Source organism: uncultured Stenotrophomonas sp. (genome assembly GCF_945952405.1).
In the GTDB taxonomy this organism is placed as follows: domain Bacteria; phylum Pseudomonadota; class Gammaproteobacteria; order Xanthomonadales; family Xanthomonadaceae; genus Stenotrophomonas.
This window is the reverse complement of record NZ_CAMFIA010000005.1, coordinates 113,787-223,580: the sequence shown is the minus strand read 5'-3', so window position 1 is coordinate 223,580 and position 109,794 is coordinate 113,787. Positions and strand designations below refer to the sequence as shown.

The window sequence follows — 109,794 nt, the reverse complement described above, 5'->3', positions numbered from 1 at the left end:
GCAGCAGCCGCGCCGACGCCAGTTCACCGGCCAGATCGCTGGCACGGATGCCGGTGACCGCACTGCGTACCTGTGCCAGCGCTTCGCGGGCGATATCCTCGGCTTCGCCGATCTCCTGCCGCGCACGCGCGTCGCCGCGGTCGTGCAGCTTGCGGGCCAGTTCCAGCTTCAGCGTGATCAGCGACAGGGTGTGGCCCAGCAGGTCGTGCAGGTCGCGGCCGATGCGCTCGCGTTCGGCGGTGGTCGCCAGCCGCCGCACTTCCTCCTGCGACAGCTGCAGGGCGGCGTCCTTGTCCTTGTTCACCGCTTCCACGTTCACCACCATGCCGATGATGAACGACACTGCCGGAATCCAGACCAGGCTCTGCCAGGGGTAATGCGAGAGCGTGGCCACCGCGCAGAACACCGCGTTCAGCACCGCCAGCTGCAGCATGTACACCCACCAGCCGCCGCGCCCGCAGACACGCAACATCACGCAACCGAAGATGAAATAACTGATGCCCGAGGGATACCAGGGCACCAGCAGCGTGGCCAGCGCCACCATCGCCAATGCGTAGCGCGGCGCATGGTGGCGCGGTGCCAGCAGCAGGCGGGCGTACAGCAACAGGAAAAGCGGGTAGCTGCCCAGGGTCAGCAGCACCCAGCGCAGGGTGAAGCCACCACTGAACACCGGCGTCATGAACACCCACACCGTCCACAGCAGGTGGATGGCATCGGCCCAGGCCGGCTTGCCGCGGCGCAGGTTGTCGGCCACCGCGGAATCCGGTGCGGGGCGCAGCAGGGACGCGGACCAGCTCAACGGCACGGGGGAATCCAGACGGGGACGATCGCTGCCGATCATGCCAGTTCAGCCGACCCGGCGCAGGCGGCGGCGCGCCAGCAGCAGCGCCACCACCGTCACCGCCAGCAGCACCAGCAGATGGCCGGCCACGCCGCCCACCGACGGCAACCCGACCATCGGCAGCGCCAGCTGTGCCAGGTGCCAGGTCGGCCACAGCGGGGCCAGCGTCGAAAACACTTTCGGCAGCGCCGACAGCGGCAGCCACAGGCCCGACAGCAGGGCCAGCGGCAGGTAGACCAGGTTGACCATCGCCGGTGCCGCGCTGGCACTGACGTGGCTGCCGATCAACAGCCCGATCGCGCCCAGCGGCAGCGCCGCCAGTCCCGCCACCGCCATCAGCTGCACCACCTGTACCGCCTGCAGGTGCACACCGCCCAACAGCCGCGCCACGCCGATCAACAGCGAGGCCACCAGCAGCGCGAACATCACCGCCATCGCCAAACGTGCCAGCAGCGGTGCCGCCGCCGGCATCGGCAGCGCGCGCTTGAGGGTCAGCAACCCGCCTTCGCGATCCAGCGCCAGCTGCACGCCGAAGCCGAACAGCGCCGGGGCCATTGCACCGAACACGCAGTAGGTGGCCAGCAGGTACAGCGGCGCCGGGCCACGGCCGAGCAGCACGCCGAACAACAGGTAGAACAGGACCGGGAACAGCAGCGACGGCACCGCAAAGGCCGGCGTGCGCCAGGCGCGGCGCAGTTCGGCCCGCAGTTCAGCGCGATACGGACGCAGTGCCTGCCGCCATGCGGGCAGCGGCAGCCTGGCAGCAGGGGTCAGGGTATTCATGCGGCCTCCCGGGTCATGTCGAGGAAGGCGTCGGCCAGCGCCGCGCCTTGTACTTCCAGTTCGCACAGCTGCGCATCGGCGGCCAGCAGACGTGCCACCACCGGCTCCGCCGGGCTCGCCAGCAGCAGCAGATGCTCGCCGTCGCGCTGTACCTGCTGCACGCCCGGCCAGTGCTGTACTTCGTCGGCAGGCAGCACGCTGCGGCAGCGGATGCGTCGCGGCCGGTCGGCCAGGCGCAGCTCGCCGAGTGCGGCATCGGCCAGCACCCGGCCCTGCTCCAGCACCACCACCTGCTGTGCCAACGCTTCGGCTTCCTCCAGATAATGGGTGGTCAGCAGCACCCCGCATCCTTCGGCCACCAGCTGCCGGATCGCCTGCCACATCGCCTGCCGCGCCTGGATGTCCAGGCCAGTGGTGGGTTCATCCAGGAACAGCACGCGCGGGCGGCCGCACAGCGCGATGGCGAACTGCACAGCGCGCTGCTGGCCACCGGACAACTGGCCGTAGCGGCGGCGCGCCAGCGCCTGCAGGCCGGCACGCTGCAACACCTCCTGCAATGGCATCGGGTCGGGATAGCAGGCACTGGCCTGCGCCACCAGTTCATCCACCTGCAGCATCGGCGGCAGGCTGGTGCTCTGCAGCATCACGCCCAGGCCAAGGCGGCTGGCCCTCTGCTGCGGGTCGCCGCCGAGCAGTTCGACCTGGCCTGCATCGGCCCGACGCAGGCCCAACAGCACGCTGATCGCGGTACTCTTGCCGGCACCGTTGCGGCCCAGCAAAGCCAGCACCTGGCCAGCGCGGACCTGCAGGTCGATGCCCTGCAGGGCGGTATGGTCGCGATAGCGCACCTGCACCTGCTGCAGGCGGGCCAGCGACGGGGCGATCGGATCCATGAGCGGTACCGGTAGCGGGGACGTTGCCATCCTGTGCCGCCGTGGTCACATTTCGCAGTTGCCGCCGTCAGTGTCATCGGGTGACAGCTGTCACTGCCGTCATCGCTGTGCCCGCCTTCATGCTGTGCCGCACGCTCCACTGCCGGAACCGCCGCCGTCCGCTGTCCCGGCCACACCCGCCCGAACGCCTGTGATGGAACGAATGAACGCTTCTGCCGAGCTGTTGAAGGAACTCCGTATCGACCGCAAGTCGCCGCCGCCCGCCTCCGGTGGCAGCGGCCACGGCGGTGGCCGCCGCTGGCTGTGGATCGCGATCATCGTGGTCGTGCTGCTGGTGGCCGCTGCCGTTGCCTTCCTGTTCGGCCGTGCGCCGGCGGTGGAGGTGGAGACCGCGCCTGCGGTGGCGATCCAGCAGGGCAGCGCCAGCAGCTCGGTGCTCGATGCCAGCGGCTACGTGGTGGCCCGGCGCATGGCCACGGTATCGGCCAAGATCACCGGCAAAGTGCGCGAGGTGATGATCGAGGAAGGCATGCGGGTCGAGGCCGGCCAGATCATGGCGACGCTGGATCCGATCGATGCCGATGCGCAGCGCAGCCTGTACGCCTCGCAGCTGCAGGCCGCGCGCAGCCAGGTGGCCGGGCTGGAGGCGCAGCAGAAGCAGGCCAGCGCCGAAGCCGGCCGCCTGCAGGCGCTGGTTGGCCAGCAGCTGGTCTCCCGCTCGCAGTACGACCAGGCCGTGGCCCAGCGTGACAGCCTGCGCGCACAGCTGGACACCGCACGGCGCAACGTCAAGGTGGCCCAGGACCAGCTGTCCATTGCCGACCTTGGCGTGGACAACAACATCGTGCGCGCGCCATTCTCCGGCGTAGTCACCGCCAAGGCCGCGCAGCCCGGCGAGATCGTGTCGCCGCTGTCGGCCGGTGGTGGCTTCACCCGCACCGGCATCGGCACCATCGTCGACATGGATTCGCTGGAGATCGAGGTCGAGGTCGGCGAGGCCTTCATCGGCCGGGTGCAGCCGAAGATGCCGGTGGAGGCCACGCTCAATGCCTACCCCGAGTGGAAGATCCCGGGCGAGGTGATTGCGATCATCCCCACCGCCGACCGTGGCAAAGCCACGGTGAAGGTGCGCGTGGCGCTGAAGGTGAAGGACCCGCGCATCGTGCCGGAGATGGGCGTGCGGGTCAGCTTCCTGGAGCAGGCCCAGCCGCAGACGGCCGCCAAGCCGCAGGGCGTGCGCGTGCCGGGCGGTGCCGTGGTCCAGCGCGATGGTGCATCGGTGGCCTTCGTGCTGGGTGACCAGAACCGCGTCCAACAGCGCACGGTGCAGGCCGGCCAGGCGATGGGCAAGGACCGCCAGATCCTCAAGGGCGTCAGCGCAGGCGAGTCGGTGGTGGTGAACCCACCCGACACGCTGCGCGATGGCGCCAAGGTGCAGCAGAAACAAGCGCAGTAACGGCCTGGCGCCCACCGGGCGCCGCCGGCAACACCGTTCGACGCACGCCCCGGCCAGCGCCGGTGCGCTTTCCTGTTTCCCGCCTTCCGTGGAGAACCCCCCATGTCGACCCTGGTTTCACTGCGCAACATCACCAAGACCTACCAGCGTGGCCCCGAGAAAGTGCAGGTACTGCATGGCATCGACCTGGACATCGCCAGCGGCGACTTCGTCGCGCTGATGGGCCCATCCGGTTCGGGCAAGACCACCCTGCTCAACCTGATCGGCGGCCTGGACAACCCCAGCGGCGGCGAGATCAGCATCGAAGGCGAGCGCATCGACCAGATGAGCGGTGGCCAGCTGTCGACCTGGCGCAGCCATCACGTCGGCTTCGTCTTCCAGTTCTACAACCTGATGCCGATGCTGACCGCGCAGAAGAACGTGGAACTGCCGCTGCTGCTGACCCACCTCAATGCCGCGCAGCGCCGCCGCAATGCGGAGATCGCGCTGACCCTGGTCGGCCTAGCCGACCGCCGCAGCCACCGCCCCAACGAGCTGTCCGGCGGCCAGCAGCAGCGCGTGGCGATCGCCCGTGCGATCGTCTCCGACCCGACCTTCCTGATCTGCGATGAACCGACCGGCGACCTCGACCGCCAGTCGGCCGAGGAGATCCTCGGCCTGCTGCAGCAGCTCAACCGCGAGCACGGCAAGACCATCATCATGGTCACCCATGACCCGAAGGCCGCCGAGTACGCCACGCACACGGTGCACCTGGACAAGGGCGAGCTGGCCGACGCGCCGCTGGCCCACTGACGGAGGCCACGGCGATGAAATACTTCTCGTTGGTCTGGGCGCAGTTGTTCCGCAGCCGCACCCGTACCCTGCTGACGCTGCTTTCGGTGGTCGCTGCATTCCTGCTGTTCGGCATGCTCGATTCGGTACGGGTCGCGTTCTCCTCCGGGGGCAGCGTTGAAGGCGCCAACCGCCTGATCGTGGCCTCGCGGCTGTCGATCACGCAGTCGCTGCCGATCCGCCTGGAGGCGCAGGTGCGGCAGGTGGCCGGGGTGCGCGACGTGGCCTATGGCATGTGGTTCGGAGGCATCTACCAGGACCCGAAGAACTTCTTCCCGAACTTCTCGGTGTCGCCCAACTACTTCGATGTCTACCGTGAGTTGCAGATCGACCCGGCGCAGCTGGAGGACTGGAAGCAGACGCGCACCGGCGCCATCGTCGGCGAGACCCTGGCCAAGCAGTTCGGCTGGAAGATCGGCGACACCATTCCGCTGCAGGCGACGATCTTCCCGCGTGGCGGCAGCAACGACTGGCCGCTGCAGCTGAAGGGCATCTACCGTTCCAAGGACCGTGCGCTGGCCGCCAATGAAGAACGCCAGTTGATGATGAACTGGAAGTACTTCGACGAATCCAACGACTACATCAAGAACCAGGTGAGCTGGTACACGGTGACGCTGGACAATCCGGACCACTCCTCGCGGGTGGCGCAGGCCATCGATGCGATTTCGGCCAACTCCGACCACGAGACCAAGACCCAGACCGAATCGGCGTTCCAGCAGGCCTTCGTCAAGCAGTTCGCGGACATCGGCATGATCGTCACCTCGATCATGGGCGCGGTGTTCTTCACCCTGCTGCTGCTGACCGGCAACACCATGGCGCAGGCGGTGCGCGAGCGCGTGCCGGAGCTGGCCACGCTGAAGACGCTGGGCTTCAAGGACAGCACCGTGCTGATGCTGGTGATGGTCGAGTCGGTGCTGCTGATCGGCCTGGGTGGCCTGATCGGCATGGGCCTGGCCGCGCTGATCCTGCCGGCGATCGGCCCGAAAAGCATGGGCATGCTGCCGCCACACGTGCCGACCCCGACCTGGCTGATGGGGCTGGGCCTGATCGTGGTGATCGGCATCATCGTCGGCCTGCTGCCGGCGCTGCGTGCCAAACGCCTGAAGATCGTCGACGCACTGGCCGGCCGCTGAGGAGGACACCGACATGTTCAAGAGCAGACTCAAGAAGTGGCTGGGCAATGCAGTGACGGTGCTGCTGCTGGTGATCGGCCTGGTGCTGTGGATCGGCCTGCCGTGGATCGGCGTACTGGCGGTGGCGGTAGTGGTGGCCCTGTGGCTGCTGCTGACCCGTGGCGGCCGGCTGGCGCTGGCCGCCACACGCATCGGCGTGGCCAGCCTGCCGCAGCGCTGGGGTGCATCCTCGGTGATCGTGGTCGGCATCGCCGGCGTGGTCGGCGTGCTGGTGGCGATGCTGGCAATGGGCGAGGGCTTCCAGGCCACGCTCAACAACACCGGTGACGACACCACGGCGATCGTGCTGCGCGGGGGCTCCCAGGCCGAAACCAACTCGGTGATCACCCGCGAGCAGGTACCGATGCTGTCCACCCTGCCCGGCATCAGCCGCGATGCGCAGGGCCGTCCACTGCTGTCACCGGAACTGTCGCAGGTGGTCAACCTGGTGTCGAAGTCCGACGGTACCGATGTCAACGCGCAGTTCCGCGGTGTCGGCCCGCAGGCCTGGGCGGTGCACGACAAGGTCAAGATCATCGAAGGCCGCAAGTTCGCCACCGGCCTGCGCGAGATCGTGGTCGGCCAGGGCGCGCGTGGCCAGTTCCGCGACATGGAGGTCGGCAGGACGCTGACCCTGGGCAACCAGACCTGGACCGTGGTCGGCCTGTTCGCCACCGGCGATGCCCATGATTCGGAACTGTGGACCGATGCCGACACGTTGGCCACCACCTACCAGCGCAGTGCCTGGCAGTCGATCAGCGTGCGCACCGAGGGCAAGGCCGGCTTCGAGCAGTTCAAGGCAGCCGTTGCCGCCGATCCGCGCCTGAAGCTGGATGTGGAAACCACCCGCGTCTACTACAGCAAGCAGGGCGGCGGCCTGACCAAGCTGATCGACATCCTCGGCAAGGTGATCGGCACGATCATGGCGGTGGGTGCGGTGTTCGGCGCGCTCAACACCATGTATGCGGCGGTGGCCACGCGCGCGCGCGAGATCGCCACGATGCGCGCGATCGGCTTCCGTGGTCTGCCAGTGGTGACCGCAGTGATGCTGGAGACGATGCTGCTGGCCCTGCTCGGCGGCCTGCTCGGGTGCGCGGTGGCATGGCTGCTGTTCAACGGCTACAGCGTGTCCACCATCGGCAGCAACTTCAGCGCGGTGGTGTTCAAGTTCCATGTGTCGCCGGAACTGCTGTGGACCGGCCTGAAATGGGCGCTGGGCATCGGCCTGGTCGGCGGCCTGTTCCCGGCGCTGCGCGCGGCCCGATTGCCGATCACCACGGCACTGCGCGAAACCTGAGCATCGCGCAGCGATACAACGCGCATCGCGCAGGGGGACGGAGCGAAGGCTCCGTCCCTTTTCTTTTGCGCGTCATCCACGCATGGCGTGGATCTACCGGGCGATGCATCCACGCAGGGCGTGGATCTACCGGGCGATGCATCCACGCAGGGCGTGGATCTACCGGGCGATGCATCCACGCATGGCGTGGATCTACCGGGGCGATGCATCCACGCATGGCGTGGATCTACCGGGGCGATGCATCCACGCAGGGTGATGAGCGAGGACGTGCAGTAGATCCACGCCATGCGTGGAGGGATGCCTGCGCACCCGCACTGCTACAGATTGCGGAAATACCGCCGCTATCGATGCCTCTGCCCACCACGCACGCAGCGCGCGTGACGCTGCGCACAGTGCATCTGTGGATTGTTGGTTGCGATTCATTTTCGCGCACCTGCGCGCCACGCAGGTAAACAGTTGCGAATGAAAACACTCTAGAATCGCGCCCCCCACGTTGGTTTGCAGCACCCCACGCGCCCATAGAACGGGCGCTTGTTTTTCCTGAAACACGAGATTTCACGGATGTCCCTGAAAACCACACCGCTGCGCAACGCGATCGTCATCGCGCTGGCCGCCAGCTGCACCACCCCCGCCTTCGCACAGAGCGCCGGCGATACCCCGACCAACCTCGATCGCATCGAAATCACCGGCTCGCGCATCCGCCAGGCCAGTGTCGAAACCGCACAGCCGGTGGTCGCGCTCAACCGCGCCGAGATCGAGAAGAAGGGCTACGTCAACGTCGCCGACATCCTGCAGGACGTCACCGCCGCCGGCGCACCGAGCCTGAGCCGTTCCTCGTCGCTGAGCTCTGCGCGCGACTTCGGCGGCATGTACGTGAGCCTGCGCAACCTCGGCCCGGAACGCAGCCTGGTGCTGATCGACGGCCGCCGCATGGGCGTCAGCGCGGGCGGTTACTCCGACCTGGCCTCGATTCCGTCGGCCATCGTCGAGCGCGTGGAAGTACTGACCGATGGTGCCTCGGCGCTGTACGGCTCGGATGCCATCGCCGGCGTGGTCAACATCATCACCCGCAAGAACTTCGACGGCGGCGAAGCCAGCGTCTATGTCGGCCAGTACGGTGAAGGCGACGGTCAGAAGCGCTCCTACAGCGCCACCTTCGGCAAGACCTTCGAACGCGGCTGGTTCAGCGTCGGTGCCGAGCGCACCAAGGAAGACGAGATCCTCGGCAGTGAGCGCGAGTTCAGCCGTTACCCGGGCGGCCCGCGCCATTCCGACGACGTCAATGCACTGAGCCAGACCACGCAGTGGGGCACCGTCACCGTGGCGGGCAAGCCGCTGACCGTGGGCCCGGGCGGCGACCCGAGCGACAAGCGCAACTTCCACACGCCCAATCCGGCCGATGGTTCCAACACCAAGACCAACATGAGCCTGCTGAGCGGCCTGGAGCGCACTTCGGTGTTCGCCAACGGCGGCTTCTCGATCACCGATGACCTGCGCATCGTGGCCGACGCGATGTACAGCAAGCGCGAGTCGACCAAGCACCTGGCCGGTTACCCGTACTCGGTGTCCAGCGCACAGGCGAGCAAGGGTACCCGTGCCGCGCTGTCCAAGGACAGCGCGTTCAACCACTGGGGCCAGGACGTGCTGTTCTCGCACCGCACCGAAGAGATGCCGCGTGCGACCGAGAACAACCTGGAAACCAAGCGCGCCAGCATCGGCCTGGAAGGCAGCTTCGAAACCGGTTCGCGTTACTGGGACTGGAACGTCAGCTACATGTACAACCGCAATGAAGGCGAGCGCATCGGTACCGGCAGCATGTACCAGCCGCACGTCAACCAGGCCGTCGGCCCGTCCTTCATGGATGGCACCGTGGCCCGCTGCGGCTCGCCGGGCGCGGTGATCGCCGGCTGCGTGCCGTGGAACCCGGCCGCTCCGATGGGCTACACCGGCCCCGGCTCGCTGAGCAACCAGGATGTGCAGGACTACCTGTTCACCCGCTTCGTCGACAAGATCGAGAGCACCACCAAGGTCGCCAGCGCCAACATCTCCGGTTCGGTGTTCACCCTGCCGGCCGGCGATGTCATGGCCGCGATGGGCTTCGAGCACCGCAGCGAAGAAGCCAGCTACACCCCGGACATGATGGTGCAGAAGGGCGAGATCGCCGGCACCACCGGCCAGCCGACCCGTGGCGACTACTCGCTCAACGAGGTCTACCTGGAACTGCAGGTGCCGCTGCTGGCCGACATGCCGTTCGCCCGTGAGCTGTCGCTGGACCTGGCCGGTCGCTACACTGACTACAACACCTTCGGTTCGACCACCAACAGCAAGTTCGGCCTGAAGTGGAAGCCGATCGACAGCCTGCTGGTGCGCGCCACCTACGGCACCGGCTTCCGTGCGCCGACCGTGGACGACCTCTACGGTGGTGCGGTGAAGAGCCGCGATTCGTTCACCGATCCGTGTGACACCGCGTTCGGCATCGCCGCCAGCAGCCCGACCGTGGCGGCACGCTGCCAGGCGCTGAAGGTGCCGGCGAACTTCCGCCAGCAGACCGCGTCGGAAGGCAACGTCGCCAACCGTCCGGGCCAGCAGGGCATCGCCGACTTCGACTCCGGTTCCAACGCGAACCTGAAGCCGGAAACGGCCAAGACCTGGACCGTGGGCCTGGTCTACAGCCCCGAGTTCGTGCCGGGCCTGGACGTCAGCCTGGACTGGTGGAAGATCCGCATCAACAACGCGATCGTGGGTGAGTCCGCCACCGACATCCTCAACCAGTGCTACGTGCAGGGCGTGGATTCGGCCTGTGGCCGCTTCACCCGCTCGACCAGCGCCATTACGCGTGGCCAGGTGACTGCGCTGGACCGCTCGCTGGTCAACGCCGGCTACCGCGAAACCGCCGGCTATGACTTCAGCCTGCGTTACCGCCTGCCGGAAACCACGTTCGGCCGCTTTGCCGCCACCTGGAACACCACCTACACCGAGTACCTGGAGCAGCGCAACGACAACGCCGCCACCACTCCGGTGGAGCAGAAAACCGGCTGGCAGGGCAACTTCCGCGTACGCTCGACCTTCAACCTGGATTGGCAGTACGGCGATCTGGGCATCGGTTGGACCGCCCGCTACTACTCGGGCATGAAGGAAGCCTGCTCGTACGACCTGGCCGGCGGCCCGGACTGCAACATGGCCGGCTTCGTTTCGCCGTACACCGATGCACAGCCGAGCCGCAAGGTTGGTTCCAACACCTTCCACGACCTGCAGGTGCGTTACAGCCTGCCGTGGGACGGCACCGTGTCGCTGGGCGTGAACAACGTCTTCGACCACCAGGGCCCGATCATGTACAGCCAGCCGAACAGCAGCTTCACCTACTTCGGTGGCTTCGACATCGGTCGTTTCATGTACATGAAGTACCAGCAGCGCTTCTAAGCCTGCAACCGCGTTCCCGCCCCAGCCATCTCTCTCCTGGCTGGGGATGGAAGCAGAGCGGCGCCCCTCGGGGCGCCGCTCTTTTTTTGGGGGTCAGATCCCTTCGTGGAGCGAAGGGATCTGACCCCAGCCGGGAAGCGTCAGCGCTTGCTGGCGCACTATTTTGCGCTGATAGCACACTCCGGCGTGCCGGTGGGTTGGGTACAGGTGAACGTAATGTTCTTGTAGCTCGACGGTGGCGGCATCGTCCCGATCAACGGCACACCCGCCCAGCCCGCACGTTCAGCGAAGGCATCGGCGAACCAGCGATCAAAAGACGAGTATTCGTAGCGGGAACCAAACTCATAGCGGACGAAGTCCGCTGCCGAGTGCTGAATTCGACTGGAGTCGATGTCGTACGCCTCCACGAACGACCAGCGGCGGCTCGCGTAGTCGAAGTGGTAAATCGCGTGAATGGCCCAATTATGCTCGAATGCGAGCAGCGCCGCGACCGGATACCCCCGCTCACGGATCACCTGCAGCTGCAGCAGGCGCCCGTCGGAGTCACTGGTATCGAGAAACCCGAAACCACCGTGCCGCTGCAGAAAGCGCAGCACGGTTTCATTCGCCTCGCTCTGACGTGGATGCAGCGCGGAAAGATGGTGGCCCTTGATGAACTGGCCTTCGCCGGCGCGCAGCCCATGGTCCGAGCCCGGCGCATAGAGCTTTACGTCCAACAGGGTCTGCTCGACGCCCTCGCCTGGCCGATAGTGCTCGACCAGCGACAGGAACTGCCGCTCGACCCAGTCTTCGGCATCGAACCGCGTCGCCACCGGCGTGCCCGAGGAGGTTTCAACGGTATAGCCGGTGATGTAGGGAAGATCGATGTCGTACACATAGTGGACACCGTTGCCGAGACCGAGCGCGGTCTGGCGCATCTCATCGGCCGTGCAGAAGTAGCAGCTGTGGGCAATCGGATCGTCCGCATCCAGCGCTCGCGGCGTGGCCTGTACGGCAAACGGAAGGCCCAGCAGAACCAGCAACCACGGTACAGCCACCTTGGGAACTTCCTTCATTGCGATCTCTCCGTTTCAGATCGCAAAGGGGAACAGACCCATGTTCCGCTGGAAATCAAATTTGTCCGAAATCACAACCGGGGTCAGATCCCTTCGTGCAGCGAAGGGATCCGATCCCGGCCGGAAGGCCTCAGCGCTTGCTGGCGCGCATCGTGCGGATGTTGTCGCCGACAAACAGGATCAGGCCGGCCCAGATCGCGGCAAAGCCGATCGCCTTGGCGGTGTCGAACGCTTCGTGGAAGAAGAACACGCCCAGCAGCAGCTGCAGGCTCGGCGCGATGTACTGCAGGATGCCGACCAGCGACAACGGGATACGCTTCACGCCGTAGGCGAAGCCGATCAGCGGTACGGCCGTGATCGCACCACCGAAGATCAGCAGCAGGTCGTTGCGCCAGCCCCAGCCGTGGAAGAACGCGCCGCCATGGCCATTCTCGGCCCAGACCGCAAAGGCCAGCGCCGGCAGGAACAGGTACATGCTCTCCACGCCCAGGCCGGCCACCGGATCCACCGACACCAGCTTGCGCAGCAGCCCATACAGGCCGAACGAGCAGGCCAGGCCCAGCGCGATCCACGGCGGCGTTCCGGCATCGAGGGTGAGCCAGGCCACGCCGATCGCCGCCATCGCCACCGCCACCCACTGCAGCCGGCGCAGGCGCTCTTTCAGCACCAGAACGCCCAGCAGCACGTTCACCAGCGGGTTGATGAAGTAGCCCAGGCTGGTTTCGATGACGTGCCCGGCATTGATCGCCCAGATGTACAGGCCCCAGTTGAAGGCGATGGTCAGGCTCGACACCAGCAGGATCGGCAGCGCGCGCGGCTGTGCCGCGATCTTCTGCCACCAGCCCAGGCGCGAACTGATCAGCAGCCAGCCCAGCACCAGCACGGTGCTCCAGATGATGCGGTGGGCAATGATCTGGAACGAGGGCACCTCGTTCAGCAGGTGCCAGTACACCGGCACCAGCCCCCAGATCACGAAGGTGGAGGCGGTGACCAGCAGGCCCCGGCGTTGTTCTTTCTCGTCCATGCTCATTTCTTTCGCGTCCTTGCCATCGTCAACACCACCACACCCAACAGGATCACCACCATCGCCAGCAGGTCGCGCCAGCCGAAACGTTCACCGTTGAGCAGTGCGCCCAGCAGCACCGCGATCACCGGATTCACGTACGCATAGCTGCCCGCCAGCGCCGGGCGCACGTTCTGCAGCAGCCACACGTAGGCGGTGAAGGCGACGATGGACCCGAACACGCACAGGTAGGCCATCGCCAGCAGGCCGCCGGTATCGGGCAAGGTGGTCGGGCGCTCGCCCACCGCCAGGCCGATCAGTACCAGCAGCACGCCGCCGCAGATCATCTGCCCGGCCGCGGTCATGAACGGGCCCGGCAGGTCCAGCCCGCGGGCCCACACCGAACCGAAGGCCCAGCCGACCGGTGCGATCAGCAGCAGCACCAGCCCCGTTGGCGAGGCCGTCAGGCTGCTGCCGGCGTTGAGCCAGACCACGCCAAGGAAACCGATGGCGATGCCCAGCCACTCGCCACGGCTGGCGTGCTGGCCGCGCAGCGCCGAAAACAGCGCCATCCACAGCGGCACCGACGCCACGGCGGTGGCGGCCAGGCCCGAGGACACCTCACGCTCGGCCAGCACCACCATGCCGTTGCCCAGCACCAGCATGGTCACGCCCATCAGCCCCAGGTTGCGCCACTGCCGCAGGGTCGGCATCGGCATCTTCCAGAACAGGCGCAGCGCCGCGAACATCACGCCGCCGGCAATGATGAACCGGCTGCCGGACACCATCGTCAGCGGCAGCGCACCGCCGTGCAGGGCCTTGGCAATGCCCAGGTAGGTCGAGCCCCAGACCACGTAGACCAGCAGCAATGCCAGCGCGACGAGGCCACCCCGGGGGGCAGCCGCAGACGAAGGGGGGGAAGCCGACATGACACACCAGGGAGCCGGGGGAACGCGGATTCTAGGACGTTTTGAGTATGGTCCGTGACCCCGTACGGTGGCACGCTGTCATCCATCCATGCACCCTGCTCTGGTCTGCTACCCCGTGTTGACGGCCGATGCAGTACCAAGAGGGCTGCCCGGTCGCGCCGCCCCGATGGCCGGGCGCCGTTTTCCCTGCGCACGGACGCGCCGCATCGAGGATTCCCACCCAGATGAGCACCACGTCCCAACCTGCTGTTCCCGCCAACGACCGCGCGGCCCTGCGCCGGTCGATCTCCAATACCCTCAAAGGCTCCGCCGGCAACCTGGTGGAGTGGTATGACGTCTACGTGTACTCGGTGTTCGCCGTGTACTTCGAATCGCAGTTCTTCTCGCCCGATGACAAGAACTCGACGATGTACGTCTGGGCGATCTTCGCCGCGACCTTCCTGATGCGCCCGATCGGTGCCTGGTTCTTCGGCCGCTTCGCTGACCGCCACGGTCGCCGCCTGGCGCTGACCGTCTCGGTCACGCTGATGGCGCTGTGTTCATTCCTGATCGCGATCACCCCCACCGCCGCCAGCATCGGCATCTGGGCAGCGGTGATCCTGCTGTTCGCACGCCTGCTGCAGGGCTTCGCCACCGGCGGCGAGTACGGTGCCAGCGCCACCTACATGTCCGAGGCCGCCATTCCCGGCCGCCGCGGCTTCCTATCCTCGTTCCACTACGTCACCCTGGTCGGCGGCCATGTGCTGGCCCAGCTGACCCTGTTGCTGATGCTGACCTTCTGGGGCAAGCCGGAGATCTCCGAGTGGGGCTGGCGCATTGCCTTCGGGATCGGTGGCATCGCGGCGGTCGTGGTGTTCTGGCTGCGCCGTGGCATGGACGAGTCGCTGTCGGAGTCGTCGATCGAAGCCGCGCGCGAAGGCAAGGCACAGAAGTCCGGCTCGATGTACGAGCTGTTCGTGCACCAGTGGCGGCCGCTGCTGCTGTGCTTCCTGATCACCGCCGGTGGCACCGTGGCCTTCTACACCTATTCGGTGAACGGCCCGAAGATGATCCAGAGCGCCTTCGCTGGCAACGACCCGATGACCGGCACCCTGATCAACCTGGGCGTGCTGGCCTTCCTGATGGTGCTGCAGCCGGTCGGTGGCTGGCTGTCGGACATCATCGGCCGCAAGACCCTGCTGGTGTTCTTCGGCGTGGGCGGCGTGCTGTACAGCTGGTACCTGATCACCCAGCTGCCGCACCAGCATGACGCGACCCTGGCCTTCCTGACCCTGGCACTGGCCTTCGTCATCCTCACCGGCTACACCTCGATCAATGCGGTGGTGAAGGCCGAACTGTTCCCGACCCACGTGCGTGCACTGGGCGTGGGCCTGGGCTACGCGCTGGCCAATTCGCTGTTCGGCGGCACCGCACCGCTGCTGTACCAGGGCGCCCTGAAGACCGGTCACGTCGACTGGTTCGCCATCTACGTGACCGCGACGATCGCGGTATCGTTGGTGGTCTATGTGTTCTTCCTCACCAACAAGGGCCCGAACTGGCTCGACGGCACCCGCAAGTAAGCGTGCCGTACTGATCGCGGCCACCGGTGCACTGCCGGTGGCCGCTGCGCCTGCCGCCCCGCCACTGATGTGGATCGCGGCGACGCTGGCGGCAGCCACCGCACTGGCCTGGCTGCTGCGCCGCCCCAACGCGCAGGCATCGTGGCCGCGCATCGGTTTCGGGGTCGCCCTGCTGGTGTTCTGCGCTGCATTGGCCCTGCAGCTGGCGGTCGACCTGGGCAGCGGCCACAGTTCGCTGCAGCTGCGCCTGCATCGTGGCATCAATGCAGGCTCACCGGTTGACCTGCGCACGATGGTCGCGTGCTATCTGGCCGCGCTGGTGGCTGCCGGCTGGGGCGCATGGATCCTGCTGCGCCGGCGCAGGTAGTGCCGGCCGCTGGCCGGCAACCTCATCAACCTTCGGAAAGCGTGCGGCGTTGCCGGCCAGCGGCCGGCCCCCCCTCAACGGCGCGCGGCTTCGCTCTTGTCGCGCGCGCCGCGGAATTCGGATGCCTTTTCCCACGTCGGCCAGCGGCGGCTGTTGGCCAGCTCTGCGCCCAGGTCGTAGACCAGCAGGGTGTCGGCGGCGTGGCCGCTGGGGTCCCAGCCCGGGGTCCAGGCATCGCAGGCCTGGTGGTAGCAGTCGGCGAAGTACTTCTCACGCAGCGCGCGGCCGGCTTCCACGCCACCGTCCAGCTTGTCCAGGCCCGGGCCGATGGTGATCGCCGGCACGCCAAGGCGGGCGAAGGCGAAGTGGTCGGCACGGTAGAAGAAGCCGGCCTCCAGGTTCGGGTCGGGGCTGTAGCTGCGGCCGCGGGCCTTGGCCACGCGCTCCAGGTCGCCTTCCAGCGACACCCGGCCCTTGCCCCAGGAAGCGATGTCACGGGTCGGGCCATCCGGGCTGAACATCTCGATGTTCAGCACCGCGGCGGTCTTGTCCAGCGGCGCCAGCGGATGCGCGGCGTAGTAGCTGGCTCCCAGCAGGCCCTTCTCTTCCGCGGTCAGCGCCACGAAGTACAGCGTGCGCTGCGGCTGCGGGCCAGCGGCGAACACCCGGCCGAGTTCCAGCACGGTGGCCACGCCGGTGGCGTTGTCGATCGCGCCGCGGCGGATGCGGTCACCCTTGGCGTCGGGCTGGCCGATACCGAACGCATCCCAGTGCGCGGAGAAGATCACCGCCTCGTCGCCATGCTCGCCACCGGGCAGCTTGGCCACCACATTGCGGGTCACCACCTGCTCACGCTTGAGTGCGAAATCCACGCTCAGCGTTGCGTTGTCCAGCGCCACCGGGCGGAAATCGGCACGCATCGCCTTGCGCTTTTCAGCCTCGAAGTCGAGGCCAGCATCGGCGAAGATCGCCTCGGCCAGCTCGCGCTGCATCCAGCCACGCAGCGGCGTGTGCTGGGCCATGGCTTCGGCCTGGCTGCGTTCGATATCGAACAGCGGCGAGGTGCCCGAGCTCTTCACCGTGGCCCAGCCGTAGGCTGCCGGTGCGGTCTCGTGCACGATCAGCACGCCTTCGGCGCCGCGCCGTGCGGCTTCCTCGAACTTGTAGGTCCAGCGGCCGTAGTAGGTCACTGCCTTGCCGTCGAACGCACCCGGGGCATCGGCTTCGAAGTCGGCATCGTTGATCAGCACTACGGCGATCTTGCCGTGCAGATCCACATCCTTGTAGTCGTTCCATTGGCGTTCCGGCGCGTCGATGCCGTAGCCGACGAACACCAGCGGCGCGTTGCGGATCTGCACGCGCTTGCGCGGCTGCAGGCTCTGCAGGGTCACGTCGACACCGTTGGCCAGCGCGCGGCTGCCCTTCTTCAACGACAGGCTGGCCTTGGCCGGGCCGTCCAGCTGCGCGCGCACCAGCGGCACCGGCTGCACCCAGCTGCCGTCCACGCCGCCCGGCTGCAGGCCGTAGCTGCGGAACTGCTCGATCAGGTACTGCACCGTGCGTTCCTCACCCTCGGTGGCCGGCGCGCGACCCTCGAATTCATCCGATGCCAGCACGCGCACATGGCGCGACAGTGCCTGCGGATCGATGCCGCCGCCGGGCAGGTCGTTGGCCGCCTGGGCCAGGCCACCGACGAACAGGCAGGACGACAGCAGCAACACGCGCATCGGATTCACGGCAATACCACGGCTAGCTTGGAAGTCACCAGAGTGTAACGTGCCGGTGGCATCGCGGCGCAGCCTGGGCCATGTCATCCACGCAGGGCGTGGATCTACCCATGGCACAACGGATTCCTGCCGCCAGGGCGCGTGCAGGTCAGCGCGATGCGCGGTCGAGCCAGCAGGCCAGTCCCTGCGCGTTGAGCTCGATGTCCATCGCCAGCACCGCAGTCACCGCCGCCTGGTCCAGCAGGCAGCCATGCTGCTGCGCGCGTTCCAGGTACAGTGCCTGCAGCGCGGCCAGCAGGCAGCGGTGGCGGTCCGGCCGGCCATCGCACTGGCGGCCGATGGTTGCCATCGCATCGATCTGCTCGAACAGGTCGTCGGCCAGCTTCTGCACCTGTTCCACCCGGCCGTAGTGGGTCAGGTACATCGCCTGCGGTGCATGGCCCAGCAGGCGCCGGATCGACGCCTTCATCGCCTCCGGATCGAACTGCACCGGCGACGACGTGGGGAAGATGAAGGGCCCCTGTGCGCTGTCCAGCTCGCGATAGGAGATGCCGAAGGTATCTCCGGTGAACCAGCTGCGGCTGCGGGCATCCCATACGCAGTAGTGGTGCAGAGCGTGACCGGGCGTGTGCAGCAGCAACAGTTCGCGGCCGGCCAGATCAATGCGATGGCCATCTTCAGCCACCACCACGCGGTGTTCCGGGATCGCCTCGATGCGGCCGTAGCTGCGCGCGATCTCGTCGGCGCCGTACACAGCGGTGGCACCGGCAATCAATCGGGTCGGGTCGATCATGTGCGGCGCACCGCGCGGATGCAGCACGGCCCTGGCGTTCGGCAGCTGCTGCATCAGCAGGCCTGCACCGCCGGCATGGTCCAGGTGCACATGGGTCAGCAGCAGCCAGTCCACCGCCTCCACGCCCAGGCCGGCATCGGCCAGCGCCTGCAGCATCGCCGGCACCGACAGTCCGGTGCCGCAGTCGACGAACGCGGCGCGGCCGTTCTCAACGATCAGGTAAGCCGCATCGAACGCGGGCCGCTGGAAGCCGGTATCGATGGTGTGGATGCTGGGGTCGGCGGTCATCGGCACGCACCTGGCGGGATCGGGAACAGACGACCATGGTAGGCGCGCAGGCAGGCCCGGTTCGATGCGGCTTTGGTCGGGTACGGCATTCTGTAGTGCCGGCCGCTGGCCGGCATTACCGATCAGCCGCGGCGCAATGCGAACCGCGGCCGCAGCAGCAGGGCCAGCACCAGCACCGCCAGGAATGCGCCATAGGCATACAGCACCGCCAGCACCTGCGGCCAGATCGGGCCGGCGCCGGGCTGCACCACGCCGATGCGATAGCCCCACAACATCGACAGGATGCTCAGGGCGAAGGCCAGCACCAGGGTGATGCCATCGAACAGGTGCCGCCGCGCGTTGCGCGGCTGGCGTGGGAACAGCCAGTACAGGCTGCCCAGCAGCAGGAACCAGGGCAGGAACAGCAGCAGCGACAACCAGGCCATCGCAGACTCCATGTCATCACGCCGGCGGCGCGCGGACATCATGCCATGGGTGACGCGCGCGGGTAGTTCCGGCCGCTGGCCGGCATTCCCAAGGACAGGGGTAGCGTGCAGTTGCCGGCCAGCGGCCGGCACTACCCTCATGCTTCGCGCAGTACCGCCAGCGCCGCCAGCACCGCGTCCACCCCGGCTTCCAGCTTGAACAACTCGCTCTGCAGCGCGTCGCCCTGCTCGGCCTGCTTGATCACCGCGATCAGCTGGCCGGCATCGCGCGGCGAATCGAAGCCTGCGCTCTGGATCAGCAGGGTGCCGTCGCCGGCGGTCAGCTTGAAGTAGAAGCGGCCATCCTTCTCGCGGTACTGCTTGAACTGCGGCGGCGCCACGCGTGCCAGACCGGCATCTTCGCTGGCGATGTCGCCGGCGCTGGACAGGTCGCGCAGGCCCACCGCATGGCGCAGCTCTTCCAGCAGCGGCGCCGCCAGCTGCTCGCGCAGCTGCTGGCCGCGGCGCTTGAGCAGCGCTTCGATCTTCTCCGGCTCGGCCATCAGCGCGTTGTAGCGCTCGCGCAGCGGTGCCAGTTCGCTGTCGATGCGTTCGAACAACTGCTGCTTGGCATCGCCCCAGCTGATGCCGGCGGCGAACGCCTTGGCGAATTCAGCGGTCTGTTCCGGGCTGGCGAACGCCTGGTACATCTGGAACAGCGCCGAACCCTCGGTGTCCTTCGGTTCGCCCGGTGCGCGCGAATCGGTCAGGATCGAGAACACCAGCTTCTTCAGCTCATCGCGCGGCACGAACAGCGGAATGGTGTTGTGGTAGCTCTTGCTCATCTTGCGGCCATCGAGGCCGGCCAGCGTCGCCACCTGCTCGTCGATCACCACGTCCGGCAGCGGGAAGTACTCCTTGCCATAGACGTGGTTGAAGCGCTGGGCGAAGTCGCGCGCCATCTCGATGTGCTGGATCTGGTCGCGGCCCACCGGCACCTGGTTGGCCTTGAAGATCAGGATGTCGGCCGCCATCAGCACCGGGTACATGAACAGGCCGGCGCTGACGCCCGCATCCTCGTCCACGCCTTCCTCGCGGTTCTTGTCCACCGCCGCCTTGTAGGCGTGGGCGCGGTTGAGGATGCCCTTGCTGGCAATGGCGGTCAGGAACCACATCAGCTCGGTGGTCTCGCGGATGTCGCTCTGCCGGTAGAACCACACATGTTCCGGGTCCAGGCCGCAGGCCAGCCAGCTGGCCGCGATCTCCAGGGTCGCGCGCTGGGTGCGCTGCGGGTCCTGGGACTTGATCAGGCTGTGCAGGTCGGCCAGGAAGAAGAAGCTCTCGATCCCCGGTGCGCGGCTGGCCGCGATCGCCGGACGGATGGCGCCAACGTAGTTGCCCAGATGGGGCGTGCCGGAAGGGGTGATGCCGGTAAGGACTCGGGTCGTCATGACTGCGTGGGGAAACCTTCGATGAACGGGGCCAGTTTACCGTGCCAGCGGCCAACCCCGTCAGGGCCCACGACGCGTTCATTCACGCAACCCCGCTGGAGACGCCCGATGAAACGCCTGCTGCCCCTGCTGCTGATCCTGCCCCTGGCCGGCTTCCGCCCGGCCCCGCCGCCGCCAGCCTATGAGGCGGGCCCCGTGCGGATGACCCTGGTCGACCGCGACCGCGGCACCGAACTGCGCAGCTACCCCGCCGAGGGCCAGCGCTGGGTGGCCGGCGAACGCGGCCATCGCTACGCCGTGCGCCTGTACAACGACAGCCCGCGCCGGGTGCTGGTGGTGCTGTCGGTGGATGGCATCAACGCCATTTCCGGCGAAGATGCCGATCCCGCGCAGACCGGCTACGTGCTCAACCCCGGCCAGCGCGCCGACATCACCGGCTGGCGCAAGAGCCAGGACGAAGTGGCGCAATTCGTGTTCAGCAGCCCCGGCAGCAGCTATGCCAGTCGCACCGGCCGTGCGGACAACATCGGCGTGGTCGGCGTTGCGGTGTTCGAGGAAGCGCGTCGCTGGTACCCGCAGCCGATCCTGCGCCGCGGCCTGCCGGCACCGGCACCGGCGGCTGAAGCCGCCGCCGATGCAAGCGCCAGCCGCATCGAGGGCTACGCCGGCAAGGCACAGGCGCCCGCGCTGGGCACCGGCCACGGCGCTCGCGAACAGTCTTCGGTCCGCGATACCGACTTCGAACGGGCCAGCCGCAGCCCCACCCAGGTGCTGCAGCTGCGCTACGACAGCGCCCGCAACCTGCGCGCGCGCGGCATCCTGCTGGATTCGCCCTCGCGCCTGCCACGCGAACCGCAGGCGTTCCCCAACCGCTACGTGCCGGATCCGCCGGCGCGCTGACCCTCCGCACAGCACGACGCCCGCAACCTCACGGTGCGGGCGTCGTGCTGCAGGGGCAAACCCAGTGGCTTACTTGTAGTCCGGGTAGTCCTTGCGCACGCTGTCCTCGAAATCGCGGACTTCCTTCTCGGCGCGGTCCTTGGCCCAGCCATAACGTTCCTGCAGGCGGCCCGCCAGGTACTGGGCATTGCCTTCGGCCACATCGAAATCGTCGTTGGTCAGATCGCCCCACTTGGCCTGGGCCTTGCCCTTCAGCTGCGACCACTTGCCGGAAATGATGTCTTTGTTCATTGCTGGGAGTCCTTGGTTGCAACGGCGTTCTTACCGTGGCTCCAGCTTCGCGCAGCCGCTGTTGAATGCCGGTCAACCGGCCATGAAAACGCTGCTCACCTGCTTGAATGGTTCACTCCGCTTCGACAGCCGCACGGCGCACAGCGCCGACGAAAAAGGCCGGGGATATCCCCGGCCTTTCCGCTTTCCGTACCGTGCAGGGCTCAACGACCCTTGGCGGTATCCTCGACCTTCTCGCCCGCCTTCTGCACGTCCTTGCCGGCACCGGCAATGGTGTTGCAACCGGCCAGCAGGGCCACCGAGAACATCGACAACAGCATCAGGGCAACTACGCGCTTCATGGGCTTCTCCTTGGGTTTGCCGCTACACCGCTTCATTCGCGGATGGGATTGTTTCGCTCGGCGGGAGAAGGCCAACGCCCACTGCCGCCGCGTGAAGTGCAATCTGGCGGCAAACGCGTGGAGCGGGTGTGAACGGATCAGCGATCCGTTCAGGACAGGACGTCAGTCGCGCATCAGCGTGGACTTGCCGAACAGGCTTTCGACCAGGTCCACGGCCAGCTCGGCGGTAGCATTCTGCTTGTCCAGCAAGGGGTTGAGCTCGACGATGTCCAGCGAGCCCATGCGTCCGGTGTCGGCGATCATCTCCATCACCAGCTGCGCCTCGCGGTAGTTCACCCCGCCCGGCACGGTGGTGCCCACGCCCGGGGCGATGCTCGGGTCGAGGAAGTCCACATCGAAGCTGACATGCAGGTGGGTGTTGTCGTCGATGCCAGCCAGTGCCGCTTCCACCGCGCGCTTCATGCCGTTCTCGTCGATGTAGCGCATGTCGTAGACATCGACCTTGTGGGTCTTGATCAGGCGCTTCTCTTCCGGGTCCACCGAGCGGATGCCGATCTGGTGCATCTGCGCCGGGGTAATCGCCGGTGCACTGCCACCGAGCCGGGTCAACGCATCCGGGCCAAGCCCGCACAGGCAGGCCACCGGCATGCCGTGGATGTTGCCCGAGGGGGTGACATCGCTGGTATTGAAGTCCGAGTGCGCATCCAGCCACAGCACGCGCAGGGTCTTGCCCTGCTCGCGGCACCAGCGCGCAACGGCGGTGATCGAGCCGATGCCCAGGCAGTGGTCGCCGCCCAGCATGATCGGCATGCGCCCCGCCTGCAGTTCGGCATAGCTGGCTTCCATCAGCGCGTGGTTCCACGCCACCACTTCATCCAGGTGCCGGTAGCCGTGCACGGGTGCGGTCCACGGGTTGCGCGGGCCATCCAGGTTGCCCAGGTCGCGCACGTCCACGCCGCGCGCTTCCAGTGCCTCCGGCAGGCCCGCCACGCGCAGTGCTTCCGGCCCCAGCCGTGCACCGCGATGGCCCGCACCGACATCGGTGGGAACGCCGATCAGGGATACGGAGATGGGATGGGCCATGGGTGCCTCCTGCGCTGGGGAAAAAGAAGCACAGTCTAGCCAGAGGTGTGTGACACCACTCGCGGCGGTGCAGCAGGGCGGCCACATGGCATGATGCCGCACCGACCCTGGCGTCCTGCATGGAAGATTGCGATGTCACCCTTCATCAACACGGCCTGGCCGCGTTTTTTCACCCTGGCCCTGCCGATTGCCGCTTTCGCGCTCTGGTTGAACGCCTCAGCCGATCCATCGCCACACGAATGGCTGATCCGGCTGGCCCGCCTGTTGGCACCGTTCTCGCTCCTGGTGTTCCTTGGACTGGGTTGGCAACGCGTGCGAAAGGCGCATGCCCAGTACCCGATCCTGAAAAGCGAGCCGCAGCGTGTGCTGGTGGCCTTGATCGGCAACGTGAAGCTGGCCGCGCTGTGGTTCGGCCTGACCCTGTTTGCGGTGTTCGCGCTGCTGTTGGCCTGGGTTCTGCTGCAACGCGCTGCCGGCTGAGCGTGCGGGTTGCGGTCAGAGAATCGGAGCAGTCGTTCCGGGCGGATAGAGCCCGTTCTGGGCTGTAGTTGATAACCGTTCGCGCTCGAATGGCTGCGCGCTTTCTCGCTGAGTATCCGATGACTGCTTCCAGTACCCCCGACATCACAGATCTGAACCACGAGGTACAACGGCAGCTCGGTCGATGCCTCATACGCCTGCAGCAGTATGAAAGAGTGCTGAAAGCCACAATTGCCATGCAAGAGCTTTCTGGCACCTTAGAATCGCTGCCGCATGCACTGGACGCCCGTCATACCGAGGTTGACGGCAAGACACTGGGCACGCTGGTCGGTCGTCTGATGACCGCCTACATCGTGAAGGATGGAAGCAAACCTTTGGATGACCTGCCGAATCATCAGGTTGGCTCGACGTGGATGAGTGTCCGGATTCAGCAAAGCTTGCCCGAAACGGCCTACCAGATCCTCGCCGATGATCTCAGTACGCTGGTGAAACTGCGAAACGCACTCGTGCATCATTTCATCGATCTTCACGATCTGCGAAGCGTCGAGGGATGCCTACGCGCGCAAAAAGAACTCAGCCGCTCATATGCGGAGATCGACCGTCACTTCGAACACCTCTGCAACTTCGCCGGAGAGATGGACAACGTAAGAAGGCGCATTTCGGAGGTCATTCAATCGCCTCGGTTCCAGGAACTGGTGAGTGATGGCGTCACACCCAACGGCAAGATTCACTGGCCCAGTGCTGAAATTGTCGGAGCGCTTCGGGAAGCTCTCCAGGCACTTTCGATCGATGGCTGGGTGAAGCTTGGAGCTGCCGAGCGCTGGCTGTCAGAGCATCGACCGGACCAGACCCCCAAGAGTTATGGCTGTTCCCGCTGGCGGCATGTCGTCCACGCATCAGGGCAGTTCGAGCTGCGCCGCTTCACGCGCGATGGTCGAGCCGAAGTCTGGTTCCGGGAACGACCCAACTCAGGCAGCTGAAGGGGGAGTGGGTCTTCTGGTAAAGGATGGTGCCGCTTATCCGAATCGAACGGATGACCTACTGTTTACAAGATAGTTGGAGTAATCAGTAGATTCATGCACTTATGCGCTGTTTTTTTCCCGGTGCGGGTTCGTGGAACGCTTGCGGTTCCTGGGTGCATGGTTGAATTTTCCCGGTGCCATAAGGCGCTGCGCCCCCACCTGCAGGCCGGCTTACACGCTCTACCCACGGCGGCAACGGCTAGGCTGTGCGCCATGTGCGGCCGCTTCGTCCAACGCCCTATCCTCGACTTCGGCCTGCCGTCGCTGGTCGACCTCGCGCCGGCGTTGGCCGAGATCCCTCCCAGCTACAACCTGGCGCCCACACAACGGGCGTCGGTCATCCTCGATCGGGGAACAGGCCGGCAGGTGTCCCGGCTCGCATGGGGCCTGCTGCCGTCCTGGGCGAAGGCCAAGAGCCTGCAGGGATCTACCTTCAATGCGCGGATCGAGACGGTGACCACCAAGAACGCCTTTCGAGCCGCCTTCAAGAGGCGTAGGTGCCTAGTCCCGATGGCCGGCTACTACGAGTGGTCGATCAGCGACGTGGACGGAAAGAAGGACCCATGGTTCATCCACGCCGACGGTCCTCTATGGGCTGCAGGACTGTGGGAGGACACAAGCCCTTTGCTGGCCGACGACAACCTGGGCACCTTCACCATCATCACCGGCGACAGTAGCGGCGTGTCGGCCGATATCCACGACCGAATGCCTGTCTGGATCCACCCTGGCCAGCTCGATGCGTGGCTCACGGCCGAGGCGGACGACGCGATGGCCATGCTCCTTGCGTCCAAGGTGCCCGCCATGGAGGCGTATCGCGTCAGCCGAGCCGTCAACACCCCGCGCAACAACAGCGAGCAGCTCCTGCAGCCGGTCGCTTAAACCGACGCCGGCGTCCCACTACTCCCAGCCAAATGGGGGCGGGATGTGTGCTCTGGCCAACCTGTTCGCCCTCACCGCCTCCCGGTATGCGGTGATCTTGGCCACGTCCTCTCGCAGGCGGGCCTCATGCCTGGCCACCCACATCTCGGCGCCGGCGCGACCCTGCTCATAGCTGGTGCACCAGCGGAACGGCCCGCCGGGGCCATGCCGGTGCCGGTCGAGACTGGCGATCCAGATCCCGTCGTTCACCCGTTGCATCAGTACGGCCACCCACACGCCGCTGCAGGCGATGACCGTGGGGGCATCGTCGGGGAGGCTGGCAGAGCGCGTCGTCCAGTAGAAGTCGGGGGGCAGCGGCATGGCGGGGAGGATACGGCTGACCGTCGCAAAGGCTGCGACAAGGGAGCGGGCTGCAGGCGTGCGCATGTGCGGCGGTGGGGATGCTGATGGCCCCCTTACGCGCGATAAGGTGGAATTTTTCAGGTGACCACGGGAAAGAGGTAATAAAGGTAACCACCCTGCAAAGAGCGCCCCATTCACCTTTAAAAACAATGATTTATATTGAATTTATCAAGGTAACAATAGGGTAACCTCTGAGTAATCCCATTACCTTCTTCAGAGGTAACATTGGCGGGGAAAAATTTCCTTATGAATCAATGACATTACTTTGTAGGGATCGAAAAATTACCTCAGATCACCTCGAAAGGTAACCATGATTTTTCCTTTTATATCAGTCACTTATAGCCCGTTTGGCTGCGCGTGTTACCTGGTTACCTCGTTCCCGTGGTCACCTGAAAAATTGGCCCCGCCCGAAGGTGGCCATAGGAGGCCACAGGGCGCCACGCAGACACCCCCTGCCGCGCAGGGAACCGCAGGGCGGACCGGTGCCAGCGAAGCCCGGAGAACGCCATACAGGGCCGGGGCTGGGCCGCGCTGCAGGCAGTGCAGAAAAAGCACCCTATGAAGTGCGCAGGCGTGGCGGGGAGACGAGTGCGCGCGCAGGGTCTCACGCGGCGGCACCGTACGGATATTGGGATAGGCGTACGCATAGGGGCACTCGGCTAGACCGCGCCACACGTGTCTCTCGTCTTTGGGCATAGCTGCGTTCCCTGGTGCGAACAGGTGCCAGCTCTCGCCGGGCAACAACGGTGCAATGGTTGCACTAGTGCAATGGTTGCACTACACTATGCCCATGCCGACGATCAAACGCTTCCCGGACTGCGCCATCACGATGTACGCGGCAGATCATCAACCGCCGCACTTCCACGTGCGGATGCGTGACGGCCGCGAAGCGCTGATCATCATCGGGACCCTTGAGGTACTGTCCGGTTCGGTCAAGGAACGCGAACTAACCGAAGCCCTCGCATGGGCCGTCGTGAACCTCCAAACCCTCACCGCCAAGTGGCAAGAGTTGAACCCATGAACCAGCCCCAATTTGTGATCCAAGACGTTGCCGCCGTGGCGCCGGCTCGCCTCGGCCTGCAGTTCGGTGATGGCTTTGCTGCCGTTGTCGACCTCACCGAGGCCATCATCAAGCACCCCTCGCTTGCGCGGCTTGCCGACCCGAGTGTCTTCCGAGCGGTTGCACCTGATGAATGGAATCGCGGTGTCATCTTTGCCGATGACGACGATCTGACCCTGGCCAGCGACAACCTACGGGCCATGGCAGTCGAGCAGGCGGGTGAACACTCGCACCAGCAGGTAGTCGCCTGGATGCATCACCACGGCCTGTCGCTGGACGCAGCTGCAGAGGCGCTCGGGATCAGCCGCCGCATGCTGGCCTACTACCGCAGCGGCGAGCGCCCCATTCCCAAGACAGTCGGACTGGCGATGCTGGGCTGGGAGGCTTTGGAGAGCGGGCAAACGCTGGACGCCTACGACAAGGTCGCTTAACTGAGAAGGCACTCTCACGCGGGAACAACGAAGGCCGCATTCCGGTGGACCTCCATAGTCCATCCGGGCTGCGGCCTTCATGCTATTCGCGGCTGGGCGCCACCGACTGCAACTGGCTCACCTTGAATAAGGTAGCCATGCTCTGTATCGAAGGAGATTTCAAATGGACCTGCTGCGGCAAGCCATTCGGCGAGAGATAGCACGCGAACAAGAAAACGCGGCCGAAGCGCTGCCGCAACACGCCGACTCGCCTTCGCCAAGAGGGCACGGCAAGCAATCGGTGATGCTGATCGCATCCGATGCACTAGCGTTTGTCGAGGCCGCCCGCGAAGGACTCCCCCATGGCGACTACGCTAGGACTGAGCGCGTCGCAGTCTCAGGGGCATTGCTCGCCTATGGTCTGGATATTGCCTGGTCAATATGCCATCTGCTGCGAACGGAGCCGGAGCGCACGCATATCGTCGCGCTCACGCTCTGGCGTCCACTGGTAGAGACCTGGTTGCGTGCTGTTTTCTTTGCCATCGAAGCAACCGACGAAGAACTGACGGCATTCAGGACGCGGGATGAACTGCCGAAAAGGGCATGGCCCAGTAAGCCCCAGCAGCTTCACGACATTAAAACAGGCCTTATCGCCAAGCTGGTCTCATCCGCCATTTGCCCCGAGGCTCCCGAACTAATTCAGGGCCTCGCCGATGAGCTGACTGACTGGCATGGGTTCGTGCACGGCGGCGAGATTGTCGTGACGCTCTTCGACAACGATGGTTCCTTCCGTTCACAGGTCGGCCCGGACCACATGGGCTTAAAAGTTCAGCGCGTGGCCGTCATGGCGTTTCTGATCGGTATAACGGGCCTCATACTTTCGGCCCAGCATCGCCCGAGGGAAGAACTGGAACCAACCGCAGCCAAGCTCCACGGAATGATCACCGCTTTTCAGAGCCGCTGGCAGGCATTCACCAACTCACACTGACGATCATCGGCTCACCAACGGGAGCCGTGGCGGCATAGTATTCAAGCGGCCGTCCCCAGCTCGAAGGGGTTGAAGCGGATTACCTCATCGCCCAGCCATTCATTGATCGCGGTCAGCCGCGTCTGCAGTGGTGACAGTTCCATCGCAGTCCACACGGTCGCTGCCTCGCGGATCGAGCCAAAGCCACCACTGTTCTGCGGCACGATGCCCAGCAGCTGCGGCGGCGTGCGCAGGGAGGCCAGCATGTCGTCACGGGTCACGCTCTTGATGCCGGTAAATTCATCCTTCGCCGCAACCTCGCTGACGGGAATCAGCTTTAGGCCATCCTTGCTACCGCCCGGCGAGTGCAGGAACAGGTTGCGAAAATTGCCCGGCCCGCGCGACTCGCGCAGCGCGTTTCGAATGCCGTCCACATCGTCCTTCTCGGTCAGGGAGTCGGTCAGGTAAAGAATGAACCCGGCATGCGAGCCGTTGTTGTAATACTTCCGGCGAAACAGCGTCGCCGATTCGTTCAGCAGGGCCGATTGAACAGCCGGCATCCATTCCGGCAGCCCATAAATTTCCTGGTCAACATCTGCCTCCCGGAGCTGGAACACATCGCCGCGAGCAAACTCATGTTCGATCTTTCCGGCGCGGATCTGGAAGAACTCGCCCGGTTCCACGCCTCGGCGCACATACTTGGCCAGCGGCACCGCCAGGGAGTGATTGACGCCGGACATAGCGCGGCGGCGCTCGACATAGGCCATGCCGAAGGTGATGTAGTCCAACGCCAGCTGTGCGAACGCCTCACGGCTCAGCAGCTTGTGGGGCTTGAACGTGCTCACCAGCATGTTGCGCTTGAACGTCAGTCCGCTGTGCAGATAGGGGTTAGCGCGGGTGGTGCGGGACAGCCCATGCAGATCCACCGGCGGTTCGAAATAGCGCCCGTTGCGCCAGCATTCGAGGTAGTCGAGGATGCCGCGAGAGTCCAGCACGGGCGTGGGGTCGCCGAAGGTGAACGCCTCAACGCCGGCAGGGGCGGTCACGGTAGTGCCCTGATCGGGGTCAGTCATCAGCAAATCTCCATGGTGCTGCGCGCAGCGGTGCCGCCTTCCAGCGGTTCATTTTGCAGCGCGTGCATGAGTGCCCACGCCAGATCGGCGTGGCCTGTGGTGCGCGAACGCCCGGCCATGTAGGTGACCTGGCGCCCGCTCGGGGTGATGGTTTTCTGGATCGCCAGCAGCGACTGTGTGAGGTCAGTCCAGCCTGCGTCGTATTCCAGACGCTCGTTCTTGATGACATCGAACGCCTTCAACACCAGCCGGGTCTTCACCTCGGGGGAGTAGTTGAAGATCGTCACGCCAGGGAAGAACTGGCGCACCAGCTGGGCCACGCCGGTGCCCATGCCAGTTGCGTCGATGCCGATATAGGTCACCCAATACCGCAGGGTGATCTGCTGAATGAAAGCGGCCTGTGCCGCGAAGTCCATGCCCTTGAACTGGTGGCGTTCCAGCACGCGGAACTTGCCACCGGGCACCAGCGGCGGAGCCACCACCACAATGCCGGCGCTATCGCCTGTCTCGGCCGGGTCATACCCGATCCACACCGCGCGGTCGCCGTAGGGGCGAATGGCAAGCGGTTTGAAGTCGTCGGCCCAATCCACCCAGCTATCGACCTGGCACGGCTGTAGCATCGTGAGCGGGAAGATGCTGGCGCTGTCGTCCACGAACTCGCACATCAGCAGATTGGCGAATTCCTCGGCGCTGTAGTCGCGGCGCAGCTCCTCGATATCGAACAGGTCGCAGCCCCGGCCAGCCGCATCGAGCACAGTCACGATCTGGCGCCACATGGCGTCTTCACAGCGACGCCCGCCCATCAGCCGCGCGTGGCTCACATCCATCTGGATCTGCTGGGACACCGAACGTCCCTTGTTGAAACGCTCGCCCGTCCAGAAGTCGAACGCTTCATGCGCCATGGTGGATGGCGTGCTGAAGTACGTCTTGCGCCACTTCTTGTGCATCGCCATGCCACTGGCGACCTTGTTCAGCTGGTTAAAACCATGGGTCCAGAAGAATTCGTCGAAGTAGAAGTTGCCGTGGTAGCCCTGAGCGGTGCGGGCATTGGTCCCGAGGAAGAACAGCTCGGCACCGTTGGCCAGGGTGATCGGATCGCCAGTCAAATCACGGTCCAGCACCTCACGCACAAAGCCGCGCATGTAGCCCAAGAAGATATGGGCCTGACTCTTTGAAGCGCTGAGAAAAATCTGATTGCGGCCGGTGGTCAGCGCATCGATCAGCGCCTCGCGCGCGAAGTAGTAGGTGGCGCCGATCTGGCGGGATTTCAGGATCACCCGCGTGCGTTCGTTGCCCGCCCGGTACCAATCACGCTGGTAGTCGAAACACCCATCCACAAACGCCGTTTGCAGGCGTTCGATCTCTTCCTCGCTGAATTCGTTCTTGCGCGCCTTCTTCTTCGGAGCCGCGTTGCGGTTGGCCACCGCCGGATTCAGGTCGGCCTCATTCCCGCCCCCCTGGTAGCGCTGGATGCGGGCCTGGCGCTCAAGCTGGCGGTGCAGCAGGTCGATCTCTTTGAAGTCGCCGCCGGTCTTCCCTTCCTTGTGAATCAGGATCGCCAAGCGGGCTTCCAGTGCGCCGCCAATGCGCTCCACGGCGTCGGCGCGGTCCCATTCGTCGCGCGCCTTCCAGCTATGGATCGTCTTCTCTTTCTCGCCGATCAGGCTGGCGATATCGCACACGCGCCAGCCCATCCAGTACAGGAACTTGGCTTGGCGTCGTGGATCGACGTGGAGTTTTTCGGCTACGCTGGTCACGTGAACAGGTTGCCCGTCGCCACGCGCGCGCGACACGGAAAACCCCCGTAATACAGTCGCTTACACGCTCCACGCGTTGCTGCAACTTCGCCCTCATTCGACTATGGGTCATCGCATCGAGAACCGATGCGCACTGACACCAGCAGAGGGTGAAATGGCCGGTAAGACCGACAAAAAGAAGCTGCGCTCCAAGTTCTTCCGCGTCGCCGTCGAGGGCGCAACCACCGACGGCCGTGTGATCGAGCGTCAGCACATCACCGATATGGCGGCCTCCTACGATCCGCAGCTGTACGGCGCCCGCATCTGGGTGGAACACATGCGCAGCCTGATGCCGGACGGCCCGTTCAAGGCGTTTGGCGACGTATTGGCCGTGAAGGCCGAAGAGGTCGAAGTGGGCGGCGTGAAGAAGCTGGCCCTGTTTGCTCAGATCGAACCGACCGACGCGCTGGTGGCGATGGTCAACAACGACAAGCAGAAGCTCTACACCAGCATCGAGATTGCGCCGAAGTTCGCCGACACCGGCAAGGCGTACCTGCAGGGCCTGGCGGTGACCGACACCCCGGCGAGCCTGGGCACGGAAATGCTGGCCTTCGCAGCACAGCATCCGGACAAGAGCCCGCTCACCCATCGCAAGCAGGCGCCGGAGAACCTGTTCACCGAACTGGAAGAGACGGTAATCACCTTCGATGAGGTCGAGCAGCCGGCGCCGCGCGTCAGCAAGATGCAACTGCTGCTTTCGGGCATCGGCCTGCTGCCGAAGCCGGCACCGGAACCCGCACCGAAGGATGATCCTGCGGCCGATGCGTCCAAGTTCGCCGAACAACTTCTGGCCACCTTCACCGCACAGGAAGACCGAATCGAGCAGCTGGCCGAGGAGAACCGCAGCCTGGCCACCAAGGTCCAGAACCTCACCGCGCAGATGGCCAGTGTGCGCAAGACGCTCGATGACACCCCGCAGACGTTCAGCCAGCGCCCGCCGATCTCCGGCAGCGCCGGCAACGTCGGCGACGCCACCGACTGCTGATCCCCACCGGCCCCCTACTCACGGAGCAACGCAATGCGTACCGAAACCCGTACACAGTTCAACCAGTTCACCCGCCGCGTGGCGGAACTGAACAACATCGAATCTGCCGCCCTGTCGTTCTCGGTCGAGCCGAGCGTGCAGCAGACCATCGAGCAGCGCATTCAGGAGAGCAGCGCATTCCTGTCCGCCATCAACATGCCCGGCGTGGTCGACCTCAAGGGCGAGAAAATCGGCGTCGGTGTGAGCGGCACCATTGCCGGCCGCACCGACACGAGTGGCGACGGCAAGCGCGAGCCTGCAGATGTGACGGCACTCGACAAGACCGGCTACGAGTGCGTCCAGACCAACTACGACACCGCCATCCCTTACGCTCGCCTCGACGCATGGGCGCGTCAGAAGAACTTCCAGACGCTGCTGCGCGACGCGATCATCCAGCGCCAGGCACTGGACCGCATCATGGTGGGATTCAACGGTACCAGCGCTGCCGCTACCACCAAACGCGCCACCAATCCGCTGTTGCAGGATGTGAACAAGGGCTGGCTGCAGCAGTACCGTGAGCACGCCGCCAAGCGCGTGATGAACAAGGGTAAGGCTGGCGGCAATGTGCTGATCGGCGGCGACAAGGCAACGCGTGATTACGCCAACCTCGACGCGCTGGTCATGGATCTGGTGTCCAACCTGATCGACCCGTGGCATCAGCAAGATCCGGCGTTGGTCGTCGTGCTCGGCCGCAACCTGGTGCATGACAAGTATTTCCCGATCATCAATCAGGACAACAAGCCCACCGAGCAGCTGGCCGCGGATCTGGTGCTGGGCACCAAACGCATCGGTGGCCTGCAGCCGGTCGTTGTTCCCTTCATGCCGGCCGATGCGTTGCTGGTCACCTCCCTGGACAACCTCTCCCTCTATTGGCAGATCGACGGCCGTCGCCGCTACATCAAGGAAGAGCCGGAGAAGAACCGCATTGCGAACTTCGAGTCGTCCAACGACTGCTACGTGGTCGAAGACTATGGCCGTGGCGCCGTGGTCGAGAACATCAAGGTCGTTGAGCAGGATGAAGCTCCGGCGGTAGGGGGCTGAGGCCATGGCCGACAGTCCCGCAAAGCGTCACCTGCAGCGCGTTGAAGCCGAGGAGGCGGCCAAGCGCGCAGCGGGCGGCAACCTGATGGAGGGCACGCCGATCTATCAGCAAACCCTGCTGCAGCTGGCCACCGACCGCGCTCGACTGAAACAGATCCAGTCGAGCAAGGCCAAGGGTCAACTCAAGGCCGCGCTGCTGCCGACCTACGACGCGTACATCGAGGGTGTCCTCGCCGCCGATGCGGGTGGCCAGGATGACGTGGTGTCCACGCTGATGCTGTGGAACATCGACGCAGGCATGTACGACGCGGCACTGGACATTGCCGCCTATGTGCTGGCGCATGGCCTGACGATGCCCGACCGATTCGAGCGCACCGCCGGCTGTGTCGTTGCCGAAGAAATCGGCATCGTCGCGCTCAACGCATTGAAGACGGGTGCGGCGTTCGACCTGGGCGTGCTGAATCGGGCTGTCGAAGTGACCAAAGGCCACGACATGCCCGATCAGGTCCGCGCCCGGCTGCTGCTGGCCCGCGCTCGCTCCCTGCTGCCCCCTGGCAGCGAAGAGACACCGCCGAACGCAGAGGACGTTGGACGGGCGGTCGAGGATCTGCGCGAAGCCATCCGACTGCATGACAGCTGCGGCGGCAAGGAAGACCTCAAGCGCGCCGAGCGTTTGCAGAAGAAGTTCGAGACCAGTCAGTCCAACGACTGACCTCACACCGAGCGTACCCCGCAACCCCGCCGGCTCGGGGCCGATCACCAAGACCTCTCTCCCTTGGTGTGACGCCCCGACCACCGGCGACCTACGAGGCCACCATGAGCAGCTTTGTTGCCAACGCATCACCCGCCGCCAAGCAACCCAACGTCACCGCCGGCACGTTCTGGCCGGAGATCGACGTGGTTGCGCTGCGTGAGGCGATCCGTGTCCCCGGCGACATACCGGCACCGCGTATGCGCAGCACCGTGGTGTCGGCCGTCATGGACGTAACGCGGGAGCTGGGAGCGTGGCAGGCAGGCAAGGAAGCCGCCGGCTACGCCACCTTGGCCGACGTGCCAGCGCAGATAATCGACGGCAGCACCCGGCTGGTGCATCTGTTCCTGCGCGCGGTCGGTTGCGCCACCGCCGTCGAACTGCACGAACGCTACCGCTCCTATGACGCCACCGCACAGGGCAACCAGCGTGCGGAGGAACTGACTCCCACCATTGATGAGATCCGCCGCGATCTGCGCAACGCCATCTGCGATCTGCAGGGCCTGCCGCGCGTCACCGTGGAACTGATCTGATGCGCGTCGTCTCGATGCAGGGCGACACGCTCGACGCGCTCTGCCACCGGCACCTGGGCGCCACCGCCGGCATGGTCGAGAAAGCGCACGCACTGAACTACGGCATCAGCCTGCATGGGCCGGTCCTGCCCATTGGCACTGTCGTTGAGTTACCCGACGTACCCGCACCGTCCACCGGCGCCGCGATGCGCCCCCTTGTTCAGCTATGGGATTGATGATGACCGAACCAACCTCTACCGGCAGCATGGCAGCACTGGCAACGGGGGTCGGCCTTGCGTCGATCCTGCCGGGGATCCAAACCGATGCGTTCCTGGGCGCGTTCGCCGGCGCCACCCTGTTCGTCGTGTCGGCCAAGAACCTGCCGATCTGGAAGCGCCTGGTGTATCTGGCCATCAGCGTCGTGGCCGGCTACCTGGGCGGTACCGAGGTGATGCAGCGCTTTGGCGTGGTGTCCACGGGCCTTGCCGCGTTCATCTGTGCGGCGGTCATCGTCACCCTGACCCTGAGCCTGATCGAGCGCAGCCGCTCGGCTGACGTGACCCGCCTGCCGCGTGGAGGCTCCGATGGCTGAGTTCCTGACCACCGCCACGCTGCTGTGCAGCCTGGCCATCTGCATCCGCCTGCTGACCTACCGGCCGGCTCCCGGCGCCAACCACCGCCCCGCCATCGCGTGGTGCGCATGGCTGCTGATCGCCGCCACCGGCGGCCTCGCCCTGCAGATCATGCTGCAGGGCGCCCGCGCCCACGTCACTGTCTGGCAGCTGCTGCTACTGATGGTCCTGCTGGTGGCCACCTATCGTTCGCGCGGCAACGTCGCGCACCTGTTCGGGAGCAACTGACGTGCTGACCGCCCCACTACTGGCGCAGATCATGCAATGCCCGCTCCCCCGCGCTCAGCGCTGGGTGGCGCCGTTCAATGCAGCGATGAAGCGCTTCGGGATCAACACCCCGGTGCGCGCCGCGCACTTCCTCGCACAGGTCGGCCACGAAAGCCTGAGCCTGTCGCGGGTGGAGGAATCGCTCAGCTACAGCCGCGAGCGCCTGCTCGAAGTGTTCGGCAAGTACGTCGAAGGCCCGGAGGCGGCTGCGTTCGTCCACCAGCCGGCGAAGCTGGGCAACCGCGTCTATGCCAGCCGCAACGGCAACGGCAATGAGGCCAGTGGCGACGGCTACGCCTATCGCGGGCGTGGGCCCATGATGCACACCGGCCGTGGCAACTATCGCCACATCGGCCAGCTGATCGGCCAGCCGCTGGAAGAGATGCCCGGCCTGCTGATCGAGCCGGAAACCGGCGCCATGGCAGCGGCGGCGTTCTGGCACGACAACCGGCTCAACGCCTACGCCGACCAGCGCGACGTGCTGAGCGTCAGCCGCGTGGTCAACCTGGGCAACGCCCGCAGCCGCGCCACACCGAACGGGATGGCCGACCGAACCGCACGCACCAACCGCGCCCTGGCCGCGCTGGGCGCACGCTGATGCTCTACCGCGCCCTCGCCCTTGCCGCCCTGATTGCGGCCACCGCCGGCCTTTTCAGCTGCCAGCAGGTGCGGGTGAACCGCGCCACTGCCGCGCTGGACCGCGCCAACGCCGCCCTGGTCAGCGCCAACGCCGAGAAGAAGGATCTGGCCGGCAAGCTGGAACTGGCACAGGGCACCACCCGCGTCGTGACCGAGTACGTGGACCGCGTACAGGTGGTGCGCGAACGCGGCGACACCATCACCAAAGAGGTTCCCGTCTATGTCACTCCGACCGCTGATGCCGCTTGCGCTGTGCCTGCTGGCTTCGTGCACATCCACGACGCCGCTGCGGCAGGCATCGCCCCCACCGGAATTGCCGGCGATCCTGATGCGCCCGCTGCCGGCGTTACGCTCTCTGCCGTCGCCGAAACCACCGCAGCCAACTACGGCCAGTACCACGCCGCCGCCGAGCAGGTGACGGCGCTGCAGCAGCTGGCCACCGAGCTGCACACCGCCCTGGCCGAGTGCGCGCGGCGATGAAGAAGCCCCAACTGCTCCGCCAGCACCTGGTCGCGGCAATGCCGTCGCTCGCCGCCGACCCGGAGCGCCTGCTGGTGTTCGTGGACGACGGCGGGCTGGTGGCCAGCTTCACGGCGGGCCTGTCCTTCCAGTACCGCTACACCCTCGAACTGATCCTGCGTGACTTCGCCGGGGCGCCCGAGGCTGTCATGGTGCCGCTGCTGCAGTGGCTGACGCGGCACCAGCCCGAGCTGCTGGCCAACCCGGACAACCGCGAAAAGCTGGCCTTCGAGGTGGACGTGCTGAGCGATACCGTGGTCGATCTGGCCATCCGGCTACCGCTGACCGAGCGCGTGCGCGTCGTGCAGGACGACGCTGGCGTGTTCCAGCTGCAGTACCTGCCCGAGCCGCGCGCCGAGTGGGAACACCGCCATACGCTCGCTGGTGGTCCGCTGACGGCCGACGGTGAAGTGCTGGGCACCCTGCCGGCGATCACCGAGTGAGCGAGGATCTGCAGCGTCTGGAGGCTTGGGTGGCGCCGCTGCTACAGCGGCTCAAGCCTGCGGAGCGCAGCCGCCTGGCCCGCAAGGTCGGCACCGCCGTGCGGCGCTCTCAGCAAAAGCGCATCGCTGGCCAGAAGAATCCCGACGGTTCCCCGTTTGCAGCACGACGCAACGCACCGCCTCGCCGCGCCAAGGCTGGCCGCATCAAGCGCGGTGCCATGTTCGGCAAGATCCGGCAGGCCAAGCATCTACGCGTGCGGGGCAGTGCCAGTGAGGCGGCGGTGGGCTTCGCCGGCCGCGTCTCCCGCATTGCCCGAATCCACCAAGAGGGCCGCACCGATTCCGTCAGCAAGGGCGGCCCCCGCGTCACCTACGCGCGGCGCATGCTGCTTGGCTTCACCACCGCCGACGAACAACTGATACGCGAGCTGATCCTCGATCACCTGCACACGCTGTAGCGTAAGCGGCTGCGCTACACGCCGCATTCCACGGCCTCGCGCGCGCGCGATGGGAATCTGGACCGGACCCATCCGCCGGTGCATCTGTGTCCTCTTTTACCGCCATCGAAGTCGATAAGCTGCCGGCGCCCGATATCTTCGAGCAGCGCACGTTCGAGGCCATCTTGGCCGAACGCCTGGCCGAGTTTCGGCGCCTGTGCCCCGACTACACCGCGCTGGTCGAATCTGATCCGGTGATGAAGCTGCTGCAGGCCAGCGCGTACCGCGAGCTGGTGCTGCGTGAGCAGTTCAACCAACGCGCACGCGGCCTGCTGCTGCCCTACTCCAACGGCGCCGATCTGGACAACCTCGCTGTGCCGTTCGGCGTGCAGCGCAAGCTGCTGAAGCCGGCAGATCCGAAGACCAACGCCCCGGCCGAGTACGAGAACGACGCAGCGTTCCGGCGCCGCATCCAGCTGGCGCCCGAAAGCCTGTCGGTCGCTGGCCCCGAAGGCGCCTACATCTTCCACACGCTATCCGCACATTCGGACGTGCTCGACGCCAGCGTCGCCAGCCCATCGCCGGGCAAGGTGGTGGTCACGGTCCTGTCGCGACAGGGCAACGGCACGCCGTCGGCGGCGTTGTTGAAGACCGTGGAGTCCGCGCTGCTCAACGACAACGTGCGGCCCCTGACCGACTACGTGACCGTAGCCCCGGCCACCGTGAAGCCCTTCGAGATCCGGGCGCGGCTGGTGACGTTCAACGGTCCCGATAGCGCGCTGGTGCTGGCCGAAGCGCGGCGCCGGGTGTCGCTGTTCCTGCAGCAGACCCAGCGCCTAGGCCGCGACGTGCCGCTGTCGGCGCTCTACTCCGCCCTGCACGTGGACGGCGTCCACCGTGTCCAGCTGCAGATGCCCACGGCGGATATGCCGGTGGACGCGCAGTCGGCGCCGTACTGCACCAGCGTAGTGATCGAGCACGGCGGCACCGATGCCTGACGCCACCTCCCTGCTGCCCCCCAACTCGACGCGGCTGGAACGCGCGGTAGAGCGCGCTGACGCGCAGCTGTCGGGCGTCCCCATGGTTCACGACACGCTCTGGAACCCGTGGAACTGCCCGGCGGAATTTCTACCGTTCCTCGCGTGGAGCGTGTCGGTTGACACCTGGGACAGTAACTGGCCGGAGCGCATCAAGCGCGCCCGCATCGCCAGTTCGTTCCAGATCCAGCGCCACAAGGGGACCGCCAAGAGCATCGCGGACCTGATCGCCAGCTTTGGCGGTCAGATGAAGATCCGCGAGTGGTGGCAGATGACCCCGCAGGGCGAACCGCACACGTTCAGCCTGTTTTTGACCATCAGCGGCGACGGCGGGCAGGAGTCGTCGGCCGAGTTCGTCCACCAGATCGTGGACGCGGTGAACCGCACAAAGCCCGTGCGCTCGCACTTCACTTTCACCCAAGGCATTCAGGCCGACAGCCAAGTCGGAACCGTCGCAGGTGCCCAAGCGGCGGTCTACCGCCGCCTGACGATGACCGGAGATTGACCCCATGCGCATGAAGATCACCAACGCCGGCCGCGCCAAGCTGGTCAACGGCACCAACACCGGCACCAACACGGTGCTGATTTCTCAGATCGGACTGACCTCTACCGGCTTCACCCCCACTGCGGCAATGACGCAGCTGCCCGGAGAGTTCAAGCGGATGACCAGCTTCGGCGGCGAGTCCGTTGCGGCTGACACGATCCACGTCACGCTGCAGGACAGCGGCACCGACAAGTACCCGCTGCGTGGCTTCGGCCTCTACCTGGCCGACGGCACACTGTTTGCCGTCTACGGCCAGGCCGAAGCGATCATGGAGAAGGCGAGCATCTCCACGCTGCTGCTCTCGGCCGACGTGGTGTTCGCCGATATCGACACGGCGCAGATCAAGTTCGGCAGCACGCAGTTCCTGAACCCGCCGGCCACTGAATCGGTCGCCGGCGTAGTCGAGCTGGCAGATGGTCCCGAAACCATCGCGGGCGCGGACGGGGTGCGCGCCGTCACCGCTCGCGGGCTGAGAGCCGCCCTGGACGACCGTTTCGGCGCCAATGCACCGACACCGTTCGTCAAGACGCTGCTGGCGCTGGCCACGGCCGCGGCTATCCGCACCAGCCTCGAATTGAAGGGCGCCGCGCTCAAGGACATGGGCCACGGCAAGGGGCTGGACGCCGACACGCTCGACGGCATGCACGCCGCCGACTTCCCGCAGATCGGAAAGGTTCAGCCGATTGACGCGATTCCCGGCAACTCGAACCAAGTTCGTTGGATCAAGCTGGGCACGCTGCCGTGGCGCGGCGCTGCCGCAAGCATTCTGCTGCTGGAAATGACCAATGGCGCCATCGGCAGCCCTCGCTACGCGTGGGAGCAGATCGCCGCATCAACGCGCACGTTCGACGCGACCACAGTGCTCACGCAGGCGGTTGTTGATGGCATGGTGCAGCACACTCGGATCGGCGCCGACTCTTCGCTTGATCGCCCCAGCCGCTTTGGTGTTGTACTGACCACCGATGCTGCGGGCAAGTCCACAGGTGTCGAGTTGTGGCTGCAGCAGCGCGAGTACAACCAAGGCCATGCCGTGCGCGTGGTCAACGCCACCGGCGCGACGTATCACGGCCCCGGCACATTCGTCACCGCCGAGCCGCAGGGCATCATTTACGCCACCGCCCAGCCGCTCGCGTACATGGGCGATCTGCGGCGCCTGGTCGATGGCACCGAGAACCGCTGGGGCCGTCGTCAGACGTTCGCCCTGGGCGCGTCGTTGTCTGACGATCAAACCCTCGACCTCGGTACCGCTGGCGCCGCGCTACGGGGTAGTGCTGTGGGCAGCGTGGTGCTGTCTGCCGCCGCGAGTAGCGACGGTGGGTTCGTCTACCTGCGCCCCAATGGCAACACCAGCACAGCTGGCCAGCTGGTCGTCTACAAGAACGGCGTTACCGAGATGGCTGGTGCGAGGATCGGGACCGGGGCCGGCGACGGGAAGGTGCTGTGCGAGATGTATTCCGAGCGCCCGTGGCAGTTCAAACAAGGCGGTACCGAGGGACAGACCGGATTGGAGCTGCACGACATTACCGGCGGCAAGGAATTCCGCCTTACGAATGTGGCCAACCCCAACAAGATCGTGATGAACCCTACCGGCAGCTGGGTCTATGCGGCCGAGTTCCGGGGAAAGCTGACTGGCAACGCCGACACTGCCAGCAAGCTTGCAGCACCGCGCACGATCAACGGAACCGCATTCGACGGCTCCGCCAACATTGTGACCACGGCATGGGGCGCTTCCCGCAAGGTGACCATCGGGAACACCGCCAAGGATGTGAACGGCGGCGTGAACTTTGGATGGACCCTGAGCGAGATCGGCGCAGCTTCCGTTGAGGACGTGGCTGCGCGCGTGGCCTATCTCACCCCGACCAGCAATGACGACAGCTGGGTGGACACGTGGAACGCGCTGCGCATCAACCGACAGGGCAACCCCTCGCCTACCACGATGCCGGCGCAGTACACCATTGCCTGGTCCCTGCCCAGCTATGACAACTCCCGTGGCCTTGCCCTGGCCGCCGACTACGGTGGTGGAAACCGGTTCTGGATGCGATCCCGCCGCGACACCGCGCCCGCTGACCAGCGGTGGAAGGCATGGGCGGAGCTGTGGACCGATGCGAACTTCAATCCTGGCGACAAGCTGGACCGGGCTGGCGGCACCATCACGGGCGCTCTGGTCGTCAGCCAGGGCGTGACGTTGCGATCCACGATTGGCCTTGACTACATCGGGGCGAAGTCTCGGCTGATGATCCGCGATTTTGCGGATAGCAGCGGCGTCACCATTGACGCGGTGACCCTGAGCAACAGCGCCTACGCTCCACTGCTTTTGGGTGGCAGTGAACTGCGGTTCAATGGCAAGCCTGTTTGGCATGGTGGCACCTTCGATCCTGTCACCAAGGCAAACCGCATCCCCGGCCAGGTCATCATGTTCGCCGGCAAGAGCGCCCCGGCTGGCACACTCCTGTGCAACGGCGCTGCCGTCTCCCGCACCACCTACGCGGACCTGTTCGCTGCCATTGGCACCCTCTACGGCGCCGGCGACGGCAAGACCACTTTCAACCTGCCGGCTATGGGCGATGGCACCGTTGTAACCCATACCAACAGCGCCGACGCCGTTGGCGGCTTCACCGCCGGTGAGGTGATCCGCCACGCCCACACCGCTAGTTCGGCCAGTGCCGGCAACCACAGCCACACGATCAGTGTTGGTGCCGGCGGCGCACACTCACACGGCGCAAGTGCAAGCGGTGTGGGCGATCACGCTCACGGCGCATGGACTGACTCGCAGGGCCACCACGCGCATACCGGCGGTACGTCTGCGGTAGGCGATCACCAGCACTTGACCGCCTTCGCCGAAGCTGGCTTCGCTTACCCGTGGGGTGCTGACTACGGCCAGCACGCCGGCTCGCGCGGCAATGTTGACTACGACAACCCCTGGCCGAACACCAGCCCCGCTGGTGCTCACTCCCATAGCTTCACGACGGATGGCGCAGGTGGCCACGCCCACAACATCGGCATGAATGGCGCCGGCGCTCACTCGCACGATATTTCTATCGCGCAGGTTGGCGACCACGGCCACAGCGCTACAGCGGCTGACGGCGGCGCGCACACCCATGCGATCACGGTGGCCAACACCGGCGGCGACCGCAACCTGCCGGCGGGTCTGCGAATGATCTACTGCATCACCTACTGAGGACCGGAGCATGTCCAACGAACCCCGCTTTGCCCACGCCTTCGACCCGATCACCCACGCACACATAGGCCCGGTGCGGCTGCAGCCCTCCCCGGACGGCGCCTGGTATCTCCCGGATCACACCGTTGACGTGGCGCCCAAGCGAACTGCTGGCGAGTTCCAGGCACTGCGCCTTTCTGGCGACGGAAAGCGCTGGGATGTAGTGGCCGACTACCGCAATCGGATGCTGTGGGATACGCGCACTGCAATGCCAGTCCCCAACCGCCTCGCGCTCGGCGACACGCTGCCCAACGGCGTGACGCTGGCTGAGCCGTTCCGACTGGATGGCACCACCCCGCAGTGCAACGCGTGGGACGATGGACAGGGCCTTTGGGTGCTTCAGCCGGACTACAGCGGCCGACCGCTCTGGAACAAGGCGGACGGCACGTTCGCCGCGCCGGTGCCGCGTGGCCAGTCGCTGCCGCCATCGGTCACCGACTACGCGCCCCCGTCCAGCCGCAGCGTGCCAGTCACCTACGACGATACGTCGGGAACGTGGGTAGACGTAGTGCCCACTGCACCGGAGGATGTACCGCCGGCTGATCTGAGCTGACGCGGTGATGATCGTAGCGGCGCGGCGCGCGCGCCCGCCGCTGTAGCGGCTCAATCTACCTACCGCGCTACGTGCGCGCGCGAAGGGACGCCGGGAACATGGGGGCATGGATAGTGCGCTGCCCCAACAGATCAACAACCTGCTCCGCGACGGCGTGGTGACCGAGGTCGATCACGCCCGGCACATGTGCCGCGTGCAGACGGGCGAAGCGCACACCGACTTCCTCCCTTGGTTCAGCGCCGCAGCCGGTGAACTGCGCACCTGGGCACCGCCGAGCAGCGGCGAGCAGGTTGCACTGCTGTGTTGCGACGGCGACCTGGCCAACGCCATCGTGCTGCGCGGCCTGTACTGCGAGCAGTATCCGGCACCGTCGGCCAGCCCCAGCCTGACGCTGATCCAGTTCAAGGACGGCGCCGTGGTCAGCTACGACCATGATGCGCACGCATTGGCGGCTGTCCTGCCCGCAGGCGGAACCGTGGCCATCACCGCTGACGGCGGAACCACGATCACCGGCCCAGTGACCATCAAGGGCGCCACCAGCATCGAAGGCAAGATGACGATCACCGGCAAGGCGGAGGTATCCGACGACGTGATCGCCGCCGGCATCAGCCTCACCAAGCACAAGCACGCCGGCGTGCAACCGGGCAGCGGCACCACCGGGTCACCAGCGTGATCGGCATGGATGGCCGCACAGGCGCATTCAGCGATGACTTGGCGCACCTGCGCCAGTCCATCGCCGACATTCTGACCACGCCCATCGGCTCGCGCGTGCAGCGCCGTGAGTACGGCTCGCTGCTGCCCGAGCTGATCGACCAGCCGTTCAACGACGAAACCCGCCTGCGGCTGTTCGGCGCTACCGCCACCGCGCTGATGCGTTGGGAGCCGCGCATCAGCCTGACCCGTATCGACCTGGCTCACGGCGACGTGGCTGGCTCGTTCATCCTCGACCTGCAGGGCCAGCTGGCCACACCGAGCGGCGCATCGCGCAACACCCGCCTTTCCGTACCACTCCGCTTCCACACCCCCTAACCGAAGGAGAAGCCCATGGCCGCCAGCGGCTACCACCACGGCGTTCGCGTCATCGAAATCAACGGCGGCGTCAGGCCGATCCGTACCGTATCCACCGCTGTGATCGGCGTCGTCTGCACGGGCGAGGATGCCGACAAGACCGCCTTCCCTCTGAACCGCCCTGTGCTGATTACCGACGTGCTGAGCGCAGTCGGCAAGGCAGGCAGCACCGGAACACTGCGCGCCACGCTGCAGGGCATCGCCGACCAAGGCAACCCGATTGTGGTGGTGGTACGTGTGGCCAGCGCCAGCAACGACACCGACACCACTGCCAACGTCATCGGCGGCGCCAATGGCGGCAGCTACACCGGCCTGCACGCGCTGCTGGTTGCGCAGGCACAGCTGGGCGTGCGTCCGCGCATCCTGGGCGCACCGGGGCTGGACACCCAGCCGGTGACCGCTGCCATGATCCCCATCGCCAAGAAGCTGCGCGCCATGATCTACGCCAGCTGCGCCGCCAGCGCGACGGTGTCGGAGGCCATCGCCTACCGCGAGCAGTTCGCCGCCCGTGAACTGATGCTGATCTACCCCGACTTCATGGCCTTCAACACCGCCACCGCCTCCACCGGCATGGCCTTCGCCGTCGCACGTGCCCTGGGCGTGCGCGCCATGACCGACCAGCAGCAGGGTTGGCACAAGTCCATCTCGAACGTGCCGGTGGCTGGTGTGACCGGCATCAGCCGCGACGTGCATTGGGATCTGCAGGACCCCAACACCGACGCGGGCCTGCTCAATGCCGGCGACGTGACCACCCTCATCAACTCGAATGGCTACAAGTTCTGGGGTTCGCGCACCTGCAGCGCCGACCCGTTGTTCCAGTTCGAGACGGCCACCCGCACCGCGCAGATCCTCGCCGACACCATCGCCGAGGCGCAGGAAATCTACATCGACAAGCCGCTGCATCCGACGCTGGTCCGCGACCTGCTGGAGAGCATCAACGCGAAGTTCCGCGAGCTGGTCTATGCCGGTTACCTGATCGGCGCCAGTGCCTGGTACGACGCCGGCGCCAACGCTTCGGAGTCGCTGGCCAGCGGCCAGCTGGTGATCGACTTCGATTACACCCCGGTGCCGCCGCTGGAAAGCCTGCAGCTGAACCAGCGCATCACCGACCGCTACTTCGCCGACTTCCCGGCCCGCATCAGCGGCTGAGGCCGCATAAGGAACCCCTGCCATGGCACTGCCCAGCAAGCTGAAAAACCTCAACCTGTTCAACGATGGCATGAGCTACATCGGCCAGGTCACCGAGTTCAAGCTGCCCACCCTGACCCGCAAGATGGAGGAGTACCGCGCAGGCGGCATGCTCGGCCCCATCGACGTAGACCTGGGCCAGGAAAAGATCGAGGCCGAGTGGAAGTGCGGCGGCCTGATGCTCGACGTGCTGCGCCAGTACGGCGCCGTTTCGCACAACGCTGTGCAGCTGCGCTTTGCCGGCGGCTACCAGCGGGAGGACAGCGGCGAGGTGGATGCGGTCGAGATCGTCATCCGCGGCCGCCACACCGAGATCGACGCCGGCACCGGCAAGGTCGGCGACGACACCGAGTTCAGCGTCAAGACCTCGGCCAGCTACTACAAGCTGACCGTCAACGGCCGCACCGAGATCGAAATCGACCTGGTCGGCATGGTCTTCATGGTCAACGGCGTTGACCGCCAGTCTGCCCTGCGTCGCGCCATCGGCGCCTGATCCCGCCCCCCCTGCCCGGCCGCTACAGCGGCTGGGCCATTCCTGAGAGATATAGCGATGACCCGCAACACCACCCATGAAGCCGACACCGTCACCGACGCCGAAGCCACCGGCACCAACGTGATCGTGCTGGAAACTCCCATCGAACGCGGCGAGCAGGTGATCCGCTCCGTTCGCCTGCGCAAGCCGACCGCCGGCGATCTGCGCGGCATCAAGCTGTTCGACCTGGCACAGATGGATGTGACCGCGCTGACCACGGTTCTGCCGCGCATCAGCCAGCCGATCCTGACCACCGCCGACGCCGGCAAGCTGGAACCGGCCGACCTGATCGAGATCGCCCGTGTCATCGGTGATTTTTTCGTGCCGAAGTCGGAGAGGGAGTTCCCGTCTGCGTAGAGGATCTGATGGCCGATATCGCGGTGATTTTCTCCTTCACCCTCACCGAGCTATCGGCCCTCTCCCTGTCTGAACTGATCCAGTGGCGCCAGCGCGCCCATGAACGAAGTGGAGCACAGCAGTGATACAGTCCGCCTATGGACACCCTCATCTTCCTCGCCCTTGCGGCGTTCCTGCTGTGTGCAGTTGGCGCGCTGCTGGTGTGGGCGGTCAGCGCTGGATGCCGCTTCCTGGCCGCGCTGGTAGCCGATCCTACGGACACCACGACGCCGTAGCACGCGCACCGGTTGTCGTCGCATGAGCGGCGGCAACCTTCGCCTGCAGGTGGTGCTGGAAGCGCTCGACCGCGCCAGCGCCCCGTTCAAGAAGGTCATGGCCGGCAGCAAAGGCCTGACCACCGCTCTGCAGGAACAACAGGCCAACCTGCGCCGCCTCAATGCCGCCCAGCGTGACGTTGCCGCCTACCGCCAGCAGCAGCAGGCCGTGCGCGCAACCGAGCAAAGCCACCTGGCTGCAACGCAGCGCGTCGCCGCTCTGGCCCGGCAGATCAAGGAGGCGGGCACGCCTACCCGCAGGCTGAGCCGCGAGTTCAATCAGGCCCGCACCGTTGCAGGCCAGTTAAAGATCCAGCACCAGCAGCAGTCGGTCGAACTGCAGCGCCTGCGCGGTGGCTTGGATCGTGCCGGCATCAGCACGCGGCAGCTGGGCACGCATGAGCGCAAGCTGCGCGGCGAGATTGCCGCCGCCTCGGCGCAGATGGATGCACAACGCACGCGCCTGGCCGCGCTCGATGCTGCGCAGGCCCGTAGCCGCAAGTTCCACAGCGCCGGCATGAACGCTGCTGCACACGGCACCGGCGTGGCGCTGGCGGCGTTCGGTGCGCTGCGTGCGCAGACGCTGCCCATCGCGCAGGCCATGAGCTTCGAGTCGGCCATGGCCGACGTAAAGAAGGTGGTGGACTTCGACACGCCGGACGGCTTCGAGAAGATGGGCCGCGACATTGAGGAACTGTCGCGCCGCCTGCCCATGGTGCCCACCGATATCGCCAAGATCGTCGCCGCCGCCGGCCAGGCCGGCATCGCCAGCAACGAGCTGACCCGCTTCGCCGAGGACGCGGCGAAGATGGGCGTAGCCTTCGACACCACCGCCGAAGACGCCGGCCAGACGATGGCCACCTGGCGTACCGCATTCCGCATGGGTCAGGACGACGTTGTCGTGCTGGCCGACAAGATCAACTACCTGGGCAACACCGGCCCGGCCAGCGTCCAGAAGATCAGCGAGGTGGTGAACCGCATCGGTGCGCTGGGCGAGGTGGCCGGCCTCGGCAGCGGCCCGCTGGCGGCGCTGGGCGCCACGGTCGCCGGCATGGGCATCGAGTCGGAGGTGTCGGCCACCGGCATCAAGAACATGCTGCTCACGCTGTCATCTGGCGATGCGGCGACGAAGCGACAGGTGGAGTCGTTCGAGAAGCTGGGGCTGAAGGCTGGTGACCTGGCTCAGGCCATGCAGAAGGACGCCGGTGGCGCCATCCTCGACGTACTGGAAAAGCTGAAGAAGCTGCCCAAGGCCGAGCAGGCGGCGACGATGACGCAGCTGTTTGGCCGCGAGTCGATCGGTGCGATCGCACCGCTGCTGACCAACCTCGATCTGCTGAAAGAGAACTTCGGCAAGGTCACCGATGCGCAGAAATACGGCGGTTCGATGAATGCCGAATACGCCGCACGCGTGGGGACGGCCGAGAATGGCTTGATCCTGCTCAAGAACAGCGCCACCGTGCTTTCCCAGCGCCTGGGCAAGACCCTGCTGCCGACGGTCAAGGAACTGGCCGCGCGCGTGGCCAAGGTTGCCGACCGGATGGCCGAATGGGTCACGAAGAACCCGCAGCTGGTGGCTACCATCGCCAAGCTGGCCATCGGCGGTACCGCCCTGGCCACCGCGCTCGGCGGCCTGCTGGTGGCCGGCGGCGTCGGTGCCATGGCGCTGACGCAGATCCACAAGGGCGTGATGCTGCTCAGCGGCGGCGGTGGCATCGGCCGGCTGATCGGCCAGGTGCTGTCGCTGGGTGGCCGGGCGTTCCCGATGTTGCTCAATGTTGGCCGCATGCTGCTGCCGCTGTTGGGCGGTATCAGCCTGCCGGTGCTGGCCATCGGCGCCGCCGTGGCCGTTGTTGCCGCGCTTGTCTGGAAATACTGGGAGCCGATCAAGGCTTTCATGATCGGCGTGTGGCAGGGCGTGCTGGATGTGGTCAACCCGATCATGGCCGAGCTGATGACCGCGCTGGAACCGCTGGGGCCGGTGTGGGCGCAGGTGTCCGATGCCATGGGCAAAGCCTGGGCATGGGTGCAGAAGCTGTTCACCCCCTTCAAGGCCACCAGCGAGGAGCTGCAGGGCGCCACGACCGCCGGCCGTGGATTCGGCCAGGTGCTGGGTCAGGTGTTGACCGTCAACCTGCGCATGGCGGTCGCCGCCATCGGTTGGCTGGTGAAGGCGTTCACCTTCATGCTGCCGATTATCAAGAACGCCGTGGGCGGCGCGTGGACCTACCTGCAGGGTGCGTGGCAGCTGATCGTCGGCCTGTTCACCCTCAACGGTGACAAGATCCGGTCGGGCCTGTCCGCCATGTGGGAGGGTGCCAATCAGATCCTGCTCGGCTGGCCCGCGAAGATGATGCAGGCCGGTATCGACATGGTGCAGGGGCTGGTCAACGGCATCGTGTCCAAGGGCAGCGCCGCGATGGATGCCGTGGCCGGTATCGCCTCGGGCGTGATGGACCGCTTCAAGGGGCTGCTGGGCATCCACAGCCCGTCGCGTGTCTTCGCGCAGTTCGGTGACTTCACCATGCAGGGGCTGGCCGGCGGCATCGACCGCAGCCAGGGCGAGCCGCTGCAGCAGGTGACCAGCGTAGGCGACCGCATCACGCAGGCCGGCGCCGGTATGGGCGAGCGCATGCAGCAGGTAGGCGTCGGGGGCGCGAGTGCGCCGGCCAGCCGCCTTGATGAACTGCGCGAGCGGCGCATTGCCCGCGCTGGCGCCAGCGCCGATACCGACCGCGCAACCGCAAGCCGTGACCGCCTACGTGCGGCAGCGGTCGGGGGCGAGCGCGTGGTGCAGATCGGCGCCGGCATGACCCAACGCATGCAGCCCACCGGTGGAAACGGCGTTACCGCGCCCTCCCGCCTGGACGAACTGCGCGAACGGCGCATCGCCCGGATGGCCGACAGCGCCGACACCGCACGCGCGACGGCCAGCCGCGACAAGCTGCGCCAAGCATCGGCCGGATTCGCGCTGGGCGCGGCTGCGCTGCCCGTCATGGCCGCTGCCGCCCCAGTGATGGCCCCGGCTGCTGCGCAAGCCGCTGCGGCCAGCACAGGCGCTTCCAGCTACACCATCCACATCAACGCGCCGGCTGGATCTGATGAGCAGAAGATCGCGGACCTGGTGCGGCAGACCGTTCAACAGATTGAGCGCGACAAGGCCACCCGACGCGGTGCCCGGCTCAGCGACTGAGGACCACCACCATGATGATGACCTGGGGCACGTTCGTGTTCTCCCTCTCCACAGCCGCCTACGGCGAACTGCAGCGCCAGATGACCTGGCGCCATGCCAGCAGCGAGCGCGTCGGCGCCCGCGCAGCCCGCCAGTACGTCGGGCCGGGCGATGACACCATCAGCCTGCAGGGCACCATCGCCGGCGAGCTGGTGAGCGACCTGCAGGTGCTGGACAAGCTGCGCGAGCTGGGCGACCAGGGCAAACCGCAGGCGCTGGTGGAGGGTACGGGGCGCGTCTACGGCCCCTACCTGCTGACCAGCCTCAGCGAGACACGGCGCGAGCTGTTCAACGACGGCACGCCGCGCCTGATCGACTTCCAGATGCAGCTGGAACGTGACGACGACGGCGCCAGCGAGGCCATCGCATGAGGGCGACCCCTTACCCGATCCCCGCGTGGCGGGTGGTGCTGGACGGCAAGGATCTGACCGACCGGCTGGCGCCGCGCCTGCTGGATCTGTCCCTGACCGAGAGCCGTGGCGATGAGGCCGACCAAGTAGACCTGCGGGTGCATGACCATGACGGCATGCTGGCACTGCCGCGCCGTGGGGTCACCCTGCAGGTGGCCATCGGCTATGAAGGTAGCGGGCTGTTCGACAAGGGCACCTTCAAGGTGGACGACGTTGAACACAGCGGCTCACCCGACATCATCACGATTCGGGCGCGTTCGGCCGACCTGACAGGAGCGGTTCGTCGCCGGCGCGAGCGTAGCTGGCACGACACCACCCTTGGCGACATTCTCGGCGCCATCGCCGGCGAGCATTCGCTGCGTGCGTCGGTAGCCGCGGATCTGGCCAGCGTGCCCATTCCACACCTCGACCAAGCCAACGAGAGTGATATCAACCTGCTCACGCGCCTGGGCAAACGCTTCGACGCCGTGGCCACGGTGAAAGCCGGCACGTTGATCTTCGCGCCCATCGGCGCAGGCACTACGGCCGGTGGCCAGCCGCTGCCTGGCGTGCAGATCACGCGAGCATCGGGTGACCAGCACCGCTACAGCGTCGCCGACCGCGAGAAGTTCACCGGCGTTCGTGCCTACTGGGGTGACCGCAAGGCAGCGCGCCGCACCGGCGTACTGGTGGGCACGTCCGACAACGAGAAGAAGCTGCAGGCGACGTATGCCACCGCAGACGAAGCCCGGCAGCACGCCGAGGCCGAATTCAAGCGACTGGATCGTGGCACCGCACAGCTGAGCTACCGGCTCGCCGTTGGACGCGCCGATATCTATCCAGAGCAGACGGTCAACGTCAGAGGCTTCAAGCCAGAGATTGATGGCACCGATTGGTTGGTGGCCAAGGCCACTCACACCATCGACGGCAGCGGGGGCTTCGTTACCGCACTGGAGCTGGAGCGCGGCGGATAGCCCGCGCCGCTCAACCTCAAGAGAGTGCCAGCATTGTGAACACTCTCCACGCAACAAGAAGCAGGGCGCCGAGGAAAAGAGCACGGAATTGCCACATTTTGCACGAACCAGCCTTGGCGTTCTCGGTGTCGATTTTGGCGTCGAGCTTGCTCACCAACGCGTCGTATGCCTTCTTCTGCTTTGCGTCCTGTGGCTTAAATTCCTTCTGCAGCTGCAGCCATTTCACGTTAGCGTGGCGCGCCCGGTTTGCGTGGTCGAGGAACCTTATTCCAAGTAGAAGCGACAGCAGCAGGGAGCCAGCTGCGATCAACAACACGCTGCCGGGTAGATCGAACCGTTGCCCATCAAGTTTCTGGACTACGAACCCCACAGCGGCACCAGTGGCGCCAAGCAGGAAATATGCGTGCTTCTGCTCGGCCTCTACATACTGAGCAATCAGTGTCTTTTCCGCATCCGCGAACGCCATTCTCTTGCCCCAGCTCCTTGAGTTCTGCGGATACTATCAGTGCCGCGCCTGCCTGCGGCGACCCCACCAGCTGCGTGCCCACTTCAATAGCAGTGGCTTGAGGTAGCGAGTGGCAGCACCTGCGACCAGGAATAGAGCCGCGTGAGGAAGTGTCGAGCCGCACGCGGCTTCAATGCTCGGTGTTGGGTAGGTTGCCTGCCAGATTGCCAGCGCGATCAGCGCAGTAGACAAAGGGCGCCCAGTTTCCGTGGGCGCCCTCTCTGTTTCGGTCTGCGCGAAGCGGGGATGCTCCGCGTGGGGGCACTGCATCTGCACGTCACCCGTAAACACCTGGCCGATCACGGCCCCATCAAACACGGTATGACCGCTGCACACGCACGTTGCCACACCACACTTCACATTCTCACCGCAACTCATAGTCCGTTACACCGTATTGCGCGCCCCCAGCGGGCGCATCTTGCGGTGTGGTTAACGGCCTGAATAGAGCATGGCGTGAGCGTTATCGGCTGGGTTTCTTTGATGCTTTAGGCGCCTTGACGACAACCTTCTGCCCACGCAGATCCACATCCCCGCTGATCTGCTGGCCGATGCTCGTGTTCTCGAACGTGGTACGCGGTGCAGCTGCTGCCGCCGGTACTGCACCGCCAAGCGCGATTAGCGCGGCCGCGCGTGCAGAAACCGACGCATTGCGCCAGGCATCGAGCAGATCCGCATCGGATTCGGACAGCCGATCACGACGGCCGACCAACACATAGGCCACATCCATACCGAGTTCGTCGGCAGCGACGAAGTACGCGCCACCGGGCAGGTGTGCATCTTGCTCGAACAGGATCTGCGTGCGCTTGGCAACACCGCAGGCCAGTCCCATGGCCTCCTGGGTCATGCCCAGACGCTTCCGTTCTTCTTTCAGGCGATTACCTACAGACACGCGATTTCCCCCTTGACAGGTGCAGTTAACTTCACCACCATTCCACCTAGAAATACACAGGGGAAACGGAATGAAAGCCCAACGACGTACCACTGCGCTGCGCACTGCCGAACAAGCCCGGCAGTGGCTCATCGACAACGGCCTGTCCGTTCCCGCGTTTGCGGAGTTGCATGGACTGGACCGGCACGCCGTCAACAATGCTCTGCGCAGCACCAGCAAGTGCCGGATCGGAAAGACCCACGATGCTGCCGTCGCGCTCGGCATGAAGGCCGCCAGTGATTCTCACACAGATTCACCCGTTTCCACCCGTATTCGCACGGTCAAGAAGACTGCCGGCAAAGCCCCGGTTAAGTCGAAGGTTGCGAAGAAGGCGCGGGGTAAGGCATGAGCGCCACAGTCGGACAGCGCGCTGTGTTCTGCTGCCCTGCCTGCAATGCCCGGCTGGTAAAGCGCACCAGTGCGTTGCAACACCCGTTCCTGCGCACTGACGCCTATGTCTGCCCGAACCCCATGTGTGGGGCTACGTACACCGGCAGTTCCGAACTGACCAACGTGGCCAGCCCCAGCGGCCTCCCCAGCGCTCCGGCCTGCGAACTGCCGCCTACACCCGGATACCAGCGGACGATGCTGCAGACGCGTTGGAAGCAAGACCAGGGCGAACTACAAACCGACTGGATCGACGCAATCGAGTCCTGTCCCCCTGACGGCGAACAGCCCTCGGTCTGATCCACCTTTCCCCTTCCACCACCAACTGACCTGGCGCCATCTGGCGCCAGCTAGGGAGTGCTGCGCCTGTGATGCGCCACAAGACACAATTTGACGGCTGGTCCTCGGCAATGGAGCCGAGTTTCGTCACTGCTCCGGTGCGTATCGAGTACGTGCCCTATGCGCAGAAGCAGCGCGACGCTGCCGAGCTTGGCGCACTGGTCAAGGCCCACATTGCACGTGGCGGCGCCTATGAGGTGCTGCCTTCGCACACCGCTGCACAGGTGTCTGCATGAACCTGTCCGCAGCTGCAACCGATCTGCACACTTATACACAGTTTTACTTGACTTCCCCAAGGACGGGGAGCAGGATTTGCCGCAAGGAGCGTAGAAACTCCGAGTCAACAGCGGTATCCGCGCCCGTCAGCATCGCGGTTTTTTTGCGCCTGCTTTTCGAGCGCACCGACGCTTTCCTGCGTCGGGAGGGCGGCAGCCATACAACACCCGCAAGGGGAAAACTGCCCGCCGGACTGTTGACCGGTTTCTACCCTCCCGACACCCTCGGTGCGTCGCGTAGAAACGTCTCGCCGAGGTTTCCAATCTCGTCAACAGGAGACGTCTCCGTGCCTCACGGTGCCCCTTCCACGCCCGGTAACCCTGCCGCGCGTCAGCTTTCGCTCGCCTTCGGCCTGATCGCCGACACCCTCGAATGGCCCCACGATGCGTATCAGGCATTCATTGCCCGCCTGCTCGCCGTGGGCGTGTGTCCGCTCGCAATCACCCTGGGTGACGTGCTTGCCGCCTACTACGCCACGGGTGATGCCAACGGCAGCGCACCCAGCACCGACGACAAGGCGGTGCACTGATGGCGCCCCCTTCCAACGTGGCCCTTCCTGAACCGGCTCTGCGACCTGTCATCGTGCTGGAAACGCAGATCCCCGGCTTCGGCCTGCGCGCTTCTTTCGACCAGCACAAGATTCTGTTTCTGGCCTTGGTACATATCGAGTCGGACACCGCAGCGACCTTCACCGCGCATCACTCACGCAATGTGATGCGAACCGCAAGCGGGGGAATCCAGATTGGAACCGTCGTCTACCTGCTCGCCAAGGGTGAGGCCGAGCGCTTCTTCCAGTGGCTGCGCACAGGCGAGAGCTACCCCGGCGGGGTGAACTGATGGCCCGCAACAACGGGCATACGCCTGTGCTGCCCGGTCCGGTGGATCGCGGCGACCAGGTCATCAGCCTTGCCGACTACCTGCGGCTGTGCCGTATCGCCGCAGCGGCCGAACTGCTGGCCAAGCTGCCCAGCGAGGCCGCGAAAATGCTGGAAATCGAGGCTGATCACACCTCAGCCGTCGCGCAATACATGGCCGAAGACCTCGCCGCGATCCTCGGCCGGTCACGCCCCGCTGTCGAGTAACACCACCCCCGATCCCGGCAGCGCGCCAACGCCGCCGGGGTTGGTCAGGAGAGAACCATGCAACACCACCGCACCGCCGCTCTCGCGGCGAACGAAGGCTGAGCCGCCATGCAAGAAGAAATCCGCCAACAGGTACTGTCGCGCGTACAGCGCGACTATGGCCTCAAGCACCGCAGCGGCACCCCGTACATGCGCGGGGGCAAGTGCCCCCACTGCGGCAAGAAGGAGCTATACACCAGCTACGAAAAGCCTTGGGTTCTGCGCTGCGGCCGACAGGCCAAGTGCGGCCAAGAGGTGCGCGTGCGCGACCTCTACGACGACCTGTTCGATGACTACTCCAAGGCCAACCCGCAGACGCCGCAGGCGCCGCATGCGGCTGCCGATGCGTACCTGGCCACCGCCCGCGGATTCAGCGTCAAGCCGTTGAAGGGTCTCTACACCCAAGAGGACTACTACGACCGCGCAAAGCGCCAGGGCACGGCCACGGTCCGCTTCCCCTTGGTGAAGGGAGGCTGGTGGGAACGTCTGATCGACCGCCCCCACCGGTTCGGCAAGATGAAGGCCCGTTTTGCGCCGGGGGAGAGCTACGCCGGGGTGTGGTGGGGCGCGGCCGCTCAGGACCAACTGCGCACCGCCCGCGAAGTCTGGATCGTGGAGGGCATCTTCGACGCCATTGCCCTCCTGCAGCGCGGCATCTGCGCGGTTGCCGCCATGTCGAGCAACGCCTACCCCGAACTGTCGCTCAAGGAACTGAAAGCGGCGCGTCCCAACGATCTGCCGGTGCTGGTGTGGGGGCTGGACAACGAGCCGGGCGCCCGCGCCTACACGGTCAAGCACGCGCGCCGGGCCGAGAAGCTGGGCTATCGGTGCATGGCTGCGCAGATCGAGCAGGTGGGCGACAAGAAAACCGACTGGAACGATCTGCACCTGCGCGCACAGGCGGCAGAGGATGGCGACGCACAGTGGCAGGCTGACCTCGATCTGGCACGCCACAACGGCGCCGTCCTGATGGCGCGCACCGCCGTGGACAAGGGGCTGGTCATCTACCAGCGCGAGCAGAAGACCGAGTTCCACATCGAGTTCGCCTCGCGCCTGTTCTGGTTCGAGTTCGACGCGGTGCGCTTCGACAAGATGATGCGGGAGAAGAACCCCGATGACGAAGAGGGAGCGGTCAGCGAAGAGACTGAAGCCAAGATCCGGCGCGCCTGTGCGTCGGTGCAGCAGATCGCCAACTGCTACCCCGAAGCCCTCTACTTCCAACGCCACGAAGCTACCGACGAAAGCTGGTACTACTTCCGTGTTGACTTCCCCCACGACGCACCGTCGGTCAAAGGCACCTTCACCGGCGCGCAGGTGGCCAGCGCTACCGAGTTCAAGAAGCGAATCATCAGCCTTGCGCAGGGCGCCGTGTTCAGCGGCAGCGGTCAGCAGCTGGACCGGATGATGGAAGACCAGCTGTTCAACATCAAAAAGGTCGATACGGTCGATTTCGTCGGCTACAGCCCTGACCACAAGGCGTACATCTTCCCCGACCTGGCCGTGCGTGCCGGCGAGGTGACCCTCGCTAATGCCGAGGACTATTTCGAGTTCAACAAGCTGCGCATCAAAACTACACAGAGGTCAATCCGCATGGACATTCAACGCGATCACGAAAACTACTCCACCGACTGGCTCGGCTGGCTCTGGACGTGCTTCGGCACGCACGGCATTGTGGCGCTCACGTTCTGGTTTGGCTCGCTGTACGCCAATCAGATCCGCAGCAGTCACAAGTCCTTCCCGTTCTTGGAAGCCACGGGCGAGGCCGGCGCAGGCAAGACCACGCTGCTCAACTTCCTGTGGAAGCTGCTGGCCCGTGCGGACCATGAAGGCTTCGACCCTGCGAAGTCCACGAAGGCCGGACGCGCCCGTGCCATGGGGCAGATTTCCGGCATGCCCATCGTGCTGCTGGAAGCCGACCGCAGCGACAGCGGCGATAAGGCACACGCCAAGTCGTTCGAGTGGGACGAACTGAAGGACTACTACGGCGGCGGTACCCTGGCCACGCGCGGTGTGCGCAACGGCGGCAACGAAACCTACGAACCGCCGTTCCAAGGAACCATCGTCATCAGCCAGAATGCGCCCGTTGACGGCAGCGAGGCGATCCTGACGCGCATCGTGAAGCTGCATTTCAAGAAACCGACCGCGACGACCGAGAGCCGGCAGGCCGCCGACAACCTCAATGCACTGCCGGTCGAGAAGCTGAGCTACTTCCTGCTGGCCGCGCTCAAAGCGGAAGCCGCAGTGATGGAGAAGTTCGCCGAGCGCGTGCGCTTCTACGAAGCCAGGTTGCGCGAGGAAAAGGAGCTGCGTGTCGAACGCATCATCAAGAACCATGCGCAGATGCTCGCACTGCTCGACGCACTGCGGCTGGTGGTGAACCTGCCCGAGAACATGGTGCGTGATACGCGGGACGCCCTGGTCAAGATGGCCACCGAACGTCAGGACGCCATCGGCGCCGATCACCGCATCGTCTCCGAATTCTGGGATGCGTTCGAGTACATCGAGATGCAGGCCAGTGGCGACAAGCGCAGCGTGCTGAACCATTCGCGCGAAGAAAGCCGTATCGCCATCAACCTCAACGAGTTCATTCAGAAGGCCGGCTACTTCGGTCAGCAGGTGCCCGACATTGGCGACCTGCGACGGCTGCTGGTCGAGTCGAAGCGCCACAAGTTCATCAGCGCCAATACCGCCGTGAACAGCGCGATCCGATCAACCCAACTGCTCAGCAGCACCGTGAAGTGCTGGGTGTTCCAGAAGTAAGACCCGTAGCAACAGCAAAGGCCCGGCGGGGAGTGCGCCAACACCGCCCCCAAGGCCATCCACCAACGAAGTTCAGGAGAGAACCATGCAACAGATGACAGGCAAAGCCATGACCACCCTCGCAAAGTCGCTGGATTCCAGCACCGGACCCGGAGCGGAGGCTATCACGGGTGCGCATAACCGTGTGAATGCTGGTAGCGGCGGCGAATCCGAAGCCAGCGCAACCATCACCCTGCATGTCACCCACAACCGCGTGATCGCCACGGCGATGCTGAACATGGGACCGGCCAAGATCGCGCAGTGCGTGTTCGAGCGTCGGAAAGGGAGCAGGAAGGGCTGGGAGCTGGTGAAGGGGACCGACTTCAACGACGAAACCAGCTGGATTTCGCCCGAGCTGGCCGACCTGGCCAGCCGCGTGCCCTTCCCCTACGAGGTGGCCAACATGCTGCCCGGCAAGCGGGCAACGGCCGCTGCCGTAGCGCAGGCGGCGCAGGAGGTGGCCAATGGCTGATTTCGTCGCCCTGTTGGCCATGTGCGTGCTGCTGCCGGTCGCCGGCGCCACCATGCTCAAGATGTGGCAGACGCGCCCGCCTCGGCGCCGTCATAGCGGCCTGGCCGTGGGCCAGATCCCGCAGCCGCTGCGGCGCCGTGCCCCCATGGCCGTGCGCCGGGGGGTGGCCCATGTTTGAACGGATGATCCGTGACCCCGGCAGGCACTGCCCGGACTGCGGCCAGACGGGCGTCCTTGACTTCACGAACGTTCCCGCCTCGGTGAGGACGTACGCCCGTGAAGACGGCAACTATGCGGACCACAACGGCCCGTCCCGCGACTACGAGTGCCGCAACTGCGGCGCCTCGTTCACGCTCACCGGTTGGGAAAATTCCCAGGTTGATATCGACACCGCCCGCAGGTTCCTCGCCGCTGAGTTCGAGAGCGCCGGCCTGCCTCACGTCGCCGGCGGCATCCTGACCGGCACCAGCCCCTTTGGCCAGGGCGCGTACATCACCGCTGTTGCAGCCGCGCTGACGGCGCCCTGTGCGGCCTGTGGCTGCGCGAAGGAGGCCGCCCATGGGTAAGCGCCAGATGATTGCGGTGTGGTTCTCCTGCGGCGCCGCGAGCGCCGTAGCGGCGAAGCTGACGCTGGACCGCTACGCCTCGACCCATGAGGTCCGCATAGTGAACAACCCCGTGGCCAACGAAGATCCCGACAACCTGCGCTTTGCCCGCGATGTGGCCGCATGGCTGGGGGTGGAGGTCGAGACGGCCATCAATTCCAAGTTTCCCACCTGCGACGCCGTGGACGTGTGGGAGAAGGAGCGTTACATGGCCGGCGTCGCTGGTGCCCCCTGCACCCGCGCACTCAAGAAGCGGGCACGCCAGGAATGGGAGCTGATCCACAAGCCTGACTTCCACGTCCTCGGCTTCACTGTGGAAGAGCGCGCACGCCATGACCGGTTCGTTCGCGGCGAGCGCGAGAACGTGCTGCCGGTGCTGATCGAAGCGGGCTTGAGCAAGCCCGACTGCGCCGCTCTGCTGCTTTCTGCCGGCATTGCGTTGCCGGCCATCTATCTGCGCGGCTACCCCAATGCAAACTGCATCGGCTGTGTGAAATCGCAGTCTCCGACCTACTGGAACCACGTGCGCAAGCATGACCCGAAGGTGTTTGCCGAGCGCGCCGAGCAGTCGCGCCGGCTGGGCGCTCGGTTGGTCAAGGTGAAGGGCCAACGGATCTTTCTCGACCAGCTGCAGACCACAGACAAGGGCGGCTCCATGAAGTCGCTGAACTTCGATTGCGGAATTTTCTGCGAAGAACCGCCGCATCACATTGTTCCCAGCCGCACGGAGGCTCAGGCATGAAAGCTATCGACTTGTTCGCCGGCGGCGGCGGATTCACGGAAGGCGCACAGCAGGCGGGCTGCGAAGTGGTATGGGCCGCGAACCATTGGCCGGCGGCTGTCGCCACGCATGCGTTGAACCATCCGCATACGGAACACGCGTGCCAGGATCTGCAGCAGGCCGATTGGTCGAGACTGCCTGCGTTCGATCTGCTGCTGGCGTCGCCCGCCTGCCAGGGGCACACGCACGCGCGTGGCAAGGAACGTCCGCACCATGACGCAACTCGCTCTACCGCGTGGGCTGTGGTTTCGGCGCTCGAATCCTGCTCGCCGGAATTCGCCCTCATCGAGAACGTACCCGAGTACATGCAGTGGCGGCTGTTCCCCGCATGGTGTGCCGCTGTGACTTCGCTCGGCTATGCAATCAGCCCGCACCTGGTCGATGCGGCCGACTTCGGTGTGCCGCAGCACCGTGTGCGGGTTTTCATCGCGCTGACCAAGAGCAAGCACCCGATCCAGCTGCAGCTGCCACCGCAAGATCATGTGCCGGCCAGCAGTTTCATCGACTTCACGGCTGGCAGTTGGACGCCCATCGAGCGACCGGGCCGGGCGGTGGCAACGCTGGCCAGGATCGAGGCCGGCCGGGCTGCATTCGGCGACCGGTTCATAGCACCGTACTTCGGTAGTGGTTCGGGCCTCACCGGCCGTTCGCTGGCGCGCCCGATTGGCTCGATTACAACCCGCGACAGGTGGGCAGTGGTCGATGGTGACCGCATGCGCATGCTCACCGTCGATGAAGGACGCGCCGCCATGGGCTTCCCATCGACCTACCAGCTGCCATCCAACAAGCGGGACGCGATGCAGATGCTCGGCAATGCCGTCTGCCCGCCAAAGGCTCGCGCCATCATCACCGCGCTGCGGGAGGCCGCATGACACAGCGACAGAAGACACCGCCGCGCCCCCTCCCTGCCTGCCCGGATAGCCACCCGGCGCGGTACATCCACGATCTACGCCGCGAGGGCGCGGGCGGTGGCCATCTCATCGAATGCCGTTGCAGCACCACGGCGAAGCACCCGACGTTCGATCTGGCGTGGGCGCACTGGCACAAGCAACACGGCCTGCAGCCGACCGCCGCGGCGGTGGAGGAACCCTTGCCGAGCAACGTGTTACAGATGAAATTGTTCGCAGCAGGGAGGGCTTGAGCATGGCGCAGATCCTGCACTTCACCGATCTACAAAGGATCTGCGCCCCTGATGGTCCGCCCCCCACACCGACAACGGTGGAGCGGTGGGCGGACGCTCAAGGGATTCTGTATAAGTACGACCGGCGCGGGCGCATCTGGACCACCGTCGAGGCCATCAACGCGGCCTTGGGTCTGCCCGGAGCAACGGCGTTGGCGCACGAAAGTACACTGCTGGAACTGGTCTGATGACACGTGGTCGAAAAAGGAAGTTCAACCCGGAGATCCCTGGTCACATTGACCAGGGATCGCTGCCGCGCGGCTTGTACTGGGAGGACGGCCGCTGGTACGTGCTTTCCCCTCACCCCGAAGGTGTTGGCAGGATCAAAACGACCGTGGCGAACGGCAATGCCCGATTGTCAGATCTGCACGCCATCATGGAAGCGCGGGGCGGCGGCAGCCTGCGCGGTTCGCTCGATCACCTGACCGAGATTTTCAAGAAATCCAGCGAGTACCTGGACCTCACCGCCAAATCGAGGGCGGGATACGACTACTGCGCCGCAAAGGCTTGCGGATACATGCTGCGCGATGGCCGCATGCTTGGCCAACAGCGCATCGAGCAGCTGTCGGTGCCGGTACTGCAGCGCGTAGTGGAAACGCTGGCCACAGGCAGGCCAGCCATTGGAAGCGTGCCGGGGATCCCAGCGACGCCGGCAGCGGCCAACCGCGTCGCCAGTTACCTACGGCGCCTGTTTGCTTGGGGCATCCGCCATGGGCACTGTGCTACCAATCCCGCTGACGGCATCCGCAAGGTGCGTGAGAAGCGCGACGCACGCATGCCCGACCACGACTCGTTCGACGCGGTGCTGCAGTTCGCTCGGACTTGCGCCGGCCGACAAGCGCATACCGCAGGCAGCTGCCCGCCGTATATCCCAGCGGTCATGGTACTTGCCTACGCTGTCCGCCTGCGCGGCATTGAGGTGGACACGCTCACTGATGCCCACCTGCAGCACGAGGGCATCCGGAGCAACCGCCGAAAGGGGTCACGCGACAACGTGACGCTGTGGACCAAGGAACTACGCGCGGCTGTGAAATGGCTGCAGGGTTACCGGGACGAACGAATGCAGGCGCACGGCCGGCCCGTACCGATCAAACCGGAACAGCGGCGCCTTCTGGTTTCGGAGTCCGGCACCCCGCTGACGAAATCGGCCCTCGACAGCGCCTGGCAACGCATGATCCGCCGCGCGATTGCTGAGGGAGTGATCGAGAAGGACCAACGCTTCGCGCTCCACGGCCTGAAGCACCGGGGAATCACCGACAGCGAAGACAAGGGTGCTGGTGGCCACGTGACCGAGGCAATGCGTCAGCTGTACGACCATTCCGTGCCGGTGGTCAAAGCAGCCGTGAAACCAAAAAAGAGTCGTTAATTTTCCCGGTAATTTTCCCGGTAAACGTAAAAAGGCCAGCGCCCCGCGCTGGCCTTTTCTATTGAAACCCCTATTTTCAAGGCGTTTCGGCGCTTCCCATGTGGTGCCGCTTATCCGAATCGAACGGATGACCTACTGTTTACAAGACAGTTGCTCTACCAACTGAGCTAAAGCGGCATGGGAGGTACACCGGCGGCAGTGCCGCGGTCAGGGGATTCTAGCGCAGTCGCGCGCATTCCAGCGACCGGCTCTGTGCCGCGCCGCTGCGCTGCTGGGCCTGGGCCGGCTGCGTAGCCGCCGCCAGCTGGGCTTCCAGCCACCACTGGCCGGCGTCGCCGCTGGCGACCAGGCGCGGCTGGAAGCCGGCGGCCTGCACGGCGGCCATGCGCCGCTCGGCGCCTTCACGGTTGCGGTACTGGCCCAGCGCCACGGCGTTGATGTCCTCGCCCTGGCTGATGATGTAGTAGTCGCTCAGGCCCGCAGCCACGATGCGCTTGACCGTGGCCTGTGCCTCGTCGCGGCTGGCGGCCGCCGGCAGCATCACCCGGTAACGGGCACTGCCACTGGCAGCAGGCTGTTCGCGCAGGCGCACCTGGCTGAGTGCCGTACCCGCCTTGCCCTGTGCGGCAGCGGCAGCGGCACGGTCCGCAAACGGGCCCAGCGCGATGCAGCGCGGCGGTTCGGTGGCAGCAGGCGGAGCCGCCGGCTTTTCCACCACCGAAGCAGGCGCGGGCCTGCTGACGGTGGCAATGGCAGGTGCAGGTGCGACCTCGGCCAGCTTGGCAGTGGCCACCTCGGGCTTGGCGGGCACGGCGGGCGCAGGCGTTGCCGCCACCGAGGTTTTCGCCGCCGGTTCGCGCTCCATCAACGGCGCGGTCGGCAGCGCAGCGCTGGCGTCGGCCGCGGCAGTCGCATCCACGCCACCGGGCACCCAGCGCAGCTCGGCCACGCCGGCCGGCGGCGGCAGCGGCGCGGGCCGTTGCGGCGCATCGCGCAACAGCCACCAGCAGGCAACGCCAAGATTGAGGATGGCCAGTACGACGATCAGGGCACGGGTCAGCATGCGCGGATACTAGCCTGCGGGCTGGTGCACCGCCCAGCGGGCGAGGCCATCCAGCACCAGCGACGGGTGGTAATCGGCAGCGGGCAGCAGCGGCATCAGGGCCGGAGCGCCGCCACCATGCACCAGCAGCGACGGCGCCACGCCGAGCAGCGCGTGCGCCTGCTGCGCACTGCGCTCGATCAGCGCCACGGCCGCACCGTCACAGCCGGAGGCCAGCGCATCGGCGGTGTCGTTGGCGAATTCGCTGTAGTCACCACCGCTGGCGGGCAGCTGCACCGCCCGCGCGTGCAATGCTTCGCGCATGGTGGTGGGCGATGCGGAAATACGGCCGCCGTGGTGCTGGCCATCGGCGTCGAGCAGGTCAATCGTCAAGGCCGTGCCCACGCCAACCACCAGCACCGGGCGCTGCGCCTTGGCAGCGGCCAGCAGGGCCAGGAAGCGGTCCACGCCGAATTTTTCCGGTTTGGCATAGGCGATGCGCACGCCCGCGCATTCGGCGCTGGTGCGCACCACGTGCACGTGCTCGAAGCGGCGCTGCAGCTGGTCCAGCATGGCGCTGGTCAGCGACGGCGCGGCCACGCTGGCAACGAAGGCGGTGCTGCCGCTGGGCAGGCTGTGCGGCGGCTGCCCGGCCATGCCCTCGGCGCCATGTGCCCAGGCCTGTACGTCACCGGCACGGTCACCCTGCAACGGCGCGAACTTGAAGCGCGAGTTGCCGAGGTCGAACAACCAATCGCTCATGCCGCCCTCACGCTGACTTCGCCGGCATGCAGCAGGCGCTCCTGGCCGTCGATGCTCACGCGCAGGGCGCCGTCATCGGCCAGGCCAAGTGCGGTGCCCTGCTGCCACTGCCCTTCCAGCTCCACGCGTACTTCGCGACCGGCCAGCATGTCGAAGGCGGCATAGCGCGGCAGGAACGGCGCCAGCCCTTCTCGGTCGAATTCCTCCAGCGCCGGCAGCAATCGCGCCAGCACGGCGGCGACCACCGTATTGCGGTCCACCGGCGTGCCGGCCAGCGTGTCCAGGTCCACCCACGGCTGGGTGATCTGCTCGGCGAACGCGGGCGGCATGTGCGTGTTGATGCCAATGCCGATCACCGCGCGCGCCGGGCCCGCGTACTCGCCACCGCCTTCGGCCAGCAGGCCGACCAGCTTGCGGCGGCCATCCACGATCAGGTCATTGGGCCACTTCAGCTGGGCCTGGGTGAAGCCAAGGTCATGCAGCGCTTCGGCCACGGCGATGCCCGCCACCAGGCTCAGCCCGGCCAGGCGACCGAGGCCACCGGAGAACAGCCGCAGCACCGACAGGTAGATATGCGCGGCCAGCGGCGAGGCCCAGGTCCGGCCACGACGGCCACGACCACCGGTCTGGCGCTCGGCCAGCAGAACGCTCACCCCGCGCTGGGGCGCGCTGCAACGCAGCAATTCGGCGTTGGTCGAGTCCACGGTCCAGGCCACCTGCAGGTCATGCAGCAAGGGCAGAACGGCAGCCGGCAGGCCGGCGCGGATCGCGTCCGGGTCCAGCAGGTCAACCGGTCGGGTCAGGCCATAGCCCGCGCCGGCACGGCCCTCGATGTCCACACCGGCGGCCCTAAGTCCTTGAATGCGCTTCCAAATGGCCGCCCGGGTCTGGCCCAGCTCTCGGGCCAGGGCATCGCCGGAAAGGCGACCGGCAGCGAGTTTGGCCAGCAATTGGCGATCGTCCACGGCAGCTTCCACGAAGTCAGGAAGGAATTATGCGGGAAAGCCGCCAGCGACGCCTGCCACGCTGGGTTCCGCGGGGGCTTCCAACTGGGCGCCGGGTTCGGGCTAGAATCGGGAACTAACCTTCCCTTAACGTGGACGTCGTCAATGCGCCGTTATGCCCATTGCCTGATCCTGCTGACGATGCCCTTCGCGGCGTCTGCAACGGCAGCGCTGGACGACAGCCGCGGCGCCTGCGTGTCGTCCAACGGGGATGCCGCTTCGCAGCGCGCGCCGACCGCGACGGCTTCGGCAGCCAGCACCAAGCCGGCCCCGGTCCGCCCGGCCGCCAGCAGCGCCACCAGCACCGGTGGCGGCGGCAGCGATGACGACGTGCTGCAGCGCATCCGTGCGCCGAAGTGGCACAGCTATCTTCCGGGAATGTTCCGCTGATCAAGTCGGTGCTGCGCTGGCTGCGGCCCGCGCCGCGGCCGATCGAGGATGCGCTTTGGGATGATGCCTGCCGCCGCGCGGCCTGGCTGCACGGCCTGGACGACGGACGGCGCGGCCGCCTGCGCGTGCTCGCCACCCGCTTCCTGCACGAGAAGACCATCACGCCGATCGGCGAGCTGCAGCTGCAGGCCGGCGACGGCGTGCTGCTGGCCGCGCTGTGCTGCCTGCCGCTGCTGGAGTTCGGCGAGGTCGGCCTGCAGGGCTGGTCGCAGCTGATCGTCTATCCCGATGCCTTCCGCGTGCACCGCAGCCACATGGATGCGGCCGGCGTCCTGCACGAATGGGATGACGAGCTGATCGGCGAATCGTGGGACAGCGGTCCGCTGATCCTGTCCTGGGCCGACGTGCAGGCCGATCTGGCCGCACCCCATGAAGGCTACTGCGTGGCGGTGCACGAGATGGTGCACAAGCTGGATGCGCTGGATGGCGCGATGGACGGCACGCCGCCGTTGCCGCGCGAATGGCAGCGCCAATGGGCGGGCATCTTCCAGCGTGCCTACGATGCGTTCTGCATGCGGGTGGATGCCGGCGAGGAAACGCTGATCGATCCGTATGCCAGCGAAGCACCGGAAGAGTTCTTCGCGGTCGCCAGCGAGTACCACTTCTCGGCGCCGGATCTGCTGGAGAAGGAACTGCCGGAAGTCGCCGCACAGCTGCGGCGGTTCTACGGTGAGCCGCCGAAGATCGAATTGCGGTAGTGCCGGCCGCGCGTTGGTGCGCGCGATTACGGTCCCGGCGGCAGGCGCACTTCGAAGCGGGCGCCGCCCAGTTCGCTGGAACGGCCCACGGCCAGCTCGCCGCGATAATCCTTGATCAGGTCCTGCACGATCGACAGGCCGATGCCGTGGCCCTGCACCCGCTCGTCGCCACGCACGCCACGCTGCAGTACCTTGCCGATGTCGTCCGGTGCGATGCCCGGGCCATCGTCGTCCACCGCCAGCAGCAGGCCGGCGCGGCGCGCATTCGGTGCCGGCAGCGGCTGCGCGGTCAGCAGCACGCGGCGGTTGGCCCACTTGAAGGCATTTTCCAGCAGGTTGCCGAGCAGCTCCTGCAGATCGCCGGGTTCGCCATGGAAGCGCGCCGCCGGATCGATATCGAATTCGCACAGCACGCCCTTCGAGGCGTAGACCTTCTCCAGCCCACGCACGATTTCCTCGGCGTTGGACTCGATCGGCAACGGCGCGGAGAACAGCTTGTGGCCCGACGATGCAGCACGTGCCAGCTGGTACGAGACCAGGTTGTTCATGCGCTGCAGCTGCACGTCCAGCTCTTCGCGCAGCGCGCCATCGCCGGCACCGCTGTCCATCTGCGTGCGCAGCACCGCGATCGGCGTCTTCAGGCTGTGCGCCAGATCGGCCAGGGTATTGCGCTGGCGCTCGAGATTCTCGCGCTCGCTTTCAATGAAGGCGTTGATGCTGTCGGTCAGCGGTTCCAGCTCGCGCGGATGGCGCTCGCTCATGCGCTCGGTCTCGCCGCGCTGCACCTTGGTCAGCTCGGTGATCACGCGGCGCAGCGGGCGCAGGCTCCACTGCAGGATGACGGTCTGCAGCAGCAACAGGATCAGGCCGATGCCGCCCAGGTAGAACCAGACGCGGCCACGGAACACGCGCAGCTGCGCGCCCAGCGCGCGCGAGTCTTCCATCACGTAGATGGTGTACGGGAATTCGGTGGCCGGGTCGGCGTCGGCGTCCCACACCAGGCCCAGGCCGTAGCGGTACACCGAGCCCTGGCTGCCGTCGATCTGGATCATCGGCAGCGGGCCTTCGAACACTTCCTGGCGCGGCGCCAGCAGGCCACCGCCGACGGTGGGCAGCATCGGGCCTTCGGCCGACATCGAATTGCCCTTGCCGTGCGGCATCACCACCTGCAGGTAGAGGCCACTGCCCGGCACGTCGAAACGCGAATCCGGCGGCTGCTCGCGGATGTACAGCGAGCGGTCGCGGGTGAAGTCGATGCCGGCCGCATAGGCGGTCGCGTAGTTCTTCAGGCGCTCACGCAGGTTCGCCTTCGCGGTATCGGCGAAGGCGGCATCCAGCGCGTAACCGGCCAGGGCCAGGAACGCGACCAGGCCCACGGACGCGGCAAGCATCTGGCGCGCCTGCAGGGAGCGCGGCCGCCAGCGTCGGAAGAACCACAGACGGCCGGACATCATGGTATCGCCAGGCTGAGCCGGCTCAGCCCTCGTTGCGCGGAATCGCGAAACGGTAGCCGCGACCGCGCACGGTCTCGATCGGCTTCAGCTCGCCATCCGGATCCAGCTTCTTGCGCAGGCGGCCGATGAAGACCTCCAGCACGTTCGAGTCGCGGTCGAAGTCCTGCTGGTAGATGTGCTCGGTGAGATCGGCCTTGGAGACCAGTTCACCGGCATGCATCATCAGGTACTCCAGCACCTTGTACTCGTAGCTGGTCAGGTCGACATTGCTGCCGGCGACACTGACGGTCTGCGCGGCGAGATCCAGCGCGACCGGGCCGCATTCCAGCGTCGGCTTGCTCCAGCCGGCGGCACGGCGCAGCAGCGCGTTGACGCGGGCCAGCAGCTCTTCCACATGGAACGGCTTGACCAGGTAATCGTCGGCGCCCTGCTTCAGGCCCTCGACCTTGTCCTGCCAGCTCGAACGCGCGGTCAGGATCAGCACCGGGAACTTCTTGCCTTCGTCACGCAGGGCCTTGATCAGCTCCATGCCCGACATCTTGGGCAGGCCGAGGTCGATGATGCCGACGTCGAACGGGACTTCGCGCCCCATATAGAGGCCTTCCTCGCCGTCCTGTGCAGCATCGACGGCAAAGCCTTCGCGCTTGAGCCGGGCTGCCAGGGTCTCACGCAGCGGGGCTTCGTCTTCGACCAGAAGGATACGCATGAACTCTCCCTAGTGTCCTGGGTGTGGCCCGGAGGCCTGTGGGGTACGGGTTGATAGCGCCGACTATCCCTGTTCAGGGGTTATCGCCGCGTAGTGATGACATATCCGACCGCGGCGTGCGCGGCTGTGAACGCGACGGGGCGGGGTCGTCCATGTAGCGGACCCGGCCCCGGTCGTCCATGTACTTCACCCGGTTGATGTCACGACCATCGAACGGCACGCGCTCGGCGCCGAGGATGTGGCCGCCGGTGGTGCGCTGCACGCGGCGCACGGCATCGGACAGCGAACGCTCGTCGCCACGGTTGCCGCGCTCGCCCCGCTCCATCATCTCCGCCCGCCCCTGCTCGCCGCGCGGCGGCTGTTGCGCCAGCGCCGAAGACAGCGGCGCAGCCGCCAGCACCACGCAGGTGGCCAGGGCAATGCGGCAATGGAAGGGAGCGGAAGACATCGATGCGATCCTAGCCGAGCACGGCGATTCGTTCAAAAGTCGTAAATCCGGGTGCCGGGTTCGGGACCCGGCGCTTTACAAATCCTTTGCAAATTCTTGGTTTGGAGCAGTGAATCCGGTCTGAACTTTTCCGGCCCGACCCCTGCGTTATTCAGCTAGGTGAACATTCGGGACGAATCGGCGTCCCTTGTCAAGTCAGGAATGTGACTACGGTCACGCTGCGGCGCGATCGGCGTCGCGCTCGGTCACCGCCAGCGCCTGTTCGACCAGGCGCCAGTCGGCGCCCGGGCGGTGTGCCCCCTCGCTGAGCACCTGGCGGAACGCACGCCCCCCGGGCTGGCCGTGGAACAGGCCGAGCAGGTGGCGGGTGATGTGCTTCAGTGCCAGGCCTTCGCCCAGCCGCGCTTCCACGTAGGGACGCAACGCGCGCAGCAGGTCACCGCGGGGCTGCAGTGCCATGCCGGTGTGCAGGGCCTCCAGCTGATGCAGCAGGTAGGGGTCGTGGTAGGCCGCGCGGCCCAGCATCACGCCATCGACGTGGGCGGCCTGCGCCTGCACCGCTTCGAGGCTGGCCAGGCCGCCGTTGAGCACCACCGGCAAGGCCGGGCGCTCCTGCTTCAGGCGGTAGGCCCAGTCGTACTTCAACGGCGGGACCTCGCGGTTCTCCTTCGGCGACAGGCCCTTCAGCCACGCGTTGCGGGCGTGCACCACCACCATCGCCGCACCGGCAGCGACCTGGCGGTCGACGAAGCCGGCAAACACCTCGTAATCGTTGTCCTCGTCCACGCCCAGGCGGCACTTCACCGTCACCGGGATCTCCACCGCATCGACCATCGCCGCCACGCACTCGGCCACCAGCACCGGCTCGCGCATCAGGCAGGCGCCGAAACGCCCGGCCTGCACACGGTCGGACGGGCAGCCGCAGTTGAGGTTGACCTCGTCGTAGCCCCATTCGGCGGCGATGCGCGCGGCCTGCGCCAGCAGTGCCGGATCGCTGCCGCCGAGCTGCAGCGCCAGCGGCTGTTCGCTGCGGTCGAAGCCGAGCAGGCGCTCGCGGTCGCCGTGGATGACCGCGTTGGCGTGCACCATCTCCGTGTACAGGCGCGCACTCGGTGCCAGCACGCGATGGAACACGCGGCAATGGCGGTCGGTCCAGTCCATCATCGGGGCGACGGACAGGCGCAGGGAATCGGCGTAACGGGCGGTGGCGGACGTCATCGGAGCGTTGATCTGGGAGACTGGCATTGCCAGTGAGATCAATAGTTTACACCGGGCGGCTGAACGGCGGTGGGCGGCGCCGGAAGCCACTGCGGCGCTCTGGGCCGGCGCCTGGCCACAGCCCGGGCCACGCCCACCGGCCATGACGGGCAACCGGTCACAGTTGTCGCGATTCGTTGACGACGTCGAAATATTGACGCCGCTATAGTCCAGCGCTCGCAATGGATTGGACGTGTGGAGCAGATGATGCAGCACAAGCGTATGAGCAGGACCCTCGCCGCCGCGCTGGCGGTCGCCGCCCTGGCCATCGGCACGGCAGCCGCAGCACCGGCCGCAACCGGGCTGAGCCCGACCTTCAGCAGCTGCCGGGACAAGGCACAGGGTGCGGTCGAACAGGCCGCCTGCCTGTCCTCGGAAAGCGCCCGCCAGGACCAGCGCCTGAACCAGGCCTACAAGCAGCTGCAGGCAAAGCTGAGCGGTGCCAAGAAGACCAAGCTGGTGAATGCCCAGCGTGCGTGGCTGCAATCGCGCAGCCGCGATGGCGAACTGGATACCGCGCTGTACGACGACACCCAGCCGGGCAACCTGCAGGGCGAGTTGAACGATGTGATGCGCCTGAGCGCGCGTGCCGACCAGCTGCAGAAATACCTGCAGCTGCTGGACTGACCCAAGGGAGGGCATGGCCCTCCCACTGCACAAGGAAGTAAGACATGCCAACCAACATCGATACCCATGATCTGGATGCCACTTCCGGCGCGGTGTATTTCGCCGTCGGCCGTGGCACCGAGGGCGGCCCGGCCTCCTACCACCTGGCCATCGCCGGCATCACCCAGGGCGTGACCGAACCGCACTGGGGGACGGTCAGCCGGGTCGCGCAGAACAGCGGCTACAGCCTGGGCGCGATCCAGGTCGACTTCGGCCAGCGTGGCGAATGGGCGCTGGGTGCCATCGACGGCCATGCGCTGAAGGCCGGTGAGACGACCTATGTCGACGCCGTGATCGAGCAGGCCAGCGCCTATGCCAAGGCGCACAACCTGCCCTTCAGCCAGGACCACGCCGACCTGCGCCGCGACCTGCTCAGCCATGGCAATGGCCTCAGCGGGCGCAGCTCGATCCAGTTCATTGACACCGCCACCCGCGACAGCATCAACGCCTGGGCCGGGTCGGCCGAAGGCAAGCAGTGGATCCATGCCAACATCGACTACCCGCAGGTGCGCAATGCCACCCGCATCGGCATGACGATGGTGGATACCCACGGCGGCAACATCGCCGAGGAAAACCGCTTCGAAGCGATCAGCCTGATCGCCAAGACCGCCAACCAGTTGCCCAGCCAGCTGCCCAAGCTGCAGAAGGTGCTGGAAGAAGGCGGTGACTACGAGGCGCTGCGCGCGAAGGCCGGCCAGATCCGCGAAACCTACCAGTACTTCGATGCGCCCAAGGCCGGCGACATCGCGGTGCGCTACGAGGATGCCTACGCCAACAACAAGGAGGCGATGGACCGTGCCCACGCCAAGGTCAGCAGCCGCGACTACTCGCCGGCCGGCGAGCACAACGATGCCGACATCAAGGTGGCGCTGGACCAGATCGGCGCACCGCGCCAGCAGGCCGGTTCGCATACGTTGAAGGAAGGTTCCAGTGGCCGCGACGTGTTGAAGCTGGAAAGCAACCTGGTGGCCCTGGGGTATGCCAGTGCCGATGGCCAGCAGACGCTGAACCCCGACCGCCGTTTCGATGCCAGCACCCGCAAGGCGGTGGAGGATTTCCAGCGCGCGCACAACCTGGAACCGGTGGACGGCAAGGCCGGCCCGGCCACGCTGGCTGCCATCGACCGCGACGCGCGCGAACTGCAGGGCAACCTCACCGCGCTGGGGCTGACCGATGCCAAGGGCCACGCGATCGGCAGCGATGGCTACCTGGGCGCCGGCAGCCGCCATGCGATCAACACCTTCCAGCAGCAGCAGGGCCTGCCCGCCACCGGTATCGCCGATGCGGAAACCCGCCAGGCACTGGCCAGCGAAGTGCAGCAGCGCGCGCAGGCACAGGGCCAGGCAGCGCCGCCACAGGCCGCCACCGATCCCGCGCGCGAGACGGTGTACCCGCTGTCCGACCCGCGCAGCCCGCAGAACTGGCTGTATACCGAGACCCTGGTACAGGTAAAGTTCGCCGAGGAAGCCCGTGGCCTGCCCTCCGGCGAGCACAGCGAAAAGCTGGCCGCTGCGCTCACCGTGGAGGCCGCGCGGGCCGGCCTGTGGCGGGTCGACCGGGTCGAGCTCAACCAGGACGGTTCAATGGCACGCGCGGTGCAGGCCAATGCACTGCATGACGAAAGCGCGTTGAACCGCAACACGGCGCCGGTGTCCACTGCGGATGCGATGCGACAGAGCGTGCAGGAGAACAGCGAGCGCGCCCTGCAGGCCGGCGATCAGCAGCGCGAGCAGCAGAAGATCGACCAGCAGACCCAGCAGCACGGCCCCCGGGCCATGATGGCGTGAACCCCACCGGCCCCGGGCATGCCCGGGGCCGGTACCGGCGTCGCCCCGGGCGCGCGCCGGATCAATGGGCGCCGCCGCGCCCGCCCACCTGTTCGATCAGGGTCTGGCTGGCCGCATTGAGGCCCACTACCGTCACCTCGGCACCCTGCGCGACCAGCTTTTCCCGTGCACGCTCCAGTGCCGCCACTGCAGTCAGGTCCCACAGGTGGGCATCGCTCAGGTCGATCCTCACCTTTGCCGCCACGTGCTGATAGTCAAAGGCCGCGCCAAGCTGGCCGGCCGAGGCGAAGAACACCTGGCCGCGCACGCGATAGACCTGCATGTCGCCGGCCTCCTCGCGCTGCACCTCCAGCATGCGCCCAACCTTGCGCGCGAAGAACAACGCCGACAGCAGCACGCCACTCAACACGCCCTTGGCCAGGTCGTGGGTGGCCACGGTGACCACGACGGTCAGCAGCATCACCGCCGACGAGCTGCGTGGCTGCGTACGCAGGTCGCGCAGCGAGCGCCAGCTGAACGTACCGATGCTGACCATGATCATCACCGCCACCAGCGCTGCCATCGGAATCTGGCGCACCCAATCGCTGCCATACACCACCAGCACCAGCAGCAGTACGCCGGCCACCAGGCAGGACAGGCGGCCGCGGCCGCCAGAGGTGACGTTGATCACCGACTGGCCGATCATCGCGCAACCGGCCATGCCACCGAGCAACCCGGTGAGCGTATTGGCCAGGCCCTGGCCGACGCATTCGCGGTTGCGCTCACTGGGGGTTTCAGTGATGTCCTCGACGATCTGCAGGGTCATCATCGATTCGAGCAGGCCGACCACCGCCAGCGTGACCGACACCGGCAACAGGATGCGCAGCGTGCCCCAGCTGAGCGGCACATCGGGCAGCAGGAAATGCGGCAGGCTGTCCGGCAACTGGCCCATGTCACCCACGCTGCGCACATCGATGCCGAAGCCGATCACGACCGCGCTGAGCACGACGATGGCCACCAGCGGCGAAGGCACCGCGCGGGTGATCCGCGGCAGCAGGTAGATGATGGCCAGCGCAGCCGCACACAGCATGTAGACGGCCGGGCCGCGGCCGATCAGTTCCGGCATCTGGGCCAGGAATATCAGGATCGCCAGCGCATTGACGAAGCCGGTGATGACCGAGCGCGAAACGAAACGCATCAGCGCGCCGAGCTTGAACGCGCCGGCCAGCACCTGCAGCAGCCCGGCCAGGATGCTGGCAGCGAACAGGTACTGCAGGCCATGATCCTTCACCAGATCGACCATCACCAGCGCCATCGCGCCGGTGGCAGCGGAAATCATGCCGGGGCGGCCCCCGGCGATCGCGGTGACGACGGCGATGGAAAAGGCCGCGTACAGGCCGACCCTGGGATCGACGCCGGCAATCAGCGAGAAGGCGATGGCCTCGGGAATCAGGGCCAGGGCGACGACGGTGCCGGACAGCAGGTCGCCACGGAGGTTGCCGAGCCATTGCTGGCGCAGGGGGTAGGACGTTTGCATGGGAGAACTCCGCGCGCACGCGGTCATGGCCACGTGGCGCTGCAGTGGAAAGACACGGGTTCCTGAGCCGGTCAGGCCGGCCGCCGATGTGCGGCAAGGGTCAGGGTGGCGTGATCACTGCAGGGCGAAAGCGGGGTTCGTGGGAGGGGCGCAGTCTACGGGAAGAGCCCCGACAACGGTAGCGCGGCGGCCGCGGAACACGGCTCCGCTCTACAATCCGGGCATGGCCACCGACCGCGCGCAGTTCTTCGACCCCGCCACCGAACAGGGCGTGCTGCGCCTGTCGATCGCCGGCGCCCTGCTGCTGGCACTGGCGGCCGTGGTATTCGGCCTGCTGGCCAATTCCTCGCTGATCATCTTCGACGGCATCTATGGCCTGATCGACGTGGTGATGACCTGGCTGTCGCTGCTGGTCGCGCGGCTGATCGCGCTGTCCACGCAGACCGATGCGCTGCAGTCGCGACTCAACCAGCGCTTCACCATGGGCTTCTGGCACCTGGAACCCATCGTGCTGGGCGTCAGTGGCACGCTGATGATCGGCGCGGCCCTGTATGCGCTGGTCAATGCCGTGGACGCGCTGATGTCCGGCGGCCGTCATATCGCACTGGGGCCGGCCATCATCTTCGCCGGCCTGTCGCTGGTGGCCGAGAGTGCACTGGGCTGGTTCGTGCTGCGCGCCAACCGCCGCATCGGTTCGGAATTCATCGCGCTGGATGCGAAGAACTGGGTGGTCGCCGCCAGCATGTCCGCCTGCTACATGGTCGCTTTCCTCGGCGGCGTGCTGGTGCAGGGCACCTCATGGGCGTGGGTCGGGCCGTACATCGACCCGGCCATCCTCGCCTTCGTCTGCGTGCTGGTGATGATCGCCCCGCTCGGTACCGTGCGCCGGGCGTTGGCCGGCATCCTGCTGGTCACGCCGCCGGAACTGCAGGCCCATGTGGACGCAGTCGCACGTGCGATCGTGGCCAGGCACGGCTTTGTCGAGCACCGCAGCTACGTGGCCCAGGTGGGCCGTGGCGAGCAGATCGAGCTGTTCTTCGTGGTGCCGGAAAACGACCCGCCACGGCCACTGGTGGAATGGGACCAGCTGCGCGACGAGATCGGCGATGCGCTGGGTGAAGCCTCGCCGGACCGCTGGCTGACCATCATGTTCACCACCGACCGCGAGTGGACGATCTAGGCCGACAGGACGTTCGATCAAGTTTTTCGTACGAATTGCAACCCAACGTACGCGGAAACCGGGCAAAGTAGGCTCCAACGCAACACCCACCCACCGACCAGGAGCATCCCGATGTCCATCGAAAAGGTTCTGTACACCGCCCAGGCCACCTCCACCGGCGGCCGTGAAGGCCGTTCCGTCTCGTCCGACAACGTGCTGGACATCCAGCTGTCGACCCCGCGCGAACTGGGCGGCGCCGGCGGCCCGGGCACCAACCCGGAGCAGCTGTTTGCAGCGGGCTACTCGGCCTGCTTCCTCGGCGCGCTGAAGTTCGTGGCCGGCCAGGCCAAGGTCGCGCTGCCGGCCGACACCACGGTGACCGGCAAGGTCGGCATCGGCCAGATCCCGACCGGCTTCGGCATCGAGGCCGAGCTGACCATCAACGTGCCGGGCGTGCCGCGCGAGCAGGTGGAGGAACTGGTGCAGAAGGCGCACATCGTCTGCCCGTACTCCAACGCGACCCGCGGCAACATCGACGTGACCCTGGTCGTTGCCTGATGCGTCCGGGTCAGAGCCCTTCCGCGCTGCGGGAGGGATCCGACCCCGGGCAAAAAAATGGGCGGATGCCGGTCGAAACCGGGCATCCGCCCATCCCACCTTCGTTGTCCCGCATGGGGGCATGAGGTTGCCGGCCAGCGGCCGGCACTACTTCTCGCTGGTAATGAGCTGCACGACGCTGGAGAAATCCAGCTTGCCGCGGCCGGCCTGGTGGTTCATCGAGTACAGGTTGCGGGCCACTTCGCCCAGCGGGATCGAGGCGCCGACACTCATCGCCGCTTCCACCGCCAGGCCCATGTCCTTCAGCATCAGGTCGCTGCCGAAGCCGCCGCTGTAGCCACGCGAGGCCGGCGCGTTTTCCAGCACGCCCGGCCACGGGTTGCACACTTCGGTGGCCCAGCTGCGGCCGGTGCTGACGGCCATCATCTGCGACAGCACCTTCGGGTCCAGCCCGTGGGCCACGCCCAGCGCGATGGCTTCGCCGGTCACCGCCATGATCACGCCCAGCGCCATGTTGTTGCACAGCTTGGCGACCTGGCCGGCACCACTGGCGCCCACGTGGAAGATGTTCTTGCCCATCGCCTGCAGCACCGGGCGGGCGCGCTCAAGCGCGTCCTCTTCGCCACCAACGATGAAGGTCAGGGTACCAGCCTGGGCACCAGCGGTACCGCCGGACACCGGCGCATCGATCATCTGCAGGCCACGCGCGGCGGCGGCTTCAGAGACCTTGCGGGCACTGGCCGGGGCGATCGTGCTGCAGTCGATGACCAGCGCGCCGGCCGGGATCGCGGCGAGGATGCCCTCGTCACCCAGGTACACGCCTTCGACGTGGCGGCTGGCCGGCAGCATCGAGATCACCACGTCGGCATCAGCAAGGGTGTCGCGTGCGGACGACGCCGCGCTGGCACCGGCATCGACGGCGGCCTGCACCGCCGCCGGAACCAGATCGAACACGCGAACGCTGTGACCGTTCTTGACCAGGTTGGCGGCCATCGGGCCACCCATGTTGCCCAACCCGATGAATGCAATGCGGCTCATGCAAGGCTCCTTTCAGCAAGGGAAGTACCCAGGTCGGCCAGCGGATGCGCGGCATCGGCCCAGGGCGAAGCAAAGAACGTGTCGGACCACGCGGTGGTGGCATCGGCCAGGGCGGCCGGGTTCCACTGCGGAGTGCGGTCCTTGTCGATCAGCAGCGCGCGGATGCCTTCGGCGAAATCACCGTGGGCGGCGCAATGCAGGGCGACGATGTACTCCAGGCGGTAGATCGCGGCCAGGTCCTGGCCGGCGCTGCGACGCTGCAGTTCGTACGACAACCGTGCCGAACCGGGTGCACCGGCAGCGAGGGTCTTCTGCGCGGCCTGCAGCCAGGCATCATCGGTCTGCAGCCCGGCAATGCGCGCGACGATGGCCTCAAGGTCATCGCCCTCGCACAGCGCATCGAGCTGCGCGGCATGGGCCAGCAGCGGGCCGGTGGCGGCATCGCTGGCATGCGACTGCAGCAGATGGCTGAGGCGTTCGTGGTTGTGCGCGGCGTCGCTGGACCAGGCCACCTGCAGCAACGCCTCGAATACCGCATTGCGGCGCTCTTCGGCCACGTGCAGGTCGGCCAGGCCGGCGTAGATGGCATCACCCGGGTTGAGCAGCGCGCCGGTCAGGGCCAGGAACAGGCCGCCCTTGCCCGGTACGCGCGGCAGCAGCCAGCTGCCGCCGACATCGGGGAACAGGCCCACCGTGATTTCCGGGAAAGCCAGCTTGGAACGCTCGCTGACCACGCGGTGGCTGGCACCGGACATCAGGCCGATGCCGCCGCCCATCACGATGCCATGGCCCCAGCACAGGATCGGCTTGGCGTAGGTGTGGATCAGGTAGTCGACGCGGTATTCGACGTCGAAGAATTCGGCGGCGTAGTCGTTCTCGCGGATGTCGCTGCGACCGGCGTCGCGGAACGCGCGCATGCTCTGGTACAGGCTGTGCAGGTCGCCGCCGGCGCAGAACGCCTTCTCGCCCGCGCCCTGCAGCACCACCATGGCGATGCCGTCGTCGTCGGCCCAGGCGTTCAGCTGCTGCAGCAGCAGGTGGGCCATCGGCAGCGAGAAGCCGTTGAGCGTGCGCGGCGCATTGAGCGTGGCGATGCCGATGCGCGTGCCGTTGCCGGCTACGCGCTCTTCGAACAACACCGGTGCTTCAACGGCAACGGTGTCGGTGCTCATGCGTTCTTCCACTGCGCGGCGCGCTTTTCCAGGAAGGCGGTCACGCCCTCGACCTGGTCGGCAGTGTCGAACAGGTCGACGAAGGCTTCGCGTTCGGCCACCAGCGCCGAGGCGTGGGTGCCGGTACGGGTCGACTGCACCAGGGTCTTGCAGGCCGCGATGCTGGTCGGGCTCTGCTTGCCGGCCTTCTTCGCCCATTCCAGTGCCAGCGCCTTGGCTTCGCCCTTGCCGACCTTCTCTTCGGCCAGGCCGATGCGCAGCGCGGTTTCGGCGTTGATGCGCTCGCCCAGCAGGATCATGCGCTTGGCCCAGCCTTCGCCAACCAGGCGAGGCAGGTTCTGGGTACCACCGGCGCACGGCAGCAGGCCGACGGTGGCCTCCGGCAGTGCGACCTGGGCATGCTCTTCAATGATGCGCAGGTCGCAGGCCAGCGCGCATTCCAGGCCCCCGCCCATGGCGTAGCCGTTGATCGCGGCAATCGACACCCCACGGAAACCGGACAGCGCCTCGAAGGCCTCACCGAAACGGCGTGCCGCTTCGCGTGCAGCGGCCTTGTCACCGGAGGCGAACTGGTTGAGGTCGGCACCGGCGGAGAAGAACTTCTCGCCTTCGCCGGTGATCACCAGCGCATAGACGTCACGATCCGCGTTGAGCGCGCCGACCAGGTCGCGCAGCGCCGACAGGCTGTGCACGGTCCAGGTGTGCGCCGGTGGGTTGTTCAGGGTGACCACGGCGGTGTGGCCATCCACCTCCACCTTCAGGCCCACATGCTCCTGGGTACGCCAATCCTTCATCGCAGTTCCTCTTCGGTGTTGAGCAGGTGACGGGCAACGATCACCCGCATGATCTCGTTGGTGCCTTCCAGGATCTGGTGCACGCGGCAGTCGCGCAACAGGCGCTCGATCGGATATTCGCGGATGTAACCGTAGCCACCGTGGATCTGCAGCGCTTCATTGCAGACGTTGAAACCGGCATCGGTGGCGAAGCGCTTGGCCATCGCGCACCACACATTGGCATCGCTGGCACCGGCGTCGAGCTTGCGCGCAGCGGTATGCACCATCTGTCGTGCGGCTACCAGCTGGGTGACCATGTCGGCCAGCTTGAACTGCAGCGCCTGGAACTCGGCCAGTGCCTTGCCGAACTGGCGGCGCTCGCCCATGTAGCGGCGCGCGGCATCCAGTGCACCCTGCGCGGCGCCCAGCGAACAGGCGGCAATATTGATGCGGCCACCGTCGAGCCCCTTCATCGCCAGCTTGAAGCCGCCGCCTTCCTCTCCCAGAAGGTGGCTGACCGGCACGCGGACGTTCTCGAAGGTGATGCCACGGGTGGGCTGGCTGTTCCAGCCCATCTTCTCTTCCTTGCGGCCGAAGCTGATGCCCGGCAGGTCCGACGGCACCGCGATCGCGCTGACCCCACCGGCACCGGCACCGCCGGTACGCGCCATCACCACCAGCAGCTCGGTGGCACCGGCGCCGGAGATGAAGGCCTTGGCGCCGTTCAGCACGAAGTGGTCGCCATCGCGCACCGCGGTGGTCTTCAGCGAGGCCGCATCGGAGCCGGCGCCCGGCTCGGTCAGGCAGTACGAGGCCAGCTTGAGGCCTGCAGCCAGGTCATTGCCCCACGCTTCGCGCAGTGCCGGCTGGCCCCACTTCGACACCATCCACGAAGCCATGTTGTGGATGCTGATGTAGGCCGCGGTCGACGGGTCGACGTTGGCGAGTTCCTCGATGACGACGGCGGCGTCCAGCCGGCTCAGGCCGCTGCCGCCCACTTCCGGGTCCATGTACAGACCGCAGAAGCCCAGTTCACCGGCCTTGGCGATCGCTTCGCGCGGGAAGATGCCCTCCGCATCCCATCGCGCGGCGTGCGGCGCCAGTTCGGCCTGTGCGAAGTCGCGTGCCGCCTCGCGGTACGCCTGCTGCGCTTCTTCCAGTTCCGTCGTCATCGAGTGGCTCATGGCTGCTCCTGGCCTTACTTCAGGCTGATCGTGGTGTTGACGCCATGGCTCAGCGTCTCGTCATCGAACCAGCGCGCGGTGACCGTCTTGGTCTGGGTGTAGAACAGCACTACCTGCTTGCCGTACGGGCCCAGGTCGCCCAGCTTGGAGGCGCGCGAACCGGTGAAGGAGAACAGCGGCACCGGCACCGGGATCGGCACGTTGATGCCAACCTGGCCGACATCGATGTCTTCCTGGAACTTGCGTGCGGCCGCGCCGGACTGGGTGAACAGTGCGGTGCCGTTGCCGTTCGGGTTGCTGTTGACCATCGCGATGGCCTCTTCCAGCGTTTCCGCTTCGAGGATGACCAGCACCGGCCCGAAGATTTCTTCCTGGTAGATGCGCATGTCGGTGGTGACACCGGCAAAGATGGTCGGGCCGACGAAGTTGCCCTTCTCGAAGCCATCGACCTGCGGCTTGCGGCCATCCAGCACCAGCTTGGCGCCCTGCTCCACGCCCGAGGCGATCAGGCCTTCCACGCGCTCGCGGGCGCTGCAGGAAATGACCGGGCCGACGTCGGTACCGGCCACGGTGCCACCGCTGACCTTCAGGGTCTGCGCCTTGCTCACCAGGTCCTGCACCCAGTTGCGCGCTTCGCCGACCAGCACCAGGGTGGAGGCGGCCATGCAGCGCTGGCCCGCGGCACCGAAGGCGGCGCCGACCATCGCGTTGAGGGTCTGCTCCTTGTTGGCGTCCGGCAGCACCACGGCGTGGTTCTTGGCGCCCATCATGCACTGCACGCGCTTGCCGGCCAGCGAGGCGCGGTTGTAGACGTGGGTGCCGACGCGGGTGGAACCGACGAACGAAACAGCCTTGATGTCCGGGTGGTCGCAGATCGCGTTGACCACTTCCTCGCCACCGTGGACGACGTTCAGCACGCCCTTCGGAATGCCGGCCTCCAGCGCAAGCTCGACCAGGCGCATGGTGACCATCGGGTCCTGCTCGGACGGCTTGAGGATGAAGGTGTTGCCGGTAGCGATGGCCATCGGGAACATCCACAGCGGGATCATCGCCGGGAAGTTGAACGGGGTGATGCCGGCGCACACGCCCAGCGGCTGCATGATCGTGTAGGTATCCACGCCATTGGCCACGTTGTTGGCCAGCTCGCCCAGCTGCAGGTTGCCGATGGCCGCAGCGTGCTCGACCACTTCCAGGCCACGGAACACATCGCCTTCAGCATCCGGCAGGGTCTTGCCCTGTTCGGCGGTGAGGATGTGGGCCAGCTCGCTCATGTTCTCGCGGATCAGCTGCTGGTACTTCAGGAAGATGCGCGCGCGGGTGCCGATCGGGGTCTTGCGCCAGGTCTTGAAGGCTTCCTTGGCGGCGGCGACGGCGGCATCCACTTCGCTGGCGGTGGCGAACGGCACCTTGGCCAGCACGTCCTGGGTGGCCGGATTGATCACGTCCTGCCAGTGGGAGGTAGCCGATTCAACGAACTGGCCATCGATCAGCATGCGGATACGGGGCGCTGCAACAGTCATGACGACAATCCCACTGGGTGCGAAAGATGCTTGGCATTATTCACAGCACCCGCCTCGATTTCCGGGCTGAATCCGCTTAATCTGGCCAACACACCCCACGATTCCTGTTAATCCTGTGAATCATTCAGCGCCTCAGCGACAACTTGGCCTGCGCCTGCTGCGCCTGCGCGAACAGCGCGGCTACAGCCAGGCCGACCTGGCACGGGCGCTGGGGTTGTCGGCCAGCTACCTGAACCAGATCGAGCGCAACAAGCGCCCGCTGACCCCGGCCGTGCAGAAGAAGCTGGGCCAGGTGCTGGGCGATGTTTCGCCGCTGTTCGACGAAGATGAGCCGGCGGCGCTGCAGGAAGCGCTGGGCGAGACGCTGCGCGACCTGGGCCTGGCCGAGGTCAGCGCGGTCGAGCTGCGTGCCCTGGCCGGCAACCTGCCGCAGGTCAGCCGCGCGCTGCTGGACCTGCATCGCCGCCACCTGGCACTGCGCGAACATGCCGCGGCGCTGGAGTTCCAGCTGGGCGAACCGGGCGCCGGCAGCACCCTGCCCGCTGGTGACCAGGTGCGGGAATTCTTCAACCGCATGCACAACCACATTCCCGAACTGGACGAGCTGGCCGAGCACCTGTTCGCCGAATGGGGCCTGTCGCCGGGCCACGTGGCGCCCCGCCTGCGCCAGCTGCTGGCCGACCGCCACGGCGTGCTGGTGGAAGTGGCCGCGCTGCAGGCCGGGCGCGAGAAGCGCCAGTACGATGCCAGCACGCGCCGGCTGTGGCTGCCGGACTATCTTGAACCGGGCCAGCAGGCCTTCCAGATGGCCGCGGAGCTGGCCCTGCACGGCTACCTGCCGCAGATCGATGCGGTGGTGGCACGCGCCGGCTTCAGTGACGACGCGCGCATCGCCCAGGCCCGCATCGGCCTGTCCAATTACTTCGCCGGCGCGCTGGTGATGCCGTACATGCGCTTCCTGCGTGCGGCCGAGGCCAGCAGTTACGACATCGAGCTGCTCGCGCACCAGTTCGGCGTCGGCTTCGAAGCGGTCTGCCACCGGCTGAGCACACTGGCACGGCGCAGCGCCCCCGGCCTGCCGTTCTTCTTCATCCGCGTGGACCGCGCCGGCAACGTGTCCAAGCGCCACTCGGCCACCGATTTCCACTTCTCGCAGGTGGGCGGCTCATGCCCGTTGTGGATCGTCTACGAGGCGTTCAACCAGCCCGGCCGCATCCTCACCCAGACCGCGCGCATGCCCGACGGGCGGCGCCATTTCTGGCTGGCGCGGCAGGTCAGCAGCGGTCCGGTCGGCCACGGCCAACCGCGCAAGACCTTCGCGGTGGCGCTGGGCTGCGATCTGCAGCATGCCGAGCGGCTGGTGTATTCACTGGGGCTGGATGTGCAGAGCCCGGGCAATTCGGTGTCGATCGGGCCCGGCTGCCGGGTATGCCCACGCGAGGACTGCATGCAGCGCGCGTTCGCGCAGCTGCCCGGGCGCTAGGCTCGGCTCCGGTGGGATTCATCCACGCATGGCGTGGATCTACTAGACCTTTCGTGCATCCGCTGGCCCCAGTGCAATGGCCTGGGGCCAGCGGCCTTTGCCGTCGAAAGGGCCGCTGGCCCCGTCAGTAGATCGGTGTCACCTTCATCTGCGGCAACGGGCGTGGTGCGCCGTCGGTGAGGTCGGGGCCGAGGTCATCCCAGCTGCGCCCCTGTTCGACCATCAGGCCCCATAGTTGCTGCGAGGCCAACCGCTTGTCTTCCGAGCCCAGCTTGTACGAAGGCGGCGCCGGCTGGCCGCTGGCAACCATCGCATACGCCGCGCGATAGGCCAGCACCTGCTGCGCCGGGTCATCGGTCCGCGCCACTTCCAGCGTGTAGCGCTGGTAGGCCGAGGCCAGGTTGCGCCAGCGGATCCAGTAGTGGTTCTCGAACGAGAACGCACAGAAGCGTGCACCGGCCAGGCTGCCCTTGTCGGCGATGCGGGTCAGGACCTCCTGCGGCATGTCCAGGTTCATGCCGCCCTCGTCACCCTGCAGGCTCACATGCACGATGCGGTCGCGATAGCCCGGCGCGCGTGCCTGCAGCAGGTCGCGCCAGTTCTGCATGGTCGCCACCACCGCGAACAGGAAGCGCCCCAGTTCCGCGGCCGCCAGCGGCGTGGCGATCGACTGGTAGGTGCGCTGCCAGCCGTGGCGGTTCTCGGTGGGCAGGAACACCGCATGCTCCAGCGCCTGGCGGCCGCTGCTGCCGTGGCTCACGTCTTCGGCATGCTGCGGGTAGACCAGGTTGATGGCGAAGGTCGGCCAGCGCGGCAACGCGGCATCGAACAGGTGGATCGGGAAGTTGCTGCTGATGCCGCCATCGGAGAACCAGCAGATGCGGAAGGCCGTGATCACCGGGCCACAGGCCTGGCCGGCGCTGGTCAGTCCTTCCATGCTGTCGGCAACGTTGTGTTCCGGATCGGCCGCCGGCGCGGTCGGTTCGCAGCGACGCTCACGGCGCGAGGGCTCGTGCAGCGGCACCGCGCTGATCAGCAGCGGGAAGCTCAGGCTCATGCGCGTGGCGACCAGCACCGGCAGCTGCGGGCCCTGCGGCAGGTGGTAGTACTGGCGCCCCTCCACCTCCAGCGGCGGGCCGGCCCGCTGCACCAGCCACTGCACCACGCTGGCCGGGAACAGCTGCTCGAACTCCTCGCGCAGGAACCAGAACTGCGCGCCACCGAGGGGCAAGGTGCGCGGTTCGTTGTGCGATACGCAGGTGGTGATCATCTGCAGGCTGATCGCGTGCGGGCTGTCCGGCTCGCCGGCATAGCGCGGCGCGTCGTGCAGGTCGGCGAAGGTCAGCGGCGCATCCAGCGGCTTGCCGGACAGCTGCTGCAGGCAGGCATGCAGCCACTCGGTCAATGCCGGTCGGCGCGCATCACCGCCAAGGCCGCTGCACAGGCCCAGCAGGTTGCGCCGCGCCACCCGCGCAACGCGCAGCGCGGCACCGGCAACGCCCGCGCCGTAGGCACACAGCAGCGATGGCAGCAACGTGGCCGCCACGCCACTCCAGCCGCCGCCCCACCAGCCCAGGCCGAGCAGCAGTGCCAGCGATACCAGCACCTCCAGCGGCGCGATCTCGAATACGGCGACGGCCAGGCACGTCAGCTTGTGCGGCAGGCGCGCATTGCCGGTCAACACCACCAGCAACCGGTAGGCGGCGCGTGCGCCCCGTGCCGGCTGGAACAGGCTGTAGATGAAACCGCGCCGCGACAACTGTGCCGACACCGCCGACAGTCCGCCATAGCCGGCATCGCCAGGCAGGTGCTCGCCGGCCTGCTGGCGACGATCACCGCACGCCGCCGCGGCCGCCACCGCCGCGGCGATGGCGCCGGCCGAGGTGCCGCCGATGCTCTTGAACCGATACTCGCGGGCCAGCGCCAGTACCGCGTTGGGGTACACGATGCCGCTGGTGATACCGCCCTTCATGACCAGATCGCAATACTTGTCTGCCACTGTCCTGCCCCCGCTGCCGACTGTGCCTGAGACGACGTCATCTGACGTTGCTGACCCAGTATGACCTGAAGCCTTCTCACAGCCTGAGAACCCGGCCACGCACGCTGCCGCTGGCGGCGTCGCAGAGGCCCGGGCACACTCCGCACAGGATCTTCATGCAGGGATTGCCATGACCACCCGACGCGCGTTCATCGCGGGCTGTGGAACCGCCGTTGCCGCCAGCGCATGCGGGCGACGCGAGACACCGCTGGCCAATGACATCAGCCAGCTGGAGCCGACCGGGATTGCCCGCGTGCAGGCCATCCACCAGCAATCGGAGCTGCTGGCCGCCCTGCGTGGCCACGACGGCGAGGTCTGCCTGGCCGGGGCGCGCTACAGCATGGGCGGCCAGACCAACGCCAGCGGAGCATTGCAACTGGACCTGACCGGCTACAACGGCCTGGTCTGGCTGGATGTCGCGCGGCGCGCGGTGCGCGTGCAGGCCGGCATGCGCTGGCGCGCGCTGCAGGAACTGCTGGACCCGCACGAGCTGTCGGTGAAGGTGATGCAGAGTTTCAGCAACTTCACCGTTGGTGGCTCGGTATCGGTCAACTGCCACGGCCGTTATGTCGGCAATGGCAGCCTGGCCGCGACGATCCGTGCGCTGCAGGTGGTGCTGCGCTCAGGCGAAGTGGTGGAGACCTCGCCCGAGCTGCACCCGGAACTGTTCGCCGCCGTGATCGGCGGCTATGGCCTGATCGCGGTGGTCAGCGAGGTCGAACTGGACCTGGCCGGCAACGATCATATGGCGCGGCACATGGAACCGGTGGCGCTGGCCGACTATCCGCGCTGGTTCCGCGACAACGTGCAGTCGCGCGACGACGCGCTGATGCACAACGCCGACCTGATGCCGCCCCGTTTCGATGCGCCGCTGACGGTGACGTGGCGGCGCAGCAGCGCCGCGCTGACCGACCCGAGGCGCTTGATCCCGGTGGGCGCCAGCTACGCCCATGAGCAGAACATGATCTGGGCGGTGTCGGAGCTGCCGGGCGGCCCGCAGCTGCGTGCGAGCAAGGTGGTGGCGCCGCAGCTCAGCCAAGCACGGGTGATCCGCCGCAACCTTGAAGCCAGCCTGGACGTGGCCGCGCTGGAACCGCGCACGCGCGCGATGTCCACCTACCTGCTGCAGGAATACTTCATCCCGGTCGAGCGTTTCCAGGCGTTCGCCAGCCGCATGGCCGCCATCCTGCAGCATCATCGGGTGGAGGCGTTGAATGTATCGATCCGCCATGCGCCGGCCGATCCCACCGCGTTGATGGCCTGGGCGGACCAGGAGGTGTTCTGTTTCGTGCTGTACCACAAGCAGCGCCGGCATCCCTGGGGAGACACGATGGCCACACGCTGGACCCGCGCCCTGATCGACGCCGCACTGGCCTGCGGTGGCCGCTACTACCTGCCCTACCGGCCACACGCCACCCGCGAGCAGTTCCAGCGTGCCTACCCGCAGTGGCAGACCTTCCTCGAACGCAAGCGCCGCTACGACCCGCAGCTGCAGCTGGTGAACCACCTCTGGCAGCGGTACATGACCGCGCCCTAGCGCGGGCACGGCCGGCGTGCGGCTCAACGGCCGCCGCGGTCGCGGCCCTTGACCATTGCCGCCAACAGGTCCACTTTGCACACGCCGAAGGTATCCCTGCCCTCGCTGCTGCAAAGGCAGGGATTTGAATGGGAATCCGGTGACGGCGCCTCGCGCGCCCATTCCGGAGCTGCCCCGCAGCGGTGAATGGAAACGAATCCTGCCAACAGCACTGGGCTCGCGCCTGGGAAGCGGCAGGTAGTAGGTGGGCCGCGGCCCGTGTCCATCAGCCCGAATACCGGCCCCGGCCGGGGGACACGACCGTCCCCTGACTCGACCTGGAATCTCCGCGGGGAGGTTGCCGGGGCTGTCGCTGTCCTGCGCATGCAGGCGGCGCGGTCGCGCGCGTCCTGTTCACGGAATCCGGCCAGACCCGATCCCCACGCGCTGATGCATGGGCCACCGCCGTTGCCGGCGGTCCATGCGGTACCCGACCATGACCGAGCTCCAACGCCCCACCCTGACCCTGCCTGCCGATGGCAAGCGCCTGCTGCTGCATTCGTGCTGCGCGCCCTGCTCCGGCGAAGTGATGGAGGCGATCACCGCCTCCGGGATCGACTACGCGATCTTCTTCTACAACCCCAACATCCACCCGGTGAAGGAATACGAGCTGCGCAAGCAGGAGAACATCCGCTTCGCCGAACAGCACGGCATCCCGTTCATCGATTGCGACTACGACACCGACAACTGGTTCAGCCGTGCACGCGGCATGGAGAACGAGCCCGAGCGCGGCATCCGCTGCACGATGTGCTTCGACATGCGATTCGAGCGCACCGCACTGTATGCCCATGAGCATGGCTACGACACCATCAGCTCGTCACTGGGCATCTCGCGCTGGAAGAACATGGCGCAGATCAACGACTGCGGCATCCGCGCCGCCTCGCGCTATGAAGGCCTGCAGTACTGGGACTACAACTGGCGCAAGGGCGGTGGTGCCAGCCGCATGATCGAGATCAGCAAGCGCGAACAGTTCTACCAGCAGGAGTACTGCGGCTGCGTGTACTCGCTGCGCGACGCCAACCGCCACCGCCGCGAGAACGGCCGCGAGCGCATCAGGATCGGCCTGCTGTACTACGGGCAGGACACCGAGGCGCCGCAGGCCGATTGACGTGTGGCCATGTTGACGTGTGGCCATGGGGCGGCCACGCTGGTCGCCCCTTTGGTTGTACCGGACCTGCCATGACCGCCCTGCCCGCCGATGTCGCCCTGCTGGTGATCGATCTGCAGCCGGACTTCATGCCCGGTGGCGCACTGGCCTGCGACCACGGTGACGCGCTGGTGGCACCGGTTGCCGCGCTGCTGGCGCAGCGCCAGTACCGCACGGTGGTGGCCACCCAGGACTGGCATCCGGCCGATCACGCCTCGTTCGCCAGCCAGCATCCCGGCCGGCGTCCGTTCGAGACCATCCTGCTGCACGCGCAGCCGCAGACCCTGTGGCCCGACCACTGCGTGCAGGGCAGCACCGGCGCCGCCCTGCATCCGGGCGTGGACTGGACCGTCGCCGACCTGATCCTGCGCAAGGGCACCCGCCCGCAGGTGGACTCGTACAGCGCCTTCCGCGAAAACCACGGCCCGGACGGCGAACGCCCGGCTACCGGCCTGGCCGGCTGGCTGCACGAACGCCGCATCCGCGAAGTGCACGTGTGCGGACTGGCCCGCGACTACTGCGTGCTGTGGAGCGCGCAGGATGCGGTGAAGTCCGGGTTCCGGGTGAAGTTCCTGTGGGAGTTGACCCGGCCGGTGACCGCGGCCAACGATGCGATGGTGCGCGAGGCACTGGGCAAGGCGGGCATCGCAGTCATCTGAACCGCCCTGCGGGGATGACGGGATTGCCGGCCAGCGGCCGGCACTACCGGAACACCACCGTGCGGTGCCCATTGAGCAGGATGCGGTGCTCCACATGGCGGCGCACCGCGCGTGCCAACACCAGCGATTCGGTATCGCTGCCCAGCCGCACCAGCTCGCGCGGCGCCATCGCGTGGTCCACGCGGGCCACGTCCTGTTCGATGATCGGGCCTTCGTCCAGGTCTTCGGTGACGTAGTGCGCGGTGGCGCCGATGATCTTGACCCCGCGCGCGTGCGCCTGGTGGTACGGCTGCGCGCCCTTGAAGCTGGGCAGGAAACTGTGGTGGATGTTGATCGCACGGCCAGCCAGCGCACGGCACAGGGTGGGTGACAGGATCTGCATGTAGCGCGCCAGCACCACCAGGTCGATGCGCTCGCGTTCAACCAGGTCGATGATCTGCTGCTCCTGCACCGCGCGCGTCGCGGCGTTGACCGGCAGGTGGTGGAACGGTACCTGGTAGGACGCGGCCAGCGCCGCGAAATCCGCGTGGTTGGAGGCCACCGCGGCGATGTCGACCTTCAGCTGTCCGCTGTGGGCGCGGAACAGCAGGTCATTGAGGCAGTGACCCTGCTTGCTGACCAGCACCAGCAGGCGTGCACGACGGCGGCCATCATGCAGCTGCCAGTCCATGCCGAAGCCGGCCGCAAGCGCGGCCATCGCCTCGTGCACCGTCGCCAGCGGCAGGCTGGCGTCGCGGTCGAAGTGCACGCGCAGGAAGAACCGACCGCTCTCCTCATCGCCGAACTGCTGGGCGTCGAGGATGTTGCAGCCATGGTCGAACAGCAGGCCGGACACGCGATAGACGATGCCGGTACGATCGGGACAGGACAGGGTGAGGATGGAATCGGGGCGCATCGCCCGAGTGTAGGGCAGCGCCCGGCCGACCGGATCGATGGTCACCGATGCAACCGAAACGCTTGGTTCAGTCCCAAGCGATACTTGGCTGTCCCCATGGCAAGCTGGTCGGTCATGAACCTGTTGCAACTGATCCGCAGCTTCACCCGCACCGCAGAGACCGGCAGCATTGCCGCCGCGGCCCGCATCCTTGGCATCAGCGCCACCGCAGTCGGCCAGAACATCAACCGGCTGGAGGCCCATCTGGGCGTACGCTTGCTGAACCGCAGCACGCGCCAGCTGGCGCTCAGCGAGGCCGGTGCGCTGTACCTGGCACAGGTGCGCCACATCGAGGCCGACCTCGCGCGCGCGCAGGCGATGGTCACCTCCGGTGACATCGAGCCGGCCGGGCCACTGCGCATCGCCAGCAGCAGCGCCTTCGGCCGCCATGTGCTGGCGCCACTGTTGCCCTCGCTGCAGCAGCGCTACCCGCAGCTGCAGCTGGAGCTGCGCCTGACCGACCGCGCCGTGCAGCATGGCCCGGAAGCGGTGGATGCCAGCATCCGCATCGGTGCGCAGCTGGAAGATGGGGTGGTCGCACGGCAGCTGGCGCGCGTTCCGTTCGTATTCTGCGCCTCGCCGGCATACCTGGAGGCGCACGGCACGCCGCAGCAGCCGTCCGACCTGGGCGGCCATCGCGGCCTGCTGCACCGTTTCCCCACCGACGGCCGGCCGCTGCGCTGGGGCCTGCTGAAGGACGGCCAGCGCGTGGACGCCGCGCTGCCGCCGAGCATGGTCTGCGATGACATCGACGCGCTGGCGACACTGGCGGCGGCCGGTGCCGGCATCACCCGGCTGGCCGCGTTCGTGGCTGCGCCGTACCTGCGCGAGGGTCGCCTGCAGGCGGTGTTCGATGCGCACACGGCGTGGCGGCCGGAGCCGATGGAGGTCTACTTCTGCGTCAGCGACCGCCGCGACTTCACCGCCAAGATCCGCGCGCTGTTCGAACACCTGCAGGCCGGCATGGCGCCGGCCTGGCGGGTGTAGCTCAGCGCGCCTTGAACACGCCGCGCGCATCGCGCGGCTCGCAGCGCAGGTACTGCGGTGCCGGCTCCACGCTGTCGCGCAGTGCGGCGGCGGCGTGCCAGGGCCAGCGCGGGTCGTAGAGGATGCCGCGTGCCAGTGCCACCGCATCGGCATGGAGATGGCGCAGGATCGATTCGGCCTGCTCCGGCTCGGTGATCATGCCCACCGCGATGACCGGCATGCGCACCTTGGCCTTGATCGCCGCCGCGAACGGCACCTGGTAGCCCGGGCCGACGGTGATCTTCTGGCGCTCGTCGAGGCCACCACTGGAAACATGCAGGAAATTGCAGCCACGCGCGTCCAGCACCTGTGCCAGTGCCTCGCTCTGCACCAGGTCCCAGCCACCCTCGACCCAGTCGCTGGCGGAAATGCGCACGCCCACGGCGACCTTGTCCGACACCGCCGCGCGCACAGCGTCGAATACTTCCACCAGCAGGCGCAGGCGATTGGGCAGCGAACCCCCGTAGCCATCGGTGCGGCGATTGCTCAACGGCGACAGGAACTGGTGCAGCAGGTAGCCGTGCGCGGCATGCAGCTCGATCAGTTCGAAGCCCAGGCGCTCGGCGCGCACCGCGCTGGCAGCGAACGCGGCGATGACCTCGGCGATGCCGGCCTCGTCCAGTTCCTGCGGAGCGGGATCGGCGGCATGGAACGGTAGCGGTGACGGCGCCAGCGTGGTCCAGCCACGCGCGTCGTCGGCCGGCAGCTGGCCACCACCGTCCCACGGCCGCTTCACCGAGGCCTTGCGCCCGGCATGGCCCAGCTGGATGCCCAGCGGCATCGGCGACCAGCGGCGGACGCTGGCCAGCACCTGCGCCAGCGCCGCCTCGGTGCCGTCATCCCACAGGCCCAGGTCGGCCCAGCTGATGCGTCCTCGCGGCTCGACGGCGGTCGCTTCCAGGATCAGCAGGCCGGCACCGGACTGCGCCAGGTTGCCCAGGTGCATGGCATGCCAGTCGCTGGCGCGGCCATCTTCGGCGGAGTACTGGCACATCGGTGCGATCACGATGCGGTTGGACAAGGTCAGGGGGCCGAACGAGATCGGCGAAAACAGCTGGCTCAAGACGGTGATGAACGACGTAGGGGGTGCGTATTGCACCGCTGCGCGGCGCGCGAATCAACCGTCTGGATGGATCGCTGTTTCGCGCGGCCCGCTGCAGCCGAGCGTAGGCTCGGCTCTACGGAAGCCCTCGACCCTTGTAGAGCCGCGCCTATGCTCGGCTCAGGGCGAAGCCCACGTGGACAGCGCTTCGGCGCAGTCGCGCTGGTCCTTGAACTGCAGCAGGTCGTCGGCGCGGGTGCGGCCCCGGTTCAACGCCGCCACCGGCAACCCGGCCCTGGCCGCGGCCTGCACGAAACGGAAGCCGGAATAGACCATCAGCGACGATCCGACCACCAGTACAGCGTCGGCCTGCTGCAGATGGTCGTGCACCGCCGCCACCCGTTCACGCGGCACGTTCTCGCCGAAGAACACCACATCCGGCTTCAGCACGCCGCCGCAGTAGGGGCAATCGGGCACCACGAAGCGGGAGAAGTCGGTCTCCAGGTCGGCGTCGCCATCCGGGGCGATGCCGGCTTCCAGCGCGTCCCAGCCCGGATTGGCGTCGCGCAGGCGCAGCTGCAGGTCCTCGCGGCCGCTGCGGCGCTCGCAGCCCATGCAACGCACCAGGTCCAGGCGGCCATGCAGATCGATCACGTTGTGGCTGCCGGCGCGCTGGTGCAGGCCATCCACGTTCTGGGTCAGCAGCAGCTGCAGCTTGCCGCGGCTTTCCAGCGCGGCCAGCGCCTGGTGGGTACCGTTGGGCCGGGCCAGGCCGAAACGCGGCCAGCCCAGCAGGCTGCGGGCCCAGTAGCGCTGGCGGGTGGCCGCCTCGCCCATGAATGCCTGGTAGGTCACCGGTGGCGTGCGTTTCCACTGGCCGTCGGCATCGCGGTAATCGGGAATGCCCGAGGCGGTGCTGCAACCGGCGCCGGTCAGCACGAACAGGCGCTGGGCGCGGTCGATGAAGTCGGTCAGCGGCGGGGTCATGGCTGCCAGATGGGGGCGCGTGGGCGCCCCCGCAAGCGCCGCCCGGGGCGGCGTGGTCAGGCTGCCGGCAGCGCCGGCACGGCGATCGGGTGGCCTTCTTCGTCCAGCGCGATCATCACGAAGTGGCCGCGGGTGCACAGCTTACGCTCGCCGCTGTGCAGGTCCTCGGCAACCAGTTCCACCTCGACCTTCATCGAACTGCGGCCGACTTCGACGATGCGGCCAATGGTTTCCACCATCTGGCCGATGCGGATCGGCAGCTTGAAGTCGACCTGGTCGCTGCGCGCGGTCACCACGGTGCGGCGCGAGTAACGGGCGGCCGCCAGGAAGGCGGCCTTGTCCATCCACGCCAGTGCCTGGCCGCCGAACAGGGTGCCGAGATGGTTGGTGTGGTTGGGGAAGACGATTTCGGCCATGCGCACTTCAGTGGGCGGCACGGTCTCGGGGATCGGGGTCATGGTGGGGCTTCGGTGTGGGGTGCCGCGATTTTAAGCCAGGCCCCGTGCAGGCGGCGCTACACTGCGCCACGCCCCCTGCCAGGACCGCCCATGCCCGCGACTTCCGACCTGTTGGCCTTCGCCCTGATCTCGCTGGGCATGGTGCTCACGCCCGGGCCGAACATGATCTACCTGGTGTCACGCTCGATCTGCCAGGGCCGCCGCGCCGGCCTGATCTCACTGGGCGGGGTAGCCCTGGGCTTCGTGTTCTACATGCTGTGCGCGGCGCTGGGCATCACGGCCCTGCTGATGACCGTACCGCTCGCCTATGACGCGCTGCGCATCGGCGGTGCGCTGTACCTGCTGTACCTGGCCTGGCAGGCGCTCAAGCCGGGCGGCCGCTCGCCCTTCGCGGTGCGCGAGCTGCCGCCGGACGGTCCAGGCCGGCTGCTGGCGATGGGCTTCCTGACCAACCTGCTGAATCCGAAGATTGCGGTGATGTACCTGTCGCTGCTGCCGCAGTTCCTGCACCCGGAAGGCCATGGCAGTGTGCTGATGCAGTCGCTGGTGCTGGGCTTCACCCAGATCGCGGTCAGCGTGAGCGTCAATGCGGTGATCGCGGTGATGGCCGGCAGCATCGCCGGCTTCCTGGCCGCACGCCCGACCTGGCAGGCGCTGCAGCGCTGGCTGATGGGCACGGTGCTGGCCGGCCTGGCGGTGCGGATGGCGGTGGAAGGACGGCGCTGACAAAAAACCCCGGCGTTGGCCGGGGTTCTTCGTTGCGACAGGCCTGACCGGTTCGATCAGAAGTTCATGTCGAAGGCGACTTCGCCCTGCACGCCGACCTGGTAGGCCGAAACGCGGCGTTCGAAGAAGTTGGTCAGTTCCTGCACGTCCTGCAGTTCCATGAACGGCAGCGGGTTGCGCACGTTGTACTTCTTTTCCATGCCCAGCTTGGCGAAGTGCTGGTCGGCGCAGTGCTGCAGGTACTGGCGCATGTCGCGGGTCGAGATGCCGGCCACGCCACCGGACAGCACGTCCTCGGCGAACTGCACTTCGCATTCGATGGCTTCGGCCAGCATGTCGTAGACCTGCTGCTTCATTTCATCGTCGAACAGGTCCGGCTCTTCCTCACGCACCACGCGCACCGACTCGAACGCGAATTCCATGTGCGCGCTCTCGTCGCGGAACACCCAGTTGGTGCCCGAGGCCAGGCCCGGCAGCAGGCCGCGCGAACGGAAGTAATACACGTAGGCGAACGCAGCGAAGAAGAACAGGCCTTCGATGCAGGCGGCGAAGCAGATCTGGTTGAGCAGGAACTGACGGCGCTCGGCACGGGTCTCGATGCGCTTCAGGTCCTGGATCGAGTCGATCCACTTGAAGCAGAAATCGGCCTTCTTCTTGATCGAGTCGATGTTCTCCACCGCGGCGAAGGCTTTGACGCGCTCTTCCGGATCCGGCAGGTAGTTGTCGAGCAGGGTCAGGTAGAACTGCACGTGCAGCGCTTCTTCGTACAGCTGGCGCGACAGGTACATGCGCGCTTCCGGCGCATTCAGGTGCTGGTACAGGTTCAGCACCAGGTTGTTGGACACGATCGAGTCGCCGGTAGCAAAGAATGCGACCAGGCGGTGGATCAGGTGGCGCTCACCCGGCGACATCTTGCTGTGCAGGTCGGTGATGTCGATCTGGAAGTTGATCTCTTCCACCGTCCAGGTGTTCTTGATCGCGTTCCGGTACATGTCATAGAACTGCGGGTAGCGCATCGGGCGCAGGGTCAGTTCAAAACCGGGATCGAGCAGCATCTGCTTGGGCTTGTCGGCCATGGGTGTTTCCTTGAATTCCTGGGTGAGCCGCCGGGCATGGCCCGGCGCTACCGTGGGTGTTTTTCCGTAGCCGGGCATGGCTCGGCTCTACAGGTGCGGGGGGCTCGAGTGCCGACCAACGGTCGGCACCCACCGCGCGGTGTTACTGGCAGGCCTCGCAGGCTTCCGGGTTTTCCAGCGAGCAGGCGATGGCTTCGTCCGGGCTGAACACCTTGGCCGGGGCCGCGCTGCTCACCGTGGTCTTGGCGATCTTGGTGGCCGGGCGCGAACGCAGGTAGTAGGTGGTCTTGATGCCCTGCTTCCAGGCGTACATGTACATGGAGGACATCGCGCCGATGTTCGGGCTTTCCATGAACAGGTTGAGCGAGGCCGACTGGTCGATGAAGGCGCCGCGCTCGGCGGCCATGTCGATCAGCGAACGCATCGGCAGTTCCCACGCGGTGCGGTAGACCTCGCGCAGCGTTTCCGGAATCTGCGCCACGCCGGCGATGGAGCCTTCGGCCAGCTTGATGGCGTCGCGCATCTCCGCGGTCCACAGGCCCAGCTTCTTCAGCTCGTTGACCAGGTAGCGGTTGACCTGCAGGAAGTCACCGGACAGGGTCTCGCGCTTGAACAGGTTGGACACCTGCGGCTCGACGCACTCGTAGCAACCGGCGATCGAGGCGATGGTCGCGGTCGGCGCGATCGCGATCATCAGCGAGTTGCGCAGGCCGTGTTCCTTGATGCGGGCACGCAGGGCATCCCAGCGCTCGTTGTCTTCCGGCACCACGTTCCAGGCATCGAACTGCAGTTCGCCACCGGCGGCGCGGGTGTCGTTGAACGACGGGTGCTTGCCGCGTTCCTGGGCCAGCTCGCAGGAGGTTTCCAGTGCGTGGAAGTAGATCGCTTCGGCGATCTTCTTCGACAGGGCGCGGGCTTCGGCACTGTCGAACGGCAGGCGCTTGCGGAAGAACACGTCCTGCAGGCCCATGCAGCCCAGGCCGACCGGACGCCAGCGCAGGTTGGCGCGGCGGGCGGTTTCGATCGGGTAGAAGTTCAGGTCGATGACGCGGTCGAGCTGGCGCACGGCCAGGCGCACGGTCTCGGCCAGCTTCTCGAAATCGAACTCGTTGTGCTCGTCGAAGTGGTTGCCCAGGTTGATCGAACCCAGGTTGCACACCGCGGTTTCATCGTTGGACGTGACTTCCAGGATCTCGGTGCACAGGTTCGACAGGTGGATCACGTTGCCGGCACGCAGGGTCTGGTTGCTGGCGCGGTTGCACTTGTCCTTGAAGGTCATCCAGCCGTTGCCGGTCTCGGCCAGCGTACGCATCATGCGGGCATACAGCTTGCGCGCGGAGATGGTGCGGTTGGCCTTGCCCTGGGCCTCGGCCTGCAGGTAGGCCTGCTCGAAGGCTTCGCCGAACAGGTCGGTGAACTCGGGCACGACGCGCGGATCGAACAGCGACCATTCCTGGTCGGCCTCGACGCGCTTCATGAACAGGTCCGGCACCCAGTTGGCCAGGTTCAGGTTGTGCGCACGACGGGCTTCGTCACCGGTGTTGTCACGCAGCTCGAGGAAGTCCTCGATGTCGGCGTGCCAGGTTTCCAGGTACACGCAGGCCGCGCCCTTGCGCTTGCCACCCTGGTTGACCGCGGCCACCGACGAATCCATGGTCTTCAGCCACGGCACGATGCCGTTGGAGTGGCCATTGGTCGACTTGATGAGCGAACCACGCGAACGCACGCGGGTGTAGCTGACGCCGATGCCGCCGGAGAACTTCGACAGCTGGGCGATGTCGCCGTACTTGGAATAGATCGACTCCAGCGAGTCCTGCGGCGAGTCCAGCAGGAAGCACGAGGACAGCTGCTCGTGGGTGGTGCCGGAGTTGAACAGGGTCGGGCTGGACGGCAGGTAGTCGAGGTTGCCCATGCGCTTGTACAGCGCCAGGGTCTCGGCCACGTCCTCGCTCAGCGCGCTGGCGATACGCAGGAAGAACTGCTGCGGGGTCTCGATCACCTTGCGGGTGTGCGGGTGGCGCAGCAGGTAACGGTCGTACAGGGTACGCAGGCCGAAGTAATCGAAGTTCAGGTCCAGCGCGCCGTCGATGGCATCGTTGAGCTTGCGTGCATTGGTCTGCACGAAATTCAGCAGGCGGTCGTTGATCAGGCCGACTTCATGGCCACGGCTGACCGACTGCGAGAAGGCGTAGATTTCCTGGCCGGAGACTTCCTTGGCGATGTAGTTGGCCAGCAGGCGCGCCGCAAGGCGGCCGTACTCGGGCTCTTCACCGATCAGCAGGGCGGCGGTGCGGATGGACAGTTCGTCCAGTTCGCGGGTGGTGGCGCCGTTGTACAGGCCGGAAATGGTGCGGGTGGCCACGCGCATCGGATCGACCGCGTGCAGGCCTTCGGAGGAACGCTGCACCGCGCGCACGATCTTGTTCAGATCCACCAGCTCGGTCGTGCCATTGCGCTTGGTCACACTCATCGCGTTGGCCGTCGGCGGCGACGTCAACAGGAATTCGCTTTCCTTCTCGATGGTGGCGCTGGATTCGGTGGTCACGGCGTGTGTCCTCTTGGCGTGATTGGGGGTGCTGGATGCATCGGGTGACGCGGCCCGGGACATGACAGCCCAGGATTGCAGGACGGCGTCGCAGGGGGTGAGACCCTGCGCCTGCCACTGCCGTTGACGATCGCGGAGGAGTACCGCTGCGGCCCCAGGATTTGGGGTCGCCGTGACCGACGGCCACAAGATAGTGGGGGTAACTGGGTCCGTCAACGCCAAATGTAGTGAAATTCGGCAATCCCTTGCGCCGCAAGGATCGTGCCATCGGCGGCCTGATCGGACGCTTCAGACCTGCCGGAACGGGCTGCGCAGTCAAGCCCGAAACACGTCATTGCGGCAGTACAGCACCGCGCGGAAACGGAACAATGACAGCTTCACATGACAGTGATGAAGCTGGCTAGGGACAACCCTGTGGATAGGTCGTGGGCAGCCGGTGGGAATCCGGTGGACGGGCGACGTCCGGCCTGCCAGGGGCTGCTGGCAGCCGGTTGCCAGCCGCCGGGGCAGGCATTGCACCTGCCCCGGGCATTGCGGTCAAAGACCGAAGGCGTAGTTCAGCGTCAGGTTGCCATCCAGCGGGGTTCCTTCGGTGATCGGCGCGCCGCGCACCGTTTCACTGGCGACGAAGGCGCTGACCCGCAACCCCATCGAGAACACGCTGCCGCTGAGCGGCAGGGCACCGGTGGTGCCCGAGGTGGTCCAGCTGTGCGACAGGGTCTTGTCCAGGAAGGTGCTGGCGGCACCGGTGCCGGAAGCCGCACCCTTGGTCCCGCGCAGCACGTTGACGTTGGCCTGGTCGACCTTGGCCCCGTTCAGGGTCACCGTGAAGTAGCCCAGCTTGCTGGTGGGGAAGCCCGCCACCGCGCCCAGCCCGAAGTTCTGCGAGCTGACGCTGGAGCTGGAGGCCTCGCGGTTGTCGACCACCTGGAAGGACATGAAGGTCTTGCCGCTGCCGCAATCCACCGTCCACACCTGGTCGATGGTGGACAAGGTGAGATAGCCGGTGGTCGGGATCAGGCTGGCATTGACCTTGCCGTAGTCGTAGACGCCATCCTTGTCGGAGCTGACCACGCAGGTCGGCGTCTTCACCGTGCCGGTCACCTCCAGGTCCTTGGGTGCAATGGCAGCAGAGGCCATGCCACAGGCCGACAGCAGGGCCAGCGCGAGCGAGGAGCGGATCATAGGGGTACGCATGGGAGCCTCCTTACAGGCCGTAGGCGAAGTTCAGGGTCAGCGAGCCTTGCAGCTTCGCGTCCTCGGTGATCGGGCCACCCATGGTCTGGCTGCCGGCAAGGCTGGCGACCACATCCAGATCGGTCTCGAACACGCGGCCGATCTGCTGCAGGTTGGCCGCCGTCTGCGCCCAGCCCATGGTGTAGCTGCTATGCCGCAACGGCGCCGTGGCCGCGCGGGTAATGGCGGTGGTGTTGGTGGTGAACACGTTGGATGCGGTGCCGTTCACCTTCGGGTTGCGCATCGTCACCGTGTAGTAGCCCAGCTTGCCGGTGCCGTTGACGTTGCCCATGCCGAAGTACGACGTGTCCGTCGCACTGGCCGAAGCTGCAGCGTTGTCGGTCACCTTGAAGGTCAGGTAGGTGTCGCCTTCGCACTCGATCTTCCAGGCCTTGCTGATGGCCGGAAGCACGTTGTAGGTGGTGCCGGTGCGGATATCGCCCGGGCCCAGGCTGCCGTAGTCGTACACGCCGTCATCGCCAGCGGTGACCAGGCAGGCCGGGACATCCAGGCTGCCGGTGACCTTCAGGGTCGAGGGCGCGATGGGTTCTGCGTGCACGGCACCGGCCGACAGCAGTGCCAGCACGGTCGCGGCAAGGGAAAGCTGGACTTTACTCATGGTGTGGAAACTCCCAGGTTGGAGGGGGATGGGGGGACCGTCTGCGACGACGATCCATTGGCGGAGCGACCGAGGTCGCTACCGGCAATACGGGCACCGCGCGTTCGCGGCAGTGCAATGAGGGCATCACAGGCAACGTCCTTCGGATGCTTCGTAGGGACGCGCGGGATCGAACCGGGCCGGCACGCGGTAGTGCACTTCACAGCGACCGCCGGCATCGTCCAGCAGCACCGGCTTGCCGATCTGTTCGTTGTCCAGGATCGCGTTGCCCTGGCCGATCACGGTGCCGATGAAGTCGCCTTCGGCGGAGTACAGCGCGGTACCTACCCGTGCCAGTTCGCCGCCGCGGGTACGCACGGTCAGCAACAGCTGGCGCACCGGGTGCGCACTGATGGTGGGGGTGGCGACCGCACCGCGCGCCAGCGCCAGATCAAGCGTGGTACTGGCAAAGCGCTGGTTCAGCGGCAGCGTTCGCCCGTCCAGCTGCAGGCGGGTGGGCCGGTAAGGGGTGATCGACGGCAACACCGCGGTGCCCAGCACGGAGGTGGTGGCACTGCCGGCGCCGCTCAGGCCGATCCCGGCCACGCGTGGAATCCGGACCACGGCAAAGGTGTCGCCAATGCGCGAGCTGGAAAACGCCAGGGTGCGCCCCGAGGCCAGCGCTACACCGCCGCTGGCGGCCAGATACTGGGTCTGGGCCTGGCCCTGGATGTGCGAGGCCCCCGCATTGAACGCGCCATACGCGGTGCGCTGGCTGGCTGCGACCGCCAACCGCTGCTGCGAACCGCTGTGCGATGCATCCACGTTGTAGGCCAGGCCACCTGCGGTGCGGCTCTGGAAACTGGCGCCCAGGTTGCGCGACGCATCTTCATAGCGGTAGGCACGGGCACTGACGCTGCCGCGTCCCAACGGAACCTGCAGATTGACGAACGCGGCGCTGCCACGCCCCTGCGCATGCTGCAGGGTCAGGTTGACGTTGACCCGGCCGAACCGGCGTGACGCCGACAGCGTCTGCCCACGGCCAACATCGCCGCCATAGCGGCTCTGCCAGAACGTGTAGGAAAACGCGCCCCACCTGGCGCTGGACCAGCCCAGCGAGGCCGACAGCGATTGCTGCAGCCGCTCGTCGCGCGAAGCGCAGGCCTCCGGCAGGGTCCAGGGTTCGCACGGCCACGGCCGGGTATCGCGCAGCGGCAAGGTGTCTTCCAGCGTCGCGAAGGCAGCGCTGCGGCGCTGCCAGGACGCGCCCATGCTGAGTCCATTGTCGAAGCTGGCATTGCCCTGCAGCTGCAGCTCATGGCCGAAGCCCCATTGCGCAGCATGCGAGAAACGCGCGCCCACGCCCCAGGTGCTGCGCGAGCCAAGGCTGAAGCCGGACTGTGCTGCCAGTCCCTGGTAGTCACGCGCAAGCAGCAGCGACGTGCTGACGCGGGTATCCGCGCGCAGCTGCGCAGCGCCCCCGGCGTGGACCAGCCAGGGCGCATTGCCCTGCAGGTGCACGCCATCGCGGGCACGGTAGCGCCCCACCCCCAGCTGGAAGGCCGGCGCGGCATCGGCGTCCGGCACATCCATCGGTGCCGGTACCCGATAGCGGGTGGTGCGCCCGTCCTCTTCGCGGACTTCCACATCGAGGTCGGTGCCACGGTGGGTCACGGCGATGTCGCTGATCGAATAGGCACCGGGCGCGACCACGCTGCGGTGCACGACGCTGCCGCGCTGGCGCACTTCCACCACCGCATGGCTGTCGGCGATGCCTTCGATCGGCACGCTGAGGCGGCTGGCCTGGCGCTGCATGTCATCGGAAAACAGCTGCGCACCCAGCATCGGCGTGCCACCGAAGCCTTCCGAGGCCAGGCTCAGCTGGCCCGCCTGGAACACCCCCGAGGCACGCTCCAGCGCACGCTGGGCATAGGTTTCCTGCTGCACGTAACGGCTCTGCGAGCGACGCCGTGCATAGTCGCCGCGGCTGCGTACGGCCCAGTTGGCGGTGTTGAACCCCAGTTCCATGCGTGCACTCAAAGAATGGTCATTGCCCGTGCGTCGTTGCACGCGCTGGGAGAAAACGTCGTAGTTGAGAACCAGCGCACTGCCGCCACGCTGGAAGGCACCGCCCGCGCTGCTGTCACGCAGGGCCGTGGCCGGCACCACCAGATCCATCCGCGCACTGCCGGGCCGCAGCTCGACCCGGGTGCCGGGATGGATCTGCTGCAGCGGCGCACAGGCCTGCTCCGGGTCGTCCTGTTTCAGGCCCAGCTGCGCCAGCACTTCGGCGGAAAAACACGGCTCACCCTGAGCATCGAACCGCACCTGCAGCGGCTCGCGGCGCATGCCGTTGACGCTGGCGTCGACCTGGTGCACGCCGGGCAGAAAGCCGGCCCGGCGTGCAAAGAAGCGTGCAACGTCGGCCGAGACGCCATTGCGCTCCAGCTGCTTGAGGTCGAACTGCACCTCCTGTGCGGCAACGCCGGTGGCGGTACTCATTCCTCCCGCGCCGATCACCAGGGCGGCAACCGGCGCCAATGACGGCGGCTGCCTCATGGGTGGGGTCCTTGCATGCAGTGGCAGTCAACGCCGCGTGCTCACGGCTGCAGCGGCAGTTGTTCCTTGTCCTTGGCGAAGCCATAGCGGCTCAGCGGCACGATCTCGACGTGGCCGTTGCTGCCGCCCACGTCGCCCGCCAGGGTCAGCACCCGCGTTTCGCCCGGCATCAGGTAGGGATGCGGCAGCACACCCAGCGCGGCGGAGGGCTGCAGGCGCAGCTCGGGACCGACCCGGATCACATGCGGTCCACTGTTGTGGACGGTCAGCTGATCACCTTCGATGGAGAAGCGCAGGTCCTGCCAGGGACGGACTGCAACAGCCACCGCACGCGGCTGCAGGATGAAGCCGATCTGCTGGCGGATCGGCATGCGCATGCCGCGCTCGCTCTTCTGGGTGACACCTTCGAACGACGCCCGCAGCATGTACTCGCGATCCAGCACCACGCCCTTCTTCAGCGTGAAGTTGACGATCTGGCTCTGGCCCGGGTCGATGCGGGTCACCGCCGGGGTCACCAGGATGTTGCCGGCCATCGGCCGCTCGTCCAGATCGTCCACGCTGCTCAGCAGCAGGATCGGCTCGCGGCCGGGATTGCTGATGTTGAACGCGGTGCGCCCTTCGCGCTCCTCCAGGATCACCGTATTGCTCTGCAGGGCGAAGGTGGACGCCTGCAGCGGCAGCGCCGGGCCGAGCAGCGCGGCGGCGGCCAGCCATTTGCAGGCCAACAGCGTCCCGCGCCGCTTCGAAAGAAGAGCGTTCATGGCAGTTCCCGTTCAGTGGGGCCCCGTTGCGGCACAGGCACGCGACGTCAGGCGATGACGGACATGCTAGGGCGCCCCCACCCGGTGAACTATCAGGCGAGTCCTAAAGTGATATCGATTGACGCCGATGGCCCCGCCGCGTGGGTACAGGGCCAGCCATCACCATGCGGCGCGCGCTCACGCCCGGTGCGGGGTTCCCAGGTATTCGGCGCTCTGCATCTCGATCAGGCGCGAGGCGGTGCGCTCGAATGCGCCCTGCAGGCGGGTGCCGGTGTACAGCTCGATCGGCGAGGTGCTGGCGGTGCAGACCAGGTTGACGTGGCGGTCGTACAGCTCGTCGATCAGGTTGACGAAGCGGCGCGCGGCATCTTCGTTCAGGCGGTCGAAGGCGGGAATGCCCCCCAGCAGCACGGTATTGAACTCGTGCGCGATCTCGATGTAGTCCGACGGCCCGCGCGGGCCTTCGCACAGTGCGGCGAAATCGAACCAGGCGATGCTCTTGCCACGGCCCCGGACCGGAATCTTGCGACCCTCGATCTCGATGTTGCCGGGCTTGGCCGGCTGGCCGCCACTCAGCTCGTTCCAGCGCGTGGCCAGCCAGTCGTCGCTGTCGGCGGCCAACGGCGCGCGGTAGACCGGCGAGCGGGTCAGCGCGCGCATCCGGTAATCCTCGGTGCCCTCGGCGTACAGCTCCACGCAGAAGCGCTGCAGCAGGCCGATCGCCGGCAGGAAGCTCTCCCGCTGCAGGCCGTTGAGGTACAGGTTCTCCACCGCCGTGTTGGACGTGGTGACCAGGGTCACGCCCTCGGCGAACAGACGCTCGAGCAACCGTGCCAGCAGCATCGCGTCGCCGATGTCGGTGACGAAGAACTCGTCCAGCACCAGCACGCGCAGGTTGCTGCGCCATTCCTGGGCGATCTTCGCCAGCGGGTCGCTCTGCCCCTGGTGCTCGCGCAGGCGTTCATGGACGCTGCGCATGAAGCGATGGAAGTGGGTGCGGTACTTCTGCCTGATCGGCAGCCCGTCATAGAACAGGTCAACCAGGAAGGTCTTGCCGCGGCCGACACCGCCCCAGAAATACAGGCCCTTGACCGGCTCGGGTTTCTTCCAGAACGAGGACAGACGGTCCAGCCAGCCCTCCTCGGCACTGTCCAGCAGGCCCAGGTGGATGCGGTCCAGTTCGGCCAGCGCCGCGTGCTGGGCCGGGTCGTTCTGCCAGTCGCCGCGGGCGACCCCTTCCGCATACCGCTGCGACGGGGTCAACTCGGTTGCACTCATGCCGCCGCGCCCAGCCAGTGCTTGACGCCGTGGGTCAGCGCGCCGCGCAGGTCGATCAGCTTGCGGTGGAAGAAGTGGCTGGTTTCCGGCATGCGTACCAGCTCATGCGGAAGATCCAGCGTGTCCAGCCACTGGTAGACGGCCTGCGGATCGACGATCTCGTCCTGCTCGCCCTGGATCACCAGCCAGCGCGCCGGCGGTGCGACGCCCTCGAAATCCCAGCGGCCGGCCGGCGGCGCGATCGAGATCAGGGCTTCCGGCTGCAGCTCGGCGGCGGCCTTGAGCGAAACGAACGCGCCAAAGCTGAAACCGGCCAGCCACAGGCGGTCGTCGGGGCGCTGGCTGCGCACCCAGGCGGTGACGGCCTTCAGGTCGTCCTGCTCGCCGACGCCGTGGTCGAAATCACCGGCCGAAGCGCCGACGCTGCGGAAGTTGAAGCGCACCGTGGCGATGCCCAGCTCGCGCAGGGTGGTGGCAGTCATGGTGACCACCTTGTTGTGCAGGGTGCCGCCCTCGGTGGACAGCGGATGGCAGACGATGGCCACGATCGGCTGCACCGGCACATCGGCCTTGGGCAGGTCAACGACCACTTCCAGCGGGCCGGCCGGGCCATCCAGTTCGAGGCAGGCGGTTTGGCCGGGGGCGACGGGGAACGAGGGATTGCGCATGGCAACATGATACCGTCCCCCGCCCCTGCCCTGTGCCCGCCCCATGCTCTACCTGTCCCTGGCCGTGATCTGCAGTGTGCTGGTCTCGGTGTTGCTGAAGGTGGCCGGACGCCGCCAGCTGGATGTCGCGCAGATGGTCACCTGGAACTACCTGGTGGCCGCGACCCTGACCGCCGTGGTGCTGCGGCCACCGCTGGATGCGCTGCGCGCGGCGCACGCGCCGTGGCTGTCGCTGCTGGCGCTGGCGGTGGTGCTGCCGTCGATCTTCCTGGTGCTGGGCCGCGCGGTGGCGGTGGCCGGCATCGTCCGCAGCGATGTGGCGCAGCGGCTGTCGCTGCTGCTGTCACTGGCGGCCGCCTTCCTGTTCTTCGGCCAGACCGCGACGCCCTGGAAGCTGGCCGGCCTCGGCCTGGGCCTGCTGGCGATGGTGGCGATCAGCCTGCGCCCGCGCGGCCCGCAGGTGGCGTCCTCGCCCGGTGGCTGGGGCTGGCTGCTGGGCGTGTGGGGGGGCTTCGCGGTGGTCGATGTGCTGCTCAAGCAGGTAGCGCTGTCCGGCACGCCGTCGATGGCGGCGGTGCTGGCCAGCTTCAGCGTGGCCTTTCTGCTGATGCTGGCACTGCAGCTGTGGCGTCATGCCAGCGGGCACAGCCGGCTGGCCTGGCGCAACCTCGGCGCGGGGGCCCTGCTCGGCCTGCTCAATGGCGGCAACATCCTGTTCTATGTCCACGCGCACCAGGCGATGCCGCAGAGCCCGGCCACCGTGTTCGCCGGCATGAACATCGGCGTGGTGGTGCTGGGCGCGCTGGTCGGCATGTTCGCCTTCGGCGAGCCGACCACGAAGTGGAACCGCGCCGGCCTGGCGCTGGCAGTGCTGGCGATCGGGCTGATCGCCTGGGGCTGAGCCCGCGGCGATCCCGCCTTCCGTAGCGCCGAGCCAGGCTCGGCTGTCCTGGGCATTCGGGTCAGAGCCCATTCCGTTGGAATGGGATCCGACCCCGGCCAACCTTATCTGTCGAAGCCCAGCAGCAGCGGGTCGTGGTCGGAGCTGCGCCACGGGCCCTGCACGTTGCGGCCCTGGTAGCCACTGGCATCCTGCTCGTCGGCGTTGCTGTGCCATTCGGCGGCACCGCGCAGGCGCTTGGCCATGCCCGGATTCAGCAGCGCATGATCGAGGCGGCCGGTATAGCCGTTGTAGACGTAGCTGTAGGGATGCTCGACCTTGGCGACCTTGAACGCGTCCTGCCAGCCCAGCTCATGCAGGGTGCGGATCGGGTCCTCCATCGCGTAGGCGTTGAAATCACCCAGCAGCACCGCATCGCTGGCACCGGTAGCGGTCGGGTCGGTCTGCAGCCAGGCGTGCAGCTGCTGCGCCGAGGCCACGCGGGTGGCGTTCCAGCAGCCCTGGTTGTCGTTGCGGTCGGCGTCGGCACCGGCCGCATCACGGCAGCCCTTCGACTTGAAGTGATTGGCGACCACCACGAACGGCGCGCCGTGCTTGCCCCGGAAAGCCTGTGCCAGCGGCACGCGGCTGTGCTCGACGAACGGGCCACCGGTCAGCGTGGCCGGCTTTCCGACCGGCTGCAGGCGCGTGCTGCGGTAGATGATGCCCACCCGGATCGGGTTGTCGCCGGGGCCGTTGCCGGCGTCGACGAAGCGCCAGTCACCCTGCGCGCCACGGTCGCGGTTGAGTGCATCGACCAGCTCCGCGATGGCCGACTGCGGGCCGTAGCCGTCGTTCTCCAGTTCCATCAGCGCGGCGACATCGGCGCCCAGCGCATTGACCGTACCCACCAGCTTGGTCACCTGCGCCTTGTGCTCTTCAGGCGTGCGCGCGCCGCGCAACGTCGGGAAGCCGCCGCCGTGGCCGTCGCCATTGAAGAAGTTCTCCAGGTTGAAGGCCGCCACATGCAGGCTGCCCGGCACCGTCGGCACTGCCGGCCGCTTCAGTTCCGGCAGCTTCAACACGCCTTCAACCTGCAGCCGCGGGCGGCCCTGCGGGTCCACGCGCACGATGCCTTCCACATTGCGCAGCTGCATGCCGGTGCGCAGCACCGGATTGCCCGGCAGGTAGGCCACGCTGCCCGGGTCACGGGCGTCGCTGCCATCGTCCAGCAGCAGGCGGCGGCGAGCGTTGTCGGCCATCACCTGCTCGTAGCCGGCGGTACCCGGTGCGGCCACTTCGGTCGGCTGCCAGAGACGGCCGTCGAAGGCCACCGTGAGCTGGCCGAAACGCTCCAGGCCGTCGGTACCGGCCAGGGTGAGCGGTGCGGCGATGCGCACGCGCTGGCCGTCCAGCGCGCGCCAATCGGCCGGGGCGGCGGCCAGCACCACCGTTGCGCTGCCGCGCGCGGCAGGAGGCGCCGCGGCTGGAGCGGCCTGCGGCTGGGCCTGGGCGAAGGCGCTGACCGGCAACAGCAGGGACAGGGCAAGGGCGAGGGAGCGGCGGCGCATCGACGGACGATTCCTTGGAAGAGGGCGCACAGACTAACCCTGAAATGCGAAACCCCGCCTGCAGGCGGGGTTTCGACCACGGTGGGCAAAGCCGGGGGTCCGGTCGTTGGCTGGCAACCTCATGACTCCGCATGCATACGGGGTTGCCGGCCAGCGGCTGGCGCTACCTGCGGGCGGGTTGCGCCCGCTATTTCAGGTTGCCCAGCATCCAGTCCACGGTGGCGTGGATCTGTTCCTCGGTCAGCGCCGGGTTGCCGCCCTTGGGCGGCATGATGCCGCCGTCCGGGCCGGTATAGCCCTCGATGGCGTGCTTGTAGAGGGTGTCCTTGCCCTGCGCGATGCGCTTGTCCCAGTGCGAATGGTCCAGCGTCGGCGCCATGCCCACGCCGTTGGTATGGCAGGCGGTGCACAGGTTGTCGAAGATCACCTTGCCGTCCTTGGTGCCGCCGTAGGCCACCTGCGAGGCGGCCTTGGCCAGCGCCGCCGCCTTGGCCGCGGCCTGCGCGGCGGCACCGGTGCTGCCGGCGTAGACCGCGCCGGTCGGCGAGATCCGCTGTTCAGTGCGCTTGACCGCGGTCGGCGACACCTCGGGCGGAATCCGGGTGTGCAGGTAGGCGGCAAGGAGGATGAGGCCGAGGGTGATGGTCGCCAGCAGCGCGATCACCATGGAGAAGCGTTTCAGGAACTCCAGATCGTAATTCCGCACTCTTCGTTACCCCTGGCTGATAGTCGTTGGACCACGGCTGAGCGACTGCGTGATGGAGCGAGTATAGAACGCGCTTCGCGTGCGACAACAGGCGTTGCCGCTGGTGCGGCGCAGCATCGCCAGGCATGGGCTGGGCATGGGGTCAGATCCCTTTTGCATGGCAGAAGGGATCTGACCCCGGCAGAGCAAGCCGGCCAGCGGCCGGCTCTACCGGGCGACGGGTGCGCCGATCGCGCGCAGGCAGAAACTGCAGATCGCCTCCACCAGTGCGTCCTCGTCACGATGTGCTTCGCGGCTCGGCGCGGTCGGGCCGACCATCGCCTCGGTGAAGGCGCCGACCAGGCAGGCGGCGGCCACATGGGCGTCCTGTACCGGCAGTTCGCCGGCTGCCACGCCCTCCTCCACCAGGCGCAGGAACACGTCGCCAAACGCGCGGCGGCCGCGCATGCGCTCGGCTTCCACATCCGGGTCGACCGGTTCGACGATGAAGGCATGGGCCAGCCCCGGCCCGGCCAGGGCGCGGCGGACAAAGGCGGTGATTGCCAGGCGCAGGCGCTCGCTGGCGGCCTCCGGGCCACTGGCAATGCGCTCCATGATCGCCACTTCGTGGGCCACGGCGGCGTTGAGCACCTCCACGAACAGCTCGGCCTTGGAGGGGAAATGGCGGTAGATCAGGCCGGTGGACACCCCCGCCTGGGTCGCCACGGCCGTCACCGGCGCATTGCGCCAGCCACCGGCAGCCACCCGTTCGCGGGTCGCCAGCAGGATCCGCTCACGGGCCCCGGCCAGGCGTTCTTCCATCAGTGCAGAGCGTTTATAGGCCATGTTTTGATTCTATTTTCAATTTTTGAATTTGTGTTCACTTCTTTCCCAAACCCCGCTACGCTGGGGCCATCGCCCGTGCGGGTGGCGGTCCTGCAGACCGCCGCCCGCTCCCCCGCCGGGTGCGTCCATTCCCTGCAGTCCCGTCGTGGAGCCACCGCAATGCACGTGCCATCCCTGAACTTCGATCTCGGTGAGGAGATCGACCTGCTGCGCCAGAGCGTGGCCCATTTTGCCGCCGCCGAGGTCGCGCCGCTGGCCGCCGAGGCCGATGCGACCAACCAGTTCCCGCTGGCCCTGTGGCCGAAGCTGGGCGAACAGGGCCTGCTTGGCCTCACCGTGGAAGAAGAATACGGCGGCACCGGCATGGGTTACCTGGCCCACGTGGTGGCGATGGAAGAGATCTCGCGCGCGTCCGGCGGCATCGGCCTGTCCTACGGTGCGCACTCCAACCTGTGCGTGAACCAGCTGCGCAAGAACGGCAACGAGGCGCAGAAGCAGCGCTTCCTGCCCGGCCTGTGCAACGGCAGCCTGGTCGGCGCGCTGGCGATGAGCGAACCGGGCGCCGGCTCGGACGTGGTGTCGATGAAGCTGCGTGCGGACAAGCGCGGCGACCGCTATGTGCTCAACGGCAACAAGATGTGGATCACCAACGGCCCGGATGCCGATGTGCTGGTGGTCTATGCCAAGACCGACATCGACGCCGGTGCCAAGGGCATCACCGCGTTCCTGGTCGAGAAGGGCATGAAGGGCTTCTCCACCGCGCAGAAGCTGGACAAGCTGGGCATGCGCTCCTCGCCCACCTGCGAGCTGGTGTTCCAGGACTGCGAGGTTCCCGAAGAGAACGTGCTGGGCCAGGTCGGCGGCGGCGTACGCGTGCTGATGTCCGGCCTGGACTACGAGCGCGTGGTGCTGTCCGGCGGCCCGCTCGGCCTGATGGCCGCGGCCATGGACGTGGTGATGCCGTACGTGCACGAGCGCCACCAGTTCGGTGAGGCGATCGGCAGCTTCCAGCTGATCCAGGCCAAGATCGCCGACATGTACGTCGGCCTCGGCGCCTGCCGTGCCTATGTGTATGCCGTGGCGCGCGCCTGCGACCAGGGCCGCACCACCCGCCAGGACGCCGCAGGTGCGATCCTGTATGCCGCCGAGAAGGCCACTTGGCTGACCGGCCAGGCGATCCAGATCCTGGGCGGCAACGGCTACATCAACGAGTATCCGACCGGCCGCCTGTGGCGCGACGCCAAGCTGTATGAAATCGGCGCCGGCACCTCGGAAATCCGCCGCATGCTGATCGGCCGCGAACTGTTCCAGCGCACCCTGTAAGGCTACCGCGATGACCGTCCTGAACAGCCAGCTGCAACCGGGCAGCGATACTTTCGAAAGCAACCGCGCGGCCATGCAGGCCGTGGTCGACGACCTGCACGCCACCCTCGCCCGCACCGCCCTGGGCGGCAACGAGGCCGCGCGTGCCAAGCACACCGCACGCGGCAAGCTGCTGGTGCGCGACCGCATCGATGCCCTGCTCGACGCCGGCAGCGCCTTCCTGGAAATCGCGCCGTTGGCTGCGCATGGCATGTACGACGATGCCGTGCCTGCCGCCGGCGTGGTCGCCGGCGTCGGCCGGGTAAGTGGCGTGGAGTGCGTGATCGTGGCCAACGACGCCACGGTCAAGGGCGGCACCTATTACCCGATGACGGTGAAGAAGCACCTGCGCGCGCAGGAGATCGCCGAGCAGAACCACCTGCCGTGCATCTACCTGGTCGACTCCGGTGGCGCCTTCCTGCCGCTGCAGGATGAGGTCTTCCCCGACCGCGATCATTTCGGCCGCATCTTCTACAACCAGGCCAACCTGTCCGCGCAGGGCATCCCGCAGATCGCCTGCGTGATGGGCAGCTGCACCGCCGGCGGCGCCTATGTGCCGGCAATGAGCGACGAGACGGTGATCGTGCGCGAACAGGGCACGATCTTCCTGGGCGGTCCGCCGCTGGTGAAGGCCGCCACCGGTGAAGTGGTGAGCGCGGAAGAGCTCGGCGGTGCCGACGTGCACACGCGCATCTCCGGCGTAGCCGACCACATGGCCGACAACGACCTGCAGGCGCTGGCGCGGGTGCGCGCGATCATCGCGCAACTGAACTGGCGCAAGCCGGAGCCGGCGATGGCGGTGCAGGCCAGCGAAGAACCGCTGCTGCCGGCGCACGAGCTGTATGGGGTGATCCCGGCCGACACGCGCAAGCCCTATGACGTGCGCGAGGTGATTGCGCGGCTGGTCGATGGTTCGCGCTTCGACGAATTCAAGCCGCGCTACGGTGCCACCCTGGTCACCGGTTTCGCCCATCTGAACGGCTACCCGATCGGGATCATCGCCAACAACGGCATCCTGTTCTCCGAGTCGGCCCTGAAGGGCGCGCACTTCATCGAA

Annotated in this window: 115 protein-coding genes, 1 tRNA gene and 1 riboswitch (2 of these 117 running past the window's edge); of the genes, 68 read left to right on the top strand and 48 right to left on the bottom strand. The window is 66.6% G+C overall.

The window, feature by feature from the left end:
- The 3 genes in view from Q0P60_RS07545 to Q0P60_RS07535 are tightly spaced (at most 6 nt apart) and all read right to left on the bottom strand, a layout consistent with a single transcriptional unit that may run on beyond the window.
- A protein-coding gene (locus Q0P60_RS07545; RefSeq protein ID WP_294990480.1) for a sensor histidine kinase crosses the window boundary here: on the bottom strand, window positions 1-841 show its 5' portion. Its footprint begins 383 nt before the window's first position; only the first 841 of its 1,224 coding nucleotides appear in the window; its start codon is at window positions 839-841; its stop codon lies off the left edge, out of view.
- Window positions 842-847: 6 nt separating this feature from the next.
- Window positions 848-1,624, bottom strand: coding sequence for an ABC transporter permease (locus tag Q0P60_RS07540; protein ID WP_294990477.1), 777 nt, complete (start codon window positions 1,622-1,624; stop codon window positions 848-850).
- Window positions 1,621-2,517, bottom strand: coding sequence for an ABC transporter ATP-binding protein (locus Q0P60_RS07535; RefSeq protein ID WP_294990474.1), 897 nt, complete (start codon window positions 2,515-2,517; stop codon window positions 1,621-1,623). The genes Q0P60_RS07540 and Q0P60_RS07535 overlap by 4 nt, the downstream gene beginning before the upstream one ends.
- Before the next feature lie 202 nt (window positions 2,518-2,719).
- On the opposite strand from Q0P60_RS07535, the gene Q0P60_RS07530 reads away from it, so the two are divergent.
- The 5 genes from Q0P60_RS07530 (at window position 2,720) to Q0P60_RS07510 (ending at window position 10,693) form a co-directional block, all read left to right on the top strand.
- The gene (locus Q0P60_RS07530) at window positions 2,720-3,973 is read left to right on the top strand and encodes an efflux RND transporter periplasmic adaptor subunit (protein ID WP_294990471.1); all 1,254 of its coding nucleotides are present in this window, start codon (window positions 2,720-2,722) and stop codon (window positions 3,971-3,973) included.
- Window positions 3,974-4,075: 102 nt separating this feature from the next.
- Window positions 4,076-4,765, top strand: a complete 690-nt coding sequence (locus tag Q0P60_RS07525) for an ABC transporter ATP-binding protein (RefSeq protein WP_004137569.1) — start codon at window positions 4,076-4,078, stop codon at window positions 4,763-4,765.
- A gap of 14 nt (window positions 4,766-4,779) precedes the next feature.
- Window positions 4,780-5,937 (top strand): ABC transporter permease, encoded by a 1,158-nt coding sequence (locus Q0P60_RS07520; protein ID WP_294990465.1) that lies wholly within the window; start codon window positions 4,780-4,782, stop codon window positions 5,935-5,937.
- 13 nt (window positions 5,938-5,950) lie between these two features.
- Window positions 5,951-7,273: an ABC transporter permease gene (locus Q0P60_RS07515; protein WP_294990462.1), complete on the top strand. Its 1,323-nt coding sequence runs from the start codon at window positions 5,951-5,953 to the stop codon at window positions 7,271-7,273.
- A 561-nt stretch (window positions 7,274-7,834) separates the two neighbouring features.
- Window positions 7,835-10,693 (top strand): TonB-dependent receptor, encoded by a 2,859-nt coding sequence (locus Q0P60_RS07510; protein ID WP_294990460.1) that lies wholly within the window; start codon window positions 7,835-7,837, stop codon window positions 10,691-10,693.
- Window positions 10,694-10,851: 158 nt separating this feature from the next.
- On the opposite strand, the gene Q0P60_RS07505 is transcribed toward Q0P60_RS07510, so the two are convergent.
- The 3 genes from Q0P60_RS07505 to yedA form a co-directional block, all read right to left on the bottom strand.
- Window positions 10,852-11,748 carry a hypothetical protein gene (locus Q0P60_RS07505; protein ID WP_294990456.1) on the bottom strand — a complete coding sequence of 299 codons (897 nt, stop codon included), beginning with the start codon at window positions 11,746-11,748 and terminating at the stop codon, window positions 10,852-10,854.
- Between the two features lie 130 nt (window positions 11,749-11,878).
- Entirely contained in the window at window positions 11,879-12,778 is a 900-nt protein-coding gene (gene rarD, locus Q0P60_RS07500) for an EamA family transporter RarD (RefSeq protein WP_294990453.1), read from the bottom strand.
- A complete protein-coding gene (yedA, locus tag Q0P60_RS07495; protein WP_294990450.1) occupies window positions 12,775-13,680 on the bottom strand; it encodes a drug/metabolite exporter YedA in 906 nt (301 codons plus the stop codon). Before yedA ends, rarD begins: the two co-directional genes overlap by 4 nt.
- Window positions 13,681-13,904: 224 nt before the next feature.
- On the opposite strand from yedA, the gene Q0P60_RS07490 reads away from it, so the two are divergent.
- Together Q0P60_RS07490 and Q0P60_RS07485 are read left to right on the top strand one after the other, a co-directional pair.
- Entirely contained in the window at window positions 13,905-15,239 is a 1,335-nt protein-coding gene (locus Q0P60_RS07490; protein WP_043035190.1) for an MFS transporter, read from the top strand.
- A gap of 67 nt (window positions 15,240-15,306) precedes the next feature.
- On the top strand, window positions 15,307-15,606 hold the full coding sequence (locus tag Q0P60_RS07485) for a hypothetical protein (RefSeq protein WP_294990620.1): 300 nt from the start codon (window positions 15,307-15,309) through the stop codon (window positions 15,604-15,606).
- A gap of 74 nt (window positions 15,607-15,680) precedes the next feature.
- On the opposite strand, the gene Q0P60_RS07480 is transcribed toward Q0P60_RS07485, so the two are convergent.
- From Q0P60_RS07480 to Q0P60_RS07465, 4 genes are all read right to left on the bottom strand, one after another.
- Window positions 15,681-17,333 carry a M28 family metallopeptidase gene (locus Q0P60_RS07480; RefSeq protein ID WP_294990617.1) on the bottom strand — a complete coding sequence of 551 codons (1,653 nt, stop codon included), beginning with the start codon at window positions 17,331-17,333 and terminating at the stop codon, window positions 15,681-15,683.
- Between the two features lie 148 nt (window positions 17,334-17,481).
- Window positions 17,482-18,414, bottom strand: coding sequence for an MBL fold metallo-hydrolase (locus Q0P60_RS07475; protein WP_294990446.1), 933 nt, complete (start codon window positions 18,412-18,414; stop codon window positions 17,482-17,484).
- A gap of 122 nt (window positions 18,415-18,536) precedes the next feature.
- Window positions 18,537-18,839 carry a hypothetical protein gene (locus Q0P60_RS07470; RefSeq protein WP_294990443.1) on the bottom strand — a complete coding sequence of 101 codons (303 nt, stop codon included), beginning with the start codon at window positions 18,837-18,839 and terminating at the stop codon, window positions 18,537-18,539.
- Window positions 18,840-18,976: 137 nt separating this feature from the next.
- On the bottom strand, window positions 18,977-20,269 hold the full coding sequence (locus Q0P60_RS07465; protein WP_294990439.1) for a tryptophan--tRNA ligase: 1,293 nt from the start codon (window positions 20,267-20,269) through the stop codon (window positions 18,977-18,979).
- Between the two features lie 108 nt (window positions 20,270-20,377).
- On the opposite strand from Q0P60_RS07465, the gene Q0P60_RS07460 reads away from it, so the two are divergent.
- Window positions 20,378-21,169 (top strand): hypothetical protein, encoded by a 792-nt coding sequence (locus Q0P60_RS07460; RefSeq protein ID WP_294990437.1) that lies wholly within the window; start codon window positions 20,378-20,380, stop codon window positions 21,167-21,169.
- Window positions 21,170-21,238: 69 nt separating this feature from the next.
- Here Q0P60_RS07460 and Q0P60_RS07455 read toward each other — a convergent pair whose 3' ends face one another.
- From Q0P60_RS07455 to rocF, 3 genes are all read right to left on the bottom strand, one after another.
- Entirely contained in the window at window positions 21,239-21,460 is a 222-nt protein-coding gene (locus Q0P60_RS07455) for a CsbD family protein (RefSeq protein WP_294990434.1), read from the bottom strand.
- 203 nt (window positions 21,461-21,663) lie between these two features.
- The gene (locus Q0P60_RS07450) at window positions 21,664-21,801 is read right to left on the bottom strand and encodes an entericidin A/B family lipoprotein (RefSeq protein ID WP_008266021.1); all 138 of its coding nucleotides are present in this window, start codon (window positions 21,799-21,801) and stop codon (window positions 21,664-21,666) included.
- Window positions 21,802-21,963: 162 nt separating this feature from the next.
- A complete protein-coding gene (gene rocF / locus Q0P60_RS07445; protein ID WP_294990428.1) occupies window positions 21,964-22,884 on the bottom strand; it encodes an arginase in 921 nt (306 codons plus the stop codon).
- A gap of 132 nt (window positions 22,885-23,016) precedes the next feature.
- Here rocF and Q0P60_RS07440 point away from each other — a divergent pair, with 132 nt between their 5' ends.
- From Q0P60_RS07440 to Q0P60_RS07430, 3 genes are all read left to right on the top strand, one after another.
- On the top strand, window positions 23,017-23,364 hold the full coding sequence (locus Q0P60_RS07440; RefSeq protein WP_294990426.1) for a hypothetical protein: 348 nt from the start codon (window positions 23,017-23,019) through the stop codon (window positions 23,362-23,364).
- A 119-nt stretch (window positions 23,365-23,483) separates the two neighbouring features.
- Window positions 23,484-24,344 carry an OST-HTH/LOTUS domain-containing protein gene (locus Q0P60_RS07435; RefSeq protein ID WP_294990423.1) on the top strand — a complete coding sequence of 287 codons (861 nt, stop codon included), beginning with the start codon at window positions 23,484-23,486 and terminating at the stop codon, window positions 24,342-24,344.
- Between the two features lie 255 nt (window positions 24,345-24,599).
- Complete coding sequence (locus tag Q0P60_RS07430; protein WP_294990419.1) at window positions 24,600-25,265, top strand: SOS response-associated peptidase; 666 nt, start codon at window positions 24,600-24,602, stop codon at window positions 25,263-25,265.
- Between the two features lie 18 nt (window positions 25,266-25,283).
- Here Q0P60_RS07430 and Q0P60_RS07425 read toward each other — a convergent pair whose 3' ends face one another.
- A complete protein-coding gene (locus tag Q0P60_RS07425; protein WP_294990416.1) occupies window positions 25,284-25,691 on the bottom strand; it encodes a hypothetical protein in 408 nt (135 codons plus the stop codon).
- Window positions 25,692-26,457: 766 nt separating this feature from the next.
- Here Q0P60_RS07425 and Q0P60_RS07420 point away from each other — a divergent pair.
- The 3 genes from Q0P60_RS07420 (at window position 26,458) to Q0P60_RS07410 (ending at window position 28,125) form a co-directional block, all read left to right on the top strand.
- Entirely contained in the window at window positions 26,458-26,688 is a 231-nt protein-coding gene (locus Q0P60_RS07420) for a DUF4160 domain-containing protein (RefSeq protein WP_235650803.1), read from the top strand.
- A complete protein-coding gene (locus Q0P60_RS07415; RefSeq protein WP_235650802.1) occupies window positions 26,685-27,158 on the top strand; it encodes a helix-turn-helix transcriptional regulator in 474 nt (157 codons plus the stop codon). Before Q0P60_RS07420 ends, Q0P60_RS07415 begins: the two co-directional genes overlap by 4 nt.
- A gap of 163 nt (window positions 27,159-27,321) precedes the next feature.
- Window positions 27,322-28,125, top strand: coding sequence for a hypothetical protein (locus Q0P60_RS07410; RefSeq protein ID WP_294990408.1), 804 nt, complete (start codon window positions 27,322-27,324; stop codon window positions 28,123-28,125).
- Between the two features lie 41 nt (window positions 28,126-28,166).
- Here Q0P60_RS07410 and Q0P60_RS07405 read toward each other — a convergent pair whose 3' ends face one another.
- Window positions 28,167-29,177 carry a phage portal protein gene (locus Q0P60_RS07405; RefSeq protein ID WP_294990405.1) on the bottom strand — a complete coding sequence of 337 codons (1,011 nt, stop codon included), beginning with the start codon at window positions 29,175-29,177 and terminating at the stop codon, window positions 28,167-28,169.
- The gene (locus Q0P60_RS07400; protein ID WP_294990402.1) at window positions 29,177-30,934 is read right to left on the bottom strand and encodes a terminase ATPase subunit family protein; all 1,758 of its coding nucleotides are present in this window, start codon (window positions 30,932-30,934) and stop codon (window positions 29,177-29,179) included. Before Q0P60_RS07400 ends, Q0P60_RS07405 begins: the two co-directional genes overlap by 1 nt.
- A gap of 154 nt (window positions 30,935-31,088) precedes the next feature.
- Between Q0P60_RS07400 and Q0P60_RS07395 the strand changes: the two genes are divergently transcribed.
- From Q0P60_RS07395 to Q0P60_RS07275, 25 genes are all read left to right on the top strand, one after another.
- Window positions 31,089-31,958 carry a GPO family capsid scaffolding protein gene (locus tag Q0P60_RS07395; RefSeq protein ID WP_294990399.1) on the top strand — a complete coding sequence of 290 codons (870 nt, stop codon included), beginning with the start codon at window positions 31,089-31,091 and terminating at the stop codon, window positions 31,956-31,958.
- Between the two features lie 33 nt (window positions 31,959-31,991).
- A complete protein-coding gene (locus Q0P60_RS07390) occupies window positions 31,992-33,038 on the top strand; it encodes a phage major capsid protein, P2 family (RefSeq protein WP_294990396.1) in 1,047 nt (348 codons plus the stop codon).
- Between the two features lie 4 nt (window positions 33,039-33,042).
- The gene (gene gpM / locus Q0P60_RS07385; protein ID WP_294990395.1) at window positions 33,043-33,750 is read left to right on the top strand and encodes a phage terminase small subunit; all 708 of its coding nucleotides are present in this window, start codon (window positions 33,043-33,045) and stop codon (window positions 33,748-33,750) included.
- Between the two features lie 104 nt (window positions 33,751-33,854).
- Window positions 33,855-34,322 carry a head completion/stabilization protein gene (locus tag Q0P60_RS07380; RefSeq protein WP_294990393.1) on the top strand — a complete coding sequence of 156 codons (468 nt, stop codon included), beginning with the start codon at window positions 33,855-33,857 and terminating at the stop codon, window positions 34,320-34,322.
- Window positions 34,322-34,537, top strand: a complete 216-nt coding sequence (locus Q0P60_RS07375) for a tail protein X (protein WP_180843197.1) — start codon at window positions 34,322-34,324, stop codon at window positions 34,535-34,537. The genes Q0P60_RS07380 and Q0P60_RS07375 overlap by 1 nt, the downstream gene beginning before the upstream one ends.
- A gap of 2 nt (window positions 34,538-34,539) precedes the next feature.
- Window positions 34,540-34,893 (top strand): putative holin, encoded by a 354-nt coding sequence (locus Q0P60_RS07370; RefSeq protein WP_010481669.1) that lies wholly within the window; start codon window positions 34,540-34,542, stop codon window positions 34,891-34,893.
- Window positions 34,886-35,161 carry a phage holin family protein gene (locus Q0P60_RS07365; RefSeq protein ID WP_262234021.1) on the top strand — a complete coding sequence of 92 codons (276 nt, stop codon included), beginning with the start codon at window positions 34,886-34,888 and terminating at the stop codon, window positions 35,159-35,161. Before Q0P60_RS07370 ends, Q0P60_RS07365 begins: the two co-directional genes overlap by 8 nt.
- 31 nt (window positions 35,162-35,192) lie before the next feature.
- On the top strand, window positions 35,193-35,798 hold the full coding sequence (locus tag Q0P60_RS07360; protein ID WP_294990614.1) for a glycoside hydrolase family 19 protein: 606 nt from the start codon (window positions 35,193-35,195) through the stop codon (window positions 35,796-35,798).
- Entirely contained in the window at window positions 35,798-36,319 is a 522-nt protein-coding gene (locus Q0P60_RS07355; protein ID WP_294990386.1) for a hypothetical protein, read from the top strand. Before Q0P60_RS07360 ends, Q0P60_RS07355 begins: the two co-directional genes overlap by 1 nt.
- Window positions 36,316-36,801 (top strand): phage tail protein, encoded by a 486-nt coding sequence (locus tag Q0P60_RS07350; RefSeq protein ID WP_049395260.1) that lies wholly within the window; start codon window positions 36,316-36,318, stop codon window positions 36,799-36,801. Before Q0P60_RS07355 ends, Q0P60_RS07350 begins: the two co-directional genes overlap by 4 nt.
- Window positions 36,798-37,259, top strand: coding sequence for a phage virion morphogenesis protein (locus Q0P60_RS07345; RefSeq protein WP_294990384.1), 462 nt, complete (start codon window positions 36,798-36,800; stop codon window positions 37,257-37,259). Before Q0P60_RS07350 ends, Q0P60_RS07345 begins: the two co-directional genes overlap by 4 nt.
- An 86-nt stretch (window positions 37,260-37,345) precedes the next feature.
- On the top strand, window positions 37,346-38,236 hold the full coding sequence (locus Q0P60_RS07340; RefSeq protein WP_294990382.1) for a baseplate J/gp47 family protein: 891 nt from the start codon (window positions 37,346-37,348) through the stop codon (window positions 38,234-38,236).
- Window positions 38,229-38,780 (top strand): phage tail protein I, encoded by a 552-nt coding sequence (locus tag Q0P60_RS07335; protein WP_164124131.1) that lies wholly within the window; start codon window positions 38,229-38,231, stop codon window positions 38,778-38,780. Before Q0P60_RS07340 ends, Q0P60_RS07335 begins: the two co-directional genes overlap by 8 nt.
- Window positions 38,781-38,784: 4 nt before the next feature.
- A complete protein-coding gene (locus Q0P60_RS07330; protein ID WP_294990379.1) occupies window positions 38,785-41,997 on the top strand; it encodes a phage tail protein in 3,213 nt (1,070 codons plus the stop codon).
- 10 nt (window positions 41,998-42,007) lie between these two features.
- Window positions 42,008-42,589, top strand: coding sequence for a hypothetical protein (locus tag Q0P60_RS07325; protein ID WP_294990377.1), 582 nt, complete (start codon window positions 42,008-42,010; stop codon window positions 42,587-42,589).
- A gap of 106 nt (window positions 42,590-42,695) precedes the next feature.
- Entirely contained in the window at window positions 42,696-43,262 is a 567-nt protein-coding gene (locus Q0P60_RS07320; RefSeq protein ID WP_294990375.1) for a phage baseplate assembly protein V, read from the top strand.
- Window positions 43,259-43,618 (top strand): GPW/gp25 family protein, encoded by a 360-nt coding sequence (locus tag Q0P60_RS07315; protein ID WP_294990373.1) that lies wholly within the window; start codon window positions 43,259-43,261, stop codon window positions 43,616-43,618. Before Q0P60_RS07320 ends, Q0P60_RS07315 begins: the two co-directional genes overlap by 4 nt.
- Before the next feature lie 15 nt (window positions 43,619-43,633).
- Window positions 43,634-44,806 carry a phage tail sheath protein gene (locus Q0P60_RS07310; protein ID WP_253120329.1) on the top strand — a complete coding sequence of 391 codons (1,173 nt, stop codon included), beginning with the start codon at window positions 43,634-43,636 and terminating at the stop codon, window positions 44,804-44,806.
- 22 nt (window positions 44,807-44,828) lie between these two features.
- Window positions 44,829-45,338, top strand: a complete 510-nt coding sequence (locus Q0P60_RS07305) for a phage major tail tube protein (protein WP_010481646.1) — start codon at window positions 44,829-44,831, stop codon at window positions 45,336-45,338.
- 57 nt (window positions 45,339-45,395) lie between these two features.
- Complete coding sequence (locus Q0P60_RS07300) at window positions 45,396-45,734, top strand: phage tail assembly protein (protein WP_294990370.1); 339 nt, start codon at window positions 45,396-45,398, stop codon at window positions 45,732-45,734.
- Window positions 45,735-45,742: 8 nt separating this feature from the next.
- A complete protein-coding gene (locus Q0P60_RS07295) occupies window positions 45,743-45,859 on the top strand; it encodes a GpE family phage tail protein (protein ID WP_010481644.1) in 117 nt (38 codons plus the stop codon).
- Between the two features lie 12 nt (window positions 45,860-45,871).
- Window positions 45,872-46,009, top strand: a complete 138-nt coding sequence (locus tag Q0P60_RS07290) for a hypothetical protein (protein WP_224119283.1) — start codon at window positions 45,872-45,874, stop codon at window positions 46,007-46,009.
- Window positions 46,010-46,031: 22 nt separating this feature from the next.
- Window positions 46,032-49,241 (top strand): phage tail tape measure protein, encoded by a 3,210-nt coding sequence (locus Q0P60_RS07285; RefSeq protein WP_294990366.1) that lies wholly within the window; start codon window positions 46,032-46,034, stop codon window positions 49,239-49,241.
- Between the two features lie 11 nt (window positions 49,242-49,252).
- On the top strand, window positions 49,253-49,651 hold the full coding sequence (locus Q0P60_RS07280; protein WP_294990364.1) for a phage tail protein: 399 nt from the start codon (window positions 49,253-49,255) through the stop codon (window positions 49,649-49,651).
- Window positions 49,648-50,643 (top strand): phage late control D family protein, encoded by a 996-nt coding sequence (locus Q0P60_RS07275; RefSeq protein ID WP_294990362.1) that lies wholly within the window; start codon window positions 49,648-49,650, stop codon window positions 50,641-50,643. The genes Q0P60_RS07280 and Q0P60_RS07275 overlap by 4 nt, the downstream gene beginning before the upstream one ends.
- A 16-nt stretch (window positions 50,644-50,659) precedes the next feature.
- Here Q0P60_RS07275 and Q0P60_RS07270 read toward each other — a convergent pair whose 3' ends face one another.
- Window positions 50,660-51,109: a hypothetical protein gene (locus tag Q0P60_RS07270; RefSeq protein ID WP_197592356.1), complete on the bottom strand. Its 450-nt coding sequence runs from the start codon at window positions 51,107-51,109 to the stop codon at window positions 50,660-50,662.
- Window positions 51,110-51,608: 499 nt separating this feature from the next.
- Complete coding sequence (locus Q0P60_RS07265) at window positions 51,609-52,037, bottom strand: XRE family transcriptional regulator (protein ID WP_294990358.1); 429 nt, start codon at window positions 52,035-52,037, stop codon at window positions 51,609-51,611.
- A gap of 70 nt (window positions 52,038-52,107) precedes the next feature.
- Between Q0P60_RS07265 and Q0P60_RS07260 the strand changes: the two genes are divergently transcribed.
- The 14 genes from Q0P60_RS07260 (at window position 52,108) to Q0P60_RS07195 (ending at window position 61,402) form a co-directional block, all read left to right on the top strand.
- A complete protein-coding gene (locus Q0P60_RS07260; RefSeq protein WP_100053249.1) occupies window positions 52,108-52,425 on the top strand; it encodes a DNA-binding protein in 318 nt (105 codons plus the stop codon).
- Window positions 52,422-52,763: an ogr/Delta-like zinc finger family protein gene (locus Q0P60_RS07255; protein WP_088470286.1), complete on the top strand. Its 342-nt coding sequence runs from the start codon at window positions 52,422-52,424 to the stop codon at window positions 52,761-52,763. The genes Q0P60_RS07260 and Q0P60_RS07255 overlap by 4 nt, the downstream gene beginning before the upstream one ends.
- Before the next feature lie 110 nt (window positions 52,764-52,873).
- Window positions 52,874-53,038, top strand: a complete 165-nt coding sequence (locus tag Q0P60_RS07250) for a hypothetical protein (RefSeq protein WP_239503556.1) — start codon at window positions 52,874-52,876, stop codon at window positions 53,036-53,038.
- On the top strand, window positions 53,035-53,607 hold the full coding sequence (locus Q0P60_RS20625; RefSeq protein WP_345780319.1) for a hypothetical protein: 573 nt from the start codon (window positions 53,035-53,037) through the stop codon (window positions 53,605-53,607). Before Q0P60_RS07250 ends, Q0P60_RS20625 begins: the two co-directional genes overlap by 4 nt.
- Window positions 53,607-53,915: a hypothetical protein gene (locus Q0P60_RS07240; protein ID WP_071306432.1), complete on the top strand. Its 309-nt coding sequence runs from the start codon at window positions 53,607-53,609 to the stop codon at window positions 53,913-53,915. Before Q0P60_RS20625 ends, Q0P60_RS07240 begins: the two co-directional genes overlap by 1 nt.
- Entirely contained in the window at window positions 53,915-54,160 is a 246-nt protein-coding gene (locus Q0P60_RS07235) for a hypothetical protein (RefSeq protein WP_033833483.1), read from the top strand. Before Q0P60_RS07240 ends, Q0P60_RS07235 begins: the two co-directional genes overlap by 1 nt.
- 108 nt (window positions 54,161-54,268) lie before the next feature.
- Window positions 54,269-56,959 (top strand): toprim domain-containing protein, encoded by a 2,691-nt coding sequence (locus Q0P60_RS07230; RefSeq protein ID WP_294990344.1) that lies wholly within the window; start codon window positions 54,269-54,271, stop codon window positions 56,957-56,959.
- A gap of 85 nt (window positions 56,960-57,044) precedes the next feature.
- Complete coding sequence (locus Q0P60_RS07225; protein WP_051188024.1) at window positions 57,045-57,470, top strand: hypothetical protein; 426 nt, start codon at window positions 57,045-57,047, stop codon at window positions 57,468-57,470.
- On the top strand, window positions 57,463-57,648 hold the full coding sequence (locus Q0P60_RS07220) for a hypothetical protein (protein WP_071306428.1): 186 nt from the start codon (window positions 57,463-57,465) through the stop codon (window positions 57,646-57,648). Before Q0P60_RS07225 ends, Q0P60_RS07220 begins: the two co-directional genes overlap by 8 nt.
- 4 nt (window positions 57,649-57,652) lie before the next feature.
- Window positions 57,653-58,036: a hypothetical protein gene (locus Q0P60_RS07215; protein WP_294990338.1), complete on the top strand. Its 384-nt coding sequence runs from the start codon at window positions 57,653-57,655 to the stop codon at window positions 58,034-58,036.
- Complete coding sequence (locus Q0P60_RS07210; RefSeq protein WP_294990336.1) at window positions 58,029-58,817, top strand: hypothetical protein; 789 nt, start codon at window positions 58,029-58,031, stop codon at window positions 58,815-58,817. The genes Q0P60_RS07215 and Q0P60_RS07210 overlap by 8 nt, the downstream gene beginning before the upstream one ends.
- Entirely contained in the window at window positions 58,814-59,728 is a 915-nt protein-coding gene (locus Q0P60_RS07205; protein ID WP_164124146.1) for a DNA cytosine methyltransferase, read from the top strand. Before Q0P60_RS07210 ends, Q0P60_RS07205 begins: the two co-directional genes overlap by 4 nt.
- A gap of 271 nt (window positions 59,729-59,999) precedes the next feature.
- On the top strand, window positions 60,000-60,224 hold the full coding sequence (locus Q0P60_RS07200) for a hypothetical protein (protein WP_294990330.1): 225 nt from the start codon (window positions 60,000-60,002) through the stop codon (window positions 60,222-60,224).
- Complete coding sequence (locus Q0P60_RS07195; protein WP_294990327.1) at window positions 60,224-61,402, top strand: integrase; 1,179 nt, start codon at window positions 60,224-60,226, stop codon at window positions 61,400-61,402. The genes Q0P60_RS07200 and Q0P60_RS07195 overlap by 1 nt, the downstream gene beginning before the upstream one ends.
- 101 nt (window positions 61,403-61,503) lie before the next feature.
- Here the strand turns inward: Q0P60_RS07195 and Q0P60_RS07190 are convergent.
- The 4 genes from Q0P60_RS07190 to birA all read right to left on the bottom strand — a co-directional run bounded on the left by Q0P60_RS07190 (window position 61,504) and on the right by birA (window position 64,171).
- A tRNA-Thr gene (locus Q0P60_RS07190) sits at window positions 61,504-61,579 on the bottom strand.
- 40 nt (window positions 61,580-61,619) lie between these two features.
- A complete protein-coding gene (locus Q0P60_RS07185) occupies window positions 61,620-62,465 on the bottom strand; it encodes an SPOR domain-containing protein (RefSeq protein ID WP_294990324.1) in 846 nt (281 codons plus the stop codon).
- A 9-nt stretch (window positions 62,466-62,474) separates the two neighbouring features.
- The gene (locus Q0P60_RS07180; RefSeq protein ID WP_294990321.1) at window positions 62,475-63,206 is read right to left on the bottom strand and encodes a type III pantothenate kinase; all 732 of its coding nucleotides are present in this window, start codon (window positions 63,204-63,206) and stop codon (window positions 62,475-62,477) included.
- Entirely contained in the window at window positions 63,203-64,171 is a 969-nt protein-coding gene (gene birA / locus Q0P60_RS07175) for a bifunctional biotin--[acetyl-CoA-carboxylase] ligase/biotin operon repressor BirA (protein WP_294990318.1), read from the bottom strand. Before birA ends, Q0P60_RS07180 begins: the two co-directional genes overlap by 4 nt.
- 144 nt (window positions 64,172-64,315) lie before the next feature.
- Here birA and Q0P60_RS07170 point away from each other — a divergent pair, with 144 nt between their 5' ends.
- Window positions 64,316-64,600 (top strand): hypothetical protein, encoded by a 285-nt coding sequence (locus Q0P60_RS07170; RefSeq protein WP_294990315.1) that lies wholly within the window; start codon window positions 64,316-64,318, stop codon window positions 64,598-64,600.
- A complete protein-coding gene (locus Q0P60_RS07165) occupies window positions 64,567-65,358 on the top strand; it encodes a M90 family metallopeptidase (protein WP_294990312.1) in 792 nt (263 codons plus the stop codon). The genes Q0P60_RS07170 and Q0P60_RS07165 overlap by 34 nt, the downstream gene beginning before the upstream one ends.
- Before the next feature lie 26 nt (window positions 65,359-65,384).
- Here Q0P60_RS07165 and Q0P60_RS07160 read toward each other — a convergent pair whose 3' ends face one another.
- From Q0P60_RS07160 to dusA, 4 genes are all read right to left on the bottom strand, one after another.
- On the bottom strand, window positions 65,385-66,809 hold the full coding sequence (locus Q0P60_RS07160; RefSeq protein WP_032953760.1) for a sensor histidine kinase: 1,425 nt from the start codon (window positions 66,807-66,809) through the stop codon (window positions 65,385-65,387).
- A gap of 25 nt (window positions 66,810-66,834) precedes the next feature.
- Window positions 66,835-67,518: a response regulator transcription factor gene (locus Q0P60_RS07155; protein ID WP_004136763.1), complete on the bottom strand. Its 684-nt coding sequence runs from the start codon at window positions 67,516-67,518 to the stop codon at window positions 66,835-66,837.
- Window positions 67,519-67,591: 73 nt separating this feature from the next.
- Window positions 67,592-67,966, bottom strand: coding sequence for a hypothetical protein (locus tag Q0P60_RS07150; RefSeq protein ID WP_294990305.1), 375 nt, complete (start codon window positions 67,964-67,966; stop codon window positions 67,592-67,594).
- Window positions 67,967-68,179: 213 nt separating this feature from the next.
- A complete protein-coding gene (gene dusA, locus Q0P60_RS07145) occupies window positions 68,180-69,211 on the bottom strand; it encodes a tRNA dihydrouridine(20/20a) synthase DusA (RefSeq protein WP_294990302.1) in 1,032 nt (343 codons plus the stop codon).
- A 234-nt stretch (window positions 69,212-69,445) separates the two neighbouring features.
- Between dusA and Q0P60_RS07140 the strand changes: the two genes are divergently transcribed.
- Together Q0P60_RS07140 and Q0P60_RS07135 are read left to right on the top strand one after the other, a co-directional pair.
- Window positions 69,446-69,850, top strand: coding sequence for a lysozyme inhibitor LprI family protein (locus Q0P60_RS07140; RefSeq protein WP_294990299.1), 405 nt, complete (start codon window positions 69,446-69,448; stop codon window positions 69,848-69,850).
- A gap of 44 nt (window positions 69,851-69,894) precedes the next feature.
- Complete coding sequence (locus Q0P60_RS07135) at window positions 69,895-71,676, top strand: peptidoglycan-binding protein (protein WP_294990296.1); 1,782 nt, start codon at window positions 69,895-69,897, stop codon at window positions 71,674-71,676.
- A gap of 61 nt (window positions 71,677-71,737) precedes the next feature.
- Here the strand turns inward: Q0P60_RS07135 and Q0P60_RS07130 are convergent, their stop codons facing one another.
- Window positions 71,738-73,192 carry a SulP family inorganic anion transporter gene (locus Q0P60_RS07130; RefSeq protein WP_294990293.1) on the bottom strand — a complete coding sequence of 485 codons (1,455 nt, stop codon included), beginning with the start codon at window positions 73,190-73,192 and terminating at the stop codon, window positions 71,738-71,740.
- A 223-nt stretch (window positions 73,193-73,415) separates the two neighbouring features.
- On the opposite strand from Q0P60_RS07130, the gene Q0P60_RS07125 reads away from it, so the two are divergent.
- Window positions 73,416-74,372, top strand: a complete 957-nt coding sequence (locus tag Q0P60_RS07125) for a cation transporter (RefSeq protein ID WP_294990290.1) — start codon at window positions 73,416-73,418, stop codon at window positions 74,370-74,372.
- A gap of 111 nt (window positions 74,373-74,483) precedes the next feature.
- The gene (locus Q0P60_RS07120) at window positions 74,484-74,909 is read left to right on the top strand and encodes an organic hydroperoxide resistance protein (RefSeq protein WP_005411948.1); all 426 of its coding nucleotides are present in this window, start codon (window positions 74,484-74,486) and stop codon (window positions 74,907-74,909) included.
- A gap of 147 nt (window positions 74,910-75,056) precedes the next feature.
- Here the strand turns inward: Q0P60_RS07120 and mmsB are convergent, their stop codons facing one another.
- From mmsB to Q0P60_RS07095, 5 genes are read right to left on the bottom strand one after another with little or no spacing between them, the layout of a single operon-like run.
- Window positions 75,057-75,947, bottom strand: coding sequence for a 3-hydroxyisobutyrate dehydrogenase (mmsB, locus tag Q0P60_RS07115; RefSeq protein WP_294990286.1), 891 nt, complete (start codon window positions 75,945-75,947; stop codon window positions 75,057-75,059).
- The gene (locus tag Q0P60_RS07110; protein ID WP_294990283.1) at window positions 75,944-77,119 is read right to left on the bottom strand and encodes an enoyl-CoA hydratase/isomerase family protein; all 1,176 of its coding nucleotides are present in this window, start codon (window positions 77,117-77,119) and stop codon (window positions 75,944-75,946) included. Before Q0P60_RS07110 ends, mmsB begins: the two co-directional genes overlap by 4 nt.
- Entirely contained in the window at window positions 77,116-77,913 is a 798-nt protein-coding gene (locus tag Q0P60_RS07105) for an enoyl-CoA hydratase (RefSeq protein ID WP_294990280.1), read from the bottom strand. Before Q0P60_RS07105 ends, Q0P60_RS07110 begins: the two co-directional genes overlap by 4 nt.
- Complete coding sequence (locus Q0P60_RS07100) at window positions 77,910-79,076, bottom strand: acyl-CoA dehydrogenase family protein (protein ID WP_294990277.1); 1,167 nt, start codon at window positions 79,074-79,076, stop codon at window positions 77,910-77,912. The genes Q0P60_RS07105 and Q0P60_RS07100 overlap by 4 nt, the downstream gene beginning before the upstream one ends.
- Window positions 79,077-79,090: 14 nt before the next feature.
- Window positions 79,091-80,596: a CoA-acylating methylmalonate-semialdehyde dehydrogenase gene (locus Q0P60_RS07095; protein ID WP_294990275.1), complete on the bottom strand. Its 1,506-nt coding sequence runs from the start codon at window positions 80,594-80,596 to the stop codon at window positions 79,091-79,093.
- A 115-nt stretch (window positions 80,597-80,711) separates the two neighbouring features.
- Between Q0P60_RS07095 and Q0P60_RS07090 the strand changes: the two genes are divergently transcribed.
- Window positions 80,712-82,079, top strand: coding sequence for a short-chain fatty acyl-CoA regulator family protein (locus tag Q0P60_RS07090; protein WP_294990272.1), 1,368 nt, complete (start codon window positions 80,712-80,714; stop codon window positions 82,077-82,079).
- Between the two features lie 124 nt (window positions 82,080-82,203).
- Here the strand turns inward: Q0P60_RS07090 and Q0P60_RS07085 are convergent, their stop codons facing one another.
- Window positions 82,204-84,051 (bottom strand): patatin-like phospholipase family protein, encoded by a 1,848-nt coding sequence (locus tag Q0P60_RS07085; RefSeq protein WP_294990269.1) that lies wholly within the window; start codon window positions 84,049-84,051, stop codon window positions 82,204-82,206.
- A 196-nt stretch (window positions 84,052-84,247) separates the two neighbouring features.
- On the opposite strand from Q0P60_RS07085, the gene Q0P60_RS07080 reads away from it, so the two are divergent.
- From Q0P60_RS07080 to pncA, 3 genes are all read left to right on the top strand, one after another.
- Window positions 84,248-85,654, top strand: coding sequence for an FAD-binding oxidoreductase (locus Q0P60_RS07080; RefSeq protein WP_294990266.1), 1,407 nt, complete (start codon window positions 84,248-84,250; stop codon window positions 85,652-85,654).
- A 71-nt stretch (window positions 85,655-85,725) separates the two neighbouring features.
- A riboswitch (cobalamin riboswitch) is annotated at window positions 85,726-85,955 on the top strand.
- 174 nt (window positions 85,956-86,129) lie between these two features.
- The gene (locus tag Q0P60_RS07075) at window positions 86,130-86,801 is read left to right on the top strand and encodes an epoxyqueuosine reductase QueH (protein WP_294990263.1); all 672 of its coding nucleotides are present in this window, start codon (window positions 86,130-86,132) and stop codon (window positions 86,799-86,801) included.
- A 71-nt stretch (window positions 86,802-86,872) separates the two neighbouring features.
- Window positions 86,873-87,499 carry a bifunctional nicotinamidase/pyrazinamidase gene (gene pncA, locus Q0P60_RS07070; RefSeq protein WP_294990260.1) on the top strand — a complete coding sequence of 209 codons (627 nt, stop codon included), beginning with the start codon at window positions 86,873-86,875 and terminating at the stop codon, window positions 87,497-87,499.
- 43 nt (window positions 87,500-87,542) lie between these two features.
- On the opposite strand, the gene purU is transcribed toward pncA, so the two are convergent.
- Window positions 87,543-88,394 (bottom strand): formyltetrahydrofolate deformylase, encoded by an 852-nt coding sequence (gene purU, locus Q0P60_RS07065; protein WP_294990257.1) that lies wholly within the window; start codon window positions 88,392-88,394, stop codon window positions 87,543-87,545.
- Between the two features lie 114 nt (window positions 88,395-88,508).
- On the opposite strand from purU, the gene Q0P60_RS07060 reads away from it, so the two are divergent.
- Window positions 88,509-89,420 (top strand): LysR family transcriptional regulator, encoded by a 912-nt coding sequence (locus Q0P60_RS07060; protein WP_294990254.1) that lies wholly within the window; start codon window positions 88,509-88,511, stop codon window positions 89,418-89,420.
- Between the two features lies 1 nt (window position 89,421).
- On the opposite strand, the gene Q0P60_RS07055 is transcribed toward Q0P60_RS07060, so the two are convergent.
- The 3 genes from Q0P60_RS07055 to Q0P60_RS07045 all read right to left on the bottom strand — a co-directional run bounded on the left by Q0P60_RS07055 (window position 89,422) and on the right by Q0P60_RS07045 (window position 91,946).
- Window positions 89,422-90,522 carry an NADH:flavin oxidoreductase/NADH oxidase gene (locus Q0P60_RS07055; RefSeq protein WP_294990251.1) on the bottom strand — a complete coding sequence of 367 codons (1,101 nt, stop codon included), beginning with the start codon at window positions 90,520-90,522 and terminating at the stop codon, window positions 89,422-89,424.
- Between the two features lie 159 nt (window positions 90,523-90,681).
- A complete protein-coding gene (locus tag Q0P60_RS07050) occupies window positions 90,682-91,488 on the bottom strand; it encodes an NAD-dependent protein deacetylase (protein ID WP_294990248.1) in 807 nt (268 codons plus the stop codon).
- 56 nt (window positions 91,489-91,544) lie between these two features.
- Window positions 91,545-91,946, bottom strand: coding sequence for an acyl-CoA thioesterase (locus Q0P60_RS07045; protein ID WP_294990245.1), 402 nt, complete (start codon window positions 91,944-91,946; stop codon window positions 91,545-91,547).
- A 90-nt stretch (window positions 91,947-92,036) separates the two neighbouring features.
- On the opposite strand from Q0P60_RS07045, the gene Q0P60_RS07040 reads away from it, so the two are divergent.
- Window positions 92,037-92,672, top strand: coding sequence for a LysE family translocator (locus Q0P60_RS07040; protein WP_294990242.1), 636 nt, complete (start codon window positions 92,037-92,039; stop codon window positions 92,670-92,672).
- A 56-nt stretch (window positions 92,673-92,728) separates the two neighbouring features.
- Here the strand turns inward: Q0P60_RS07040 and Q0P60_RS07035 are convergent, their stop codons facing one another.
- From Q0P60_RS07035 to Q0P60_RS07000, 8 genes are all read right to left on the bottom strand, one after another.
- Window positions 92,729-93,748 (bottom strand): ribonucleotide-diphosphate reductase subunit beta, encoded by a 1,020-nt coding sequence (locus tag Q0P60_RS07035; protein ID WP_008264781.1) that lies wholly within the window; start codon window positions 93,746-93,748, stop codon window positions 92,729-92,731.
- A gap of 142 nt (window positions 93,749-93,890) precedes the next feature.
- Complete coding sequence (locus Q0P60_RS07030) at window positions 93,891-96,293, bottom strand: ribonucleoside-diphosphate reductase subunit alpha (RefSeq protein ID WP_294990237.1); 2,403 nt, start codon at window positions 96,291-96,293, stop codon at window positions 93,891-93,893.
- A gap of 537 nt (window positions 96,294-96,830) precedes the next feature.
- Entirely contained in the window at window positions 96,831-97,490 is a 660-nt protein-coding gene (locus Q0P60_RS07025; protein ID WP_294990235.1) for a hypothetical protein, read from the bottom strand.
- 10 nt (window positions 97,491-97,500) lie between these two features.
- Entirely contained in the window at window positions 97,501-98,148 is a 648-nt protein-coding gene (locus Q0P60_RS07020; protein WP_294990232.1) for a DUF1120 domain-containing protein, read from the bottom strand.
- A 126-nt stretch (window positions 98,149-98,274) separates the two neighbouring features.
- Entirely contained in the window at window positions 98,275-100,686 is a 2,412-nt protein-coding gene (locus tag Q0P60_RS07015) for a fimbria/pilus outer membrane usher protein (RefSeq protein ID WP_294990229.1), read from the bottom strand.
- A 41-nt stretch (window positions 100,687-100,727) separates the two neighbouring features.
- Entirely contained in the window at window positions 100,728-101,447 is a 720-nt protein-coding gene (locus tag Q0P60_RS07010) for a fimbria/pilus chaperone family protein (protein WP_294990226.1), read from the bottom strand.
- A gap of 177 nt (window positions 101,448-101,624) precedes the next feature.
- Window positions 101,625-102,725: a cell division protein ZapE gene (zapE, locus tag Q0P60_RS07005; RefSeq protein WP_294990223.1), complete on the bottom strand. Its 1,101-nt coding sequence runs from the start codon at window positions 102,723-102,725 to the stop codon at window positions 101,625-101,627.
- Window positions 102,722-103,393, bottom strand: coding sequence for a CocE/NonD family hydrolase (locus Q0P60_RS07000; protein ID WP_294990220.1), 672 nt, complete (start codon window positions 103,391-103,393; stop codon window positions 102,722-102,724). Before Q0P60_RS07000 ends, zapE begins: the two co-directional genes overlap by 4 nt.
- Before the next feature lie 43 nt (window positions 103,394-103,436).
- Between Q0P60_RS07000 and Q0P60_RS06995 the strand changes: the two genes are divergently transcribed.
- Complete coding sequence (locus tag Q0P60_RS06995; RefSeq protein ID WP_294990217.1) at window positions 103,437-104,294, top strand: EamA/RhaT family transporter; 858 nt, start codon at window positions 103,437-103,439, stop codon at window positions 104,292-104,294.
- 104 nt (window positions 104,295-104,398) lie between these two features.
- On the opposite strand, the gene Q0P60_RS06990 is transcribed toward Q0P60_RS06995, so the two are convergent.
- From Q0P60_RS06990 to Q0P60_RS06980, 3 genes are all read right to left on the bottom strand, one after another.
- Window positions 104,399-105,844: an ExeM/NucH family extracellular endonuclease gene (locus Q0P60_RS06990; RefSeq protein ID WP_294990214.1), complete on the bottom strand. Its 1,446-nt coding sequence runs from the start codon at window positions 105,842-105,844 to the stop codon at window positions 104,399-104,401.
- Window positions 105,845-106,031: 187 nt separating this feature from the next.
- Window positions 106,032-106,550 carry a c-type cytochrome gene (locus Q0P60_RS06985; protein ID WP_294990211.1) on the bottom strand — a complete coding sequence of 173 codons (519 nt, stop codon included), beginning with the start codon at window positions 106,548-106,550 and terminating at the stop codon, window positions 106,032-106,034.
- Between the two features lie 207 nt (window positions 106,551-106,757).
- Entirely contained in the window at window positions 106,758-107,375 is a 618-nt protein-coding gene (locus Q0P60_RS06980; protein ID WP_294990208.1) for a TetR/AcrR family transcriptional regulator, read from the bottom strand.
- A gap of 159 nt (window positions 107,376-107,534) precedes the next feature.
- Here Q0P60_RS06980 and Q0P60_RS06975 point away from each other — a divergent pair, with 159 nt between their 5' ends.
- Together Q0P60_RS06975 and Q0P60_RS06970 are read left to right on the top strand one after the other, a co-directional pair.
- Complete coding sequence (locus Q0P60_RS06975) at window positions 107,535-108,698, top strand: isovaleryl-CoA dehydrogenase (protein WP_294990205.1); 1,164 nt, start codon at window positions 107,535-107,537, stop codon at window positions 108,696-108,698.
- A gap of 10 nt (window positions 108,699-108,708) precedes the next feature.
- A protein-coding gene (locus tag Q0P60_RS06970) for a carboxyl transferase domain-containing protein (RefSeq protein ID WP_294990202.1) crosses the window boundary here: on the top strand, window positions 108,709-109,794 show its 5' portion. It continues 525 nt past the right edge of the window; the window shows 1,086 of its 1,611 coding nt (coding positions 1-1,086); the start codon lies at window positions 108,709-108,711; its stop codon lies beyond the right edge, outside the window.

Bases quoted from the DNA above. Each gene is read 5' to 3' on its own strand.
- Q0P60_RS07540 (WP_294990477.1), bottom strand. From the start codon at position 1,624: ATGAATACCCTGACCCCTGCTGCCAGGCTGCCGCTGCCCGCATGGCGG.
- Q0P60_RS07535 (WP_294990474.1), bottom strand. From the start codon at position 2,517: ATGGATCCGATCGCCCCGTCGCTGGCCCGCCTGCAGCAGGTGCAGGTG.
- Q0P60_RS07530 (WP_294990471.1), top strand. From the start codon at position 2,720: ATGAACGCTTCTGCCGAGCTGTTGAAGGAACTCCGTATCGACCGCAAG.
- Q0P60_RS07525 (WP_004137569.1), top strand. From the start codon at position 4,076: ATGTCGACCCTGGTTTCACTGCGCAACATCACCAAGACCTACCAGCGT.
- Q0P60_RS07520 (WP_294990465.1), top strand. From the start codon at position 4,780: ATGAAATACTTCTCGTTGGTCTGGGCGCAGTTGTTCCGCAGCCGCACC.
- Q0P60_RS07515 (WP_294990462.1), top strand. From the start codon at position 5,951: ATGTTCAAGAGCAGACTCAAGAAGTGGCTGGGCAATGCAGTGACGGTG.
- Q0P60_RS07510 (WP_294990460.1), top strand. From the start codon at position 7,835: ATGTCCCTGAAAACCACACCGCTGCGCAACGCGATCGTCATCGCGCTG.
- Q0P60_RS07505 (WP_294990456.1), bottom strand. From the start codon at position 11,748: ATGAAGGAAGTTCCCAAGGTGGCTGTACCGTGGTTGCTGGTTCTGCTG.
- rarD (WP_294990453.1), bottom strand. From the start codon at position 12,778: ATGAGCATGGACGAGAAAGAACAACGCCGGGGCCTGCTGGTCACCGCC.
- yedA (WP_294990450.1), bottom strand. From the start codon at position 13,680: ATGTCGGCTTCCCCCCCTTCGTCTGCGGCTGCCCCCCGGGGTGGCCTC.
- Q0P60_RS07490 (WP_043035190.1), top strand. From the start codon at position 13,905: ATGAGCACCACGTCCCAACCTGCTGTTCCCGCCAACGACCGCGCGGCC.
- Q0P60_RS07485 (WP_294990620.1), top strand. From the start codon at position 15,307: ATGTGGATCGCGGCGACGCTGGCGGCAGCCACCGCACTGGCCTGGCTG.
- Q0P60_RS07480 (WP_294990617.1), bottom strand. From the start codon at position 17,333: ATGCGCGTGTTGCTGCTGTCGTCCTGCCTGTTCGTCGGTGGCCTGGCC.
- Q0P60_RS07475 (WP_294990446.1), bottom strand. From the start codon at position 18,414: ATGACCGCCGACCCCAGCATCCACACCATCGATACCGGCTTCCAGCGG.
- Q0P60_RS07470 (WP_294990443.1), bottom strand. From the start codon at position 18,839: ATGGCCTGGTTGTCGCTGCTGCTGTTCCTGCCCTGGTTCCTGCTGCTG.
- Q0P60_RS07465 (WP_294990439.1), bottom strand. From the start codon at position 20,269: ATGACGACCCGAGTCCTTACCGGCATCACCCCTTCCGGCACGCCCCAT.
- Q0P60_RS07460 (WP_294990437.1), top strand. From the start codon at position 20,378: ATGAAACGCCTGCTGCCCCTGCTGCTGATCCTGCCCCTGGCCGGCTTC.
- Q0P60_RS07455 (WP_294990434.1), bottom strand. From the start codon at position 21,460: ATGAACAAAGACATCATTTCCGGCAAGTGGTCGCAGCTGAAGGGCAAG.
- Q0P60_RS07450 (WP_008266021.1), bottom strand. From the start codon at position 21,801: ATGAAGCGCGTAGTTGCCCTGATGCTGTTGTCGATGTTCTCGGTGGCC.
- rocF (WP_294990428.1), bottom strand. From the start codon at position 22,884: ATGGCCCATCCCATCTCCGTATCCCTGATCGGCGTTCCCACCGATGTC.
- Q0P60_RS07440 (WP_294990426.1), top strand. From the start codon at position 23,017: ATGTCACCCTTCATCAACACGGCCTGGCCGCGTTTTTTCACCCTGGCC.
- Q0P60_RS07435 (WP_294990423.1), top strand. From the start codon at position 23,484: ATGACTGCTTCCAGTACCCCCGACATCACAGATCTGAACCACGAGGTA.
- Q0P60_RS07430 (WP_294990419.1), top strand. From the start codon at position 24,600: ATGTGCGGCCGCTTCGTCCAACGCCCTATCCTCGACTTCGGCCTGCCG.
- Q0P60_RS07425 (WP_294990416.1), bottom strand. From the start codon at position 25,691: ATGCGCACGCCTGCAGCCCGCTCCCTTGTCGCAGCCTTTGCGACGGTC.
- Q0P60_RS07420 (WP_235650803.1), top strand. From the start codon at position 26,458: ATGCCGACGATCAAACGCTTCCCGGACTGCGCCATCACGATGTACGCG.
- Q0P60_RS07415 (WP_235650802.1), top strand. From the start codon at position 26,685: ATGAACCAGCCCCAATTTGTGATCCAAGACGTTGCCGCCGTGGCGCCG.
- Q0P60_RS07410 (WP_294990408.1), top strand. From the start codon at position 27,322: ATGGACCTGCTGCGGCAAGCCATTCGGCGAGAGATAGCACGCGAACAA.
- Q0P60_RS07405 (WP_294990405.1), bottom strand. From the start codon at position 29,177: ATGACTGACCCCGATCAGGGCACTACCGTGACCGCCCCTGCCGGCGTT.
- Q0P60_RS07395 (WP_294990399.1), top strand. From the start codon at position 31,089: ATGGCCGGTAAGACCGACAAAAAGAAGCTGCGCTCCAAGTTCTTCCGC.
- Q0P60_RS07390 (WP_294990396.1), top strand. From the start codon at position 31,992: ATGCGTACCGAAACCCGTACACAGTTCAACCAGTTCACCCGCCGCGTG.
- gpM (WP_294990395.1), top strand. From the start codon at position 33,043: ATGGCCGACAGTCCCGCAAAGCGTCACCTGCAGCGCGTTGAAGCCGAG.
- Q0P60_RS07380 (WP_294990393.1), top strand. From the start codon at position 33,855: ATGAGCAGCTTTGTTGCCAACGCATCACCCGCCGCCAAGCAACCCAAC.
- Q0P60_RS07375 (WP_180843197.1), top strand. From the start codon at position 34,322: ATGCGCGTCGTCTCGATGCAGGGCGACACGCTCGACGCGCTCTGCCAC.
- Q0P60_RS07370 (WP_010481669.1), top strand. From the start codon at position 34,540: ATGACCGAACCAACCTCTACCGGCAGCATGGCAGCACTGGCAACGGGG.
- Q0P60_RS07365 (WP_262234021.1), top strand. From the start codon at position 34,886: ATGGCTGAGTTCCTGACCACCGCCACGCTGCTGTGCAGCCTGGCCATC.
- Q0P60_RS07360 (WP_294990614.1), top strand. From the start codon at position 35,193: ATGCAATGCCCGCTCCCCCGCGCTCAGCGCTGGGTGGCGCCGTTCAAT.
- Q0P60_RS07355 (WP_294990386.1), top strand. From the start codon at position 35,798: ATGCTCTACCGCGCCCTCGCCCTTGCCGCCCTGATTGCGGCCACCGCC.
- Q0P60_RS07350 (WP_049395260.1), top strand. From the start codon at position 36,316: ATGAAGAAGCCCCAACTGCTCCGCCAGCACCTGGTCGCGGCAATGCCG.
- Q0P60_RS07335 (WP_164124131.1), top strand. From the start codon at position 38,229: ATGCCTGACGCCACCTCCCTGCTGCCCCCCAACTCGACGCGGCTGGAA.
- Q0P60_RS07330 (WP_294990379.1), top strand. From the start codon at position 38,785: ATGCGCATGAAGATCACCAACGCCGGCCGCGCCAAGCTGGTCAACGGC.
- Q0P60_RS07325 (WP_294990377.1), top strand. From the start codon at position 42,008: ATGTCCAACGAACCCCGCTTTGCCCACGCCTTCGACCCGATCACCCAC.
- Q0P60_RS07320 (WP_294990375.1), top strand. From the start codon at position 42,696: ATGGATAGTGCGCTGCCCCAACAGATCAACAACCTGCTCCGCGACGGC.
- Q0P60_RS07310 (WP_253120329.1), top strand. From the start codon at position 43,634: ATGGCCGCCAGCGGCTACCACCACGGCGTTCGCGTCATCGAAATCAAC.
- Q0P60_RS07305 (WP_010481646.1), top strand. From the start codon at position 44,829: ATGGCACTGCCCAGCAAGCTGAAAAACCTCAACCTGTTCAACGATGGC.
- Q0P60_RS07300 (WP_294990370.1), top strand. From the start codon at position 45,396: ATGACCCGCAACACCACCCATGAAGCCGACACCGTCACCGACGCCGAA.
- Q0P60_RS07295 (WP_010481644.1), top strand. From the start codon at position 45,743: ATGGCCGATATCGCGGTGATTTTCTCCTTCACCCTCACCGAGCTATCG.
- Q0P60_RS07290 (WP_224119283.1), top strand. From the start codon at position 45,872: ATGGACACCCTCATCTTCCTCGCCCTTGCGGCGTTCCTGCTGTGTGCA.
- Q0P60_RS07285 (WP_294990366.1), top strand. From the start codon at position 46,032: ATGAGCGGCGGCAACCTTCGCCTGCAGGTGGTGCTGGAAGCGCTCGAC.
- Q0P60_RS07280 (WP_294990364.1), top strand. From the start codon at position 49,253: ATGATGATGACCTGGGGCACGTTCGTGTTCTCCCTCTCCACAGCCGCC.
- Q0P60_RS07275 (WP_294990362.1), top strand. From the start codon at position 49,648: ATGAGGGCGACCCCTTACCCGATCCCCGCGTGGCGGGTGGTGCTGGAC.
- Q0P60_RS07270 (WP_197592356.1), bottom strand. From the start codon at position 51,109: ATGGCGTTCGCGGATGCGGAAAAGACACTGATTGCTCAGTATGTAGAG.
- Q0P60_RS07260 (WP_100053249.1), top strand. From the start codon at position 52,108: ATGAAAGCCCAACGACGTACCACTGCGCTGCGCACTGCCGAACAAGCC.
- Q0P60_RS07255 (WP_088470286.1), top strand. From the start codon at position 52,422: ATGAGCGCCACAGTCGGACAGCGCGCTGTGTTCTGCTGCCCTGCCTGC.
- Q0P60_RS07250 (WP_239503556.1), top strand. From the start codon at position 52,874: ATGGAGCCGAGTTTCGTCACTGCTCCGGTGCGTATCGAGTACGTGCCC.
- Q0P60_RS20625 (WP_345780319.1), top strand. From the start codon at position 53,035: ATGAACCTGTCCGCAGCTGCAACCGATCTGCACACTTATACACAGTTT.
- Q0P60_RS07240 (WP_071306432.1), top strand. From the start codon at position 53,607: ATGGCGCCCCCTTCCAACGTGGCCCTTCCTGAACCGGCTCTGCGACCT.
- Q0P60_RS07235 (WP_033833483.1), top strand. From the start codon at position 53,915: ATGGCCCGCAACAACGGGCATACGCCTGTGCTGCCCGGTCCGGTGGAT.
- Q0P60_RS07230 (WP_294990344.1), top strand. From the start codon at position 54,269: ATGCAAGAAGAAATCCGCCAACAGGTACTGTCGCGCGTACAGCGCGAC.
- Q0P60_RS07225 (WP_051188024.1), top strand. From the start codon at position 57,045: ATGCAACAGATGACAGGCAAAGCCATGACCACCCTCGCAAAGTCGCTG.
- Q0P60_RS07220 (WP_071306428.1), top strand. From the start codon at position 57,463: ATGGCTGATTTCGTCGCCCTGTTGGCCATGTGCGTGCTGCTGCCGGTC.
- Q0P60_RS07215 (WP_294990338.1), top strand. From the start codon at position 57,653: ATGATCCGTGACCCCGGCAGGCACTGCCCGGACTGCGGCCAGACGGGC.
- Q0P60_RS07210 (WP_294990336.1), top strand. From the start codon at position 58,029: ATGGGTAAGCGCCAGATGATTGCGGTGTGGTTCTCCTGCGGCGCCGCG.
- Q0P60_RS07205 (WP_164124146.1), top strand. From the start codon at position 58,814: ATGAAAGCTATCGACTTGTTCGCCGGCGGCGGCGGATTCACGGAAGGC.
- Q0P60_RS07200 (WP_294990330.1), top strand. From the start codon at position 60,000: ATGGCGCAGATCCTGCACTTCACCGATCTACAAAGGATCTGCGCCCCT.
- Q0P60_RS07195 (WP_294990327.1), top strand. From the start codon at position 60,224: ATGACACGTGGTCGAAAAAGGAAGTTCAACCCGGAGATCCCTGGTCAC.
- Q0P60_RS07185 (WP_294990324.1), bottom strand. From the start codon at position 62,465: ATGCTGACCCGTGCCCTGATCGTCGTACTGGCCATCCTCAATCTTGGC.
- Q0P60_RS07180 (WP_294990321.1), bottom strand. From the start codon at position 63,206: ATGAGCGATTGGTTGTTCGACCTCGGCAACTCGCGCTTCAAGTTCGCG.
- Q0P60_RS07170 (WP_294990315.1), top strand. From the start codon at position 64,316: ATGCGCCGTTATGCCCATTGCCTGATCCTGCTGACGATGCCCTTCGCG.
- Q0P60_RS07160 (WP_032953760.1), bottom strand. From the start codon at position 66,809: ATGTCCGGCCGTCTGTGGTTCTTCCGACGCTGGCGGCCGCGCTCCCTG.
- Q0P60_RS07155 (WP_004136763.1), bottom strand. From the start codon at position 67,518: ATGCGTATCCTTCTGGTCGAAGACGAAGCCCCGCTGCGTGAGACCCTG.
- Q0P60_RS07150 (WP_294990305.1), bottom strand. From the start codon at position 67,966: ATGTCTTCCGCTCCCTTCCATTGCCGCATTGCCCTGGCCACCTGCGTG.
- dusA (WP_294990302.1), bottom strand. From the start codon at position 69,211: ATGCCAGTCTCCCAGATCAACGCTCCGATGACGTCCGCCACCGCCCGT.
- Q0P60_RS07140 (WP_294990299.1), top strand. From the start codon at position 69,446: ATGAGCAGGACCCTCGCCGCCGCGCTGGCGGTCGCCGCCCTGGCCATC.
- Q0P60_RS07135 (WP_294990296.1), top strand. From the start codon at position 69,895: ATGCCAACCAACATCGATACCCATGATCTGGATGCCACTTCCGGCGCG.
- Q0P60_RS07130 (WP_294990293.1), bottom strand. From the start codon at position 73,192: ATGCAAACGTCCTACCCCCTGCGCCAGCAATGGCTCGGCAACCTCCGT.
- Q0P60_RS07125 (WP_294990290.1), top strand. From the start codon at position 73,416: ATGGCCACCGACCGCGCGCAGTTCTTCGACCCCGCCACCGAACAGGGC.
- Q0P60_RS07120 (WP_005411948.1), top strand. From the start codon at position 74,484: ATGTCCATCGAAAAGGTTCTGTACACCGCCCAGGCCACCTCCACCGGC.
- mmsB (WP_294990286.1), bottom strand. From the start codon at position 75,947: ATGAGCCGCATTGCATTCATCGGGTTGGGCAACATGGGTGGCCCGATG.
- Q0P60_RS07110 (WP_294990283.1), bottom strand. From the start codon at position 77,119: ATGAGCACCGACACCGTTGCCGTTGAAGCACCGGTGTTGTTCGAAGAG.
- Q0P60_RS07105 (WP_294990280.1), bottom strand. From the start codon at position 77,913: ATGAAGGATTGGCGTACCCAGGAGCATGTGGGCCTGAAGGTGGAGGTG.
- Q0P60_RS07100 (WP_294990277.1), bottom strand. From the start codon at position 79,076: ATGAGCCACTCGATGACGACGGAACTGGAAGAAGCGCAGCAGGCGTAC.
- Q0P60_RS07095 (WP_294990275.1), bottom strand. From the start codon at position 80,596: ATGACTGTTGCAGCGCCCCGTATCCGCATGCTGATCGATGGCCAGTTC.
- Q0P60_RS07085 (WP_294990269.1), bottom strand. From the start codon at position 84,051: ATGAAGGGCGGTATCACCAGCGGCATCGTGTACCCCAACGCGGTACTG.
- Q0P60_RS07080 (WP_294990266.1), top strand. From the start codon at position 84,248: ATGACCACCCGACGCGCGTTCATCGCGGGCTGTGGAACCGCCGTTGCC.
- Q0P60_RS07075 (WP_294990263.1), top strand. From the start codon at position 86,130: ATGACCGAGCTCCAACGCCCCACCCTGACCCTGCCTGCCGATGGCAAG.
- pncA (WP_294990260.1), top strand. From the start codon at position 86,873: ATGACCGCCCTGCCCGCCGATGTCGCCCTGCTGGTGATCGATCTGCAG.
- purU (WP_294990257.1), bottom strand. From the start codon at position 88,394: ATGCGCCCCGATTCCATCCTCACCCTGTCCTGTCCCGATCGTACCGGC.
- Q0P60_RS07060 (WP_294990254.1), top strand. From the start codon at position 88,509: ATGAACCTGTTGCAACTGATCCGCAGCTTCACCCGCACCGCAGAGACC.
- Q0P60_RS07050 (WP_294990248.1), bottom strand. From the start codon at position 91,488: ATGACCCCGCCGCTGACCGACTTCATCGACCGCGCCCAGCGCCTGTTC.
- Q0P60_RS07045 (WP_294990245.1), bottom strand. From the start codon at position 91,946: ATGACCCCGATCCCCGAGACCGTGCCGCCCACTGAAGTGCGCATGGCC.
- Q0P60_RS07040 (WP_294990242.1), top strand. From the start codon at position 92,037: ATGCCCGCGACTTCCGACCTGTTGGCCTTCGCCCTGATCTCGCTGGGC.
- Q0P60_RS07035 (WP_008264781.1), bottom strand. From the start codon at position 93,748: ATGGCCGACAAGCCCAAGCAGATGCTGCTCGATCCCGGTTTTGAACTG.
- Q0P60_RS07025 (WP_294990235.1), bottom strand. From the start codon at position 97,490: ATGCGTACCCCTATGATCCGCTCCTCGCTCGCGCTGGCCCTGCTGTCG.
- Q0P60_RS07020 (WP_294990232.1), bottom strand. From the start codon at position 98,148: ATGAGTAAAGTCCAGCTTTCCCTTGCCGCGACCGTGCTGGCACTGCTG.
- Q0P60_RS07015 (WP_294990229.1), bottom strand. From the start codon at position 100,686: ATGAGGCAGCCGCCGTCATTGGCGCCGGTTGCCGCCCTGGTGATCGGC.
- Q0P60_RS07010 (WP_294990226.1), bottom strand. From the start codon at position 101,447: ATGAACGCTCTTCTTTCGAAGCGGCGCGGGACGCTGTTGGCCTGCAAA.
- zapE (WP_294990223.1), bottom strand. From the start codon at position 102,725: ATGAGTGCAACCGAGTTGACCCCGTCGCAGCGGTATGCGGAAGGGGTC.
- Q0P60_RS07000 (WP_294990220.1), bottom strand. From the start codon at position 103,393: ATGCGCAATCCCTCGTTCCCCGTCGCCCCCGGCCAAACCGCCTGCCTC.
- Q0P60_RS06995 (WP_294990217.1), top strand. From the start codon at position 103,437: ATGCTCTACCTGTCCCTGGCCGTGATCTGCAGTGTGCTGGTCTCGGTG.
- Q0P60_RS06990 (WP_294990214.1), bottom strand. From the start codon at position 105,844: ATGCGCCGCCGCTCCCTCGCCCTTGCCCTGTCCCTGCTGTTGCCGGTC.
- Q0P60_RS06980 (WP_294990208.1), bottom strand. From the start codon at position 107,375: ATGGCCTATAAACGCTCTGCACTGATGGAAGAACGCCTGGCCGGGGCC.
- Q0P60_RS06975 (WP_294990205.1), top strand. From the start codon at position 107,535: ATGCACGTGCCATCCCTGAACTTCGATCTCGGTGAGGAGATCGACCTG.